This window comes from Xanthomonas sp. GW, assembly GCF_014236815.1.
In the GTDB taxonomy this organism is placed as follows: domain Bacteria; phylum Pseudomonadota; class Gammaproteobacteria; order Xanthomonadales; family Xanthomonadaceae; genus Xanthomonas_A.
The window spans coordinates 3293219-3408561 of the sequence record NZ_CP051189.1; the positions used below are offsets into that span (position 1 = coordinate 3293219).

The 115343-nt window shown below is 68.7% G+C and carries 94 protein-coding genes, 2 tRNA genes and 1 pseudogene (2 of these 97 running past the window's edge); 27 read left to right on the forward strand and 70 right to left on the reverse strand.

Features of this window, described 5'->3' with window-relative positions:
* The 21 genes from infB to tpiA all read right to left on the reverse strand — a co-directional run.
* Positions 1–461, reverse strand: partial view of a translation initiation factor IF-2 gene (gene infB / locus HEP73_RS14100; RefSeq protein WP_185820459.1) — the 5' end (the start) only. 2254 nt of this gene lie to the left of the window's left edge; 461 of the gene's 2715 nt are visible here — the first part of the coding sequence; the start codon lies at positions 459–461; its stop codon lies off the left edge, out of view.
* Between the two features lie 92 nt (positions 462–553).
* On the reverse strand, positions 554–2065 hold the full coding sequence (gene nusA / locus HEP73_RS14105) for a transcription termination factor NusA (RefSeq protein ID WP_185813272.1): 1512 nt from the start codon (positions 2063–2065) through the stop codon (positions 554–556).
* Entirely contained in the window at positions 2062–2709 is a 648-nt protein-coding gene (gene rimP, locus HEP73_RS14110; RefSeq protein WP_064539341.1) for a ribosome maturation factor RimP, read from the reverse strand. The genes nusA and rimP overlap by 4 nt, the downstream gene beginning before the upstream one ends.
* Before the next feature lie 209 nt (positions 2710–2918).
* Positions 2919–2995: transfer RNA gene (locus HEP73_RS14115), tRNA-Met, on the reverse strand.
* A 210-nt stretch (positions 2996–3205) separates the two neighbouring features.
* Positions 3206–4681, reverse strand: a complete 1476-nt coding sequence (gene nuoN, locus HEP73_RS14120) for an NADH-quinone oxidoreductase subunit NuoN (RefSeq protein ID WP_185816628.1) — start codon at positions 4679–4681, stop codon at positions 3206–3208.
* 37 nt (positions 4682–4718) lie between these two features.
* Entirely contained in the window at positions 4719–6221 is a 1503-nt protein-coding gene (locus HEP73_RS14125) for an NADH-quinone oxidoreductase subunit M (protein WP_185813274.1), read from the reverse strand.
* Between the two features lie 20 nt (positions 6222–6241).
* On the reverse strand, positions 6242–8395 hold the full coding sequence (gene nuoL, locus HEP73_RS14130; protein ID WP_185820460.1) for an NADH-quinone oxidoreductase subunit L: 2154 nt from the start codon (positions 8393–8395) through the stop codon (positions 6242–6244).
* Between the two features lie 7 nt (positions 8396–8402).
* On the reverse strand, positions 8403–8708 hold the full coding sequence (gene nuoK / locus HEP73_RS14135) for an NADH-quinone oxidoreductase subunit NuoK (RefSeq protein WP_179563852.1): 306 nt from the start codon (positions 8706–8708) through the stop codon (positions 8403–8405).
* Positions 8705–9355, reverse strand: coding sequence for an NADH-quinone oxidoreductase subunit J (locus HEP73_RS14140; protein ID WP_185813276.1), 651 nt, complete (start codon positions 9353–9355; stop codon positions 8705–8707). The genes nuoK and HEP73_RS14140 overlap by 4 nt, the downstream gene beginning before the upstream one ends.
* A gap of 9 nt (positions 9356–9364) precedes the next feature.
* Positions 9365–9853 carry an NADH-quinone oxidoreductase subunit NuoI gene (gene nuoI, locus HEP73_RS14145; RefSeq protein ID WP_003467418.1) on the reverse strand — a complete coding sequence of 163 codons (489 nt, stop codon included), beginning with the start codon at positions 9851–9853 and terminating at the stop codon, positions 9365–9367.
* A gap of 3 nt (positions 9854–9856) precedes the next feature.
* On the reverse strand, positions 9857–10948 hold the full coding sequence (nuoH, locus tag HEP73_RS14150; RefSeq protein WP_185820461.1) for an NADH-quinone oxidoreductase subunit NuoH: 1092 nt from the start codon (positions 10946–10948) through the stop codon (positions 9857–9859).
* A complete protein-coding gene (nuoG, locus tag HEP73_RS14155; RefSeq protein ID WP_185820462.1) occupies positions 10945–13194 on the reverse strand; it encodes an NADH-quinone oxidoreductase subunit NuoG in 2250 nt (749 codons plus the stop codon). The genes nuoH and nuoG overlap by 4 nt, the downstream gene beginning before the upstream one ends.
* Positions 13191–14534, reverse strand: a complete 1344-nt coding sequence (gene nuoF / locus HEP73_RS14160) for an NADH-quinone oxidoreductase subunit NuoF (protein WP_185813279.1) — start codon at positions 14532–14534, stop codon at positions 13191–13193. The genes nuoG and nuoF overlap by 4 nt, the downstream gene beginning before the upstream one ends.
* Positions 14535–14539: 5 nt before the next feature.
* On the reverse strand, positions 14540–15067 hold the full coding sequence (nuoE, locus tag HEP73_RS14165) for an NADH-quinone oxidoreductase subunit NuoE (protein ID WP_185813280.1): 528 nt from the start codon (positions 15065–15067) through the stop codon (positions 14540–14542).
* Positions 15064–16371, reverse strand: a complete 1308-nt coding sequence (locus tag HEP73_RS14170) for an NADH-quinone oxidoreductase subunit D (protein WP_185820463.1) — start codon at positions 16369–16371, stop codon at positions 15064–15066. The genes nuoE and HEP73_RS14170 overlap by 4 nt, the downstream gene beginning before the upstream one ends.
* Positions 16368–17117 carry an NADH-quinone oxidoreductase subunit C gene (locus HEP73_RS14175; protein WP_003467426.1) on the reverse strand — a complete coding sequence of 250 codons (750 nt, stop codon included), beginning with the start codon at positions 17115–17117 and terminating at the stop codon, positions 16368–16370. Before HEP73_RS14175 ends, HEP73_RS14170 begins: the two co-directional genes overlap by 4 nt.
* A 34-nt stretch (positions 17118–17151) precedes the next feature.
* Positions 17152–17706, reverse strand: a complete 555-nt coding sequence (locus HEP73_RS14180; protein WP_003467428.1) for a NuoB/complex I 20 kDa subunit family protein — start codon at positions 17704–17706, stop codon at positions 17152–17154.
* A complete protein-coding gene (locus tag HEP73_RS14185) occupies positions 17697–18053 on the reverse strand; it encodes an NADH-quinone oxidoreductase subunit A (protein ID WP_179563846.1) in 357 nt (118 codons plus the stop codon). Before HEP73_RS14185 ends, HEP73_RS14180 begins: the two co-directional genes overlap by 10 nt.
* 107 nt (positions 18054–18160) lie before the next feature.
* Positions 18161–18245 (reverse strand) — tRNA-Leu (locus HEP73_RS14190).
* Positions 18246–18293: 48 nt separating this feature from the next.
* Positions 18294–18731, reverse strand: coding sequence for a preprotein translocase subunit SecG (gene secG / locus HEP73_RS14195; protein ID WP_185813282.1), 438 nt, complete (start codon positions 18729–18731; stop codon positions 18294–18296).
* Between the two features lie 65 nt (positions 18732–18796).
* The gene (tpiA, locus tag HEP73_RS14200; protein ID WP_185820464.1) at positions 18797–19552 is read right to left on the reverse strand and encodes a triose-phosphate isomerase; all 756 of its coding nucleotides are present in this window, start codon (positions 19550–19552) and stop codon (positions 18797–18799) included.
* Between the two features lie 127 nt (positions 19553–19679).
* Between tpiA and HEP73_RS14205 the strand changes: the two genes are divergently transcribed.
* Complete coding sequence (locus HEP73_RS14205; RefSeq protein WP_185820465.1) at positions 19680–20477, forward strand: SDR family NAD(P)-dependent oxidoreductase; 798 nt, start codon at positions 19680–19682, stop codon at positions 20475–20477.
* Positions 20478–20594: 117 nt separating this feature from the next.
* Here the strand turns inward: HEP73_RS14205 and HEP73_RS14210 are convergent, their stop codons facing one another.
* The 5 genes from HEP73_RS14210 to trpB form a co-directional block, all read right to left on the reverse strand.
* Entirely contained in the window at positions 20595–21533 is a 939-nt protein-coding gene (locus tag HEP73_RS14210) for an isopenicillin N synthase family dioxygenase (protein WP_185820466.1), read from the reverse strand.
* A gap of 114 nt (positions 21534–21647) precedes the next feature.
* Positions 21648–22997, reverse strand: a complete 1350-nt coding sequence (gene glmM, locus HEP73_RS14215) for a phosphoglucosamine mutase (protein ID WP_185813286.1) — start codon at positions 22995–22997, stop codon at positions 21648–21650.
* 142 nt (positions 22998–23139) lie between these two features.
* On the reverse strand, positions 23140–24030 hold the full coding sequence (accD, locus tag HEP73_RS14220; RefSeq protein ID WP_009590585.1) for an acetyl-CoA carboxylase, carboxyltransferase subunit beta: 891 nt from the start codon (positions 24028–24030) through the stop codon (positions 23140–23142).
* A gap of 397 nt (positions 24031–24427) precedes the next feature.
* The gene (gene trpA, locus HEP73_RS14225; RefSeq protein ID WP_185820467.1) at positions 24428–25243 is read right to left on the reverse strand and encodes a tryptophan synthase subunit alpha; all 816 of its coding nucleotides are present in this window, start codon (positions 25241–25243) and stop codon (positions 24428–24430) included.
* A 145-nt stretch (positions 25244–25388) separates the two neighbouring features.
* Positions 25389–26606, reverse strand: coding sequence for a tryptophan synthase subunit beta (trpB, locus tag HEP73_RS14230; protein WP_185820468.1), 1218 nt, complete (start codon positions 26604–26606; stop codon positions 25389–25391).
* A 95-nt stretch (positions 26607–26701) separates the two neighbouring features.
* Here trpB and HEP73_RS14235 point away from each other — a divergent pair, with 95 nt between their 5' ends.
* Positions 26702–27604 (forward strand): LysR family transcriptional regulator, encoded by a 903-nt coding sequence (locus HEP73_RS14235; RefSeq protein ID WP_185820469.1) that lies wholly within the window; start codon positions 26702–26704, stop codon positions 27602–27604.
* A 156-nt stretch (positions 27605–27760) separates the two neighbouring features.
* Here HEP73_RS14235 and HEP73_RS14240 read toward each other — a convergent pair whose 3' ends face one another.
* From HEP73_RS14240 to prmB, 13 genes are all read right to left on the reverse strand, one after another.
* The gene (locus HEP73_RS14240) at positions 27761–28858 is read right to left on the reverse strand and encodes a toxic anion resistance protein (RefSeq protein WP_185820470.1); all 1098 of its coding nucleotides are present in this window, start codon (positions 28856–28858) and stop codon (positions 27761–27763) included.
* Between the two features lie 47 nt (positions 28859–28905).
* Positions 28906–29625 carry a hypothetical protein gene (locus HEP73_RS14245; protein WP_185820471.1) on the reverse strand — a complete coding sequence of 240 codons (720 nt, stop codon included), beginning with the start codon at positions 29623–29625 and terminating at the stop codon, positions 28906–28908.
* A complete protein-coding gene (locus HEP73_RS14250; protein ID WP_185820472.1) occupies positions 29622–34967 on the reverse strand; it encodes a DNA repair ATPase in 5346 nt (1781 codons plus the stop codon). The genes HEP73_RS14245 and HEP73_RS14250 overlap by 4 nt, the downstream gene beginning before the upstream one ends.
* Before the next feature lie 128 nt (positions 34968–35095).
* Positions 35096–37084, reverse strand: coding sequence for a flotillin family protein (locus HEP73_RS14255; protein ID WP_185820473.1), 1989 nt, complete (start codon positions 37082–37084; stop codon positions 35096–35098).
* The gene (locus HEP73_RS14260) at positions 37081–37776 is read right to left on the reverse strand and encodes a hypothetical protein (RefSeq protein ID WP_185820474.1); all 696 of its coding nucleotides are present in this window, start codon (positions 37774–37776) and stop codon (positions 37081–37083) included. The genes HEP73_RS14255 and HEP73_RS14260 overlap by 4 nt, the downstream gene beginning before the upstream one ends.
* A 277-nt stretch (positions 37777–38053) precedes the next feature.
* Positions 38054–38716, reverse strand: a complete 663-nt coding sequence (locus HEP73_RS14265; RefSeq protein WP_179563833.1) for a phosphoribosylanthranilate isomerase — start codon at positions 38714–38716, stop codon at positions 38054–38056.
* Positions 38713–39486 (reverse strand): tRNA pseudouridine(38-40) synthase TruA, encoded by a 774-nt coding sequence (gene truA / locus HEP73_RS14270; RefSeq protein ID WP_185813294.1) that lies wholly within the window; start codon positions 39484–39486, stop codon positions 38713–38715. Before truA ends, HEP73_RS14265 begins: the two co-directional genes overlap by 4 nt.
* A gap of 6 nt (positions 39487–39492) precedes the next feature.
* On the reverse strand, positions 39493–39732 hold the full coding sequence (locus HEP73_RS14275) for a hypothetical protein (RefSeq protein WP_185820475.1): 240 nt from the start codon (positions 39730–39732) through the stop codon (positions 39493–39495).
* A gap of 62 nt (positions 39733–39794) precedes the next feature.
* Positions 39795–41819, reverse strand: coding sequence for a type IV pilus assembly protein FimV (locus HEP73_RS14280; protein WP_185820476.1), 2025 nt, complete (start codon positions 41817–41819; stop codon positions 39795–39797).
* A gap of 466 nt (positions 41820–42285) precedes the next feature.
* The gene (locus HEP73_RS14285) at positions 42286–43311 is read right to left on the reverse strand and encodes an aspartate-semialdehyde dehydrogenase (RefSeq protein ID WP_185820477.1); all 1026 of its coding nucleotides are present in this window, start codon (positions 43309–43311) and stop codon (positions 42286–42288) included.
* Between the two features lie 99 nt (positions 43312–43410).
* Positions 43411–44448 carry a 2-hydroxyacid dehydrogenase gene (locus HEP73_RS14290; protein ID WP_185820478.1) on the reverse strand — a complete coding sequence of 346 codons (1038 nt, stop codon included), beginning with the start codon at positions 44446–44448 and terminating at the stop codon, positions 43411–43413.
* Positions 44441–45544, reverse strand: coding sequence for a chorismate synthase (aroC, locus tag HEP73_RS14295; RefSeq protein ID WP_185820479.1), 1104 nt, complete (start codon positions 45542–45544; stop codon positions 44441–44443). The genes HEP73_RS14290 and aroC overlap by 8 nt, the downstream gene beginning before the upstream one ends.
* A gap of 10 nt (positions 45545–45554) precedes the next feature.
* The gene (gene prmB / locus HEP73_RS14300; RefSeq protein ID WP_185820480.1) at positions 45555–46481 is read right to left on the reverse strand and encodes a 50S ribosomal protein L3 N(5)-glutamine methyltransferase; all 927 of its coding nucleotides are present in this window, start codon (positions 46479–46481) and stop codon (positions 45555–45557) included.
* A 79-nt stretch (positions 46482–46560) separates the two neighbouring features.
* Here prmB and HEP73_RS14305 point away from each other — a divergent pair, with 79 nt between their 5' ends.
* The gene (locus HEP73_RS14305) at positions 46561–47208 is read left to right on the forward strand and encodes an SCO family protein (protein WP_185820481.1); all 648 of its coding nucleotides are present in this window, start codon (positions 46561–46563) and stop codon (positions 47206–47208) included.
* On the forward strand, positions 47205–48053 hold the full coding sequence (gene asd, locus HEP73_RS14310; RefSeq protein WP_185820482.1) for an archaetidylserine decarboxylase: 849 nt from the start codon (positions 47205–47207) through the stop codon (positions 48051–48053). The genes HEP73_RS14305 and asd overlap by 4 nt, the downstream gene beginning before the upstream one ends.
* 515 nt (positions 48054–48568) lie before the next feature.
* On the opposite strand, the gene HEP73_RS14315 is transcribed toward asd, so the two are convergent.
* The gene (locus tag HEP73_RS14315) at positions 48569–50167 is read right to left on the reverse strand and encodes a transglycosylase SLT domain-containing protein (protein WP_185820483.1); all 1599 of its coding nucleotides are present in this window, start codon (positions 50165–50167) and stop codon (positions 48569–48571) included.
* 196 nt (positions 50168–50363) lie between these two features.
* Here HEP73_RS14315 and HEP73_RS14320 point away from each other — a divergent pair, with 196 nt between their 5' ends.
* Positions 50364–51869, forward strand: a complete 1506-nt coding sequence (locus HEP73_RS14320) for a helicase HerA-like domain-containing protein (RefSeq protein ID WP_185820484.1) — start codon at positions 50364–50366, stop codon at positions 51867–51869.
* Positions 51870–52037: 168 nt separating this feature from the next.
* On the opposite strand, the gene nudK is transcribed toward HEP73_RS14320, so the two are convergent.
* Positions 52038–52637, reverse strand: coding sequence for a GDP-mannose pyrophosphatase NudK (nudK, locus tag HEP73_RS14325; RefSeq protein WP_185820485.1), 600 nt, complete (start codon positions 52635–52637; stop codon positions 52038–52040).
* Between the two features lie 363 nt (positions 52638–53000).
* On the opposite strand from nudK, the gene HEP73_RS14330 reads away from it, so the two are divergent.
* The gene (locus HEP73_RS14330) at positions 53001–54281 is read left to right on the forward strand and encodes a hypothetical protein (RefSeq protein ID WP_185820486.1); all 1281 of its coding nucleotides are present in this window, start codon (positions 53001–53003) and stop codon (positions 54279–54281) included.
* Positions 54282–54557: 276 nt separating this feature from the next.
* Here the strand turns inward: HEP73_RS14330 and HEP73_RS14335 are convergent, their stop codons facing one another.
* Positions 54558–56009 carry a rhomboid family intramembrane serine protease gene (locus HEP73_RS14335; RefSeq protein WP_185820487.1) on the reverse strand — a complete coding sequence of 484 codons (1452 nt, stop codon included), beginning with the start codon at positions 56007–56009 and terminating at the stop codon, positions 54558–54560.
* 112 nt (positions 56010–56121) lie between these two features.
* Between HEP73_RS14335 and greB the strand changes: the two genes are divergently transcribed.
* Positions 56122–56628 (forward strand): transcription elongation factor GreB, encoded by a 507-nt coding sequence (greB, locus tag HEP73_RS14340; protein ID WP_185820488.1) that lies wholly within the window; start codon positions 56122–56124, stop codon positions 56626–56628.
* 45 nt (positions 56629–56673) lie between these two features.
* On the opposite strand, the pseudogene rimO reads toward greB, so the two are convergent.
* Positions 56674–56933: pseudogene (rimO, locus tag HEP73_RS14345) on the reverse strand (30S ribosomal protein S12 methylthiotransferase RimO); the annotation flags it as partial.
* Positions 56934–57114: 181 nt separating this feature from the next.
* Here rimO and HEP73_RS14350 point away from each other — a divergent pair.
* From HEP73_RS14350 to HEP73_RS14360, 3 genes are read left to right on the forward strand one after another with little or no spacing between them, the layout of a single operon-like run.
* Positions 57115–57777 carry a dienelactone hydrolase family protein gene (locus HEP73_RS14350; RefSeq protein WP_185820489.1) on the forward strand — a complete coding sequence of 221 codons (663 nt, stop codon included), beginning with the start codon at positions 57115–57117 and terminating at the stop codon, positions 57775–57777.
* 9 nt (positions 57778–57786) lie between these two features.
* The gene (locus HEP73_RS14355) at positions 57787–58194 is read left to right on the forward strand and encodes an HIT domain-containing protein (RefSeq protein WP_185820490.1); all 408 of its coding nucleotides are present in this window, start codon (positions 57787–57789) and stop codon (positions 58192–58194) included.
* Positions 58195–58222: 28 nt separating this feature from the next.
* Complete coding sequence (locus tag HEP73_RS14360) at positions 58223–58390, forward strand: LiaI-LiaF-like domain-containing protein (RefSeq protein ID WP_003467495.1); 168 nt, start codon at positions 58223–58225, stop codon at positions 58388–58390.
* 97 nt (positions 58391–58487) lie between these two features.
* Here the strand turns inward: HEP73_RS14360 and HEP73_RS14365 are convergent, their stop codons facing one another.
* The 3 genes from HEP73_RS14365 to apbC all read right to left on the reverse strand — a co-directional run bounded on the left by HEP73_RS14365 (position 58488) and on the right by apbC (position 60602).
* Positions 58488–59015 (reverse strand): RDD family protein, encoded by a 528-nt coding sequence (locus tag HEP73_RS14365; protein WP_185820491.1) that lies wholly within the window; start codon positions 59013–59015, stop codon positions 58488–58490.
* 34 nt (positions 59016–59049) lie between these two features.
* A complete protein-coding gene (gene dcd / locus HEP73_RS14370; RefSeq protein WP_185813311.1) occupies positions 59050–59622 on the reverse strand; it encodes a dCTP deaminase in 573 nt (190 codons plus the stop codon).
* Positions 59623–59750: 128 nt separating this feature from the next.
* Positions 59751–60602, reverse strand: a complete 852-nt coding sequence (gene apbC / locus HEP73_RS14375) for an iron-sulfur cluster carrier protein ApbC (protein ID WP_185820492.1) — start codon at positions 60600–60602, stop codon at positions 59751–59753.
* 432 nt (positions 60603–61034) lie between these two features.
* Here apbC and HEP73_RS14380 point away from each other — a divergent pair, with 432 nt between their 5' ends.
* Both HEP73_RS14380 and HEP73_RS14385 read left to right on the forward strand, forming a co-directional pair.
* Complete coding sequence (locus HEP73_RS14380) at positions 61035–63071, forward strand: alpha/beta hydrolase family protein (RefSeq protein ID WP_185820493.1); 2037 nt, start codon at positions 61035–61037, stop codon at positions 63069–63071.
* A 738-nt stretch (positions 63072–63809) separates the two neighbouring features.
* Positions 63810–66704, forward strand: coding sequence for a TonB-dependent receptor plug domain-containing protein (locus HEP73_RS14385; RefSeq protein ID WP_185820494.1), 2895 nt, complete (start codon positions 63810–63812; stop codon positions 66702–66704).
* A gap of 278 nt (positions 66705–66982) precedes the next feature.
* On the opposite strand, the gene HEP73_RS14390 is transcribed toward HEP73_RS14385, so the two are convergent.
* Positions 66983–68575 carry a phytoene desaturase family protein gene (locus tag HEP73_RS14390; protein WP_185820495.1) on the reverse strand — a complete coding sequence of 531 codons (1593 nt, stop codon included), beginning with the start codon at positions 68573–68575 and terminating at the stop codon, positions 66983–66985.
* A gap of 400 nt (positions 68576–68975) precedes the next feature.
* Between HEP73_RS14390 and HEP73_RS14395 the strand changes: the two genes are divergently transcribed.
* Together HEP73_RS14395 and HEP73_RS14400 are read left to right on the forward strand one after the other, a co-directional pair.
* On the forward strand, positions 68976–71078 hold the full coding sequence (locus HEP73_RS14395; RefSeq protein ID WP_185820496.1) for a M13 family metallopeptidase: 2103 nt from the start codon (positions 68976–68978) through the stop codon (positions 71076–71078).
* A 245-nt stretch (positions 71079–71323) separates the two neighbouring features.
* Positions 71324–73333, forward strand: coding sequence for a M13 family metallopeptidase (locus HEP73_RS14400; protein ID WP_185820497.1), 2010 nt, complete (start codon positions 71324–71326; stop codon positions 73331–73333).
* Positions 73334–73633: 300 nt separating this feature from the next.
* Here the strand turns inward: HEP73_RS14400 and HEP73_RS14405 are convergent, their stop codons facing one another.
* From HEP73_RS14405 to HEP73_RS14430, 6 genes are all read right to left on the reverse strand, one after another.
* Positions 73634–74290, reverse strand: coding sequence for a rhomboid family intramembrane serine protease (locus HEP73_RS14405; RefSeq protein ID WP_185813317.1), 657 nt, complete (start codon positions 74288–74290; stop codon positions 73634–73636).
* Positions 74291–74330: 40 nt separating this feature from the next.
* Positions 74331–74696 (reverse strand): MGMT family protein, encoded by a 366-nt coding sequence (locus HEP73_RS14410; RefSeq protein WP_185820498.1) that lies wholly within the window; start codon positions 74694–74696, stop codon positions 74331–74333.
* On the reverse strand, positions 74693–75628 hold the full coding sequence (locus HEP73_RS14415; RefSeq protein WP_185820499.1) for a DMT family transporter: 936 nt from the start codon (positions 75626–75628) through the stop codon (positions 74693–74695). The genes HEP73_RS14410 and HEP73_RS14415 overlap by 4 nt, the downstream gene beginning before the upstream one ends.
* A gap of 422 nt (positions 75629–76050) precedes the next feature.
* Positions 76051–77409 (reverse strand): glutathione-disulfide reductase, encoded by a 1359-nt coding sequence (gene gorA, locus HEP73_RS14420; protein WP_185820500.1) that lies wholly within the window; start codon positions 77407–77409, stop codon positions 76051–76053.
* 167 nt (positions 77410–77576) lie between these two features.
* A complete protein-coding gene (locus HEP73_RS14425; protein ID WP_185823430.1) occupies positions 77577–78800 on the reverse strand; it encodes a DUF418 domain-containing protein in 1224 nt (407 codons plus the stop codon).
* Between the two features lie 229 nt (positions 78801–79029).
* Entirely contained in the window at positions 79030–79509 is a 480-nt protein-coding gene (locus tag HEP73_RS14430) for an FKBP-type peptidyl-prolyl cis-trans isomerase (protein ID WP_185813323.1), read from the reverse strand.
* A gap of 110 nt (positions 79510–79619) precedes the next feature.
* On the opposite strand from HEP73_RS14430, the gene HEP73_RS14435 reads away from it, so the two are divergent.
* Together HEP73_RS14435 and HEP73_RS14440 are read left to right on the forward strand one after the other, a co-directional pair.
* Complete coding sequence (locus HEP73_RS14435) at positions 79620–80165, forward strand: C40 family peptidase (protein ID WP_185820501.1); 546 nt, start codon at positions 79620–79622, stop codon at positions 80163–80165.
* 107 nt (positions 80166–80272) lie between these two features.
* Entirely contained in the window at positions 80273–81094 is an 822-nt protein-coding gene (locus HEP73_RS14440; protein ID WP_185820502.1) for a C40 family peptidase, read from the forward strand.
* Between the two features lie 159 nt (positions 81095–81253).
* On the opposite strand, the gene HEP73_RS14445 is transcribed toward HEP73_RS14440, so the two are convergent.
* The 3 genes from HEP73_RS14445 to HEP73_RS14455 all read right to left on the reverse strand — a co-directional run bounded on the left by HEP73_RS14445 (position 81254) and on the right by HEP73_RS14455 (position 84089).
* Positions 81254–81733, reverse strand: coding sequence for an acyl-CoA thioesterase (locus HEP73_RS14445; RefSeq protein WP_185813326.1), 480 nt, complete (start codon positions 81731–81733; stop codon positions 81254–81256).
* Positions 81734–81904: 171 nt separating this feature from the next.
* Positions 81905–82771: a class I SAM-dependent methyltransferase gene (locus tag HEP73_RS14450; RefSeq protein WP_185820503.1), complete on the reverse strand. Its 867-nt coding sequence runs from the start codon at positions 82769–82771 to the stop codon at positions 81905–81907.
* A complete protein-coding gene (locus HEP73_RS14455; protein ID WP_185820504.1) occupies positions 82749–84089 on the reverse strand; it encodes a dicarboxylate/amino acid:cation symporter in 1341 nt (446 codons plus the stop codon). The genes HEP73_RS14450 and HEP73_RS14455 overlap by 23 nt, the downstream gene beginning before the upstream one ends.
* A gap of 150 nt (positions 84090–84239) precedes the next feature.
* On the opposite strand from HEP73_RS14455, the gene HEP73_RS14460 reads away from it, so the two are divergent.
* The 5 genes from HEP73_RS14460 to HEP73_RS14480 all read left to right on the forward strand — a co-directional run bounded on the left by HEP73_RS14460 (position 84240) and on the right by HEP73_RS14480 (position 89196).
* Complete coding sequence (locus HEP73_RS14460) at positions 84240–85949, forward strand: alkaline phosphatase (RefSeq protein WP_185820505.1); 1710 nt, start codon at positions 84240–84242, stop codon at positions 85947–85949.
* Positions 85950–85969: 20 nt separating this feature from the next.
* Positions 85970–86512, forward strand: coding sequence for a WG repeat-containing protein (locus tag HEP73_RS14465; RefSeq protein ID WP_255423506.1), 543 nt, complete (start codon positions 85970–85972; stop codon positions 86510–86512).
* Between the two features lie 171 nt (positions 86513–86683).
* A complete protein-coding gene (tilS, locus tag HEP73_RS14470) occupies positions 86684–88030 on the forward strand; it encodes a tRNA lysidine(34) synthetase TilS (protein ID WP_185820506.1) in 1347 nt (448 codons plus the stop codon).
* Between the two features lie 31 nt (positions 88031–88061).
* Complete coding sequence (locus HEP73_RS14475) at positions 88062–88325, forward strand: exodeoxyribonuclease VII small subunit (RefSeq protein ID WP_185820507.1); 264 nt, start codon at positions 88062–88064, stop codon at positions 88323–88325.
* Positions 88315–89196 carry a polyprenyl synthetase family protein gene (locus HEP73_RS14480; protein WP_185820508.1) on the forward strand — a complete coding sequence of 294 codons (882 nt, stop codon included), beginning with the start codon at positions 88315–88317 and terminating at the stop codon, positions 89194–89196. Before HEP73_RS14475 ends, HEP73_RS14480 begins: the two co-directional genes overlap by 11 nt.
* Positions 89197–89485: 289 nt before the next feature.
* On the opposite strand, the gene HEP73_RS14485 is transcribed toward HEP73_RS14480, so the two are convergent.
* Positions 89486–91039 (reverse strand): GH39 family glycosyl hydrolase, encoded by a 1554-nt coding sequence (locus HEP73_RS14485; RefSeq protein ID WP_185820509.1) that lies wholly within the window; start codon positions 91037–91039, stop codon positions 89486–89488.
* A 284-nt stretch (positions 91040–91323) separates the two neighbouring features.
* Here HEP73_RS14485 and HEP73_RS14490 point away from each other — a divergent pair, with 284 nt between their 5' ends.
* Positions 91324–92415 (forward strand): M35 family metallo-endopeptidase, encoded by a 1092-nt coding sequence (locus HEP73_RS14490; RefSeq protein ID WP_185820510.1) that lies wholly within the window; start codon positions 91324–91326, stop codon positions 92413–92415.
* A gap of 170 nt (positions 92416–92585) precedes the next feature.
* On the opposite strand, the gene HEP73_RS14495 is transcribed toward HEP73_RS14490, so the two are convergent.
* The 3 genes from HEP73_RS14495 to HEP73_RS14505 form a co-directional block, all read right to left on the reverse strand.
* On the reverse strand, positions 92586–93725 hold the full coding sequence (locus tag HEP73_RS14495) for a DUF1501 domain-containing protein (protein WP_185820511.1): 1140 nt from the start codon (positions 93723–93725) through the stop codon (positions 92586–92588).
* 37 nt (positions 93726–93762) lie between these two features.
* On the reverse strand, positions 93763–95184 hold the full coding sequence (locus HEP73_RS14500) for a DUF1800 domain-containing protein (RefSeq protein WP_185820512.1): 1422 nt from the start codon (positions 95182–95184) through the stop codon (positions 93763–93765).
* Positions 95185–95322: 138 nt separating this feature from the next.
* Positions 95323–96693 carry an MFS transporter gene (locus tag HEP73_RS14505; protein WP_185820513.1) on the reverse strand — a complete coding sequence of 457 codons (1371 nt, stop codon included), beginning with the start codon at positions 96691–96693 and terminating at the stop codon, positions 95323–95325.
* A 97-nt stretch (positions 96694–96790) separates the two neighbouring features.
* Between HEP73_RS14505 and HEP73_RS14510 the strand changes: the two genes are divergently transcribed.
* The gene (locus HEP73_RS14510; protein WP_185820514.1) at positions 96791–97684 is read left to right on the forward strand and encodes a LysR family transcriptional regulator; all 894 of its coding nucleotides are present in this window, start codon (positions 96791–96793) and stop codon (positions 97682–97684) included.
* Between the two features lie 48 nt (positions 97685–97732).
* Here the strand turns inward: HEP73_RS14510 and HEP73_RS14515 are convergent, their stop codons facing one another.
* From HEP73_RS14515 to pmbA, 3 genes are all read right to left on the reverse strand, one after another.
* Positions 97733–98110 (reverse strand): DUF4870 domain-containing protein, encoded by a 378-nt coding sequence (locus HEP73_RS14515; RefSeq protein WP_185820515.1) that lies wholly within the window; start codon positions 98108–98110, stop codon positions 97733–97735.
* A 116-nt stretch (positions 98111–98226) separates the two neighbouring features.
* Positions 98227–98547: a DUF4870 domain-containing protein gene (locus HEP73_RS14520; RefSeq protein WP_255423507.1), complete on the reverse strand. Its 321-nt coding sequence runs from the start codon at positions 98545–98547 to the stop codon at positions 98227–98229.
* A gap of 150 nt (positions 98548–98697) precedes the next feature.
* The gene (gene pmbA, locus HEP73_RS14525) at positions 98698–100062 is read right to left on the reverse strand and encodes a metalloprotease PmbA (protein ID WP_185820516.1); all 1365 of its coding nucleotides are present in this window, start codon (positions 100060–100062) and stop codon (positions 98698–98700) included.
* 65 nt (positions 100063–100127) lie between these two features.
* Here pmbA and yjgA point away from each other — a divergent pair, with 65 nt between their 5' ends.
* Complete coding sequence (gene yjgA, locus HEP73_RS14530) at positions 100128–100724, forward strand: ribosome biogenesis factor YjgA (RefSeq protein ID WP_185820517.1); 597 nt, start codon at positions 100128–100130, stop codon at positions 100722–100724.
* Between the two features lie 147 nt (positions 100725–100871).
* Here yjgA and tldD read toward each other — a convergent pair whose 3' ends face one another.
* From tldD to HEP73_RS14550, 4 genes are all read right to left on the reverse strand, one after another.
* Entirely contained in the window at positions 100872–102314 is a 1443-nt protein-coding gene (tldD, locus tag HEP73_RS14535) for a metalloprotease TldD (protein WP_185813342.1), read from the reverse strand.
* Between the two features lie 64 nt (positions 102315–102378).
* Positions 102379–106266, reverse strand: coding sequence for a YhdP family protein (locus tag HEP73_RS14540; RefSeq protein ID WP_185820518.1), 3888 nt, complete (start codon positions 106264–106266; stop codon positions 102379–102381).
* A 124-nt stretch (positions 106267–106390) separates the two neighbouring features.
* Positions 106391–107881, reverse strand: a complete 1491-nt coding sequence (gene rng, locus HEP73_RS14545; protein WP_185813344.1) for a ribonuclease G — start codon at positions 107879–107881, stop codon at positions 106391–106393.
* Positions 107881–108447 carry a Maf family nucleotide pyrophosphatase gene (locus HEP73_RS14550; RefSeq protein WP_185820519.1) on the reverse strand — a complete coding sequence of 189 codons (567 nt, stop codon included), beginning with the start codon at positions 108445–108447 and terminating at the stop codon, positions 107881–107883. The genes rng and HEP73_RS14550 overlap by 1 nt, the downstream gene beginning before the upstream one ends.
* A gap of 132 nt (positions 108448–108579) precedes the next feature.
* On the opposite strand from HEP73_RS14550, the gene HEP73_RS14555 reads away from it, so the two are divergent.
* The 3 genes from HEP73_RS14555 to HEP73_RS14565 all read left to right on the forward strand — a co-directional run bounded on the left by HEP73_RS14555 (position 108580) and on the right by HEP73_RS14565 (position 113165).
* Positions 108580–109317, forward strand: coding sequence for an SIMPL domain-containing protein (locus HEP73_RS14555; protein WP_185813346.1), 738 nt, complete (start codon positions 108580–108582; stop codon positions 109315–109317).
* Between the two features lie 235 nt (positions 109318–109552).
* Positions 109553–110224, forward strand: a complete 672-nt coding sequence (locus HEP73_RS14560; RefSeq protein WP_185820520.1) for an energy transducer TonB — start codon at positions 109553–109555, stop codon at positions 110222–110224.
* Between the two features lie 169 nt (positions 110225–110393).
* On the forward strand, positions 110394–113165 hold the full coding sequence (locus HEP73_RS14565) for a TonB-dependent receptor (RefSeq protein ID WP_185820521.1): 2772 nt from the start codon (positions 110394–110396) through the stop codon (positions 113163–113165).
* Positions 113166–113326: 161 nt separating this feature from the next.
* Here the strand turns inward: HEP73_RS14565 and rlmH are convergent, their stop codons facing one another.
* The 3 genes in view from rlmH to rsfS are tightly spaced (at most 22 nt apart) and all read right to left on the reverse strand, a layout consistent with a single transcriptional unit that may run on beyond the window.
* Entirely contained in the window at positions 113327–113797 is a 471-nt protein-coding gene (gene rlmH, locus HEP73_RS14570) for a 23S rRNA (pseudouridine(1915)-N(3))-methyltransferase RlmH (protein WP_053840845.1), read from the reverse strand.
* Between the two features lie 22 nt (positions 113798–113819).
* Positions 113820–114983: a J domain-containing protein gene (locus tag HEP73_RS14575; protein WP_185820522.1), complete on the reverse strand. Its 1164-nt coding sequence runs from the start codon at positions 114981–114983 to the stop codon at positions 113820–113822.
* Positions 114976–115343: the 3' portion of a ribosome silencing factor gene (rsfS, locus tag HEP73_RS14580; protein WP_185813351.1), read on the reverse strand. 52 nt of this gene lie beyond the right edge of the window; 368 of the gene's 420 nt are visible here — the last part of the coding sequence; its start codon lies off the right edge, out of view; the stop codon is at positions 114976–114978. Before rsfS ends, HEP73_RS14575 begins: the two co-directional genes overlap by 8 nt.

Here is a 115343-nt window from a genome sequence, read left to right on the forward strand (position 1 = left end):
CGGTCCTGCTCGGCGAGCTTCTGCTGTTCGGCCAGGTTGCGCTGCTTGGAGGCTTCCAGCTTGCGCAGGATCTCGGCGCGCTCGTCATCCACCCGTCCGCCCGACGACATGCCCGCGCGCTCGGCAGCGAGGTCTTCGGCGGTCTTGACGTAGGTACGCTTCTGCCGGACCTCGACGTTGACCGTGGTCTTGCTGCGACCGGCGCTGACCGTCACTTCCTGCAGCTTGCGCCGGTTCAGGGTGATCTTCTTCGGCGCGGCCTGGGCTTCTTCCTCGACCGGCTTGTCGGTCTTGCCGTGGGTACGGCGCAGGAAGCCGAGCAGCTTCATCTTTTCGGTACTGGTCACGACCTGATCGGGACCGCTGAACTTCATTCCGGCCTCGGCCAGTTGAACCAGCAGTTTATCGACCGGCGTATTCACCAGTTCGGCCAGCTTGCGGATGGTGGTTTGCTGCGACATTCGGATCCTATGATCTGGTTGGCGCCCCCTCGCGTGCGAAGGTAGCGCGGATTCTAAGCCCTGATCGGTTCAGGGCGGCATTCATCGCTGACTCATTCGCCGCGTTCCAATCGGGCGATCTCCTCGGCACGGGCTGCCAGGATGAGCGCAGCGGCGCGCTCCTGGTCCACATCCTCGATGCCGAACTCGAGGATTTCGTCCGCAGCCAGATCCGACAGGTCCTCGCTTGTCCGCACGCCATGGCTGGCCAGCGCGTACGCGGTAGCCTCGTCCATGCCTTCCAGCGCCAGCAAATCCGCCGCCGGCACGCCGCTGTCGTCGCTTTCCTCGGCGGCCAGCGCCTCGTTGAGCAGCGCATCGCGCGCGCGGGCCCGCAGCTCCTCGACGATGTCCTCGTCGAAGCCTTCCACCGCCAGCAACTCGCCGACCGGCACGTAGGCGATTTCCTCGACCGAGTTGAAGCCCTCGGCGACCAGGATCGCGGCGATTTCCTCGTCCACTTCCAGCTTTTCCATGAACAGCTGGCGGGCGACGGTCTGCTCGGCCTCGGACTTGGCCGCGACCTGCTCGGCGGTCATCACGTTGAGCTGCCAACCGGTCAGGCGGCTGGCCAGACGCACGTTCTGGCCGCCCTTGCCGATCGCCTGGGCCAGCCGGTCTTCGGCCACCGCCAGGTCCATCGAGTGCTTTTCTTCATCGACGATGATCGACTGCACTTCGGCCGGCGCCATCGCGTTGATGACGAAATTGGCCGGGTTGTCGTTCCACAGCACGATGTCCACGCGCTCGCCGTTGAGTTCGTTGGACACTGCCTGCACGCGCGAACCGCGCATGCCGATGCAGGCGCCGATCGGGTCGGTGCGGGTGTCGTGCGCCAGCACCGCGATCTTGGCGCGGTCGCCCGGATCGCGTGCGCAGGCCTTGATCTCGACCAGGCCCTGGCCCACTTCCGGCACTTCCAGCTTGAACAGCTCGATCATGAATTCCGGCGCGGCGCGGCTGATGAACAGCTGCGGGCCGCGCGGCTCCGAGCGCACTTCGGCCAGGTAGCCGCGGACGCGGTCGCCGGCGCGCAGCACATCGCGCGGAATGCCCTTGTCCTTGGGAATGAAGGCCTCGGCGTTGCCGCCCAGGTCGACATAGATGTTGCCGCGCTCGGCGCGCTTGACTATGCCGGTGACCAGTTCGCCGATGCGGTCCTTCCACGCGTCCACCACCTGCTGGCGCTCGGCCTCGCGCACGCGCTGCACGATCACCTGCTTGGCGGCCTGCGCGGCGATACGCCCGAAATCCGGGTTCTCGATCTGCTCTTCGATGTAGTCGCCCACATCCACGCCTTCGGCTTCGTCGACCGCGTCCATCAGACGGATCTGCCGGTCCGGCGATTCCATCACCACGTCGTCGGCCACCACTTCCCAGCGGCGGTAGGTTTCGTAATTGCCGTCCTTGTGATCGATGGTGACGCGCGTCAACACGTCCTGATCGGGGTAGCGCTTCTTCGCCGCCGAGGCCAGGGCGGCCTCGATCGCGTCGAAGATCACTTCGCGCGGCACGCCTTTTTCGTTGGCCACCGCGTCGACTACCAGCAACAGTTCCTTGCTCATTCTTTCGCTCCGCGCGCAGCCTTGTCGGCTGCCGGTTCGTTGGATGGTTTCTTATTGGGTTTTGCGGTCTTGCCAGCCGGCTTGGGGCGCTTGGCCGGCAGCTTGGGAGTGCTACCCGGCTGCTTGGGGGGCTTGCCCGGCTTGGTCGGGGCCAGGCCCAGGGCCGCCCAGTCGGGCAGGATCCGTGCCTTGTCGATATTGTCGAAGTCCACCGCCAGTTCGGCGCCGTCGACCTCGAACACGATGCGGCCGGCGTCCACGTCCACCTGGGCGATGCGCCCCTGCAGGCGCCGACGGCCCTGCTGCGGCAGCTTCAACACCACCTTGGCCGACTCGCCCTGATGGCGCGCGAACTGCGCGGCGGTGAACAGCGGACGGTCCACGCCGGGCGAGGACACTTCCAGCGTGTAGTTGCCGCTGATCGGATCTTCCACGTCCAGCTGCGCCGACACTTCGCGGCTGACCCGCTCGCAATCGTCGACATTGACGATGCGCTCGGGCTGTTCGGCCAGCGGCACGTCGATATACAGGCGCAGCGTGGCGCCGCCCGGGGCCGGCAGGTATTCCGCCCCCAGCAGTTCCAGGCCCAACGCGTCCACGGTCGGGCCCAGCAGATTCGCGATTTCGTTTGCCTTGTCGCTCACAGCCTGCCTTGCATTTGAATGAATGAAATCAATCGGTCCTGGCGGTTTTCCCGGACCCCGGAAACGACAAAGGGCCCGCTGGGCCCCTTTCCGGTACGACTCCGGTAAAAACTGGATTCCGGTTGCAAAGACGGGAACATGCGTCTTCGCGAAGCCCAAATTTCCCTACCGCAGGCAACCGGTGAACTGGTTGCCGCTGTAGACAAATATGGTAGCGGGGGCAGGATTTGAACCTGCGACCTTCGGGTTATGAGCCCGACGAGCTGCCAGACTGCTCCACCCCGCAGCAGAAGCGGAATTATGAAGAACCAGCGCGATTATTGCAAGCCCTGATTTTCATCCGACCCGGTGGCGATGCCGCCGGTCTTCGAGCGACATGATAACCGCAAGCGACCGATAACGGAATAGCGATAGCATCGTTCGATGCACAAACGACAACGCCGCCAAGATGGCGGCGTTGTCGCAAACAGCTTGAAAACAGCGCTTTCGCGCGCGATCAGGCCAGATGCGCGAACGCGCGCTGGCACCACGCCATCAACGGGCTCCAGGCCAGGCCCAGCGCCAGCAAGCCGATCGCATTCACACCCAGCACCACGCCGAGCACGCGGTCGTCGTTGGCCGGCAACGGCTCGCCGACCGGCTCGTCGAAGTACATCACCTTGATCACGCGCAGGTAGTAGAACGCGCCGATCACCGCGCACAGCACCGACAGGATCGCCAGGCCGGTCCACCAGAGGTTGTCGGTCGGCACCGCGAGCACCGCGCCGAGCACCGCCAGCTTGGCCCAGAAGCCCAGGAACGGCGGCACGCCGGCCAGCGAGGCCATGATGCACAGCACCAGCAGCGCCATCCACGGGTTGCGCGCGTTCAGGCCCTTGAAGTCGTCGATGTGCTCGGCTTCGAAGCCCTTGCGCGACATCGCGATGATCGCGCCGAACGAGGCGGTGGACATCACCGAATAGCAGATCGCGTAGAACAGCGCCGCCGCATAGCCGCGCTCGCCGCCGCCGGCCACGCCGAGCAACAGGAAGCCGATATGCGAGACGGTCGAATACGCCAGCATGCGCTTGAGGTTGCTCTGCGCCAGCGCCATCAGGTTGCCGACCAGCAGCGACAACGCCGCCAGGCCGCCGATCACCCAGTGCCACTGCTCGGCCAGCGGGCCCACGCCCACTTCCAGCAGCCGGTAGGCCATGCCGAACGCGGCCAGCTTCGAGGCCGAGCTGATGAACAGCGCGATCGGTGCCGGCGCGCCCTGGTACACGTCGGGCAGCCACATGTGGAACGGCGCGGCGCCGAGCTTGAACGCCACGCCGGCGATCATGAAGATGGTGCCGGTCAGCAGCAACGTGCGCTCGTGGGTGGAGCCGATCGCTTCATGGATGCCGGTCAGGCTCAGCGTGCCGGTGGCGCCGTAGATCAGCGACATGCCGTACAGCAGCAGGCCCGAGGCCAGCGAGCCGAGCACGATGTACTTCATCGCCGCCTCGGTGGCCATGCCGTTGTCGCGGTTCGACGCGACCAGCGCGTACGAGCACAGCGCCAGCAGCTCCAGGCCCAGGTACACCATCAGCAGGCTGCCGGCCGAGACCAGGATCATCATGCCGACCGTGGCGAACAGCACCAGCACCGGGATCTCGCCCTGGTACAGCTTGCGCTCGCGCAGGTAGCTCCAGCCGTAGATCAGGGTCAGCGCGCTGAGGCCGACGATCACCGTCTTCATCACGTCGGCGGCGGCGTCGCGCACGAACATGCCGTTGAACACCTCGCCCTGCCCGCCCACGCCGGCGAGCAGCATCGCGAACACCGCGACCAGGATCGCCACCGAGACGATGTGGGTCCAGGCCTTGTTGCGCTCGCTGACGAACAGATCGAGCATCAGCAGGGCGAAGGCGCCGCCGGTCAGCACCAGCTCGGGAAGCAGGGGCGGCAGGTCGACGGCGGTCAGGGGCAGTAGCGCAGGGGTGGTCATCATCAAATCTCTGGAATCATTTCGCTCGACGGCCCGATTACAGCTTGCTGGTGGCGATCTGCGCCGCCAGCTTTGCGATCGAGGGTTCCATCAGGTCGGTCAGCGGCTTCGGATACAGGCCCAGGACCAGCACGCCCACCGCAAACACGCCCAGCACCAGCGCCTCGCGGCCGTTGATGTCCTTCAGCTCGGCCACGTGCGCATTGGCCACTTCGCCGAAGAACACGCGCCGGTACAGCCACAGGGTATAGGCGGCGGTGATCACCAGGGTCGTGCCCGCACCGACAGCCAGCAGCGGATGGGTCTGGAAGCTGGCCATCAGCACCATGAACTCGCCGACGAAACCGCTGGTTCCCGGCAGGCCGGCATTGGCCATGAAGAACAGCATCGAGAACGCGGCGAACCACGGCATCACGTTGGCCACGCCGCCGTAGTCGGCGATGCGGCGGGTATGCATGCGGTCGTAGAGCACGCCGACGCAGGAGAACATCGCGCCGGACACGAAGCCGTGCGAGATCATCTGCACCATCGCGCCCTGCAGGCCCAGGCGCGCCGCATCGGCGCTGCCGAAACCGACCAGGGCGAAGGCGATGAAGGTGCCCAGGGTGACGAAGCCCATGTGCGCGATCGACGAATACGCGATCAGCTTCTTCATGTCGTCCTGCACCAGCGCGACCAGGCCGACGTAGATCACCGCAATCAGCGACAGCGCGATCACCAGCCAGGCCCATTCGTTGCTGGCGTCGGGCAGGATCGGCAGGTTGAAGCGCAGGAAGCCGTAGCCGCCGATCTTCAGCGCGATTGCGGCCAGGATCACCGAACCGGCGGTCGGCGCCTCGACGTGCGCGTCCGGCAGCCAGGTGTGCACCGGGAACATCGGCACCTTGACCGCGAACGCGATCAGGAACGCGAAGAACAACCAGGTCTGTTCCTTGGAGGTCAGCGACAGCTGGTACAGGTCGGCGAGCTGGAAGCTGCCGCCCTTCAGGTACAGGTAGATCAACCCGACCAGCATCAGCACCGAGCCGAGGAAGGTGTACAGGAAGAACTTGACCGCGGCGTAGATGCGACGCGGGCCGCCCCAGATGCCGATGATCAGGAACATCGGGATCAGCATCGCCTCGAAGAACACGTAGAACAGCATCGCGTCGGTGGCGGCGAAGATGCCGACGGTGACGCCTTCCAGGATCAGGAACGCGGCCACGTACTGGTTGACCCGCTTCTCGATCGAGGTCCAGGCGCCGATCAGCGCCAGCACCGTGACCAGCGTGGTCAGCACGATCAGCGCGATCGCGATGCCGTCGACGCCGAGGTTGTAGCCGATGTCGTAGGCCGGGATCCACGCATGGGTCTCGACGAACTGCAGCGCGTCGCTGGCGTAGTCGAAGCCGGTGAGCAGCGGCAGGCTGAGGGCGAAGGTCAGCAACGCGACCAGCAGCGACGCCCAGCGCGCCGCCTTGGCGTCGCGCAACGCGAGGATCAGCGCGCCGCCGAGGATCGGCAGCCAGATCAGGAGAGTCAGTAGGGGCCAGTTCGACACGTGTTCTTATTCCGTACAGGTCAACGCCAGAAATGCATCAGCACGCCCAACAGGGCAATGAGACCGATGATCATCGCGAAGGCGTAGTGATAGAGGAAACCGGATTGCGTGCGACGCAGCAGATTGGCCGCCAGGTCGATCACGCGCGCGGTGCCGTTGACCATGACGCCGTCCACGACATGCGTATCCACCGCGCGCGACACCTTGCCCAGGCCCAGCCCGCCGCCGGCGAAGCCGTCGATCCAGAGCTTGTCGAAACCGTACTTGTTCTCGAGGATCCACACCGGCAGCGAGAACGTCTTGCGCGCCTTCGCCGCCAGCTCGGGCTTCCACAGGTACAGGATCCAGGCCAGGGCGAAGCCGGCCAGGGTCAGGAAGAACGGCGGCTGGGTCAGGCCGTGCAGCGCGAACGCGACCGGGCCGTGGAACTCTTCGGCCAGCGCGCCGACGCTGTCGCGCGCCGGGTTGTAGAAGTCGATGATGCCGCTGAAGAAACCGACCGCCTGGCCCTTGATCGCCACGGCGGCATGGTGCCCCGCCCAATCGGTGCCGAACAGCATCGGGCCGATGGTGAAGAAGCCGATCGCGATCGACGGGATCGCCAGCAGCACCAGCGGCACCGTCACCACCCACGGCGATTCGTGCGGCTCGTGCGCGCCATGGTGGCCATGGTCGTCGTGCGCGTGATCGTCGTGCGCATGCGCCTGCACCTCGGCATCGGTGTGCGCGCTGTCGTTGTGCGCATGCACGTCGTGCGCATCGCGGAAGCGTTCCTTGCCGTGGAAAGTCAGGAACAGCAGGCGGAAGCTGTAGAAGCTGGTGATCAGCACGCCGCCGAGCACCGCCCAGTAGCCGTAGGTCGCGATCCAGTTATGCGATTCGTGCGCATGGTGCGCGGCCGCCTCGATGATCGTGTCCTTGGAATAGAAGCCGGCGAAGAACGGGGTGCCGACCAGCGCCAGGGTGCCGATCACGCTGGTCCAGTAGGTGACCGGCATGTACTTGCGCAGGCCGCCCATCTTGCGCATGTCCTGCTCGTGGTGCATGCCGACGATCACCGAGCCGGCGGCCAGGAACAGCAGCGCCTTGAAGAAGGCGTGGGTCATCAGGTGGAACACCGCCGCCGAGTACGCCGACACGCCCAGTGCCACGGTCATGTAGCCGAGCTGCGACAGCGTCGAATAGGCGACCACGCGCTTGATGTCGTTCTGCACGATGCCGATCAGGCCGGTGAAGAACGCGGTGGTGGCGCCGATGAACAGCACGAAGTTCAGCGCGGTCTGCGACAGCTCGAACAGCGGCGACATGCGCGCCACCATGAAGATGCCGGCGGTGACCATGGTCGCGGCGTGGATCAGCGCCGAGATCGGGGTCGGGCCTTCCATCGAGTCGGGCAGCCACACGTGCAGCGGCACCTGTGCCGACTTGCCCATCGCGCCGATGAACAGGCAGATGCAGATGATCGTCGCCACGTTCCACGGGTGGCCCTGGAACAGCTGCACCTGGGCCAGGCCGCCGGCCGCCTCGTTGCCGAGCACCGCGGTGGCGTTGGCGAACACGCTGGCGTAGTCGAGCGTGCCGAACCACAGCAGCACGCCGGCGATGCCGAGGATGAAGCCGAAATCGCCGACGCGGTTGACCAGGAACGCCTTCATGTTGGCGAACACCGCGCTCGGACGCTTGAACCAGAATCCGATCAGCAGGTACGACACCAGGCCCACCGCTTCCCAGCCGAAGAACAGCTGCAGGAAGTTGTTGCTCATCACCAGGCTCAGCATCGAGAAGGTGAACAGCGAGATGTAGCTGAAGAAACGCTGGTAGCCCGGGTCCTCGGCCATGTAGCCGATGGTGTAGATGTGCACCAGCAGCGACACGAAGGTCACCACCACCATCATCATCGCGGTCAGCCGATCGACCATGAAGCCGACGTGGGCCGAGTAGTGGCCGACTTCGAAGAAGGTGTACAGATTCTGGTTGAACGGCGACGCGCCCTGCCCGACCAGCTGGTACAGGGTCCAGCACGACAGCGCGCAGCTGACCGCCACGCCGAGGATGGTGACGGACTGGGCGCCCTTGCGGCCGACCTGGCGACCGAACAGGCCGGCGACGATGCTGCCGAACAGCGGCGCAAGCACCACCGCGATCAGCAGACTCTTGGAGAGAGTGATTTCCATCTACGGGTCAGCCCTTCAGCGAATCGACTTCGGCCACGTTGATCGTGTGGCGGGTACGGAACAGCGTCACCAGGATGGCGAGGCCGATGGCGGCCTCGGCCGCGGCCACGGTCAGGATGAAGAACACGAACAGCTGGCCGGCGGCGTCGCCGAGTTCGCGCGAGAACGCGACGAAATTGATGTTGACCGACAGCAGCATCAGCTCGATCGACATCAGCAGCACGATGACGTTCTTGCGGTTGAGGAAGATGCCGGCCAGGCTGATGCAGAACAGCACCGCGCCGAGCGCCAGCATGTGGCCTAGGGTGATCATGGCTGGCCCTCCTGCGGTGCCGGAGCCGGGGTGTGCAGCGTGGGCTTTTCGGCATCCATCTTGACGATGCGCAAGCGGTCGCCGGCCTTGACCCGCGCCTGCTCGCCCGGGTTCTGGGTCTTGATGCCGGTGCGCTTGCGCAGGGTCAGCATCACCGCCGCCACCACCGCCACGGTCAGGATGATCGCGGCGAATTCGAACGGCAGCAGGAACTGGGTGAACAGGGTCTTGGCCAGCCAGGTGATGTTGGAGGTGTCGGCGGCCTGCGCAGCGGCGTTGTCGGCCGGGAACGGGGTGGCGGTACGCGCCTTGACCCCGATCAGGGTGACCATCTGCACCAGCATCGCCACCGCCACGACCAAGCCGACCGGCAGGTAGCGTACCCAGCCCTGGCGCAGCCGCGCGGTATCGATGTCGAGCATCATCACCACGAACAGGAACAGCACCATCACCGCGCCGACGTAGACCAGCACCAGGGTCACGCCGAGGAACTCGGCGCCCACCAGCAGCCACACGCAGGCGATGGAGAAGAAGGTCAGGATCAGGCACAGCACTGCGTACACCGAGTTGCGCACGCTGATCACCGCGCCGGCGGAAACCGCGGCGGTGGTGGCGAAGATCCAGAAAGCGATATTTACCCAATCCATTTCAGGACCTCAACGGAAGGCGGCGTCGGCGGCGCGGCGCTCGGCGATCTCGGCTTCCAGCCGGTCTCCGATCGCCAGCAGCTGCGGCTTGGTGACGATGTTCTCGCCGCGGTTCTCGAAGTGGTACTCGAGCACGTGGGTTTCCACGATCGAGTCCACCGGACAGCTTTCCTCGCAGAAACCGCAGTAGATGCACTTGAACAGGTCGATGTCGTAGCGGGTGGTGCGGCGGGTGCCGTCCTCGCGCTTGGCCGAATCGATGGTGATCGCCAACGCCGGGCACACCGCCTCGCACAGCTTGCAGGCGATGCAGCGTTCCTCGCCGTTGGGATAGCGGCGCAGCGCGTGCAGGCCGCGGAAGCGCACCGACTGTGGGAACTTCTCCATCGGGTACAGCACGGTGTACTTGGGACGGAACGTGTACTTCAGGGTCAGCCACAGGCCGCCGAGCAGCTCGAGCAGCAGCAGGCTCTTGAAGTAATGGGTGACTTTATTCATCGCTTACACGCCCTTGTGGATCACGCCGTAGAACACCATCAATGCCGTCACCGCGATCCATACGATCGTCAGCGGGATGAACACCTTCCAGCCCAGGCGCATGATCTGGTCGTAGCGGTAGCGCGGGAAGCTGGCGCGGAACCAGATGTAGGCGCTGGCGAAGAACAACACCTTCATCAGCAGCCACGGCCAGCCGCCGGTCCAGATCCAGTTGACCCACGGCGAGATGTCCGCGGTGACCCAGCCCTGGATCGGGCTCAGCCAGCCGCCCAGGAAGAAGATCGAGACCAGGAAGCTGACCAGGATCATGTTGGCGTATTCGGCCAGGAAGAACAGCGCGAACGCGCCGCCCGAATACTCGACCATGTGCCCGGCGACGATTTCCGACTCGCCCTCGACCACGTCGAACGGCGCGCGGTTGGTCTCGGCCACGCCGGACACCCAGTACACGATGAACAGCGGGAACAGCGGCACCAGGAACCAGTCGAAGAAGCCGGAGTTGCCGGCCTGCGCCGTCACGATCGTGCTCAGGTTGAGGCTGCCGGCGGCGATCATCACCCCGACCAGGGCGAAGCCCATCGCGATCTCGTAGCTGACCACCTGCGCGGCCGAGCGCATCGCGCCCAGGAACGCGTACTTGGAGTTGGACGCCCAGCCGGCCAGGATGATGCCGTACACGCCCAGCGAGGTCATCGCCAGCAGGTACAGCAGGCCGGCGTTGGCGTTGGACAGCACCAGCTTGGCGTCGAACGGCACCACCGCCCAGGCCGCGAACGCCGGCGCCAGGGTGATCAGCGGCGCGATCACGAACATCGCCTTGTGCGAACTGCTGGGCTGGATGATTTCCTTGAACAGCAGCTTGAACACGTCGGCGAAGGCCTGGAAGATGCCCATGCCCACGTACATCGGCCCGTGGCGCACGTGCATCCAGCCGATCAGCTTGCGCTCCCAGACCACGTAGAACGCCACCGAGATGATCACCGGCATGGTGATCAGCAGGATCTTCAGCACGATCCACAGGACCACGCCGATCGCGCCCAGGCCGACGAACCACTGGTGCAGCGGATCGACCACGTTCAACAGCATCTCGTTCATACAGCCACCACCGTTACCCGGCCGGCACCGATCGGCGCCGTCGCACCATGCCCGGATTCGATCCAGGCCACCCCTGCCGCGACCCGCGGATCCAGCACCACCGGCAGCGTCGCGTTGCCGACGGCGTTGCCGACCTTGACCACCTGCCCGGCGGCCACGCCCAGTTGCGCGGCGTGCTCGGGATGCAGGCGGATCGCCGGCGCGTCGTTGAGCGGATGCGCCTGCAGCGCGGGCGCACGGCGCACCACCGCATCGGTGCGGTAGATGGCCGGCGTCGCCGCCACTTCGATGCCCTCGCCCGCCGCGGCCTGCGCCGAACCGCGCAGGCTCACGCTGCGCGGCTGCACACCGGCACGCAGGCCGGCCAGGTCGGTGAAGTCGAAGCCGGCCAGCTGCAGCTCGCCGCCGAGCGCACGCAGCACACGCCAGCCTTCGCGCGCCTGGTCCGGCAGCTTGCCGGCGGCACGCGCCAGCTGCTCGACGCCGTCCAGGTTGGTCAGCGTCGCGTCGATTTCCGGCAGCGCGCCGATCGGCAGGATCACGTCGGCGACGTCGCGGGTGGAGGCGCAGGCGAACTGGCTGAACGCCACCACCTTGGCCGCGCCCAGCGCGGCGCGCGCGGCGCCGGCATCGGCGAAGTCCAGGCCCGGCTCGATGCCGTACAGCACATAGGCGTTGCGCGGCTCGGCGAACATGCCGGCCACGTCGCGCGCGCTCGGCAGCACGCCCAGCTTGGCCAGGCCGACCGCGTTGGCGCCCTGCGGCACGCGGCACAGCGCCGCGCCGGTGGCGGCGGCGAAGTCGCGCGCGGCGGCGCGCAGCGCAGCGGCCTGCGGATGGTTCTCGACCAGCGCGCCGACGATCAGCACCGCACGCCCGGCCGCGCCCTGCACCGCCTCGCGCAGCGCCGCATCGGCGAGCGCGGCGGCGAAGCCGGACGGGGCCACGATCTGCTTGCCGGCCTGGTCGAAGGCGAAATCGAAATCGACCGGGTTGATCGAGTACACGCGCGCCTGGCGCTGCATGCGCGCCTTGCGGATGCGGGCGTGCAGCAGCGGCAGCTCGTGGCGCAGGTTGCTGCCCAGCACCACGATCACGTCGGCCTGTTCGATCTGCGCCAGCGGCACCGCGAACGGCTCGGCCACGGCGGCATCGGAGAAATCGCGGTTGCCGATGCGGTGGTCCAGGTTGCCGCTGCCCAGGCCATCGGCCAGGCGCGCCAGCAAGGCGCCTTCCTCGTTGGAGGTGGCCGGGTGCGCGAGCACGCCCAGCGCATCGCCGCGGTTGCTCTTCAGGATGTCGGCGGCGGCGGCCAGGCCATCGGCCCAGGACACTTCCTGCCACTGGCCATCGATCTTGCGCAGCGGCCGCGTGGCGCGGTCGGCCGCGTACAGGCCCTGGTGCGAATAACGGTCACGGTCGGACAGCCAGCACTCGTTGACCGCTTCGTTGTCGCGCGGCACGGTGCGCAGCACTTCGCCGCGGCGCACGTGCAGGAACAGGTTGGAGCCCATCGCATCGTGGTAGCCGAGCGATTCGCGCGCGGTCAGTTCCCACGGACGCGCGCGGAACTGGAACACCTTGTTGGTCAGCGCGCCGACCGGGCACACGTCGATGACATTGCCCGACAGCTCGGTGGTCAGCGGCTTGCCGTCATAGGTGCCGATCTGCAGGTTCTCGCCGCGGTACATGCCGCCCAGCTCGTAGGTGCCGGCGATGTCCGCGGTGAAGCGCACGCAGCGCGTGCACTGGATGCAGCGGGTCATCTCGGTGGCGACCAGCGGACCGATGTCCTCGTCCGCCACCACGCGCTTGCGCTCGTTGAAGCGGCTGACCGAACGGCCGTAGCCCAGCGACACATCCTGCAGTTCGCACTCGCCGCCCTGATCGCAGATCGGGCAATCCAGCGGGTGGTTGATCAGCAGGAATTCCATCACGCTGCGCTGGTACTTCAGCGCCTTCTCGCTGCGCGTGGCGACCTTCATGCCGTCCATCACCGGCGTCGCGCAGGCGGGCGACGGCTTCGGCGACTTCTCCACATCGACCAGGCACATGCGGCAGTTGGCCGCGATCGGCAGCTTCTCGTGGTAGCAGAAACGCGGGATCGGAATGCCGGCCTTGTCGGCGGCCTGGATGATCATCGAACCCTTGGGCACGACCAGGGACTGGCCGTCGATCTCGACGGTCACATGTCCCTCCGGCACCACGGCCGGGGTCGCGCCAGGATTGTTGGGTTGCGCGCTCATGCGGCGGCTGCCTCCAGCTTCTTGCCGTCAACCATCGAATGACCGTTGACGATGTAGTACTCGAATTCGTCCCAGAACTGGCGCAGGAAACCCTGGATGGGCCATGCCGCCGCTTCACCGAACGCGCAGATGGTGTGGCCTTCGATCTGGCCGGCTACCGTCCTCAACTGGTGCAGGTCTTCCATCGTGGCCTTGCCGGCGACGATGCGCTCGAGCACGCGGTGCATCCAGCCGGTGCCCTCGCGGCACGGGGTGCACTGGCCGCAGGATTCCTTGTGGAAGAACTGCGAGATGCGGCAGGCGAACTTGACGCAGCACACGCTGTCGTCGAGCACCACGATGGCGCCCGAACCCAGGCCGGTGCCCAGCGCGCGCAGGGTGTCGTAGTCCATCTGCAGGCCCTTGAGCTGCTCGGCCTTCAGCACCGGCATCGACACGCCGCCCGGCACCGCGCCCTTCAGCGTACGGCCTGGCTTCAGACCGCCAGCCATCTCCAGCAGTTCGTCGAAGGTGGTGCCCAGCGGCACCTCGAAGTTGCCGCCCTTCTGCACGCAGCCGGAGACCGAGAAAATCTTCGGCCCGCCGTTCTTGGTCTTGCTCAGGCCCAGGAACCATTCCGGGCCGTTGCGGATGATCGCCGGCACCGAGGCGTAGGTCTCGGTGTTGTTGATCGTCGACGGCTTGCCGTACAGACCGAAATTGGCCGGGAACGGCGGCTTGTAGCGCGGCTGGCCCTTCTTGCCTTCCAGCGACTCCATCAGCGCGGTCTCTTCGCCGCAGATGTAGGCGCCGGCGCCCAGCGCACCGTAGATGTCGATGTCCACGCCGCTGCCGAGCACGTTCTTGCCCAACCAGCCGTTGGAATACGCGTCCGCCAGGGCCTGCTCGAAGTGCTCGAACGGCTCGTGGTGGAACTCGCCGCGCAGGTAGTTGTAGCCGACCGTGCTGCCGGTGGCGTAGCAGGCGATGGCCATGCCCTCCACCACCGAATGCGGGTTGTAGCGCAGGATGTCGCGGTCCTTGCAGGTGCCCGGCTCGGACTCGTCCGAGTTGCACAGGATGTATTTCTGCGGCGCGCCCTTGGGCATGAACGACCACTTCAGGCCGGTCGGGAAGCCGGCGCCGCCGCGGCCGCGCAGGTTCGACTGCTTGACCATCTCGACCACCTGCTCCGGCGCGATCTTCTCTTCGAGGATCTTGCGCAGCGCGGCGTAGCCACCGGTCTTCAAGTAGCTCTCGTACGACCACGGGGTGTCGTAGTGCAGCGTGGTCAGCACGACCTGGTGCGGCAGTGGGGCCGGGCCGACCGGACCGGTGGGAGCGTGGGGATGCTGTGCCATTGCCGTTACTCCAACCCGTCCAGCAGCGCGTCGACCTTGTCCTTGGTCAACTGCTCGTGATAGTGGCCGTTGATCACCATCATCGGCGCGCCGGCGCAGCCGGCAAGGCATTCTTCTTCGCGCTTGAGGTAGACGCGGCCATCGGCGGTGGACTGGCCCAACTTGCAGCCGAGCTTCTTCTCCGCATGCGCGACCAGGTCTTCGGCGCCGTTGAGCCAGCAGCTGATGTTGGTGCAGAAGGCGACGTTGTTGCGGCCGACCTTCTCGGTCTCGAACATCGAGTAGAAGCTGGCGACCTCGTAGGCCCACACCGGCGGCAGCTCCAGGTACTTGGCCACGCCGACGATCAGTTCGTCGGTCAACCAGCCCTGGTTCTGCTCCTGCGCGGCGTGCAGGCCCTGCAGCACCGCCGAACGCTTACGGTCCGGCGGGAACTTGGCCAGCCAGTGATCGATGTGCGCGCGCGTCTTGTCGCTCAGCACCAACATCGGATCGACGTCGCGCGCCGCTTCGAAATTACCTGTCGCCTTCATCGGTCGACCTCACCAAACACCAGATCATAGGTACCAATCATCGCCACCACGTCGGCCAGCATGTGCCCGCGCACGATCGCGTCCATCGAGGACAGATGGGCGAAACCCGGCGCACGCAGGTGCACGCGGAACGGCTTGTTGGCACCGTCGGACGCCAGGTAGCAGCCGAACTCGCCCTTCGGCGCCTCGACCGCGCAATAGGTCTCGCCGGCCGGCACGCAATAGCCTTCGCTGAACAGCTTGAAGTGATGGATCAAGGCTTCCATGTCGTCCTTCATCTCCGCGCGCTTGGGCGGGGCGACCTTGAAGTTCTCGACCATCACCGGGCCAGGATTGGCCTTCAGCCACTTCACGCATTGCTGGATGATGCGGTTGGATTCGCGCATCTCGGCCACGCGCACCAGATAGCGGTCGTAGCAGTCGCCGTTGGTGCCGACCGGGATGTCGAAATCCACCGCGTCGTACTTGGCGTAGGGCTGCTTCTTGCGCAGGTCCCACTCGATGCCCGAGCCGCGCAGCATCACCCCGGTCATGCTCCAGCCATAGGCCTGTTCCGGCGTGACCACGCCGATGCCCACGGTGCGCTGCTTCCAGATGCGGTTGTCGGTGAGCAGGGTCTCGTACTCGTCGACCCGGCCCGGGAAGGTGCTGGTGAAGTCTTCCAGGAAGTCGAGCAGCGAGCCTTCGCGCGCGGCGTTGAGCCGCTTCAGCGCGTTGCCCTTGTGCCAGCGTGATTCCTTGTACTTGGGCATGCGGTCCGGCAGATCGCGATAGACGCCGCCGGGCCGGTAATAGGTCGCGTGCATGCGCGCGCCGGACACCGCCTCGTAGCAGTCCATCAGCTCTTCGCGCTCGCGGAACGCGTACAGCATCACCGCCATCGCGCCCAGATCCAGGCCGTTGGAACCGACCCACATCAGGTGGTTCAGGATGCGCGTGATCTCGTCGAACATGGTGCGGATGTACTGCGCGCGCTCCGGCGCCTCGATCCCCATCAGGGTCTCGATCGCGCGCACGTAGGCGTGCTCGTTGCACATCATCGACACGTAGTCGAGGCGATCCATGTAGCCGATCGACTGGTTGAACGGCTTGGACTCGGCCAGCTTCTCGGTGCCACGGTGCAGCAGGCCGATATGCGGATCGGCGCGAACCACGGTCTCGCCGTCCATTTCCAGGATCAGGCGCAGCACGCCATGCGCGGCCGGATGCTGCGGGCCGAAGTTCATGGTGTAGTTGCGGATCTCCTGCTTGCTTTCGGCAGGATTGCTGGCGAAGGCGTCGTGCGCCTGGTGGTACTCGCTCACTTGGCGGGCTCCTTGAATGCTTCGCCCGCGGCGGTCTGGTAGCGCGCATCGTCGCGAATCACGCGCGGCACACCGACGCGCGGCTCGACCGAGGTCACCGGCTCGTAGACCACGCGCTGCTTCTCTTCGTCGTAACGCACTTCGACGTTGCCGATCAGCGGGAAATCCTTGCGGAACGGATGGCCGACGAAGCCGTAGTCGGTGAGGATGCGGCGCAGGTCCGGGTGGCCGGCGAAGACCACGCCGAACAGGTCGAACGCCTCGCGCTCGAACCAGTTCGCGCCCGGCCAGATGTCGGTGACCGAGGCCACCACCGGCAGGTCTTCGTTCGGCGCATAGCAGCGCACGCGCAGGCGCTGGTTGTGGCGATAGGAGATCAGCTGTGCGAGCACCGCATAGCGCTGCAGCGGCACCGGCAACGGCTGGATGTCGCCGGCGGTCTCGCCGCTGGGGAACTCGCCCCAGCCGAAACGGCCCATGCCCTTGCCTTCGACGCCGCGACTGAAGCCCTGCGACGACACGTCGGCGGTATCCCACTCGTCGCTGCCGTAGCCCAGGTAGTCCACGCCGCACAGGTCGGACAATTGCTCGAAACCGAACTCGTCGCGCAGCGCCAGGCAGGTGGCGTGCCAGGCGTCGGCCGGCACTTCCAGGGTGACTTCGCCACGCGGGAGGACCACGAACACCTGGCTGCCGGGGAAACGGGCGCCGAGTCGGTCGCTAAAGGAAGATGCTTGCTCTGCCATGGGGGCTTGGCGTGCTCTTAAGAAGTAAGAGGAATCAGCGCGCGATGGTCTGGGTTCGCCAGATCTTCTTCTGCAGCTGCAAGATGCCGTAGACCAGCGCTTCGGCGGTCGGCGGGCAGCCCGGGACGTAGATGTCCACCGGCACGATGCGGTCGCAGCCGCGCACCACCGAATACGAATAGTGGTAGTAGCCGCCGCCGTTGGCGCAGCTGCCCATCGAGATCACCCACTTCGGGTCGGGCATCTGGTCGTAGACCTTGCGCAGCGCCGGGGCCATCTTGTTGACCAGGGTGCCAGCGACGATCATCACGTCGGACTGGCGCGGCGACGGGCGGAACACCACGCCGTAGCGGTCCAGGTCCAGGCGCGCGGCGCCGGCGTGCATCATCTCGACCGCGCAGCAGGCCAGACCGAAGGTCATCGGCCACATTGAGCCGGTGCGCGCCCAGTTCAGCAGCGCATCGACGCTGGTGGTCACGTAGCCCTTCTCGAGCAACGGGTTCTCGCCTTCGGGACGCAGGATGTCGTCGACCCGCCCTTCCGGGATCGGGTTGGTCATCAGGCGATCCAGGGTCTGAATCACTCCCATTCCAGCGCTCCCTTCTTCCACACGTAGATAAAACCGAGGAACAGCATGCCGACGAACAGGCCCATGGTGACCAGGGAGCGAGCGCCCAGGTCCATGAACACCTGCGTCCACGGCACGATGAAGATGATTTCCAGATCGAAGACGATGAACTGGATCGCGATCAGGTAGTAGCGCACGTCGAACTTCATGCGCGCGTCCTCGAAGGCCTCGAAGCCGCACTCGTAGGGCGAGAGCTTCTTCGCGTCGGGACGCCGGGGACCGAGGAACCGTCCCACCAGCATCAGCGCGACGCCGATTCCGGTGGCCACGATCAGAAACAGTAGGGTGGGCAAATATTCGGCCAGCACTCGCAATTCTCTCTTGCCTGTGCCCGCGCGCGTGCCGCGCAGGCATGGGATAGACGATCTTCCGGCAAGGGACGTGACGTTCCTGCGCAGAAACCGTAGCCAAACAATGGTGCCCAAGAGGGGACTCGAACCCCTACGACCTAAGTCGCTACCACCTCAAGGTAGTGCGTCTACCAATTCCGCCACCTGGGCTTGCGTATCGCGCGCGGCATCCCGCCGCGCAACATATTGTAACCGTCTTCAGTCTTTCTGCGATGGGGCAGGCGACTTTTGTTGTGCATTTTCCGGCGGCTGCTGCGCGGGCACCGCAGCGGCAGGTGCGGCAGCGGCCGGCGCGGTCGAGGCCGGGGCCTGCGGGATCTGCAGCTCGCCGGCCGGCGCGGCCGGGGACGGGGTCGCGGCCTGCGACATCACGCCGAGATTGGCCTCCGCGGCCGGGCGCGCGCTGTGGCCGGCATACCAGGCCATGAACAGGCTGATGCCGAAGAACACCACCGCCAGCCACTTGGTCGACTTGGACAGGAAGTTGGACGCGCCGCGCGATCCGAACACGGTGCCGGACGCACCCGCGCCGAAGCCCGAACCCGCCGCCGCGCCGGAACCGCGCTGCATCAGGATCAGCGCGATCATCGCGATCGCCACCAGCACGTAGACCACATTGAGGATGACCATCAGCATTTCGAAATCCGTCCGGACAGTTGCGACTTGAGTAGCGAGCGGCCGCCAGCACGGCGACCGTTCGGTTAACGGGCGGCCGCCGCTCGCGCGATGGCCAGGAACTCTTGGGCGACCAGCGAAGCGCCGCCGACCAGCCCGCCATCGACGTCCGGCTGTGCGAACAGCTCGGCGGCGTTGTCGGGCTTGACGCTGCCCCCATACAGGAGCGGCAGCGAATCAGCGATTCTAGCATCGTGGGCGGCGACTTCGCCACGGATGAAGGCGTGTACCGCCTGCGCCTGGGCCGGGCTGGCGGTGCGCCCGGTGCCGATCGCCCACACCGGCTCGTAGGCGACCACGGCCTGGGCGAAGCCCTGCGCGCCGACCAGCGCCAGCACCGGCGCCAGCTGCGCGGCGATGACCGATTCAGTCTGGCCGGCCTCGCGCTGCTCCAGGGTCTCGCCCACGCACAGGATCGGGATCAGCCCGGCATGCAGCGCCGCGGCGAACTTGCGCGCGACCAGTTCGCTGCTCTCGTGATGGTACTGGCGCCGCTCCGAATGCCCGACCAGGCCGTACTCGGCGCCGACATCGACCAGCATCGCCGCCGACACCTCGCCGGTGTAGGCGCCCTTCTCGTTGCTGCTCACGTCCTGCGCGCCGAAGCGCAACGCATGGTCCTCGAAATCCTCGATCAGGTCGCCCAGGTACGGCAGCGGCGGCAGGATCACCACCTCCACGCCGTCGGCGGGCAGGCCCGCGGCCACCTCGTGCACCAGCGCCGTGGCGAAATGGCGATTGCCGTGCAGCTTCCAGTTTCCGGCTACGATCTTGCGTCGCATCGGCGCGTTCTCCGGCGAAAAAGTGCCGAAAGGATAGCCGATGCGCGGTGAGGCCCGGCGCGGGCGCCCCGCTTCGCCGCCTCCGCCGCCGCCCCGCCCCACCCTTTGCCGCCTCTGCGAGACCGCCATGCCCCAGCCTTCCGGCCATGCCCTGATCACCGGCGCCTCCAGCGGCATCGGCCGCGAGATCGCCCGCGAATACGCGCGCCGCGGCGTGCCGCTGATCCTCAGCGCGCGGCGCGAGGCGCTGCTGCAGGCGCTGGCCGAGGAACTGCGCGCGCAGGTGCCGGTGCAGATCGTGGTCGCCGACCTGGCCGACCCGGCGGCACCGGCCGCGCTGGTGGCCGAACTGGAACGGCGCGGCCTGGCGGTGCGGATCCTGGTCAACAACGCCGGCTACGGCGTGCCGGGCCGCTTTCCCGACAGCGACTGGGCCACCCACGCCGCGTTCCTGCAGGTGATGGTCGGCGCGGTCTGCGAACTGACCTGGCGCCTGCTGCCGGCACTGCGCGCCAGCGGCCAGGGCCGCATCCTCAACGTCGCCTCGTTCGCCGCACTGGTGCCCGGCGCCGACGGGCAGACCCTGTACGCGGCGGCCAAGAGCTTCATGCTGCGCTTCAGCGAATCGCTGGCGCTGGAAAACGCCGACCGCGGCGTCAACGTCTGCGCACTGTGCCCGGGCTTCACCTGGTCCGAATTCCACGACGTGACCGGCACCCGCGAACAGATGAACAAACTGCCGCGCTGGGCCTGGCTGCAGACCGCCGCGGTCGCACGCGCCGGCATCGACGGCGCCGAACACGGCCGCGTGCGGGTGGTGCCGGGCGCGTTCTACCGCGCCCTGCTGGGCCTGGTCGCATTGCTGCCGAACGCGCTGCTGCTGAGAGTGATACGACGCGGCTCGCAGCGAATCAGGCCGTTGTGAGCCGGGATTTGGGATTCGGGATTAGGGATTCGCAAGAGCGGATTCCCTAGCCGGCGTTTGTATCCGCAGCGCACGCCCCGCTTTTGCGAATCCCCAATCCCGAATCCCCAATCCCGACTATTTCAGCTTGATCTCGCGCAACCGCTCTTCCAGATACCCCTGCGCGGTGATCGGCTCGGGGTAGCGGCTGGGGTTGTCGGCGCTGACGCAGGACGGCAGCACGTCGATGACGAAATCCGGGTTCGGGTGCAGGAAGAACGGCACCGAGTAGCGCGGTTGCCGCGCCTGTTCGCCCGGCGGGTTGACCACGCGGTGGGTGGTCGAGGGATACACGTGGTTGGTCAGGCGCTGCAGCATGTCGCCAATGTTGACCACGATGGTGTCGGCGTCGGAGGTGAACGGCACCCACTCGCCCTGCTTGGACTTCACTTCCAGGCCGGCGGCGCTGGCGCCGACCAGCAGGGTGATCAGGTTGATGTCCTCGTGCGCGCCGGCGCGCACATTGGGGATATCGTCGGCCGTGATCGGCGGGTAGTGGATCGGGCGCAGGATCGCGTTGCCCGAATCGGTCTTGTCGGCGAAGTAGTGCTCGGGCAGGCCGATATGCAACGCCAGCGCCGCCAGCACGCGCGCGCCGAGCTGGTCCAGCGCCTGGTACAGGCCGTAGCCGTGCTCGCGGAAGCCCGGCACTTCGCTCGGCCACAGGTTCGGCAGCATCACGTCGCGATATTTTGAATCCTCGCCAATCTCGCGGCCGATGTGCCAGAACTCCTTCAGGTCGAAGTGCTTGGAGTCCTTGGCGGTTTCCACGCCGAACGCGGTGTAGCCGCGCGCGCCGCCACTGCCGGGCACGTGGTACTTGCGCTTGACCTCCTCCGGCAAGGCGAAGAACGCCTTGAACACGCCATAGGCCGCATCGATCTGCGCCTGCGCGATGCCATGGTTGCGAATGCCGGCGAAGCCCCACTCGCGGTAGGCCGCGCCCAGCTCGGCGACGAAGGCGTCGCGGTCAGTGTCGAAGCGGGTGATGTCCAGGGTCGGGATGCGCGCAGTCATGGCGGTAACCGTAGTCGTGAAAGGGAAAGACGCCGCGATCAGATCAGCAGGCGGTACAGCAGGTAAAAGGTGGCCGCCTTGGCGATGACCACCACGATGCCGATGGCGATCGACTCACGCCGCGTCACGGACCGCCTCGGCGAGCTTTTCCAGGGTGTCGCGCATCAGCGCGGCGTCGTCGGCCTCGACCGTGACCCGCACCACCGGCTCGGTGCCGGACGGACGCAGGAAGGCGCGCCCGCGCCCCTGCACCGCCGCCTGCGCCGCGGCCAGCGCGGCCTGCACGCTGGCCGCCTCGGCCGGGCGCGCGCCTTGCTGCAGGCGCACGTTGACGGTCTGCTGCGGCACCTTGCGCAGACCCTGCAGCGCCTGGCGCAGGCTCTGCCGCGAGCGCTTGAGCACCTCAAGCACCTGCAACGCGCTGACGATGGCATCGCCAGTGGTGGCGCGGTCAAGGCACAGCATGTGCCCGGAAGTCTCGCCGCCGAGCACGCCGCCGTGCTCGACCAGCGCCTGGTGCACGTAGCGGTCGCCGACCTTGACCCGCAGGAACGGCAGCTGCAGCGCGGCCAGCGCCTGTTCCAGCCCGTAGTTGGTCATCAGCGTGCCGACCACCGGCCCGCGCAGGCGGCCGCTGGCCTGCCAGCCGCAGGCCAGCACGTACAGCAGGTCGTCGCCGTCGACCGGGTTGCCCTGGTCGTCGGCCATCAGCACGCGGTCGCCGTCGCCGTCGAAGGCGATGCCCAGCTGTGCGCCATGCTGGCGCACGTTGCTGGCGAGGTTGTCGATGTGCATCGAGCCGACCCCGGCATTGATGTTGAGCCCGTCCGGCGCGGCACCGATCGCGATCACCTCGGCGCCCAGCTCGCGGAACAGCAGCGGCGCGATGTGGTAGGTCGCGCCGTGCGCGCAGTCCAGCACCACCTTCAGCCCGCGCAGGTCGAAACCGCGCGGCACGCTGGCCTTGCAGAACTCGATGTAGCGGCCGATCGCGTCGCGCGCGCGCATCGCCTTACCCAGACGCTCGGATTCCACCGTGGCGAACGGCGCGTCGAGCGCGGCTTCGATCGCGCTCTCGGTGGCGTCGTCGAGCTTCTCGCCCTCGGCGGAAAAGAACTTGATGCCGTTGTCGTAGTGCGGATTGTGCGAGGCGCTGATCACGATGCCGGCGTCGGCGCCGAGCGTGCGGGTCAGGAACGCCACCGCCGGGGTCGGCATCGGCCCGAGCAGCTGCACGTCGACACCGGCGGCGACCAGCCCGGCCTCCAATGCCGATTCGAACATGTAGCCGGAGATGCGCGTGTCCTTGCCGATCACCACCGTCGGCCGCGCAGTGCCGGCGGCGCCGGCGCCGAGCACGCGGCCCAACGCATTACCCAGGCGCATCACGAAATCGGCGGAAATGGCGCCCTGCCCGACCCGGCCGCGGATGCCGTCGGTGCCGAAGTACTTGCGGGTGCTCATGCGGCTGGGAATCGGGAATCGGGAATCGGGAATCGGGCAAAGCCTGGAAATTGCGTCGGCCCAACGAAACGCGCGCTAGATGCGCAATCCATCGGCCGCGCGGGACCACGAATCCCGAATCCCGAATCCCGAATCCCGGCCTTCATGCCACCACCTCGGTCTTGGCCGGAGCCGGCTGGCGCATCATCATCGCCAGCAGTTCGGACAGGCGGTCGCGCAATTCGCGGCGGTCGCAGATCTGGTCGATCGCGCCATGCTCGAGCAGGAACTCCGAGCGCTGGAAGCCTTCCGGCAGGGTCTCGCGCACGGTCTGCTCGATCACCCGCGGGCCGGCGAAGCCGATCAGCGCGTACGGCTCGGCGATGTTGATGTCGCCGAGCATGGCGAAGCTGGCCGAAACGCCGCCGGTGGTCGGATGGGTCAGCACCGACACGTACGGCAGGCCGGCTTCGCGCAGGCGGCCGAGCGCGGCCGAGGTCTTGGCCATCTGCATCAGCGACAACAGGCCTTCCTGCATGCGCGCGCCGCCGCTGGCGGAGAAGCACACGAACGGCGCGCCGATCTGCAGCGCGGTCTCCGCGGCCAACGCGAAACGCTCGCCGACCACCGAGCCCATCGAGCCGCCCATGAAGGCGAAATCGAACGAGGCCGCAACCAGCGGCTGCGCCTTGAGCAGGCCCTGCATCGCGATCAGCGCGTCGTACTCGCCGGTGCTCTTCTGCGAGATCTTGATGCGTTCGCTGTACTTCTTCTGATCCTTGAATTTCAGCGCGTCGGTCGGGCCCAGGCGCGCGCCGATCTCGGTCGGCGTGGTGTCCGGATCGAACAGCGAGGCCAGGCGCGCGCGCGCGCGGATCGCCATGTGGTGGCCGCACTTCGGGCACACCTCCAGGTTCTCCTCCAGCTCCGGCCGGTACAGCACAGCGCTGCAGTTGGGGCATTTCTCCCACAGGCCTTCGGGGACGCTGCGCTTCTTGCTGGGCGTGCTATCGGTGCGGATGCCGGAGGGCATCAATTTGCTGAGCCAACTCATGCGGAATGACGATCCAGTCGCGCGGCCCACCAGGCCGCCAAGGGGCGACAGTCTAGCGCGGTGCTAGATATCGCGCCGCAACGACGTCATGCGGGCCGCAGCGCCACGCCGGTTGATGCGCCGCAACATCCCTACCCCGTTACCGGCGCGCAATCGGGTCGCATAGCAAGCGGGGGCTTACCTCCCCGCTCCTGGCGGGCGAGAGAGCACGGCGTGCGTGCCGTGAAGCGCCCCGCCATTGGTGCGGGCCGGGGCGCGGAGCGGGCGCAGCGGCGAAGGTATGGGCGAAGCCGCGCAGCCTACCCCTCGGGCCTAGAAAACCCGCAACCGAGCCGCTACCGCAAACGCCTGCCGATCTTGCCGCCGGGCAGCACCAACCGCCGGCGGATCCAGCCCCTCACCCCTGGTCCAGCGCCTGCCGCAGCGGCGCCAGGAAGGCCAGCGCGCGTTCGCGCACCGCCTCCGTGGTGGTCGCCTCGGCCAGAGCCGCGACCAGCGCGCTGCCGACCACCACGCCGTCGGCGTCCACCGCCATGGCCTTGGCGCTGGCGGCGTCCTTGATCCCGAACCCGGCCACCACCGGCACCGCCGAACGCGCGCGCAACTGACGCAGGCGGTCGCCGGCGGCGCGGGTGTCGAGGTGGTCGGCACCGGTGACGCCAGCGAAGCTGACGTAGTACAGGTAGCCGCGCGCCGTATCGCACAACAGGCCGATGCGCGCGTCGCTGGTGGTCGGGGAAGCCAGCACGATCAGGTCCAGGCCGGCGGCGGCGAAGATCGCCAGGGTTTCGGCCGACTCTTCCGGCGGCAGGTCGACCAGCAGTACGCCATCCACGCCGGCCGCCACCGCTTCCTCGGCGAAGCGCGCGGCGCCGTGGATCTCGACTGGGTTGAGGTAGCCCATCAGCACCACTGGCGTGGCCGCATCGTCGCGGCGGAACGCGCTGACCGTCTCCAGCACGTAGGCCAGGCCGGCGCCGCGCGCCAGCGCGCGTTCGGAGCTGCGCTGGATGGTGGGACCGTCGGCCATCGGGTCGGAGAACGGCACGCCGAGTTCGATCACGTCGGCGCCGGCCTCGACCAGAGCATGCATCGCCGGTACCGTCGCCTCCAGCGACGGATCGCCGGCGGTGACGAACGGAATCAGCGCCTTGCGCCCGGCCTGGCGCAGCGCGTCGAAGCGTGCGGCGATGCGGTTCGCGGCGCAGCTCATACGCAGCCCTCCACCAGTTGCACGGCGTTCCAGCTTCCCCAGTACATCGATCTCACGGTGCCTTCTCCGGTTTCGTAGCGAACCGCGAACCCGTGTTGCGGGTCGCGCCAAGTCTGATAAAGATCGTTGCCGCCGCCGCGCCCACTCACAGCACCATGCCTTCGCGCGCGGCGATGGTGTGCACGTCCTTGTCGCCGCGGCCGGACAGGTTGCACAGCACCAGCGCATCCTTGGGCAACTCGCGCGCCAGCTTGATCGATTGCGCCACCGCGTGGCTGGATTCCAGCGCGGCGAGGATGCCCTCCGTATGCGCCAGCAGGTGGAACGCGGCCAGCGCTTCGTCGTCGGTGATGCCCTGGTAGACCGCGCGGCCGCTGTCGGACAGGAACGCGTGCTCGGGGCCGACGCCCGGGTAGTCCAGGCCGGCGGACACCGAATGGGTCTCGATGATCTGGCCGTCGTCGTCGCAGATCACGTAGGTGCGGTTGCCGTGCAGCACGCCGGGGCGGCCGGCGGCGATCGAGGCGGCGTGGCGGCCGCTGGCGATGCCGTCGCCGGCGGCTTCGGCGCCGTAGATCTTCACCCCCGGATCGTTGAGGAAGGCGTGGAACAGGCCGATGGCGTTGCTGCCGCCGCCGACGCAGGCGCTGATCGCGTCCGGCAGGCGGCCGTAGTCCTCGAGCATCTGCGCGCGCGCCTCGCGGCCGACGATGGCGTTGAAGTCGCGCACCATGCGCGGATACGGATCTGGGCCGGCAACGGTGCCGATGATGTAGAAGGTGTCCTGCACGTTGGTCACCCAGTCGCGCATCGCCTCGTTCAGCGCGTCCTTGAGCGTGGCCGAGCCGGAGGTCACCGGCACCACCTGCGCGCCGAGCAGCTGCATCCGGTAGACGTTGATCTTCTGCCGCTCGATATCGGTGGCGCCCATGTACACCACGCATTCCAGACCCAGCCGCGCGGCCACGGTGGCGCTGGCCACGCCGTGCTGGCCGGCGCCGGTCTCGGCGATGATGCGGGTCTTGCCCATGCGGCTGGCCAGCAGCGCCTGGCCGATGGTGTTGTTGATCTTGTGCGCGCCGGTGTGGTTCAGGTCCTCGCGCTTGAGCAGGATCTGCGCGCCGCCGACTTCGCGGCTGAGCCGCTCGGCGTGGTAGATCGGGCTGGGCCGGCCGACGTAGTGCTTGAGGTCCTTGTCGTACTCGGCGATGAAGGCCGGATCCTGGCGCGCCTGGTCGTAGGCCGCGGCCAGCTCCTGCAGCGGCCCGATCAGGGTCTCGGCGACGAAGCGGCCGCCGTAGCGGCCGAAGTGGCCATTGGCGTCTGGATAGGCGTGGAAGTCGCTGATGGGGGCGGAGGACATGGCGATCACGGCAAGTGGGACAGGCCTGCACTTTAGCGCACGCGTCGCCGCGTAAAAACCGATAAAGTCTGCGCATATCCGTCAGGAAATCTCACATGTCCGGTCTGCGCCGCCTGCCCTCGCTGAACGCGCTGCGCGCGTTCGAGGCCGCCGCGCGGCTGCGCAGCGTCGGCGGCGCGGCGGCCGAGCTGCACGTCACCCATGGCGCGGTCAGCCGCCAGATCCGGCTGCTGGAAGAGGAACTGGGGCTGGCGCTGCTGCAGCGCGAGGGCCGCGGCATCCGCCCGACCGCGGCCGGCGAGCGGCTGCGCGACGCGGCCGGCGGCGCCTTCGCCCAGTTGCAGGACGCGGTGGCGGAACTGCGCCGCCCAGCGCGGCCCAGCGCGCTGGTGCTGGGTTGCCCGGGTAGCATCCTGGCGCGCTGGATGATTCCGCGACTGCAGGCGCTGCAGCGCGACCTGCCCGCGCTGACCCTGCACCTGTCCGCGCACGAAGGCGAATTCGGCGCCGAGCTGGACGGCTTGGACGCCGCGCTGCTGCTCGGCCAGGCGCCGTGGCCGGACGGTTGGCAGGTCCACGTGCTGGCGCCGGAGCGGATCGGCCCGGTGCTCAGCCCGGCCCTGCCGCAGGCACAGGCGCTGGCGGCAGGGCCGCCCTCGGCACTGCTGCAGCAACCGTTGCTGCACACCGCCTCGCGCCCGCAGGCGTGGCCGTCCTGGGCGCAGGCGCACGGCGTGAACCCTGCCGCGCTGCGCTACGGCACCGGCTTCGAACACCTGTACTACCTGCTCGAAGCGGCGCTGGCCGGCATCGGCGTGGCGATCGCGCCGCAGCCGCTGGTCGCCGACGACCTGGCTAACGGCCGCCTGCTGGCGCCGTGGGGCTTCGCCGAGACCGGCGGGCAATGGGCGCTGTGCGCGCGCCGGGAGCAGCAAGATCCGCGAGTGGAAGCGCTGGCGCGGTGGCTGGCGAGCGAGTTGCGGCAGGGCGGCGATTGAGCGTCTTTCGCTTGTTTGCCGGGAACCAGCGCTACGGCAATGGCATCGAGAAGGCGGCCCTCGGGTGTGAGGCGTTGTTGGATGTCTGTCGCGGCTGAAGCCGCTCCTACAGTGGCTTCAGCCTGTCGGCCGCTGCGCGTGGTCGGCGCGACCGCCTCAGCCGGCCGGGGTCGGCGCGGCCAGGCGCTGCTGCAGTTCGTCGCGCAATCGCGCAAGTTCGACCTCGGCCGCGCGCCGCTGCTGCATGCCGTCGCGGTGGATCTCGCGCACCTCTTCCACCGTGGCGATCAACTGCTCGTGCACATGGCGCAGCGTATCCATGTCGATCACCGCGCGCTGGTTGGCGCGCGCGGTGTCCACCGAGGTCTGCCGCATCAGCTCGGCGTTGCGGCGCATGATGTCGTTGGTGGCGTCGTCGATGGCGTTGGACAGCGCCGCGGCATTCTGCTGCTCGCTCAGCGACAGCTGGATCGCGAACTGGCGCTTCCACGACGGGATGGTGATGTCGCGCACGGTGTTGAACTTCTCGATCAACTGCAGCGCGTTGGCCTGGATCAGGCGGATCATCGGCAGCGCCTGGTCGGCGGCATGCTGCATCACCTGCAGGTCGCCGACGCGCTTGTCGAGCAGGCGGATGGCGGTGTCGATCTCGGCGCGCTGGCCGCGCGCCTGCGGATCGTCCTGCCCCGCCAGCGCCAGATGTTGATGCTGCAGTTCGGCCAGCCGCAGCTTGCCGGCAGCGACGTGCAGGCCCAGCTCGCGGCGTTCGGCCTGCACCATCTGGTGCATGCGATCGAACTCGCCCACGCGCTGGCTCAGGCTCGTCTGCTGCGCACCGACATCGCGCAGCAATTGTTCGATCTGGCGGTTGGTGTCGCTGAATTTCTGCACCAACTCGCCCTTGGAGGCGCGCAGCCGGTCGATCAGGCCGCCGATCAGCGGCACCCGCGAGCGTTCGCCGAGCTGGTCCAGCTTCAGCGCGCGCGCGATCCGCACCACTTCGCCGAGCTTGTCGCCGGTGGCTTCGAGATCGCGGTTGCGTACCTGCTCCAGCAACTGGCTGGAAAAGGCCGCGGTATGCGCGGCGACCTCGCTGCCGAACAGGTGCAGGCTGCCCGGAGTCAGCTCGCGCAGCCCTTGCGCAAGCGCGGCGATCTGCTCGCGATCGTCGGCCACCAGGCCCACGGCCTTGAGCTCGGCCGCATCGGGTGTGGCCGGCGCAACCTGCGGCAGCAGCGGATTTTCCTGGGTCATCGTGCTTCTCTCCTTCGATAGCGGGACGCGGCGGCTCGGGCGCAGGCTCAGCGCAGTCTAGCCCGCATCGCCTGGAGTTCGGCCAGGATGCGCTGCTGCGCCTGCGCGGCGCGGGTGGTGTGGGCTGCGCCATGCGCCGCCTGCAGCGCCGACTCGGCCTGCCGCCACGCCGGCAGCAGCACCTCGCGGATATGCCGATAGCGCTGCAGCAACTCGTTGCCCTGCTGTTGCAGCAGGCGCCACTGCGCGGCCTCCAGCCGCCAGGCGACAGCGACGCGCTGCAGGTGATCCAGGCGCCGGCTCCAGGCCTCGGCCAGCTGCGTGCCGTCGGCCGGCACCGGCACGGCGGCGATCCAGCGTTCGAGCGCGGCGACGCCGGCATCCGCCGCAGCAGCCAGCGCGCCATGGCCATCGAGACGCTGCTGCAATCCGGCCGCCTGCTGATCGGCGCGCAGCAGCACCACGCCCATCTGCGAACTCAGGGTCTCGGCCTCGGCCTGCGCTTCCAGGTCGCGCCCGAGCAGCCGCCCAAGCACGCCGCTGGCGCGACGGATGCGCTGCGGATCGCGCGCTTGCAGCGCCTGCTGGATGTGCTCCAGCTCGCGGACCAGCGCGGCACCGCCATCGGCTGTCGCGTCGCGCTGCGCCAGCGCCTGGCCGACGGCGTCCAGCAACAGCGCCGCGTAGCTTGCCGCGGCCTGGGCGTCGCCCATCTGCAGCGGCGCGGCAGGCGGCTGCGGCAGCGCCGGGGCGATGTCCGCACTCACGCCGGGCTGGGCTCCGGATCGTCGCCGCGCGCGGCCCCGGCCTCGCCGTAGAAATGCCGCGCCAGCGCTTCGTCGAGTTGGCGTTCGGCCAGCGTGCGCGGGCGGCGCTCGCGCGGCGCGACCGCGGCCGGCGGCGCCGGCTCGCGCAGATAGGCGCGGACTGCCTCGGCCAGGCCCGCGAGCGCCTGCCCGGCCTGGGCGTGGCCTTCGTGCGAGCGCGCCAGCGCGTCCAGCAACGGCTGCAATTCAGGCATCGGCGGCGAAGCAGGCGGCGGCGCCGAAGCGGATTCGGAAACGGCAGGGGCCGGTAGCGCACGCTCGCGCTCGGCCAGCACCTGCTGCAGCAGCGCCAGCATCTGCTCCCAGCGCTGTTGCGCCGATGCGGGTTCGTCGCGCAGCACCTGCAGGCCGCTGGCGATGTCGGCCAACTGCGCCACCATGCGTCCGCCGACATCGGCCTCGTCCGCGCCCATCGCCTTGTTGCGCAGGAAATCGCGCTTGATCTGCTCCCAACGCGCCAGGTCTTCGGCGCCCATCGCGCCGCGCAGTTCGGCCAGCTTGAGCAGGTTTTCCTCGGCGCCGCTGGTCAGCAATTGCGCCTCGCCCAGGTAGTGGTCGGAGATCAGCTGCTGCAGCTCGGCCTCGTTCATCACCGGCGAGATCTTCTCCGCCAGCTTGTTCATGTTGCGGTAGCTGCCCTGCAGCCGGAACGGCGGCTCGCTGCGGTAGCGATCGTCCTGCGCGGCGCTGGCGATGTACTGCTGGTTGACCCGATAGACCACGTCGCGCACGCGCAGCATGCGCTGCAGGGTGGCGACGATCTCGTTGATCTCCGCGCCGCTGTAAGCGTGGCTCAGCGCGTTGGTGGAAATCTCCTTGCCGCGCGCGCGCTCGACCAGCAGGTACAGATCGGCCAGCTCGCGGGTGGCCAGCGGCGCCAGCACCGGATTGGAGGTCAGGCTGTTCTCGATGTAGCTGAGCACGAACGCGTCCTCCATGCCGCCGAGCACGTCGCCGAGGTTGTAGACGTCGGCGCGGTTGGCGAGCATGTCCGGAATCTTGAACACCTCGCCGGACTCGGTGTACGGATTGCCGGCCATCACCACGCAGAACTTCTTGCCACGCATGTCGTAGGTGCGGGTGCGCCCCTTCCATACGCCCTCGATGCGGCGGGTGCCGTCGCACAGCGAGATGAACTTCTGCAGGAACTCCGGATGGGTGTGCTGGATGTCGTCGACATACAGCATGGTGTTGTTGCCCATCTCCAGCGCCAGGTTGAGCTTGAGCAGTTCCTGCCGCGAGGTGGCGTCCGGCGCCTGCTCCGGATCCAGCGAGCGTACCGCGTGCCCCAGCGCCGGGCCGTTGATCTTCATGAAGACCAGGCCGAGGCGGCTGGCCACGTATTCCATCAGCGTGGTCTTGCCGTAGCCCGGCGGCGAGATCATCAGCAACAGGCCCATCAGGTCGCTGCGCTTGTTCTCGCCGACGGTGCCCATCTGCTTGGCCAGGTTGTCGCCGATCACGCCCAGATAGACCTCGTTGATCAGCTTGTTGCGCACGAACGAGGACAGCGGCCGCGCCTTGAACTCGGAGAGCCGCAGCTGCTCGCGTTCGCGCACGATGACCTGCTGGCGCAAAGCCTGGTAGTGGCGAAAGCCCGGCACAAAGGTTTGTTCGTGGCGGTGCAGGCGCGCCAGGAAATCGTCGATGGCGATGGTCAGGCGGCCGCCCTCGATGCGCGGATGCTCGCCGAGCAAGCCCTCCACCGTGGTCATCAGCAGCACCTCGCTGTGCTGGCTGCGCAGCCGCGAGGCCAGCAGCACGATCGCCACCGCTTCCGGCACGTAGCCGGCATAGGCGAGGAAGCGCGGATCCTGGCACAGGCCGTGCAGCCAGTGGCTGGCCAGGGCCCAGCCGGCGGCGAGCTGGCCGCGCACGCGCTCCAGCGAGCGGTCGAAGTCTTCGCGCAGGCCGGCCTCGCCCAAGCGCGCATGCAAGGCGTCGAGCAGTTCGCGCGCGTGGCGGCTGAGCGGGAAGGTCGGCTCGCCCAGCGCCAGCTCGGCAGCCAGGTAGGCGGCGGCCGCCGCGGCGTGGCCGGCATCGAACGGCAGCAGGCTGTCGTCGAGGAAGCGCTGCAGCGCCTGCTGCATCTCGGCCTGCAGCGCCTGGCGGCCCTCGCCTGCGCCGAACAGGCGGAAGATCGCATCGGCGCCGGCTTGCCGCGCGACCCACGCCGCGACCGCGGCGTCGCGCTGGCGCTCGGCCCAGAACGCCATCGCCAGCGCGCGCGCGGCCGGCGCATGCACCAGGGTGCCGGCTGCCTGATGCAGCGGCAGCAAGGCCTGCAGGATGCGCGTGGCGTCGTGGTCGTGGATGCCGCGCTCGTAGCCTTCGCGATAACGCGGCGCGGCGAAATCGCGCACGCTGCGGGCCAGCGCGTCGGGCGTGGCCGCCTGCTGCTGCAGGCCCGGCAGGTCGAGTCCGTCGCGGCCGGCCAGCGCGGATTCGAGCAGGCTGCCGGCCAGGTATTCGCCGCGGTACAGGTCCGGCGATTCCGAATCCAGCGTCACCTGCCAGTAGGCGCGCGTCGCCTCCAGCGCGGCGTCGTGCAGCGGCTCCAGATAGTCGGTGCCGGTGAGGTGCAGGGCCAGCCCGTCCTCGCGCGGCAGCAGGGTCAGATCCAGCGCCTGGGTGTTGACGCTGAAGCGGTGCCGCGGGCCGAGCCGGACCACGTTGCCGCCGGACTCGAACAGCTCGCTGCGGTCGCGTAAGGCGCGTACCGCCTGGTCGCGCACGCCCTTCAGGCGCGCCTCGACATCGTCGGCCTTGACGCTGTCGCGGTAGCCGCGCAGGCGTTCGGCCAGTTCGCGCAGCTTGAGGATCAGCGGATCGCCGGCGAAGAAGGCATTGAGTTCGTCGGCCGTGGCGAAGCGTTCGGTGCGCCTGGGCAGGCCGTCGAGAATGCGCGTGGCGGCGTCGAGCAGCGAGCGCGCCTTGCGCTGGCGCTCGTCGAGCAAGGCCTGCTTGTGGCTGTCGAAGGCCTCGATCAGTTCTTCGCGCTTGCTGAGGATGTCGCCGAGGAACTGCTCGTGCTCGCCGAACTGGCTCTCCAGTTCCTCCAGCTGCAGCAGCAACCGCGACAGCTGCTCGTCGGCGCGCTCGGGATCGGTGGACAAGGACAGCGCGCTGGTGATGGCCTGGCCGAACAGCGCGAACTGCGCCGCGAACTGGGCCACGCTCTCGGCCGAGCCCAGGGTCTTGCGTCGCTGCTCGGCGCGCGCGCGCGCCTGGTTGAGCCGCGCATAGACTTCGGACAGGGTTTCGACCACGCGGGTACGCTCGGTGGCATCGTCGACCTTGAGCCCGGCCATCAGCTCGGAGAGCAGGTCCAGGTCGTTGGACAGCGCCTGCATCGCCTGCAACTGTTCGGACAGCGCGCGCGCGGTGACCGCCGCTTGCGCCGCCGCGTCCAGTTCGGCCAGGCGTGCGTTCAACGGCGCCAGTGCGGTCTCGCTGCCGAGGAAGCGGCCGGTGGCCGCGCCGACCGTCTCGTGCGCCCGCTGCAGCGCCGCGCCCATCGCATCGATCGCTGCGGTATCGATGTAACGGTATTCGCGGATCGTCAGCAGCTGCCCGCGCTGGGCGGCGATGGCATTGAGCGGCTCGACGAACTCCTGGATGCTGGTCCAGTTCTCCGGCTGCAGCCGCGCCAGCAGCGCCTTGTGCGCGGCGACGGCGTCGACCATCGCCTGCTCGGACTGCTGGCGGATCGACAGCACCTTCTCGTATTCGTCTAGCACCGCTTCGCCGGCGGCGCTGATGCCGCGCAGCACGCCGCCGAGACCGCCGCAGTGTTCGTCGTCCAGCCAGTGGTGGGCGTCGAACAGGCGCCGCGCGTCCTCGACCAGCAGCTCGTAGCGCTGCACCGAGACCTCGTCGTGCTCGATCGCGCGTGCCAGCCCGAACAGGTTGGAGATGCCGCGCACCAGTTCGGCGTTGCCGATGCGGCCGAGGAAGCTGTTGCCCGGCGCGCGCCTGGCGGCGAATTCGTCGCTGCTGAACGGGGTCTGCCAGACCTGCATCGGATGGATCCGGGTCGGCTCGGTACCTTCGGCATGGAACAGCACCATGCGCCCGTCCTGCAACAGCGCATAGCCATGGCCGAACACCGGGTTCTGCAGCGCGCGGCGGATGGTGTTGTAGACGAACAGCGCCGACTTGCCGCCTTCGCGCTCGTAGAAGATGTACAGCACGTCCTCGCCGTTGGGCGAGCGGATCGCGCGCTTGAACTGCATGCCGTCCATCGCCGCGTCGAACGCCTTGTGATCGCCGTTCTGCAGGTAATAGCCGCCGGGGAAGATGATGCCGTGGTCCTCGGGCAGCTGCACGCAGGCCTGCACGATGGCGTCGTTGCGCACGATGCGGCCGCTGAGCGTGTTGTAGATCAGCCCACGCCATTGCGTCTCGCGGTACGGCAGCACCTTGAGCAGGACCAGGGTGCCGACCCGCGCGAAATCGAACTGCGCGTCGTCCAGCGACTGGGTCTTGTCCTCGACCGGCTCGCTGTAGATGCCCTGCCCGGTCTCGGTGTTGTCCTCGACCTTGATGGTCAGGTCGCCGCCGATGGTTTCCACGAACAGGGTGTCGAGGATGTTCAGGTGCGAATGGCGGCCGTTCACCGCCATCTCGCGGGTGGCGCGGGTCCACTCGAAATCGAACGGCGGCGGCAGCGCGATGTCGCGTTCGCCGCGCGCGTCGATGTAGGTCAGTTCGCCGGCGCTGTCGATCGCCCAGCGGAACACGCGCACGTCGGCGCTGCGCTCGCCGATCTGGAACGACGCCAGCAGCTTGCCGCCGATGACGATCAGTTGCAGCAGCCGCGCATGCTTGTAGTAGGCGTACAGCTCGCCGAAGTCGTGCACGAAGCCGGGCTGGCCGAGGAAACTGCCGGCCACGTCGATCGGACTGACGTCGTAGCCGTCGGCGCCTTCGACCAGCCGGTACAGGCCGAACACGTCCTCGATGCGGGTCTGGTTCTTGAGCCCGAGGAACACGTTGTAGCCGAACAGCAGCATGTCCTGGCCGACCTGCACGATGTCGCGGCCGACGCAGTTGTTCTCGGTGCGGATGCGGAAGCGCCCGACCACCTCGAGCCGGCTGTCGCCGAATTCCTGCAGGCGCTGCGCGTTGAGCGCCTCGACCGCTTCGTGCAGGCGCGCGCCCTGCTCGACCAGGCGCCGGCGCAGCACGTCGTAGGCGCCGCCCTGGGCGACGGCCTGGTCGACCTGGGACGGATTGGTGCCCTCGGGCTGCGGATCGGTCGGGGATTGGGTTGCTGCCATCGTCAACGGCTCCTGCCGGCTTGCATGCGGCCGGCGCGCATCGCCGCGCGCCGTGTTCTCAGCGGGGTCCGGCGGCACGTGGCCGCCGTTGGATCGCGCAGCGCGCGCGGATCAGCCCTGGTCCAGGATCACGGCTGCGCGACGGGCAGCGCGACGGCGCCATCCGCCGCCACCGGCTTGTGCCGCTCCACGCCCAGGTAGCGCTGCATCAGGTCCTGCACGATCGGGCTCTTGTCGGCCAGACCCTCGATCGATTTGCCGAGCGAGACCGCCTTGATCAGGTTCTCGAACATGCCGCCGTCGCCGCCGACCAGGTCGATATCGGCATTGCGCAGCGCGCTGGCGATGACCTCGGCGTTTTCCTTGGACACTTCCTTGCCGGCCTCGATCGAGGCCAGCGCCTGCTTGAGGCTGGTGTCGAGCATCATCCGGAACTCCTCGTGGCCGCGCGCGGTGTCGCTGAGCGCGCCGATCGCCTCGAACTTGCGGGTCAGGCCCTCGGCCTCGGCGAACAGGCGCTTCTCGACCACGTTCGCCTCGGCCAGGCCGATCGACTCGGCCGCGCTGGCCTTGGCCTTGCCCATCTGTTCCTCGCCCTGCGCCTTGGCCTGCAGCGTCTCGGCCAGCACGCGCGCATCGTTGCTGCCCTGCTTGAAGCTGGCGTCGGCCTTGGCCTCGATCACCCGCGCCTCGGCGATGCCCACCTTCTCGATCGCCAGCGCCGAGGCTTCCTTGACCTGCGCGTCGGCCAGGCCGGGCGCGGCCTTTTCGGCGCGCATGCCGTCGGCCAGCAGCTTCTTGGCTTCGGCCTGCTTGCCCGCGGCCTCGTGCTCGGCCTGCGCCAGGGTGGTCAGTTCGACCGCGCGATGCTTGGCCGCGGTCTCGCTTGCCTGCGCTTCCTTGACCTGGCGCACCAGCTGCTCCTGCGCCTTGGCCTCGGCTTCCAGGATCGTCACCTGCTTGTGCCGGTCGGCCTCGGCCACTTCGCGCACTTCCTTGATCCGCTCCTCTTCCTGGGCCACGGTCTTGTCGATGGCGATGCGCTCGCGGGTGATGTTGGCCACGTCCATCTTGCCGTTCTCGACCACCTTGTCTCGCTCAACGCCCTGCAGCTGCACTTCGCGATCGGTGGTGACCTGCTCCAGTTGGCGCGCGCGCGTGACCCGCTCGACCTCGATGGCGACCGCGCGCTGGCGGTTCTGTTCGGCGACCTCGACCTCGCGCATGCGGTTCTGCTCGCGGATGTCGATCAACTGCTGCGCCTCGATGCGCGCATTCTCCGACAGCTGGCGCTGCTCTTCCTGCACCTTCAGCGTCTCGGCCTGTTCGCGCGCGCGGATCGTGTCGACCTCGCGCTTCTGCCGCGCCTCGGCCTCGGCCTGCTGCCGCTCCAGCGCCAGCAGTGCCTCGCGCGCTTCCACGTTCTTCTTGGTGATCGCCAGCTTCTCGTTCTGCTCCAGCTCGTTGGTCACCACGTTCTGGGTGGCGGTCAGCTCGGTGATCTTGCGGATGCCCTCGGCGTCGAGGATGTTGTGCGGATCCAGCAGCGACTTCGGAGTCTGCTCCAGATAGTCGATCGCCACGTCCTCGAGCACGTAACCGTTGAGGTCGTTCCCGATCACCGCGATGATCTCGTCGCGGAATTCCTGGCGCTTCTCGAACAGTTCGGTGAACTGGAACTTCTTGCCGACCGTCTTCAGCGCCTCGGAGAACTTGGCGTTGAACAGTTCGTCGACCGCATGCTTGTCCGAGGCGCGGTCGGCGCCGATCGCCTTGGCCACGCGCAGCACGTCGGCCTGGGTCTCGTTGACCCGCAGGTAGAACGCGACCGCGATGTCGGCACGCATGTTGTCGCGGCAGATCAGGCCTTCCTTGCCGCGGCGATCGACCTGCAGGGTGATCAGACTGATCCGCATCAGCTCGGCGCGGTACAGCACCGGCACGATCAGCGCGCCGGTGAAATGCACCTTCGGCGTCGAACTCATGTCGTTGACGATCAACGCCACGCCTTGGTCGACCTTGCGGTAGAACGCCTTGAACAGGCCGGCCAATCCCAGCAGCAGCACCAGCAGGATGCCGACGCCGATCAGAAACGGCGCCATCGTCGCAAAACTCATCGGTGGATCTCCTTATCGCCCGCAATCAGGCTGTGGGGTAACGGCGAACCCGGCTGATCCTGCTCGCGGGCCACCAGGTAATGATTGTGCGCATGCACGTAGTCGACCAGCACGACGCGCTCGCCGCGCAGGTATTGGCTGCCGGCCGGCGCGCGCACCTGCAGCACCAGTCCGGCGCCGCCGTCGTCGACATTGGCGTAGCCGCTAACTGTATCGACGCGCGGCGAGGCGATCACCCCGACCTTGCCGAGCAGCGACTGCTGCGCGACCGGACGCAGCTTCAGCAGCAGGCGCCGCAGCGGCCGCAGCATCCACGAGGTCAGCGGCACCGCCGGCACCAGCGCCAGCAGCGCGACCGCGCTGCCCAGGCCCCAGCGCACCCCGTCCGGCACCCCCTGCAGCAGGAACAGATGCGCGAAATAGGTGCCGGTCCAGGCCCAGAACGACAGCAACGCCACCACCAGCATCAGCGGCGCACCGCCCAGGCCGAGCCGCGCGAAGATGCCGGAAATGCCATGCAGGCCATGCTCGGCGCCGTGCGCGCCATCCACATGCAGATGCAGATGCCCGTCGGCGAGGTGGTGATCGGCAATGCCGGTCGCGGCCAGCAGCCAATAGATCGCCGAGAATCCCAGCAAAATACTGTACGGCAGCGTGGGAAACCCCAGTGCGACGCTCAAGAACTCGGCCATTCCCTCATCCATCCCTGTGCGGGCAGCGCACATCGCCATCAGGCGCGTGCGCTGTCGCTTCATCCTCATCGGCCGGCAGCGCGCATCACGCGCGGCGCGGCATCGCCGACCGACCCCTGGTCCGGATCATACGATAAAGGCGTGACCGCACCCAGCGCGGCGCGTGAGAGCCATGGCGGTGGCGCGTCTGGATCTGGCGGCGCGCGGAGCGGCCGATTGCGCAGCCATACTGCTGCGTACGCGGCCTTGACGACCTAGCGTGGCGGCGCAGTCCGCTCTAGCAGTTGGTGTTCAACTCGTGGCAATCGGCGCGGCGCACTTCCTCGACGAACTTGCGCATCTTGTGCCCGTCCTTGATGCCGGGCTGACTCTCGATGCCGCTGGACACGTCCACGCCCCACGGCAAGGTGGCGATGATCGCGTCGAACACGTTGTCGGAGGTGATGCCGCCGGCCAGCAGGAACGGCCGGTGCAGGCCGGTGGGCAGGCGCGTCCAGTCGAAGGTCTTGCCGGAGCCGCCGCTCTCGCCCGGGGCGTGGCTGTCGAACAGGAAGCCGGCCGCGTTCGGGTACTGCAGCTGCAGGGTGCGTGCGTTTATGTCGCTGCCGCCCATCGGTACCGCTTTCAGGTACGGCAGGTTGAATCCGCGGCAGAAGCCGTCGTCCTCGTCGCCATGGAACTGCAGCAGGGTCGGCCGCACCGTGCGCAGCACTTCGCGCACCTCGTCCTTGGGGTTGTCGCGGAACAGAGCGACCACGTCGACCATCGGCGAGGCGGCCTGGCGCATCGCGCGGGCCTCGGCCGGCGCCACCCGCCGCGGGCTGCCGTGGGCGAACACGAATCCCACCGAATCCACCCCAAGTTCGCCCGCCAGGCGGATGTCGCCGGCACGGGTCATGCCGCAGAACTTGATGCGGGTGCGATACAGGGTTCGATTCATAGGGTGACCTCGGCCGGTAGCTTCCAGATATCGGGGTAGAGCGGACCGACGAAGACCAGTCCCTGCGGCGGCGCCGTCGGGCCGGCGACGCTGCGGTCGCGCCCGGCAAGCAGTTCGCCGATCCAGGAAACCGGCTTCTCGCCCGTTCCTACCATGATTAAGGAGCCTACGATATTGCGCACCATGTGATGAAGGAATGCATTGGCCTGGACCTGGACCTCGACGACCTCGCCGATCCGGGTCACCGCGATCGCCTGCAGCTCGCGCCGTGCATGCAGCGCCTGGCACTGGATGCTGCGGAACGCGCTGAAATCCTGCTCGCCCAGCAACGCCTGCGCGGCGGCATGCATCGCCTCGGCCTGCAGCGGCCGCCGCTCCCAGCTCAGGGTCTGCCGGTACAGCGCCGGGCGTACCTGGCGGTTGAGCAGGCGGTAGCGGTAGCGCCGCGCGCGCGCCGAGAAGCGCGCATGGAAATCGTCCGCGGCCGGCACGCACCAGCGCACGCACACCGACGCCGGCAAGCGCGCGGTGGCGCCGAGCATCCAGCCGCGCGGCGCGCGCGGCGCATCGCAATCGAAATGCACGACCTGGCATTCGCCGTGCACGCCGGCGTCGGTGCGCCCGGCGCAGACCACGCTCACCGGCGTATCGGCCACCGACGACAGCGCCGCCTGCAGCGCCGCCTGCACGCTCGGCCCACCGGATTCGCCGAGCTGCTGCCAGCCCTGGAACTCGCTTCCGTCGTATTCCACGCCCAGCGCATAACGCATCGCGCCCTACTCCGTCACAACGCGTAATGCGGGCCGCAGCGGCCACGGCGCTGCGTTGCGGCACGCGCGCGAATATGGGCTGGTGCGCAGCCGAGCGGCACTCGCCGCAGGCAGGCGCAGCCGCGGCAACAGCGCAGCCGCGATGCAGGTCCCCGGCGCCGCCATGCTTGCCTCGCGCGCCAGCCGGGACAGCGCCTGGCGGCGTGTCGGCGGCATCACCGCAAGGTCGAGGAGGTGTTCGCGCATCGTCGCATTCCCTGTCGAGGCAGCGCGGCGGCGGCGACTGCGCCGCACGCCGCCTGCGCGCATCAGCTCAAGCGGGCCAGCAGTTGCTGGGCTTCGGCCCGCGCCGCCGGATCGCCGCCGGCCGCCACTTCGGTCAGCAGAGTGCGCGCGGTTTCGTTGTCGCCCAGGTCCATGTAGGCCACTGCCAGCTCCAGGCGCTCGCGGCCGATCGGCGGATACGCGGGCTCCGGTTCGACGCTCGATTCGGCGGCGGCAGGCAGATCGCCCTGGTGCCAGGTCGGCTCCTGGCGTTCCGCCACCACCGGCGCGACCGGCGTCGGCGCCGACACCGACGGCGGCTGCCGCCATGGTTCGTCGGCGTCGAGCGGCGACTGCGTCGCCGGCGCGACGTCGGCGTCGGGCTGTAGTGCGAAGTGCGGATGCTCCGCGGCAGGCGCAGCGTCGGCGTCGGCGTCGGCTTCGTCGTGACGCGGCGCATGGCCGGCAAGCTCGCGCTCGAATGCGTGGTCCTGGTACGCCCGATCTGCGTCGGCCGCGTCTTCGGCCAGTTCGCGCTCGTGTTCGTCCAGCGGCGGCAGGTCCGGCGCGTCCACCTCGCGATGCGCCACCACCGGCACCGCCGCGGCCAGTTCCGCCGCGTCGTAGCCGTGCCGCGGCAGCGGCGGCAACGGCGAAGGCTTGCGCCGGCGCGACAGCAGCAGCGCGCCGATGCCCAGCACCAGCAGCGCCAGCCCGCCCCACAGCCACAGCGGCCAGCCGCTGGAGGCCGTAGCCGGCGCGGGTTGCGCCTGCGCCTGGGTCTGCCCGGATTGCGCCAGGCGCTTCTGCGCCGCGGCCAGATCGCTGTCCTTCAGTGCGATCAGTTGCTGCTGCTGGGCCTTGAGCTTTTCCAGCTGTTCGACCCGCGAGCGCAGTTCCTGGACCTCGGCATCGCGTGCCGCGAGGTCTTCGCGCGCCTGCTGCAATTGTTGAGTCGCCACCATGTCTCCCTCGTCGCCGGCACCGGTGCCGGACTTGGTTCCTGCGTTGTCGCGCTGCGCCGGCACCGCCGGCGCGATTTCCAGGCGTGCGCCCGACGCCGCCGTGGCCGTCGCGGCGGCGGGTTTGGCGGTGGCCGGCGCAGGCGCATCGGCCTGCTGCGCCTGTGCCGGCTGCGGCACCGGCGCACGCGCCTGGCGCCATTGCGCGGCCTGTTCGCGGACGATGGCGGTGGCCGCAGCGGCATCGATGCTGGCCAGCTCTTCCTGACGCGGCGTGCGCAACACCGCGCCCTGCTTGAGCAGGTTAACGTTGCCGCGGATGAACGCATCCGGGTTGGCGCGCAGCAGCGCGACCATGGTCTGATCCAGCGAATGGCCGCCGCTGCGCGCCAGCTGCCCGGCGATCTGCGACAGGGTCTGCCCGCGCTGCACCGGCGCCAGCGCATCGCCGGGGGCCGCCGCGGGTGCCGGGGCGCTGCGGACCGGCGTGGCGGGAGCGGCCGACAGCGCAGGCGGCGGGGTGTTGGCGACCGCTGGCGGGGCCGTTGCCGGCGCCGGCAACGGCTCGCTGCGGACGATGCGGTCGGACGGCGCGGCGGCGGCCGGGGCGTCGATCGCCGGCGCGTCGATCGCCGCGGCGGTGTTGGGCGCGTCGAGCAAGGCCGAATATTCGCGGATCAACCGGCCCTGGCCCCAATCGACCTCGATCAGGAAGCTCAGCGACGGCACCTCCACCGGCATCTGGCTGCTGACGCGGATCACCGCACGACCCTGGTTGGTCTGCGCGAAGCGGAACTGCAGGCTGCCGACCAGGCCGTCCGGGCGCTCCAGCCCGACCCGGGCGAAGGTCGCCGGCGAGGCCAGCGCGACGCGTGCGTTTTCCAGCTCGCCCGGTTCGTTGGAGATCACCGGGATCTCGGCCAGGAACGGCTGGCCGGGTTTGGACAGGACGCGGATGTCGCCCAGTCCCAGCGCCAGCGCGGCCTGGCTGCAGGCCAGCAACAGCAGCGCACACGCCACGCGCCAGCCGCGGCTCGTGCCGAGTGCAATGGAAATGCCTGCGCCGCCATGGCGGCGGCGTCGGAAGAAGCGTGGTTGTAGGCGCATCACGCCCCTGCCCTTGGTGTCATGGCGTGCAATATAGCCGTTGCCCTTTGGATTGTGGCGTTCGTCTACGCGGCTGTGCGACTGGACCCTTGCAGCAACGCGTCGCCTTGCTCCCCTTCTCCCACCGGGACCACGGCCCCCTTTTGGGGGGAAGGTGCCCCGTAGGGGCGGATGAGGGTAAGGGCGAAGCCTCATAGGATCGAAACAGTGCGAGGGCTTCGCCCCGTACCCTCACCCCCGACCCCTCTCCCGAGGGGAGAGGGGAGTCTTGGCTTCGCTTGTTGTGCTGCGCGCTCGGGCACCCTTCCCTTCTCCCTGCGGGACCACGGCCCCCTTTTTGGGGGAAGGTGCCCCGAAGGGGCGGATGAGGGTGCGTGCGAAGCCTCATGAGATCGAAACAGTGCGAGGGCTTCGCCCCGCACCCTCACCCCCAACCCCTCTTCCGAGGGGAGAAGGGAGATGTCGCTCAGCCTTCCTGCGCCACCAGCTCGGCCAGTTGCACCGCGTTGAGTGCGGCGCCCTTGCGGATGTTGTCGGAGACGATCCACAGGTTGAGGCCGCGCGGATGCGAGATGTCTTCGCGGATGCGGCCGACGTAGACCGCGTCGTTGCCGGAGGCGTGGGTGACCGGGGTCGGATAGCCGCCGGCCTTGCGCTCGTCGACCACTTCCACGCCCGGCGACGCGGCCAGCAGCGCGCGCGCCTGCTCGGCGCTGACCTTGCGCGTGGTCTCGATCGCCACCGCTTCGGAGTGGCCGTAGAACACCGGCACGCGCACTGCGGTCGGGTTCACCTGGATGTTGTCGTCGCCAAGGATCTTGCGCGTCTCCCAGACCAGCTTCATCTCTTCCTTGGTGAAGCCGTTCTCGAGGAAATCGTCGATGTGCGGGATCAGGTTGAAGGCGATCTGCACCGGGAAGCGCTGCGGGTCGATCGCCTGGAAGTTGAGCAACTGGCCGGTCTGCTTGCCCAGTTCTTCCAGCGCCGAACGGCCGCCGCCAGACACCGACTGGTAGGTGGCCACGTTGATGCGCTCGATGTTGTATTCGCGGTGCAGCGGCGCCAGCGCCACCAGCATCTGCATGGTCGAGCAGTTGGGGTTGGCGACGATGCCGCGCGGACGCTGCTTCAGCGCCTCCGGGTTCACTTCCGACACCACCAACGGCACGTCGTCGTCGTAACGGAAGGCCGAGGAGTTGTCGATCACCACCGCGCCGGCCGCGGCGAACTTCGGCGCGTATTCCTTGGAGATGCCGCCGCCGGCGGAGAACAGCGCGATGTCCACGCCGGTCGGGTCGAAGGTCGCCAGGTCGAGCACGGTGACCTTCTGGCCCTTGAACTCGACCTGGCCGCCGGCCGAGCGCTCGGAGGCCAGCGGGTACAGCGTGGCGATGGGGAAGTCGCGTTCGGCGAGGATGCTCAGCATGGTTTCGCCGACAGCGCCGGTGGCGCCGACGACGGCGACGTTGAAACGACGGGATTCGTTGCTCATGGGAGATTGTTCGATCGGTAGGAGAAAGGGGGAACAGCCGCAGTGCCAGCTGGATTCGGGGAACCTCCCGAGCGCGCCGCTCAGGTCGCCGGAGGTTCCCTATCGTTTTTTGCCCGCGATGCCGCCGTCGCCATTGCCGTCGCCCGCGATCGCATCCAGGTTCAACGCATTCGGCGGACGCCCGGCGTCGGCACCGAAGCCCAGCGCGGCCAGCAGGTTGTCCACCGCCAGCGCCACCATCGCGCGGCGGGTGGCCGCACTGGCGCTGCCGATATGCGGGGTCAGCACCACGTTGCGCAGCGCCAGCAGTTCCGGGCGCACCGCCGGCTCGCCTTCGTACACGTCCAGCCCGGCCGCGGCCAGGCGCCCGTGCGCGAGCGCGTCGGCCAGCGCCAGTTCGTCGATCAGGCCGCCGCGGGCGATGTTCACCACCGTCGCGCTTGGCTTCATCTGCGCAAGCGCGGCGGCATCGAGGATATGGTGCGACTGCGGCGAATACGGCAGCACCAGCAGCAGGTGGTCGGCGCGCGCCAGCAGTGCGTCGAAGCCGACGTAGTCGGCAGCGTGCGCACGCTCCACCTCGGCCGGCAGGCGGCTGCGATTGTGGTATAGCACGCGCATCGAGAAACCGGCGGCGCGGCGCGCGATGGCCTGGCCGATGCGGCCCATGCCGAGGATGCCCAGGGTGCTGCCGTGCACGTCGGCGCCGAGCATGGTCTGGAACGACCACTGCCGCCACTGCCCTTCGCGCAGCCAGCGTTCGGATTCGGTAATGCGCCGCGCGGCCGCCATCAGCAGCGCGAAGCCGAGGTCGGCGGTGGTTTCGGTGAGTACGTCGGGCGTGTTGCTGGCGACGATGCCCGCCGCGCTGAGCGCGTCCAGGTCGAGGTTGTTGTAGCCGACGCCGACGTTGGCGATGGCGCGCAAGCGCGGCGCACCGGCAATTTCGGCGGCGCCAATGCGCTCGTTGAGCGTCACCAGCGCGCCGTCCAGCGGCGCCAGCGCCGCGGCCAGCTCTTGCTGCGAATACCTGGTCACGTCCGCGGTGGTGGTCAGCGCGCAATGTTCGCCGAGCCGTGCGACGACATCGTCGAACAGCGGCTGGCTGACCCACACCCGTGGCCGCGACTCAGCCATCGCCACCGCCAGGGATGTGCGGGGCGACGCTGCCGACGTCGCCGCACTGCGCGCGGTGGCGCAGCGCCTGGTCCATCAGCACCAGCGCCACCATCGCCTCGGCGATCGGGGTAGCGCGGATGCCGACGCAGGGGTCGTGGCGGCCGGTGGTGATGACGTCCACCGCCTGCCCGTCCACGTCCACCGTGGCGCCGGGCAGGCGCAGGCTGGAAGTGGGCTTGAACGCCAGCGAGGCGACGATCGGCTGGCCGGTGGCGATACCGCCGAGCACGCCGCCGGCATGGTTGGACTGGAAACCGTCCGGCGCGATCAGGTCGCGGTGCTCGGTGCCCTTCTGCGCCACCACGGCGAAGCCGTCGCCGATCTCCACGCCCTTGACCGCATTGATGCTCATCAGCGCCGCGGCCAGTTCGCCGTCGAGCTTGCCGTAGATCGGCTCGCCCCAGCCCGGCGGCACGCCGTCGGCGACCACGGTGACCTTGGCGCCGATCGAATCGCCGGACTTGCGCAGCGCGTCCATGTAGCTTTCCAGCTCCGGCACCTGCGCCGCATGCGGCCAGAAGAACGCGTTGTCCTCGACCGCATCCCAGGCGAAACCCTGCGGCAGCACTGGCCCGAGTTGGGACAGGTAGCCGCGCACGCGCACGCCGTAGCGCTGCGCCAGCCACTTCTTGGCGATCACGCCGGCGGCCACGCGCATCGTGGTCTCGCGCGCCGAGGAGCGGCCGCCGCCGCGCGGATCGCGGATGCCGTACTTCTGCCAGTAGCTGTAGTCGGCATGACCCGGGCGGAACTGGCGGGCGATGTCGGTGTAGTCCTTGCTGCGCTGGTCGGTGTTGCGGATCAGCAGGCCGATCGGGGTGCCGGTGGTGCGGCCCTCGTAGACCCCGGACAGGATCTCCACTTCGTCGGCCTCGCGCCGTGCCGAGGTGTGGCGGCTCTTACCGGTGGCGCGGCGCTGCAGGTCGTGGGCGAATTCGGCCGCGTCCAGCTCCAGCCCCGGCGGGCAGCCGTCGATCACGCAGCCGATCGCCGGCCCGTGCGATTCGCCGAAGGTGGTGACGGTCAGCAGGGTGCCGAAGCTGTTCGCGCTCATGGCCGCCGGCTCACCGGCTCGCGGCCAGGTCGGCGATGCGCGCGTGGTGCGCGAGCAGCTCGCTGGCTTCCACCGCGAAGATGCCCATCTGCCCGACCTTGAACTCGACCCAGGCGAAATCCACTTCCGGCAGCAGCTGCACCAGCGCGCGCTCGGATTCGCCGACTTCGCAGATCAGCAGGCCGTCCTCGCTGAGGTGCGCCGGCGCGTCGCGCAGGATCTTCAGCGCCAGGTCCAGGCCATCGTCGCCGGCGCGCAGGCCCAGTTCCGGCTCGTGCGCGTACTCAGGCGGCAGCGCGTCGGTCTCGGCGTGGGTGACGTAGGGCGGATTGGTCACGATCAGCTCGTAGCGGCGCCCACCCAGCCCGGCGAACAGGTCGGACTTGACCAGCTCGACGTTGTCGGCCAGCAGCCGCGCCTTGTTCTCCGCGGCCAGGGCCAGGGCGTCGTCGCTGATATCGACCGCATCCACCTGCCAATTCGGGTTGTAGTGGCCCATCGCGATGGCGATGCAGCCCGATCCGGTGCACAGGTCCAGCGCGCGGCTGACTTCGCGCCCGGCCAGCCACGGCTCGAAGCCGGCCTCGATCAGCTCGGCGATCGGCGAACGCGGCACCAGCGCGCGCGCGTCGCTCTTGAAGCTGAGCCCGGCGAACCAGGCTTCGCCGGTCAGGTAGGCGGCGGGGATGCGCTCGGCGATGCGGCGCTCGAACAGCGCCAGCACCTGCGCCTTTTCCGGCGTGGTCACGCGCGCGCCGCCGTAGGCCGGGCCCAGGTCGTGCGGCAGGTGCAGCGCGTGCAGCACCAGTTGCGTGGCTTCGTCCAGGGCGTTGTCGTAGCTGTGGCCGAAGCTCAGTTCGGCGGCATTGAAACGGCTGGTGCCGTAGCGGATCAGGTCGATGATCGTGTGGAGTTCGGCGGCCGCGTCGGCAGTCATGGCAACAGGCAAGGCAATTCGGCCCCCGATTATAGAGGCCCGGCCGCTATCATGAGCGTTCGTTGCAAGGGAAATCAGTATGTTCAACCGCAACTTCGGCATCGTCCTGGTGGTCGCCCTGGCCGCCGGCCTGGGCCTGCTGCTGGCCCAGAAGTACTTCGGCGGCGGCGCTTCGGCGTGGCCCGAGACCCGCAGCGTGCGCCTGTACCCGCAGCCGCGCACCCTGCCCGACTTCCACCTGCGCCAGTCCGACGGCACGCCACTGGTGCCCGGCGAGCTGAAAGGCCACTGGACGCTGGTGTTCCTGGGCTTCACCGCCTGCCCGGACGTGTGCCCGACCACCCTGGCCGATCTGGCCCGCGCGCAGAAGCAGTGGGAATCGATCCCGGACACGCTGCGCCCGCGGGTGCTGTTCGTCTCGGTCGATCCGGAGCGCGACACCCCGGCGCGGCTGGGTGCCTACGCGCACGGCTTCCATAAGGACACCCTCGCCGCCACCGCCGACGTGCCGGAGCTGGAACGCTTCGCCACCGCGCTGGGCTTCGTGTTCCAGAAGGTGCCCGGCAAGCATTTCCAGGAAAACCCGAACGACTACAGCATGGACCACTCCGCCGCGATCGCGGTGCTCGACCCGCAGGGCCGCCAGACCGGGCTGATCCGCCCGCCGTTCGAACCGGCAGCGATCGCCGCCGACCTGCAGGCGCTGACCAAGGCGACCGCGCCATGAGCCTGCTGACCACGCTGACCTACGTGCTGCCGCACCGGCTGCTGTCCTCGCTGGCCCGGCGCCTGGCCTACTCGTCGCGGCCGGGGCTGAAGCAATGGCTGATCGACACCGTGGTGCGCCGCTTCGGGGTGGACCTGGCCGAGGCCGCCGAACCCGATCCGCGCGCCTACCCGACCTTCAATGCGTTCTTCACCCGCGCGCTGAAGCCTGGCGCGCGCGTCGCCGATCCGGACCCGCAGGCGCTGCTGATGCCGGCCGACGGCCGCATCAGCCAGCTCGGCCCGATCCAGGACGGGCGCATCTTCCAGGCCAAGGGCCAGTCGTTCACCGCCGCCGAACTGCTCGGCGACGAAGCCGCCGCGGCGCCGTTCGCCAACGGCCTGTACGCCACCGTGTACCTGTCGCCGCGCGACTATCACCGCGTGCACATGCCCTGGACCGGCACCCTGCGCGAGACCGTGCACGTGCCGGGGCGGCTGTTCAGCGTCGGCCCGGACGCGGTGCGCAACGTGCCGCGGCTGTTCGCGCGCAACGAGCGCCTGGTTTGCCATTTCGACACCGAGTTCGGCCCGATGGCCTCGGTGATGGTCGGCGCGCTGCTGGTCAGCGGCGTGGAAACGGTGTGGAGCGGCGTGGAAATCCCGCGCTACGGCGACCGCATCACCCGCAAGGATTGGCGCGGCAAGGGCATCGTGTTGGAGCGGTTCGCGGAGATGGCCCGCTTCAACTACGGCTCTACCGTCATCGTGCTGCTGCCGCCCGGCGTGGCGCAGTTGGATCCGGCGCTGGCGGCGGAAACCGCGGTCCGGCTCGGCCAGGCGCTGGCGCGGCGGCAGCAAAGCTGACGCACGGCGGCGCGACGGACACACAGGCGCCGTTCTTATCCTGCGGCACGGCCGCTTCAACGACAGCTCGATGGTGATCGTGCTACTGAGGCCAGCCATGGCGGCGCTCGATCCGGCGCTGGCAGCGGAAGCGCCGGTCCGGCTCAGTTAAACGCTCGGCACACCGGGCGCTTCCTCCATCGTCGCGCGGGTATTGGGGCGGTAACAGCGCGCCCGGCGGCCTTGCATTCCCGGTGCTGCCGTACCCTCACCCCAACCCCTCTCCCGACGGGAGAGGGGCATCACGGCTTCGCTTCATATGCGGCACAGCTGGACCATCGCGGCGCGTTGCATGCGCCGCACGCCCCTTCTCCCCTCGGGAGAAGGTGGCGCGCAGCGCCGGATGAGGGTGCGTCCGCAAGCAGGGCTTGAGAGAGACCTTCTAACCCTGCTATCGGAAGCGTCGTCCGCCTGGCTGCTGCGCCGTACCCTCATCCGCCCTTCGGGCACCTTCTCCCGATGGGAGAAGGAAAGCCCTACTTGTCGCAGCCGGTCATCTTCAGCGACTGCCCCGGCTTCAACGCATAGCCCGGCGCGCGCAGGCCGTTGGCCTTGGCCAGTTGCTTGATGTCGCAGCTGTAGCGGTCGGCGATGCGGCCCAGCGTGTCGCCCTTGGCCACGCGGTAGCTGCGCACCTGCTTGGGCTTGGGCTTGACCGGCGCCGGGCGCCCGGTGGCGATGGTGGTCGGCACGCCGGCCACCGGGGTCACGTCGCCCACCGCCACGTTGCCGGTGGGATCGGCGACCACGGGCGTGTTGCTGCGGATCGCGGCGTTGACGTCGGCGGTGATCAGCGCACGCGCCAGGTCGGCGCGCGGGCCGCTGACGCAATAGCGGTTGTACAGGCCGACGATCTTGGTGGTAGCGTTGATGGTGACCCCGGCCGGGATCCAGCCATCGGGTTCGTAGCGCGGGTTGAGGTTGCGCAGCGCGCGCATGTAGCCGTCGCGGGTGCCGTCGCTGCCCAGGCAAATGGTCAGCTCGTAGATCGTGGTGGACTTGGCCAGGCGCAGCGTCGCCGGCTGCGCGTTGATCTTCGGGAACGCCACCCCGTACTGCTGCGGGTGCAGGAAGATCCACGCCGCGGCGATCACCATCGGCACGTAGTCCTTGGTCTCGGCCGGGAACTGGTTGTACACCTGGGCATCCCAGAAGCTGCGCCCCTGCATCTGGTTGTACACGCGCGCGGCACGGCCCTCGCCGCCGTTGTAGCCGGCCAGCGACAGTTCGATGCTGCGGTTGAGCTCGGCCATGCGCTCGTTGATGTACACCGCGCTGGCCTCGGCGGCGCTGCGCGCGTCGTAGCGGGTATCGAAGCCGGTGCCGTCCGGGCCCAGGCCGAAGCGGCGCCCGGTGGCCGGCATGAACTGCATCAGCCCGGCGGCGCCGACCCGCGAATTGGCGTGCACGCGGCCGTTGGATTCCTTGGCGATGATGCCGAACAGCAGCGCCTCCGGCAGCCCGCGCTTTTCCCATTCCGGCCACATGATCGCGCGCAGGTTCTGGTAGTTCTCGTAGCTGTTCATCAGCGACGGGCGCATGTCGGTGAGCCAGCGGCGGATGCCGGCCTGCACCGCCGGGTTGTATTCGACCATCGCGTCGAAGGCATGGCGCTGGTCGTTGAGCAGGCTCGCCGCGCGCGCCGCTTCCGGCACATTGGCGGCCAGCGGGCTGATGTGGTCCGGATCGGCCTGCAGCGGCATGGCGTCATCGTCGGTGGCATCGGCATCGGTCGCCGCGCCCCGCGCGTCGGCCTTGGCCTTGAGCAGGCGCTTGTACGCGCTCAGGTAGGTGCCGACCTGGCAGCCGCGCTGCTTGATGCAGGCATCGACCACGTCCTCGATGTCCTCCAGCGCCGCGTCGCTTTCCTGGGTGCCCTTGGGGTCGCTGTTGCCGACCAGCACCATCGCGTCGTTGTAGCGCTTCTCGGCCGCCGCCAGGCGCTGGTCGAGGACGGCGATGGCGGCCTTGTCGCGCGTGGAGACGCGTTCGGCGTGGGCAGAAGGCGCGGCGCAAGCCAGCGCCAAGGCAGCCACGGCGGGCCATCCATGGGTGATACGGAACGAAAGGGGCATGATGGGACGCGACGACGGAAAGGCCGCAGGGTAGCCGCCGCTGTCACATCGCGGCAAGGTCGGGCACGCGCCGGCACCGCGCCGGCGGGGCATCCGTTCATCGCTCAGGCCTGGCAAACCGCGGCCCTGAGCGCTCGCGGCGAGCGGGCGCCGGCGCGAACGCCTAGAATCCGCCCACCTCACCGCGGAGCTGTTCATGGACCCGATCCTGCTGGGCAAAGGCCTGACCGACGACATCGCGGTGGTGCTGCAGCCGCGCCTGGGCAATCGCCACGGCCTGGTCGCCGGGGCCACCGGCACCGGCAAGACCGTGACCCTGATGACCCTGGCCGAGGGCTTCTCGCGGATCGGCGTGCCGGTGTTCATGGCCGACGTGAAGGGCGACGTGGCCGGGCTGGCGGTGGCCGGCGACGGCAGCGAGAAGGTGCTGCAGCGCGCCAGGGACATCGGCGTGGCCGACTACGCCCCGGCCGCCAACCCGGTGGTGTTCTGGGACCTGTACGGCCAGCTCGGGCACCCGGTGCGCACCACCGTCAGCGAGATGGGGCCGACCCTGCTGGCGCGGATCCTGGAACTCAACGACACCCAGGCCGGGGTGCTCGACATCGTGTTCAAGCTGGCCGATGACCGCGGCCTGCTGCTGCTCGACCTGGACGACCTGCGCGCCTTGCTGGCGTTGGTGGTCGAGCAGCGCAAGGACATCTCCACCGAATACGGCCTGGTCAGCGCGCCGTCGGTGGCGGCGATCCAACGCGCGCTGCTGCGCCTGGCGCAGGACGGCGGCGAAGGCTTCTTCGGCGAGCCGGCGCTGGACCTGGCCGAACTGATGCGGGTCGGCAGCGACGGCCGCGGCGTGATCGGCATCCTCGCCGCCGCGCAACTGGTGCTCAAGCCGCGCCTGTACTCGACCTTCCTGCTGTGGCTGCTGTCGGAGCTGTTCGAAAAATTGCCGGAAGTGGGCGACCTGGACAAGCCCAAGCTGGTGTTCGTGTTCGACGAAGCGCACCTGCTGTTCGACGACGCGCCGCCGGCGCTGGTGCAGCGCATCGAGCAGGTGGTGCGGCTGATCCGCTCCAAGGGCGTGGGCGTGTACTTCTGCTCGCAGTTCCCTGATGACGTGCCGGACAACATCCTCGGCCAGCTCGGCAACCGCGTGCAGCACGCGCTGCGCGCCTACACCCCGCGCGACCAGAAAGCGGTGCGCACCGCCGCCGAGACCTTCGTCGCCAATCCCAAGCTGGACGTGGCCAAGGCCATCTCCCAGCTCGGCACCGGCGAGGCACTGGTCTCGACGCTGCAGGACAAGGGCGTGCCGATGCCGGTGCAGCAGACCCTGATCGCGCCGCCGCGCTGCCGGATGGGTGCGATCTCCGACGCCGAGCGTGCGCAGGTACGCGCCGCCAGCGTGGTCGGCAACCGCTACGACACCGCGGTCAACCGCGATTCGGCGGCGGAAATGCTGGCGCGCCGGGTCGAGCAGGTGGCCGAGAAGACCGCGGCACCGGCGGCGCGCACCCGCGAGCAGGACGACGCGCAGGACAGCGGCTTCGGCCAGGCGGTCAAGGACGCGGTGTTCGGCACCAAACGCCGCCAGGGCATGCTCGAGACGATGGCCAAGCAGACCTCGCGCACCGTCGGCAACCGCATCGGCCAGCAGATCGTGCGCGGCATCTTCGGCAGCATCTTCGGCGGCAAGCGCTGAGCGCGGCGGACCGCAAGGCCGGTGGTGCGGCGATGCGCGCGCCTTTGGACACGGCCAATACATTTCAGATCCCGGCATCCCACCTGTAGGAGCGGCTTCAGCCGCGACCGATACTCCGAAACCACCCGCAGCCAATCCCAAACACGCACAGAGCCGCTAAAAAACGCCCTACCCCAGCACCCCATGCAGCTTGGCGTACTGCAACAACATGATGGTCTTGCCATCGGCAATCTCGCCGGATTCGATCATCGCCAGCGCCACGTCGAGCGCCAGCTCCAGCACCTCGATCTCCTCGCCCTCGGCGGCAACGCCGCCGCCCGCGCCGACCTTGTCGCGATCGAAATACTCGCCCACGAAGAAATACAGTTTTTCGGTGACCGAGCCCGGACTCATGAACGCCTCGAACACCTTGCGCACGTTCTCGATCCGGTAGCCGGTTTCCTCTTCGGTCTCCTTGCGGATGCAGGTCTGCGCATCGTGCTGGTCGAGCAGCCCGGCGCAGGCTTCGATCAGCATGCCGTCGGGATTGCCGTTGAGCAGCGTCGGCAGCCGGAACTGGCGGGTCAGCATCACCGTCCGCTTGGCGCGGCTGTAGAGCAGGATGGTGGCGCCGTTGCCGCGGTCGTAGGCCTCGCGCGACAGCGTCTGCCAGCTGCCGTCGCTGCGCTGGAAATCGAAGGTGACCTTGCGCAGCACGTACCAGTTGTCGGACAGCACCTCGACCTTTTCGATACGCACACGCGGATTGCCTGTGGCGGATGGGTTCAAGCGACACTCCATGCGTTGAGCTGGCGGTGCCGGTTCCCGCAGCGGATTGCCGCCTGGGAATGCCGGCAGTCGCCGTGGAGCGCCCATTCTAGCCACAGCAGCGAGTCCACCCAGGACACGCCGTGTCCGCCGCAGCGCCCAGCCCAGTGCAACAGTGCACGCCGCGAACTGATCTTGCCCGGCTTGCGCTGCGCACCTGTACCGCATCGCGACCGCGCATTGGCCCCACGAGCGCGATGTGGGGAGGGACTTAAAGGCGCCCTGCCCGGCACGACCTCGCCCGGACCAACGCGCCAGCGCGCCCCGATTGCACGCCCGCCCGGCGCATCGCACAATCGGCGCACATTGAACGCAGGGGGCGTCATGGAAGACCGTCATCGCGCCGGCGCAAGCCGCGCGCGCCGCAGCACACCCGAACCTTTCTGGGCGCGCACCCGCGCCATCGCGCTGTATCCGTTGCACGGCGGCGCGCTGTTCGCACTGATCGCGCTGACCCTGTGCCGCCTGCTGGGAATGCTGCCGGGCATCGGCTGGATCATCGGCATCGTCACCACGCTGGCGATCTACAAATACGCCTTCGAGATCCTGCGGCATACCGCCGACGGATACATGGATGCGCCCGAGCGCGGCTTCGACATCGGCGACGGAGTGGTGCTGCGGCTGCTGGCGCTGATGATCGTGCTCGGCGCGGTGGTCGCCGCCGCGGCGCTGCTCGCCGGCCCGGTCGTCGGCCTGCTGACGTTGCTGGCGGTGGTGCTGCTGCAGCCCGGCTTCCTGATCTCGCTGGCCATCGACGGCAGCCTGCGCCGCGCGCTGAATCCGGCCGTGTCGATCGGCCTGGCGCTGCGCATCGGCTGGCCGTACCTGGCCGCGTTCGGCCTGCTGTTCGTGATCCAGGCCAGCGCGCTGACCGCGGCTCGATGGCTGCAGCACTACCTGCCGCCGTTGGCCAGCGACCTGGCGGTCGGCGTGGTGACGATCTGGGGACTGTTCGCCGCCTTCCATCTGATGGGGTATCTGGTCTACCAGTACCACGAGGTGCTGGGCTACGAACCGGCCGCCGGCGACGACGCCACGCATGGCCGCCACGATCCGGACCAGCGCGTGCTCGACGAAGCCGAACAGTTCGTGCGCGACGGCTACGCGCCCGAGGCGCTGCAGCTGCTGCGTGGCGAAGTGCGCTCGCGCGCGGTCAGCCTGGCGGTGCACGAGCTGTACCAGCGCCTGCTGCGCAACGGCGGGCGCGCCGACGACCGCCGCGACCACACCCGCCAGTACATCCATCGTCTGCTGCAGGAAAAGCAGGAGCGGCGCGCACTGGCGCTGCTGCGCGAGGCCCTCGATGCCGACCCCGACTTCGTCCCGCTGCTGCCGGAACAGGCCTCGCTGCTGGCCGAGCGCGCGCAACTGGCCGGGCAGTTCAAGCTCTCCCTCGATGGCCTGCTCGCCGCGCTGCGCGCCTGGCCCAAGGCGGCGGAATTCGGCGCCTGGTCGCTGAGCGCAGCGCTATTGCTGGCCGAGCGCTTCGGCGACGACGCGCAGGCGCGCGCGCTGCTACAGGATGCGCTCGCGCGCTGCGAGGACGAAACGCAACGCGGCAAGCTACAGGCGGCGCTGAAGGCGCTGACCATCGCGCCGGCCTAGGGCGTGCCATCGATTCCCGAGCAGGTCGCGTTGGGTCTGTCAGGTCGCCAGCCGGTGCTGCGTGGCGCAGCGCCTGACTGGCGGTCAGGTCAAGCCGCGCGGTGCCGGCTGGCGGCCTGACAGGCCCAACCCGCAGGGCCACTCTTGCGCGTGCACGCTGCCGTGCCAGCGCCGACATGAACGCGCATGCGCGAGAACGGCGCGAGCTGCTCGGGGATTGATGACACGCCCTAGCACCGGCGTGCGAGCGGGCGGCCATGCCGCCGCCAACGGCACTCACGCGTTGGCGAGCAGGAACCGGGCCTTGTCCGCCTGCGGCTGATCCGGGTAGCGCTCGATCACCGCCAGCAACAGGCGGCGCCACTCCGAGGGCGTCTGCTGCTCGCCATGGCCCAGCGCGAGCCGGAACCAGTGCTGCGCCTGTTCGGCGCGCGGCACCGCCGCATCCTGTGCCAGCAGCGCTTCGGCATCGCGCAGCCGGCCCAGCGCCAGCCAGCGATCGAACAGCAGCGCTCGCGTCGCCGCGTCCACGGCGATGGCACCGGCAATGCAGTCGCCGAGCAACGCTGCCTGCGCTTGCGCTTCCTGCGCCGTGGTCGCCGGCAGGCGCAGCAGTTCGATCGCGCGCGCCTGCGCGGCACGCGCATCGCCGGCATTGCGCGCGACCCGGTAACGCGCCTGCGCCACGTCGAAGCGGCGCGGCTGCTCGGCAGCGAGTTCGTCGAGCAGGAACGCGGCCTCGCGATTCTCCAGCCGCCCCAGATGCCGCTGCGCGCGCTCCCAGCGGTCGTCTGCAGCGACCGCAGCCTCGTCGCGCATGAAGGCCTCGTGGGTCTGCCGCAGCGCCACCAGTGCCGCGCCGAGCAACGCGCCGGTGACCAGGCCGCCGGCATGCGCATCGAAGCCGATCCCGGCATCGCCGTTGGCCAGCAGGTTGTACAACTCCCAGCCAAGCCACAGCGGCAGCAACGCGATCGCCGGGCCGCGCACGTAGTCGAACACCACCGCGAACCAGTAGAAGAAGCGCACCGGCCGCCGTCCCCAGACCACGCAGAACGCGCCCATCAGCGCGGCGATGGCGCCGGACGCGCCCAGACCGCCGCCAGCCTCGCCCCAGCGCCAGCACAGGCTGACCGCACTGGAACCGATCGCGCCCAGCAGGTAGACCAGCAGGAACCGCCAGCGGCCGATCGCGCCTTCCAGCAAGGTGCCTAGCACCACCAGGAACAGCATGTTGCCGAACAGATGCAACGCGTCGGCATGCAGGAACGCCGAGGACAGCATCCGCGCCGGCGACCATTCGGAGCTGCGCTGCAGATGAAGCAAGGTGAACACCCGGTCCAGCAACGCGTCGTAGCGGGCGCGCAGCGGCGCCCAGGCCTGCTGCGCGGCGGGGTCCTCGAATGCCTCGCCGCTGCGCAACGCCTGCACGAAGCGCACGTCGTTGAGGCTGGCGCCACCGACGAATTCCGCCTGCTGCGCAGCCGGCACGCGCTCGAACTGGGCCAGCGCCTCCCCGCGCCCGCTACGCTGCAGGTAGCGCGCGTAGGCCGGCGCTTCGTAGGCGCCGAGTCCGGAATCGAGGTAATAGCGTTGCGCCTGCTGCAGCGGCGCCGCGTCCTGGCGCTGCCAGCCGAAATAGACCGCCGCGTTGAGCAGCACCAGCAGCAGCGTGACCAGCGGAAAATTCTCCCGCGACAGCGGCTTGTGCAACGGCAGGATCAGCATCGAACAACGTCCGTGTGGATGATCGCGCCAGCTTCGGCCATCGCCTGCGCGTGCGCAAGGCCGATGCACGCGCTAGCATCGCCACCCCGCTCCACCGCAGTGCCGACCCCCGATGAGCCGCTGGCGTCCTCCCGCCGAGAAAAGCACCGCCCTGATCACCGCCGAAGGCCACGCCCGGCTCAAGGCCGAGTTGGAGGAGCTGTGGCGCGTGCGCCGGCCGGAGGTGGTCAAGGCGCTGGCCGCGGCCGCGGCCGAGGGCGACCGTTCGGAAAATGCCGAGTACACCTACCGCAAGAAACAGCTGGGCGAGATCGACCGCCGCGTGCGCTACCTGAGCAAGCGCCTGGAGGCACTGCGCGTGGTGGACACCGCGCCGTCCGATCCGCAGGCGGTGTTCTTCGGCGCGGTGGTCGAACTGGAGGACGCCGACAGCGGCGAGCTGCTGCGTTACCGCATCGTCGGCCCGGACGAGACCGATGCCGGCCGCGGCTGGATCAGCATCGATTCGCCACTGGCGCGGGCGCTGCTGAAGAAGCGCATCGACGACGAGATCGAGGCGCAACTGCCCGGCGGCCGCCACAGCTTCGTGGTGGTGTCGGTGGACTACGCGGGGCGCTGAGCGACCGGCTGCCGCGCAGGCGCGATCAGCAATGCCGGCCGGGCTTCACAGCACCTGCAGATTCAGCGCCTGCCGCGGTTGCGCCGTGCCCACCGGCAACGCCTCGCGAACAGATCGTGCTCGTCGCTGTCGGTGATTTCCACATCAACCAGATCGCCCGGCTGCAGGCCACGCTCGGCGCCGTTCTGGATGTGCACCAGGCCGTCGATCTCCGGCGCATCGGCCTTCGAGCGTGCCACCGCGATGCCGTCCTCGAGCAGATCGACCAGGCATTGCTGCACGCTGCCGATCCTGGCTTGCAGCCGCGCCGTCCTGGGTCCGAGGGTGCTAAGAGAAAAAACGCGCGGGTTATAACGCGCGGCCGGACCGCGCGGCGGACACCGCAAGCCGCCGCGCATGGCACACCCCATCCCAATCGCGTTGACAGCCGCCTAGCCGCCGGCGTGGATAATCGTCGCTTCTCTCCCCCCGCCACAGGAATGCACCATGGGCCACTGGACTACCCTCGATACCCCGCACGGTCAGGTCTCCGCCTGGCACGCCGTACCGGAAGGCGCCCCGCGCGGCGGCCTGGTGCTGATCCAGGAGATATTCGGCGTCACCGCCTACATCCGCGAGGTCGCCGACTACTACGCGGCGCAGGGCTACGAAGTGCTGGCGCCGGGCTTGTTCGATCCGGTGGAGAAGGACATGCAGCTGAACTACGACCAGGACGGCGTGAACAAGGGCCTGGAACTGGTCGGCGCGCTCGGCTTCGACAAGGCGCTGGACATCGTGCAGGCCGCGGCGCAGGCGCTGGCGCCGGCCGGCAAGGTCGGCACCGTCGGCTATTGCTGGGGCGGCAGCGTCGCACTGCTGGCGGCGGTGCGGTTGGGCCTGCCGTCGGTGAGCTACTACGGCGGGCGCAATACCCAGTTCCTCGACGAAGCCCCGAAGGCGCCGGTGCTGTTCCACTTCGGCGCGCAGGACGGCAGCATTCCGCCGGACTCGGTACAGCAGCACCGCGAGAAACTGCCGCAGATGCAGACCTACGTGTATCCGGCCGGGCATGGTTTCGACCGCCATGTGGATCCGAACCACTACGATGCCGACAGCGCCGAAAGCGCGCGCGAACGCAGCCTCGCGTTCCTCGCCGAACACCTGCGCTGAGCCGCGCCGATGGCCGATTTCGCACTCGATCCGCGACTGGAAGCGGATAGCGCGTTCGTTGCCGACGGCCCGCTGTCGCAGGTGCGGTTGATGGACGACGCGCGCTTTCCGTGGCTGCTGCTGGTGCCGCGCGTCGCCGGCGCCAGCGAGTGGATCGACCTGGACGGCGCCCAGCAGCGCCTGCTGCTGGCCGAGATCAACCAGCTCTCGCAGCTGCTGCGCGGCGAGCCGGGCGTGCACAAACTCAACATCGGCGCCCTGGGCAATATCGTGCGCCAATTGCACGTGCACCTGATCGGGCGCCACGAAGGCGACGCGGCCTGGCCCGGGCCGGTGTGGGGTAGCGGCACGGCGCAGCGGCTGGACGCCGATGTGCTGCAGACCCGTGTTGCGGCGTGGCGGCAACGGCTACGATAGGCGCCCTTTTAGCGGAAGCCGCGTCTCCATGAAATCCAATGTGATCGCCGCCATCGTGCTGATCGTGATCGGCCTGGTGTTCCTGGCCAACAACCTCGGCTGGACCAATCTCAGCCTGGGCCGGCTGATCGCCACCTGGTGGCCGGCGATCCTGGTCGCGGTCGGCGTGGGCATGCTGTTCGGGCGCGGCAAGTAGTAACTGCCGGGATTGGGGAGTCGGGATTGGGGATTCGATCCGGCGACCTCCACCCTTGGCTGCCGGCCGCCGATGCGCGGCGGCCGGCACGTCCGCATCAACGGCGGACGTTGACCACCTGGGTGCCTGCGATCAGGTCGTGCAGGCAACGCTTGTCCTTGCGGAAGATGAACAGCGCATCCACCAGCACGTAGAAGTTGGCTACGATCGGCACCAACGCCAGCAATTGGGTCGGCAGGTAGCGCAGCGCGAGCAACCGCCACAGCGGCGGCGGCTCACCCTCCATATCGACGATGCGGATCCAAAGTAACTTCTTGCCCCAGGTCTGCCCGGTCTTGGCCAGCGGATAGCCCTGCACCACAACGAACGCCACGAACGACAGCATCGCGTTTCCAGCCATGGTCAGCCACGGCACCGGCGCGCCACCACGTGCCGCGTCCATGGCGCTGCCCAAATAGCCGGTGAGCGCGGCCAGCGGCAGGAAGGTCGCCAGCGCGATCACGCCGTCGATCAGCGCCGCGCCGAAGCGCTCGCCGCGACCGGCCAGCACCTCGGCGCCGTCCAGCGCCAGCGGCGCCGACGGCAGCGGCGCTTCGGGCGCCTGGTAGGGATTGGGGTCGTTCATTGCGCGCTCCTTGTGCTGGTGTCGTGGAAGAAACTCAGGTCCTGGGCAGGGTCACGCCGGTCTGGCCCTGGTACTTGCCGCCGCGGTCCTTGTAGCTGGTCTCGCAGACGTCGTCGGCATCGGACTGGAAGAACAGCATCTGCGCCACGCCTTCGTTGGCGTAGATGCGCGCCGGCAGCGGCGTGGTGTTGCTGAATTCCAGGGTGACGTGCCCTTCCCACTCCGGCTCCAGCGGCGTGACGTTGACGATGATGCCGCAGCGCGCGTAAGTGCTCTTGCCCAGGCACACCACCAGCGTGTCGCGCGGGATGCGGAAGAATTCCACCGTGCGCGCCAGGGCGAAGCTGTTGGGCGGGATGATGCATTCGTCGGCCTCGATGTCCACGAAGCTCTTCGGATCGAAGCGCTTGGGGTCGACGATGGTCGAGTTGATGTTGGTGAACACCTTGAACTCGCGCGAGCAGCGCACGTCGTAGCCGTAGCTGGAGGTGCCGTAGCTGACGATGCGCTCGCCGTTGAGCTGCTTCACCTGGCCCGGCTCGTAAGGCGCGATCATGCCGTGCTGCTCGGACATGCGGCGGATCCAGCGGTCGCTCTTGATGCTCATACGTCTTCCTGATGCCTGTGGCGGCAGGCCGGAACCTGCCCGCCGGGAGCGCGGCCGACGCCGGAGCGGGCCGCAGTGACCGGCGATTCTAGCCGGTCGCGGCGCGTTCGCGGCGGCCGTGGCGGCGCTCAGAGCAGCGAGGCGGAAATCGGGATCGACGCGCGCGGCCGCTTGCGCAGTTCCTCGGTCAGGCGCTGCGCGGTGGCCAGATAGGCCAGCGCGGCGGCCGAGTCCGGGTCCGCGGCCACGATCGGGGTGCCGGCGTCGCCCTGCTCGCGGATCGCGATCGCCAACGGCAGCGATCCCAGCAGCGGCACGCCGTACTGCTGCGCCATGCGCTGGCCGCCGCCTTCGCCGAACAGGTGCTCGATATGGCCGCACTGCGTGCAGGTATGCACCGCCATGTTCTCGACGATGCCCAGCACCGGCACCTCGACCTTCTCGAACATCTTCAGCGCCTTCTTCGCATCCAGCGTGGCGATGTCCTGCGGCGTGGTCACGATCACCGCGCCGGCGACCGGAATCTTCTGCGCCAGGGTCAGTTGGATGTCGCCGGTGCCCGGCGGCAGGTCGATCAGCAGGTAGTCCAGGTCGTCCCACAGCGTATCGGTGAACAGCTGGGTCAGCGCCGAGGTGGCCATCGGCCCGCGCCAGATCATCGGCGTGTCCTGGTCCACCAGCAGCCCGATCGACATCGCCTCGATGCCGAACGCGCGCATCGGCTCGATCGACTTGTTGTCGGGGCTGTCCGGGCGCCCGCTCAGGCCGAGCATGGCCGGCACACTGGGGCCATAGACATCGGCATCCAGCACCCCGACCCGCGCGCCCTGGCGCTGCAGCGCCAGCGCCAGGTTCACCGCGGTGGTGGACTTGCCCACCCCGCCCTTGCCGGAACCGATGGCGATGACATTGCGGATCCGCGGCAGCGGCGCGAGATTGGGCTGGACGGCGTGGACGGGAATGCGGGGACGGTCGGTCATGGGGACTCGTGAACAAGGAGGGGCAAGGATGCGTGCAATGCACTGGCCAACGCTTCGGGGAAGGCAGGACCGTGCAAGGAGCACGGAGCGTGTAGGTGGGCACCAGAACTATACAAGGACGCCGCTGACCGCCGGCCACGTAACTCCGCAGCTCCAAAGGCGATGCGCCTCTTCGCCGGCGGTAAAGCGCCATCGAACATATCCTGGGCAGCTTGCTCTGCTGCACAACCACGATCAGGCCTGCGCTCAAGTGGTGGATCCGGACTGCGGCAGCGGCATCAGGCGGCCGCACCCACACACGCGCCGCAACGGCACTTTTTGACAAACCATGGCGCATTAGAGTGCGCGAATACCAAGTTCTGGTATATTCACAGATTGTTCATTTTGCGCCAACACGCAATGGCCCGTACTTCTCACCTTAGAGGATTTTGCATGACAAGGATTCACTCGGCGCGGCCTCTGCGCATCGCCACGGGAGCGGCCATGTTGCTGGCAAGCATCACGGCTCACGCCATACAGCCCATTCCGATCGAGGATCTGGCGCGCCTGCCAGCGCTGCAGTCGGTAACGATGAGCCCGGATGGCAAACACGTCGTGGGGCTCATCCCGTCTCCGCAGAATCCCGACGAAACGGCCCTGGCCACGTGGGATACCTCGGCGTTGTCCAAGGGCCCGACCGTCGCCACGCCATCCGGCGACAAGATGAAGTTCATCTCCGCCTATGCGCTCAAAGCAGACAAGATCCTGACCGTAGCGCGCCAGGAATGGACCGGGCGTCTTGGCGGCTGCGGAGAAGGAAACTCTACCGGTTCGACGCGGACGTTCGTTTCCAAGACCTATTTGACCGGCGACGATCAGAAAGACTTCAAGGAAGCTTTCGCGGACAACGCACGCAAGATCGGCATCAGCGCCGATACGCAGCTGTGCCTGGAGCTGAGCGGTACTGCGTCGCTCGTGGACATGCTCCCGCTGGATCCGGACAGGGTGGTCATCCAGCAGCTGAGCGAGGTCAGCCTTTCGTCCAGCTATTACCTCTACAACCTAAAGACCGGGCAGACCGAACTGATCTTCCGCGGCGACTCGCGTGCGGTCCCGTCACTGTTCGACCATCGCACCGGCAAGGTTCTGGCCAAGCAGCAGCTCGAAGGCGCAGGCGGCGATTTCGAACAGCAGGTCCTGCTGCTCGACCCGAAATCCGGCCAGTTCGATGTCCATGCGCCGCTGACCACCAAGATCTCCGCGCGCAATGTGGTGGATGTCGCAGGCATCGACGACGCGACCGGAAAGTACTACGTGCTGACCGATCAATTCTCCGACAAGACTCAGGTGCGCCTGTACGACCCGGTACAGCGCAAATACGATCCGGATCCGGTGGTAGCCGATCAGAATTTCTCCATTGCCGGACTGATCTTCGGCACGCAACCGAGCAACTTCAACAAGGTCGTGGGCTTCACCGTGGACGGCCCCTATCGTCAGTCCGTGTATGTGGACCCGACCCTGAAGTCCATCCAGGACGGCCTGAAAAAAGCCTTCCCGGGACAGAACATCTCGCTCGGGACGTACACGGACGATTTCTCCAAGGTGTTTTTCACCGTACAGAGTGCCGACCAGCCGCCGAGCTATCACCTGCTCATCGATAAAAAGACCGTCACGCCGTTGGGAAGCTCCAGGCCGTGGATCGGCAAGGGCGGCCTAGCCGTGGAAGAACGCTGGATCACCTACACCGCACGCGATGGACGCAAGATCCCGGCCATCCTGGACCTTCCCGCCGGCTGGAAACAGGGCGACCCGCCTGGCCCGGCGATCATCAATCCGCATGGCGGCCCGTGGGCGCGCGACTACATGGGCTGGGACGTGTCCGGCTGGGTGTCGCTCCTAACCTCGCGCGGCTACGCGGTCCTGCGACCGCAATACCGCGGAACCCAGGGTCTCGGACGCGACCTGTGGGTCGCCGGCGACCGCGAATGGGGCCAAAAGATGTCCGACGACAACGACGACGGCGCCGCATGGCTGGTGTCGGAAGGCTATGCGTCCAAGGACCGCGTGGCGATCTTCGGCTATTCCTATGGGGGATTCGCCGCAGCTGCGGCCACCGTGCGCAAGCCGTCGCCCTACCAGTGCGCCATCGCAGGTGCGCCGGTCACCAACCTGGGCAAGCTCAGCACCTCCTGGAGCGACAACCGCCTGCAACGCATCCTGCAAGGAAAGACCTTGAAGGGCATGGATCCGATGCAGAACACCGCCAACGCCACGATTCCGGTGCTGCTATTCGTCGGCGACAGAGACGTGCGTACTCCCTCCTTCCACGCCAAGGACTTCTACGAGGCGGTGAAGGACGTTGTTCCAGCCAAGTTCGTCATGATCCCCAACCAGCCGCACAGCCTGCCCTGGTATCCAAGTCAGCAGCGGCAGACGCTGGGCCTGATCGAGGGCTTCCTGAAGAACGACTGCGGCCCTGGCGGCCTTTGATCCGCAGGCGTTCGACGTCTTCGGGAAACCACGCAACCAGCCTGGCCGAACGGAACGTTGAAGGTTTTGGCAACACCTCCCGGCGCATGCCATGCATGCGCCGGGAGCGCACCCGCTTCGCACCGAACCGGTACCAGCACTGCCAATCTGGCCCACTGCCGCCGACGACGCGACCGGCACTCGGCGCCCGTCGCCTGTGAAGTCGCCCTCCAGCCTCGCCAGCGGCAATTGCGCGCGCATCCGCCCTGCCGCTGGCGCACAGCAAACGACGGGCAAGGCGTGTCACGTTCACTGCGCGATGCAGCCAAGCACGTCTGCGACGCTACAACCCCGTCTCGCGTAGTGGATCATGACGTCGCAGCCTACAAGGGCGCTTGCCGAAGCGAACCGATCCGGTGATCGATCGCCTCGCAAGCGTGACCAACCCGACCGAAACCGGCGACCGGATCACGGCTGCAAAGCATTGCCGCGGCGCCACATAGGCGGCAGCGGACCGCATGCCTGGCACGCCAGTTCGTGGGTGGCAGCCGACACCACAACGGACGGCGTCACAAACCATTGAAAAACAAGCCCTTAAAGAAATTTTGCAATTCGCACATACAGCAGCGATGTCGCGCCGGCATGACACAAAATTTGTTGTTCAGCAGATGTTGCATAGACGACACATCGGCAGTACATTCACTTAACCAGGTTGTAACAACTGTTTCACTTCTATTGAATTCGGGGAGTACAAAGGGAATGACCAAGTCCACGACCTACGGGCTACGGCGCCTGCCGCTGGCGATCGCCGTGATCGCTGCTCTGCAAGCCGCACCCGCTTTTGCGCAAGACAGTCTGACCAGCGGCAACGCTCAGTCCGACGAACACGCAAAGGCCGCCTCCAAATCCGAGGCGAGCAAGACCAAGGATCTAGAAGGCGTTTCGGTGACTGGCTCGCTGCTCAAGCGCCCCGAATACGAAACCGCCTCTCCGGTTCAAGTGATCTCCATCGACAAGAGCATGGCCGCCGGCAAGTTCGATGTCGCCGACTTCCTGCAGACCTCGGCGGCGGCTGCCAGTTCCACCCAGATCAACAATCAATTCGGCGGATTCGTCGTCGAAGGCGGTACCGGCGTGCAGACCGTTTCGCTGCGCGGCCTCGGCGCCAACCGCACGCTGATCCTGCTCGACGGGCAGCGTCCCGGTCCGGCCGGTACGCGCGGCCAGGTTGGGTCGTTCGACCTGAACGTCATCCCCAAGGTGATCCTGCAACGCATCGAGATCGTCAAGGACGGCTCCTCGTCGATTTACGGATCCGATGCGATCGCCGGCGCGGTCAATCTGATCACGCGCAAGAGCATCGACAAGCCGATCATGGATTACACCATGAGCGTGCCGCAGCACGGCGGTGGCGAACAGTTCTCCGCCTCGTTCGCTGCCGGCAAGGACTTCAGCAACGGCAGCATCGTCGGCGCCGTCCAATGGGACCGATTGAATGCCCTCACTTACGGCGACCGCGACTTCCTGAGCTGCGCCCAGGACCGGATTTGGGGCACGGACGGCAAGCGCATCGACCGCGAGGATCGCTCGATCCTCGCCGGCACCAAGCTGGGCGGGTGTTCGACTGGAAACCTATACGCGAACACCATCATCAACTATTTCAACGCGGCCATCCGCTATGTACCGTCGCCGGACGGCAGCACCGTAGGTCCGTTTCCCGGTTACAGGCCGCGTGCGCGCCCCTCCAGAACCTACGCAAACTCGCCGCAGGCCTACTATGAAGATGTGGTGAACTTCCCGTTCTACGATACGGCGCAAGTCATCAACCAACGCGAGCGCGTCAGCCTGTACGGGTCGAGCGACTTCGGGTTCGACAGCTTCAACTGGAAGACGCAATGGTTGTACAACCGTCGCGAGACCACCACGCACGGTTATCGGCAGTACTTCCCGGTGGTCGCCAATGAGACCGACGGGGATTTCTACCAGCCGATCATGCCGTACCGCGACGACCAGAAGATCACCGTCGACTACTTCTACGGCAGCACCAAGTTCGATGGGGCCTTCAAGGGAACCGATAGCTGGAGCTGGGACATCAACGCCAGCTACTCGCGTTCGGACGGCGACTATACGCACAACGACATCCAGACCTCCCGCACGGGCGATCTGTCGCTTGTCGACGGCGATGCACCGGTGAATTACTTCGATCCGGGCTACCTCAGCGGCGAGCGCATGAGTGAGCTGGAGAATGCAATCGGGGTCAATACCAAGGGCAATACCACCTACGACCAGGCGATCGTCAATGCCGTCGTCACCGGCAATCTGTTCGCGCTTCCTGCGGGCGATGTCGGCGCCGCGTTCGGTGTCGAGTACCGTCATACCAAGATCGACGACGAGCCCGATGCGCTGACCAAGTCGGGCGATATCTGGGGTTACAGTTCGGCGCAGGCGACCAAGGGCACGGACAATGTCCGCGAAGCCTTCATGGAATTCGACATCCCGCTGCTCAAGAACAAGCCGGGCATCGAATCGCTCTCGGTCAACCTGTCCGGCCGCGCGTTCAAGTACAACTCCGTCGCTGATTCGGACCAGGTGTGGAAGACTGGCCTGAACTGGCAGATCATCCCGTCTCTTCGCGTACGCGGCAGCATCGGCACCTCGTATCGCGCGCCGGGCCTGTACGAACTGTATCTGGGCGACCAGACCGGCTACCAATCTCAGACCACGATCGATCCTTGCATCCTGTGGGGTGACAGCAGCAACACCTTCATTCAGCAGAACTGCGCGGCTGCCGGCATCCCCTCGGACTACGCGGGCGGCGGCGGATCGGCGACGGTCTACGGCAGTGGTGGCAAGGGCACGCTGAAGCCGGAAACCTCCAAGGCCAAGACGCTTGGCGTGGTGTGGACGCCGGAATTCGCCAACCTGAGCATTGCAGTCGATTACTTCGACTACAACATCCGCGGCGAAATCGCGCAGCTCAACGAGTTCGACATCATCAACGGCTGCTACGGGTCGGCGGTGTATCCGAATGCATTCTGCGACCAGTTCGTCCGCAACAGCCCGACCGATCCGGCCTCGCCGAACACCATCACCACCATCTACAACAAGTACATCAACATCAACCGCGAACGCACCCGCGGCTACGACTTGCAGATGAACTACGACAACGACTTCTCCTTCGGCAAGCTGTCGCTGGAGGCGCAGGTTACGTACACGATGGAAGACGTGCTCCAGCTGTTCGACAGCGCGGCGGCGAGCGGCCTAAACACCAGCGACCAAGTCGGCTACATCGGCCGCCCGAAGACGGTGGGCCTGTTGTCTGCAGACCTGAAGCGTGGCGACTGGACCTTCAGCTACGAGGCCAGCTACGTCAGCACCACCCGTAATCGCGATCTGGATCCGACCTTCACCTACCAGGGGTATCAGGACGCGACGCGCGACATCAAGGCCGGCTGGCAGGTCCTGCACAATGCGTCCGTTGCCTATGAACAGGGCGACTGGGGCATCATGGTCGGCGTGCGCAACTTGTTCGACAAGGCACCGGACCTGATCTCCACCGGCGCCGGGACGCGCTACGGCAATACCCCGCTGTACGCGTCGCAGTACGACTGGTACGGGCGCACGGCTTTTGCCCGAGTCCAGTACAAGTTCTAAGCAGTCGTTCGTCAGCAATCGAAGGGGCGGCCATTGGCCGCCCCTTTTTTCGTTTGGAACGGTCGTGCCTGAGAACCCCGCTGCAGATCTGGCGCGACATGCCCCTGCCGACCTGCGCACCATGCCGAAGCCGAACACCGGCCAGCGCGCGCATGTGCCGCCGACAGGTGCCAGCTGTCTGCTGTCATGACGTTTCCCCGCTGTGGCGGCCCTATCCGCGGTTTACCCACGGCACGCGCGCTTATCGACCGGTCGCCAGCCTGGCTCTTCGGACGGCTTCACCGCCCCAGCAGCGCCATCGCCGCATTGTGCCCGGGCGCGCCGGTCACGCCGCCGCCCGGGTGGGTGCCGGCGCCGCACAGGTACAGGCCGGGAATCGCGCCGCGGTAGTTGGCCTGGCCGAGCATCGGGCGGGCGCTGAACAACTGGTTGAGGCTCAGCGCGCCATGGAAGATGTCGCCGCCGATCAGGCCGAACGTGCGCTCCAGGTCCAGCGGGGTCAGCGCCTGCCGGCCCAGCACCGAGTCCGCGAAACCCGGCGCGTAGCGCTCGACGGTGGCAATCATCAGCTCGGCGACTTCGTCGCGGTGCGCGTCCCAGCTGCGCCCGTCCGGCAACTGCGGCGCCACGTGCTGGCAGAACAGGCTGGCCACGTGCTGGCCGGGCGGCGCAAGCGAATCGTCCAGGGTGCTGGGGATCAGCAGTTCGACGATGGGGTCGCGCGACCAGCCGTGGTCGCGCGCATCGCGGTAAGCGCGGTCCATGTAATCCAGGCTCGGCGCCAGGATGATGCCAGCGGTGAGATGGTCGCCCTGCCCGGGCAACGCGCGGAACTGCGGCAGCCGCGACAGCGCCACGTTCATCCGGAACGTGCCCGAGCCGCAGCGCCACTGCGCCATGCGCTCGCGGGTGGCGGCCGGGACGTGCGCCGGGTCGAGCAGGCGCTCGTACAGCAGCTTGGGATTGACGTTGGCGACGACCCGGCGCGCATGCAGGCGTTCGCCGTGGTCGGTGACCACACCGACCGCGCGCCCGTCCTCGACCAGGATCTCGCGTACGCCGGCGTCGGTGTGGATCTGCGCGCCGGCCGCGAGCGCCGCCTTGGCCATCGCCTGGGTGATCGCGCCCATGACGCCGAGCGCATGGCCCCAGGCGCCCTTGACCCCGTTGCTCTCGCCGAACACGTGGTGCAGCAGCACGTAGGCCGAGCCCGGCGTGTAGGGGCTGGCGTAGTTGCCGACGATGCCGTCGAAACCGAACAGCGCCTTGACCGGATCGCTCTCGAACCAGCGCTCCAGGTACTCGGCGACGGAGATGGTGAACAGGTCCAGCAGCTCCTGGCGCAGGCCGGAATCGAGCGCATGCAGGCGGCGGCCGAGGCGGCCGGCGCGCAGCAGCTCCGGCAGCGCCTGCACCCAGCCGCCATCGGTGACGTTCGGCGGCGGCTGCAGCGCCAGCGCGCGCAGCACGTCGGCGATGCGTTCCAACCGCGCTTCGTAGGCCGGCAGGCGTTCGGCGTCGCGCCGCGAGAACTTCGCCACCTGCGCCTGGGTGATGCCGGCGCCGGCCAGCAGGTAGCGGTCGTCGGGCAGCGGCACGAAGTTGTTGCAGCGGCGCGGCACGATGCGCAGCCCGTGCGCGGCCAGGTCCAGATCGGCGATCACCTTCGGCTGCAGCAGCGACACCGTGTAGGACGCCACCGAATTGCGGAAGCCCGGGTGGAATTCCTCGGTGACCGCAGCGCCGCCGACCACGCCGCGCCGCTCCAGCACCGTGACCTTCCAGCCGGCGCGCGCGAGGTAAGCGGCGCAGACCAGACCGTTGTGGCCGGCGCCGACGATCAGGGCATCGCAGGACGGTTCGCGCTTCATCGTGTAGATAGTATGCGAGTCCCTCGCAAGAGCCCGCACATCCCTGCAGCGGCAAATCATAAAGCCCCTCTCCCCCGGGAGAGGGGTTGGGGTGAGGGTACGGCGCGAAGCGTCTCGTGAATTTGGGAGCACGAGGCTTCGCCCCGACACTCATCCGCCGCTGCGCGGCACCTTCCTCCGAAAAGGGGCCATGGTCCTGGTGGGAAAAGGGGTGCGCTGGCCTGCGCGCGCGGCGCAGCGGCGGCCAGTCGGCCGCGTCGCGGCTGACCGCAGCAACCGGCCCATGACCTTCGACACCCCTGAAACCCCGGGCAGCGGCGTACAGTCTCGCCACGGCCCCTCGGGCCATTCCGTATCCACGCTGGCTTGGAGCCTCCTAGTGACCTTTCGCAATCCCCAGATGCTGTTGTTGACCCTGGCCGTGAGCGCCGCCCTGAGCGGCTGCAACAAGCCCGACGCGGCGGCGCCCGCCGCCGACACCGCCAAGACCGAGGCCGCCGCGCCGGCGCCTGCCGCCGCTCCGGCCGAGCTGAAGCTCGACGCCAGCAAGCTGCCGGCCTACAACGCGTTCAGCGCCAACGACCTGGACCCGACCAAGGAGGCCTGCAGCGACTTCGCCGGCTACGTCAACGGCAAGTGGCTGGCCGCCAACGAAATCCCCAAGGACCGCAGCAGTTGGGGCGCGTTCTCGATCCTGGACGAGCGCTCGGTCGCCGTGCAGCACCAGCTGGCCGAGCAGGCCGCCGCCGCGGCCAACGCGCAGGGCGTGGACAAGATCGTCGGCGATTTCTGGTCCTCGGGCATGGACGAAGCCAAGGTCAATGCGCAGGGCATCGAGCCGCTGAAGGCCGACCTGGCCGCGATCGACGGCCTCAAGGACGGCCCGGCGGTGGCCGAGTACCTGCGCCAGAGCGCGGCCAAGGGCGAGAACGGCCTGTTCGGTTTCGGCGCCGAGGCCGACTTCAAGAACTCCTCGATGAACATGGCCTACGCGATGCAGGGCGGCCTGGGCCTGCCCGACCGCGGCTACTACTTCGATGCCGACAAGAAGGACAAGCTCAACGCCTACCAGGCGCACGTGGCCAAGGTGCTGGAGCTGTCCGGGGTGCCGGCCGCCGATGCGGCCAAGCAGGCCAAGGACGTGGTGGCGCTGGAAACGCGCCTGGCCAAGGTCTCCAAGTCCAGCGAGGAAATGTCGCGCGATGCCGAGCTGTCCTACAACCCTGTGACCCCGGCCGAGGCCGACAAGCTGGCCCCGAACTTCCCGTGGACCAAGTTCTTCGAATCGCAGGGCGTGGCGGTGCCGGAGAAGTTCTCGCTGGCGATCCCGGCGTTCCACGAGGAAGTGAGCAAGGCGCTGGGCGACACCGACCCGTCGGTGTGGCGCGCCTACCTGCGCTTCCACACCGTGGACAGCGCCGCGCCGTACCTGAGCGACGCGTTCGCGCAGGAGAGCTTCGCGTTCTACGGCAAGGAGCTCAACGGCCAGGCCGAGATGAAGCCGCGCTGGAAGCGCGTGCTCGGCAGCATCGAGGACGGCGCCGGCGAGGCGATGGGCCAGATGTACGTCAAGGTCGCCTTCTCCGCCGACGCCAAGGCAAAGATGCAGCAGTTGGTGGACAACCTGCGCCAGGCGCTGAAGGCGCGCATCGAGAACGTCACCTGGATGAGCCCGGAGACCAAGGCCAAGGCGATCGCCAAGTGGGAGACCTTCACCCCGAAGATCGGCTACCCGGACAAGTGGCGCGACTACAGCGGCCTGAGCACCCAGCGCGACAGCTACCTGGACAACGTGCGCGCCGCCACCGCATTCAACTACAAGTACAACCTGAGCAAGATCGGCAAGCCGGTGGACAAGACCGAATGGGGCATGACCCCGCAGACGGTCAACGCCTACTACAACCCGCTGCAGAACGAGATCGTGTTCCCGGCCGCGATCCTGCAGCCGCCGTTCTTCGATCCCACTGCCGACGACGCGTTCAACTACGGCGGCATCGGCGCGGTGATCGGCCACGAGATGACCCACGGCTACGACGACCAAGGCGCGCGCTTCGGGCCGACCGGCAACTTCGAGAACTGGTGGACGCCGGCCGACGCCAAGAACTTCGCCAGGCTCACCGGCAAACTGGTCAAGCAGTTCGACGAGTACAAGGTGGACGGCAAGCCGGTCAACGGCAAGCTGACCCTGGGCGAGAACATCGCCGACCTGGGCGGCCTGTCCACCGCCTACGACGCGATGAAGAAGGCCACCGAGGGCAAGGACGATCCGAAGGTCGGCGGCATGACCCGCGACCAGAACTTCTTCCTCAACTGGGCCACGGTGTGGCGCACCAAGTACACCCCGCAGAACGCGGCGGTGCGCCTGACCACCGATCCGCACGCGCCGGCGCAGTTCCGCGCGATGGGCGCGCCGTCGAACCTGCCGGCCTTCGCCGCCGCGTTCCAGTGCAAGGCCGGATCGCCGATGGTGCGCGCCGGCGACAGGCAGGTCGTGATCTGGTAAACGCGTCAGCTCCTCCGCAACGCGAAAAGGCCCGGCATGTCCGGGCCTTTTCTTTGCGCGCTACGCGCGCCGGGCCGCGGGCGCATCGCGCGGGCGACGCCGCGGCGACACCCCCACGCCCGCCTGGCGCATGCCCGCGCATCCATCTGAACAGGTTGGGGAAAGCCGCGCCATGCCATGGACACAGCTGCGGGCCGCAGCTTGTTAAACTCCGCCGACTTTAATCCTGACCGGATTCGCTCCCGATGCTCAATGCCCGTCCGCTTGCCCTCGCTGTCGCCCTCGGCCTGATCGCCCTGGCGTCCACCGCCGATGCCGCGCCCAAGAAGAAGCGCGCCGCCGCCAAGGCGCCCGTCGTCAGCGCCGCCTGCACCGATTTCTACGATTACGCCAACGCCGACTGGCTGAAGAACAACCCGCTGCCGCAGACCGGCGCGGTCACCGCATTGGGCCAGCTGTCCGCGCGCGCGCAGCAACAGCAGCGCGACCTGCTCGATGCGTCGATGCAGTCGCCGCAGAATTCGGTGCAGAAGGCGCTGGGCGATTTCTGGGCCAGCGGCCTGGACGAAGCGGCGGTGGAGAAGGACGGATCCAACCCGATCGCGCCGCTGCTGAGCCGCATCGACGCGATCAAGAAAGCCAAGGAAGTCCCGGCCTCGATCGCCGCGCTGCACCAGGTCGGCATCCCGGTGGCGTTCAACTTCGGTGCCGACGTCGACCTGAAGGCGCTGGACCGCCACATCGGCTACTTCATGCAGGGCGGCATGGGCCTGCCGGACCCGGCCTTCTACACCCGCACCGACGCCGACACCGTCGCGCTGATGGGACGCTACCGCGCCTACGTCAAGCAGATCCTGACCCTGACCGGCACCCCGGCAGCCAAGCTCGAGGCCGACACCCAGTCGGTGCTGCAGATCGAGACCGCCCTGGCGCGCAGCGCCAAGTCGCTGGCCGGCATCAACAACCCGTTCAACAACTACGCGCCGATCTCCACCAAGGAGTTGAACAAGCAGTACCGCAACCTGCAGCTGGACGCGTTCCTGAAGGCGCAGGGCGTCAACGACGACCTGGTGTCGATGGCCGACCCGGAAATGTTCAAGCAACTCGACGGCATGATCGTCAGCATCAAGCCCGATCAATGGAAGGCCTACCTGCGCTGGCGCGTCGGCGACGCGATGGCGCCGTACCTGTCCAAGAGCTTCCGCGACGCCAGCTTCGAGTTCCGCGGCCGCGTGCTGGAAGGCCAGACCCTGCCGCCGCAGCGCTGGTCGCAGGTGCTGGACGCGATCAACGTCGCCGCCGGCCCGATGCTGGGCCGCGAGTACGTCGGCCGCTATCTCAACGCCGACACCCGCCGCCAGGCCGAGAGCATCGCCGACCAGGTGCGCGACACCGAGATCGCCGCGCTCAAGCGCAACACCTGGCTGAGCGAGTCGGCGCGCGCCGAAGCGCAGGCCAAGCTGGCCGCGCTGAAGATCGAAGTCGGCGCGCCGCGCCGCGACCTGGACTACAGCGTGCAGCCGATGGGCCGCGGCAGCTTCGGCGGCAACATGCTGATCGCCTCCACCTGGCGCCACCGCGAGGAAATGAAGCGCATCGGCAAGGGCAACGCCGACCGCCGCTGGGACGTGCTGCCGCAGCAGCCGGCGCTGACCTACGACCTCGCCCAGAACCGCCTGATCGTCACCGCCGCGCTGCTGCAGCCGCCGGTGTTCGTCGCCGGCGGCGATGCCGCCGCGCTGTACGGCGGCTACGGCGCGCTGGTCGCGCACGAACTGATCGGCGCGATCGACAGCAAGGGCAGCCAGGTCGACGCCAAGGGCGAACTGCGCAGCTGGTGGACCCCGGAAGACAAGAGCGCGTGGACTGCACTGAGCGCGCGCGCCGCGGCGCAGTACGGCGCCTACGACTTCCCCGGCGTGAAGGGTGCCAAGGTCAACGGCCAGCTGACCCAGGAACAGGACCTGACCGACATCGGCAGCGTCGAACTGGCCTGGCAGGCGTATGCCGCCGCCCAGCCCGCCGCCGGCGACGCCGGCAAGCAGGCGTTCTACAAGGCCTGGGCCGGTCTGTGGGCGCAGCAGCTGTCGCCGAACGAAGCGGTGCAGCGCGTCACCGCCGACGTGCACGCGCCGGGCCGCTGGCGCGCCAACGGCCCGCTGGCCAACCTGCCCTCCTTCGCCGCCGCCTTCACCTGCAAGGCCGGCCAGCCGATGGTGCGCAGCGACGCCGAGCAGATCCGCGTCTGGCCGTAACCGCAGTTCGCCAGGCAGTGCATGCACGACGGCGCGGGCAACCGCGCCGTCGTGCGTTGTGGCGATGGCGATCGGCAAACTCCGCCAGCCTCGCGGCGCCTGACAACGGCCATCGGCGCGACGAAGCCTCCGCGCTGCGCAATCAGCCGATGGCGCGGCGAAGGCACCATCACCTGCGACGATGCGTCTCGAAGGACCACCCGCTGCGCTCGAACGCACGCTAGCTCAGTTGCGGCGCGCGAATGCACAGGTCTTCGAAAGGCGCTGAGCGCGCATCGCAGACATCACTGCCGATATCCCTCAGCGCACGATCCGCGGCCGCGGCGGTTTGCGCTTGCCGAACGGCGGCTGGCCGCGCCAGTAGCGGATCAGCAGCCAGCCGAACAGCATGCCGCCCAGGTGCGCGAAGTGCGCCACGCCAGGCTGCCAGCCGGTGAAGCCCATCACCAGCTCCAGCGCGCCGAACACGATCACGAAGGTGCGCGCCTTCATCGGGATCGGCGGGAACAGCAGCATCACCCGCTGGTTCGGGAACAGCATGCCGAACGCCAGCAACAGGCCGAACACGCCGCCGGAAGCGCCCAGAATCGGGTACGGCTCGCCGCCGTTGCTGACCGTCCACCAGCCCACCAGCAGCTGGCACAGGCCGGCGCCGGCCACGCACACCAGGTAGTAGGTCAGGAAGCGCTTGTTGCCCCAGGTCTGCTCCAACGGACCGCCGAACATGTACAGCGCCAGCATGTTGAACAACAGGTGCGAGAAGCCACCATGCAGGAAGCCATAGGTCAGCAGCTGCCAGATCTGGAAATTCTGTCCCGGCGAAAACGCGTCGAAAGCGCCGATCGGCCACAGCATGAAAGGCGCGAAGGTGTCGTCGCCCAGCAGTTGCTGCAGCAGGAACACCGCCACATTGCCGATCAGCAGGGCTTGGGTAACAGGCGGAAGTCTGGGAAACATGGTCGTGTCCGTGGCAACTGCCGACCATCATAGCCGCTCGCTATTGCGGGCCCCATAACGCCGCGTCGAGGTCGCGCGCCGGTGTTGGGGCACGCTTCACCCGTCCGCCCTGCACCGCCACGCCTTCGGCACGCAGCCGCTGGCACTGTTCGCGAAAGCCGCGCGAACCTTCCGGGAAGGCGATGCGTCCATCGCTGCGCAGCACCCGGTGCCAGGGCAGCGCCGGATCGTCGTTGCCGCCGAGCACCCGCGCGACCAGCCGCGCGCGGCCGGGCAGCCCGGCCAGCATCGCCACTTCGCCGTAGCCGCGCACCTGGCCGGACGGGATCGCGCGGATCGTCGCCAGGATCCGCGCCTGCGCCGCCGCCGCGGCCTCGGCGGCCGGCGTGAGGCCCTGTCCGCTCATGCCGCCGGTGTCCGTGCAGGCCGCGACACCGTCAGCACCCCGCCCAGCACCAGCAGCGTGCCGGCGATCTGCCACGGTCCCATCGCCTCGCCCAGCAGCAGCACGCTGAGCACGATGGTCGAGACCGGACCGAGCATGCCGATCTGCGAGGCCAGGCCCGAACCGATCCGCCGCACCGCCAGCATCGTCGCCAGCACCGGCACCGCCGTGCACAAGGTGCCGTTGAGCAGCGACAGCGCGTACACCGGCGTCGGCAACAGCAGGGCGTGCAGCGGCCGCAGCAGCAGGAACTGGGCGATGCACAGCACGCAGGCGACGAGGCTGGCGTAGGCGGTCAGCCGCACCGCGCCGATCCGCGCCACCATCTGCCCACTGCCGACCAGGTACAGCCCATAGGCCAGCGCGCTGCCGAACACCAGCAGGCTGCCCCAGGCGGTGCGCGCGCCGCCGACCTGCAGGTCGTGGCCGAAGGCCAGCAGCACGCCGAGATAGCTCAGCGCCAGCGCCCACAGCTGGCGGCGTTGCGGCCGGCGGCGGAACACGAGCACGCCGATCAGCAGCACCAGGGTCGGGGTCAGGTACAGGATCAGCCGCTCGAGCGTCGCGGTGATGTAGGCCAGGCCGAGAAAATCCAGGTAGCTGGCCAGGTAGTAGCCGAGCACGCCGAGCGCGACGATGCGCCAGCGATCGCCACGCTGCAGCGGCGGCGCGCGGCGTGCGGCCCACAGCGCCATCGCCGCGAAACACGGCAAGGCCACCAGCATGCGCAGCGCCAGCAGGGTCACCGCGTCCACCCCGTAGCGGTAGCCGAGCTTGACGATGATCGCCTTGCCGGAAAACGCGATTGCGCCGCCGGCGGCCAGCAGCACACCGCCCAGGTCGGCATGCGCAGTCGCCAGCGGAGCGGCGGTCGAGCGCTCGGACGCGCTCATCGCGGACCGGCGCCGAAGCGGAAACGGAAACGGAAACGGACATCGTGCATGCCGCCCATTCTACGGCGGCTGCGCCCGCACCCTCATCCGGCCCTGCGGGCCACCTTCCCCCAAAAAGGGGGCCATGGTCCCGATGTGAGAAGGGAACAGCCGCGGCGTGCAGAGCCCCTCTCCCACCGGGAGAGGGGTTGGGGTGAGGGTACGGCGCGAAGCGCCTCGCGGATTTGGATGTACGGGGCTGCGCCCGCCCCCTCATCCGGCCCTACGGGCCACCTTCTCCCGTGCAGACGACATCGCGGCATGGCGTGCCGGATTGGCATGCAGACCCGAAAAGGGGATGGGCGGGTCGGACCGCGCTCGCCGTCCTGACCTCAGGGCCATGCCGTATGCAGCGGCGCTGCAACGCCGCGCATCTCAGCGCCTCAGCGCATCAGCACCACTTCCTCGGCCGAGGTCGGATGGATCGCCACCGTGTCCTCCAACTGGCGCTTGGTCACGCCCAGCTTCAGCGCCACCGCGAAGCCCTGCAGGATCTCGTCGGCGCCGTCGCCGAGCAGATGGAAACCGACCACCCGTTCGTCCTCGCCCACGCAGACCAGCTTGAACAGGCTGCGCTGCGGCGAGTCGGCCAGCGCATGCAGCATCGGCCGGAAATTGCTGCGATACACCGACACCGCGTCGCCGTAGCGCGCCCGCGCCTGCTCTTCGCCCAGGCCGACCTGGCCCAGCGGCGGATGCGAGAACACCACGCTGGGCACGTTGTCGTAGTCCAGCCGCGCCTGCGGCTGGTCGCCGAACAGGCGATCCATCAGCTTGCGTCCGGCGGCGATCGCCACCGGGGTCAGGCCGACCTTGCCGGCCACGTCGCCGATCGCGTACAGCCCCGGCACGTCGGTGTTCTGGTAATCGTCGACCAGCACCTCGCACTTGTCGCCGATGCGCACGCCCAGCGCTTCCAGGCCGATGTCCTTGCTGTTCGGACGCCGCCCGATCGCGAAGAACACCTGGTCCACCGCCTCGCTCGGCTGTCCGTCGCCGTCGTGCAACTGCAAGCCCTGCTCGCCGCGGCGCAGGACCGTGGCGCGATAGCCGAAATGCAGGCGCACGCCCTGATGGCGCAGGTTCTCGGCAAGCTGCCGCGCCAGTTCCGCATCGAAACGCTCCAGCAGGCGCTCGCCCTGCACATACAACTCGACGCGGCTGCCCAGCGCCTGCAGCAGGCCGGCCAGTTCCACCGCGATATAACCGCCGCCGACGATGGCCACGCGCGGCGGCGCCTCGCACAGATTGAAGAAATCGTCCGACACCAGGCCCAGCTCGGCGCCCTCGATCGGCGGCCGCAGCGCATGCGCGCCGGTGGCGATCACCACGTGGCCGGCGCTGACCCGCACGCCGTCGGCGCATTCCACCGTATGCGCGTCCAGCAGCCGGCCGCGCTGCGGAATCAGCACCACGCCGTCGGCATCCAGGCGCCGCCGGTAGCTGCCGTGGATGTTGCCGATATAGCCCTGGCGATGCGCCACCAGTTCCGGCCACGACAAGGTGGAACTGGGGATGGAAAAACCGATGTCGCGGGCAAGATCGATGCGCCCGACCAGGTCGGCGGCCAGCCACATCGCCTTCTTCGGCACGCAGCCGATGTTGACGCAGGTGCCGCCGAGCGCGCCCGGCTCCAGGATCGCCACGCGCGCGCCGAGGCCGGCGGCGCGGAACGCGGTGGCCAGGCCGCCGGAACCGCCGCCGAGTACCAGCAGGTCGTAGTCGTAGACGGCATCGCTCACTGCAAACGCTCCGCGCGGTAAGGCGTGGTGTCGATCGCGGGCGACTGCCCGCCTATCAGGTCGGCCATCGGGTGTCCTGTCGTATTGCTCATGCTGATTCCGAGCATGCCACGAGCGGTGGCGCGCCACGCGTGAGGATGCCGTGGCGGATCGATGCTCGGCACGTTTCAAGGCGTGCCATGACGGCGCAGCGGTTGCCAACGCAGATAGCTCGCCGAACGCCACAGCCATTCCACCGGACCGAAGCGGAAATGGCGCAGCCACAGCTGCGACAGCGCCACCTGCAACGCGAACAGCGCGAACGCAAACGGGATCTGCCAAACGCGCGGCAGCCGTTCGAAATACCCCAGGCCATAGCCATAGAACAGCATGGTGCACAGCAACGACTGCAGCAGGTAGTTGCTCAGCGCCATGCGCCCGGCCGGTGCCAGCCAGCGCAACGCCGGGGCGAAGCGCAGCAGCCAGGCCGCATAGCCCAGCGCCATCATGCCGCTGGCCACGGTGGCCAAGGCAAACGCGCCGGCCAGGCGCAGGTCCAGGCGCGCCGGATCCATCCACGGCTCCAGCCGGAAACTCAGCAGCATCAGCGCCATGCCCAACGGCAACACGCCCCAGCGCAACGCCGCCAGCAGCCGCGGACGCCGCTGTGGCTGCTGCGCCAGTCCGCTGCGCACGCACCATGCGCCGAGCAGGAACATGCCGAAGATGGTCGGCGCATTGAACACCAGCGTGCCCAGCGCATCGATCAGGTCGCGCAGGCGCTGCGCGGTCGCCTGCGCATAGCTGCCATGGCCGAACACCTGGCGCTGCTGCTCCAGCGCCGCCGCCGCGCGCTGCGCCTGCTCGGCCATGTCCTGCCGCCACTGCATGGCGCCGTGCGGGTCGGCCTGCGCCGCCGAGCCGATCGCGCCGGTCAGCAGCGACAGCAGCGGCGAGCACAGATAGACCGCCAGCGCCATCCACGGCAGCCAACGCGTCGGCGCCTCGCGAAAGGCCAGCAGCATGAACGCCAACAGCGCATAGCTGACCAGGATGTCGCCGGACCACAGCAGCACCGCATGCAGCACGCCGATCAGCAGCAGCACCGCGCTGCGGCGCACGAAGAAGCCGCCGAACTCGCGCCGCGCCGCCTCCGCGCGTTGCGCCATCACCGCAAAGCCCATGCCGAACAACAATGAGAACAACGTGTAGAACTTGCCCTGCACCAGCAGGTAGACCGCCGCATCGGCGATGCGGTCGGCGCCGCGCAACAGCGGATCCAGCCCGGTCATCGCCGTATCCAGCGGACCGACGAAACCCTCGATGTTCATCAGCAGGATGCCGAGCAGCGCGAAACCGCGCAGCACGTCCAGAGTGACGATGCGTTCGGCGGGCGCGACGGGCTGCAGCACGGGAGCGGAGGAGGCCAAGGCGTGGCACCGGACGGAAGGCCGGCGATCATCCGTCGCCGCGGCGCGCATGCGCCAAGGCGCATCGCGAAGTAAGTGAAGTACGCATGCGGCCTAACAGCGAGCGCAGCAACGCCGCTCGCCAAGCCGATCAATCAGGCAGCAGCGGCGGCGCAGCGCGCATTCGCACGGCGCAGACGGATCCCGCGAACGGGACCCGCACCGCGCTCACTCAATGGTGATGGCCGCCCTCGCCGTGCACGTGGCCGTGCTCGATCTCTTCCGGCTTGGCTTCGCGCACCTCGAGGATCTCCACGTCGAAATGCAGGTCCTTGCCGGCCATCGGATGGTTGAGGTCGACATCGACCACGCTCATGCCGACCTTCTGCACGGTCACCGCGCGCGGGCCGAAGTTGGTCTGCAGGACCACCTGGCTGCCCGGCTGCAGCTTGGTCGCGCCGAAATGCTTCTTCGGCACGCGCTGGGTCAGGCCCTCGCGGTAGTCGCCGTAAGCGTCCTTGGCGGCCACGTCGACGCCGAAGCTGGCGCCGGCTTCCTGCTCCAGCATCGCGTTCTCCAGGCCCGGGATGATGTTGCCGTGGCCGATCAGGATCACCAGCGGATCGCGGTCCTTGGACGTCTCGATCGGCGCTTGGCCGGCTTCGGAGACGGTGTAGTGGAAACGGACGACGCGGTCTTTTTCGATCTTCATGTGCAACTCTGCGCTGTGGCTGCCGATGGCAGACGGTGTGGACGGCTTGTCGGCCGACGAGGGCGCCGCCATGATGGCGGCCATCTAAGGTTGCGCATTATCCCGGCTCCATGCAGAACAAGCCAGTTGCAACGTCCACGCGGCGCCGCCTTCCCTGTTGCGCGGCCCTGCTGTGCATGACCGTGCTGGCTGCCTGCGGCCGCCACGAGGTGCGCCCGTCGCGCCCGCCGCCGCCGGTGGCGGTGCGCAGCTGGCCGCAGGTGGCGCCGGCCGACCCGGCCGCGGCCAACGCGGTGCTGATGCGCGCGCTGGGCCTGGTCGGCACGCCCTACCGCTACGGCGGCAACACCCCCGACTCAGGCTTCGACTGCAGCGGCCTGGTCGCCTACGTCTACCGCGACATGCTCGACCTGCAGCTGCCGCGCACCTCGCGCGAACTGGCCGCGGTGCAGGGTCCGCGGATCGATCCACAACGCCTGAGCACTGGCGACCTGGTGTTTTTCGGCAGCGGCGGCACGGTCAGCCATGTCGGCATCTACGTCGGTGAGGGCCGCTTCGTGCATGCCCCCAGTACCGGCGGAACTGTGCGCCTGGACTATCTGGACGGGGCCTATTGGCGCGACCACTACACCGGCGCCAAACGCGTCCTGCACTGAACTGTGGTTGCGCTCACATTCATAATTACGAAATATTAACGTAATTTGAACTTCCTCTTGCCGTCTACAGGGCATGATCGCCCATCGTTTGAATTTGTGATCGAAGCGTGACGACCGAAGCCAAGACCTCTCCAGGCAAGACCTCCGTCCCCCGCCGGGCCGCCTTCCGCTTAATCTGTACCGCCTCGCTCTGCCTCTCGGCCGTTCCGGCCCTGGCCCAGTCGGCCCCGGCCGACACCGTGGTCCCCGAAGCGATCGCCCCCGTGGCACCGGCGCAGATGACCGCCGCCGGCACCACCAGCACCACTCCCACGACTTTCCAGCCCGCGACCGCCAAGCCGGTCGCCGCGCAGGCCCCGGCCACCGCACGCAGCAAGGCCGACGCCGCCGCCACCGCCACCCTGGCCGCCCTGCTCCCGCATCTGGCCGCCAACGACACCATTCCGCTGATGGACCGCTCGGCGATGTTCGCCGGCGACATCAGCCGCCTGCTGGCCAACTACGACGTGTCCCAGGCGCCGCTGCGCGAAGGCGTGGTCCCGGGCGGCGACAAGGTGCAGTCGGTGCTCAAGCGCGCCATGGCGCTGCTCGGCACCCCGTACCGCTGGGGCGGCGAAGACACCGAAGGCTTCGATTGCAGCGGCCTGGTCGGCTACGTATTCCGCACCGCGCTGGGCATCGAGTTGCCGCGCGTGTCGCGCGAGATGGCGCGCGAGGCCAATGCCGAACTGATCAAGGACCGCGACGCGCTGGCGCCGGGCGACCTGGTGTTCTTCGGCCGCAAGGGCCGCGTCGACCACGTCGGCCTGTACGTCGGCGAAGGCCGCTTCCTGCACGCGCCGAGCCGCGGCAAGGACGTGCGCGTGGACACGCTGACCAGCGGCTACTGGAGCGAGAAGTTCGTGCAGGCGCGGCGCGTGGCGATGTAAACCGCGCGGGCTCGCAGGCAAACAACGAAAGGCCGCTGGAGACAGCGGCCTTTTTGTTGCTGCGGGTCGCGCCGCCCTGCGCTGCATGTCCGGGCCGCATGCCGGCCCGGAAACGTCACCGCGCCTGCGGCACGGCCGCGGCCGCGGCCGGTGCCAGGCTCAGGCCTGGTAGTGGGAGATGGTGTCCTCGATGCCCTTGCTCAGCTCCATCACCTTCAGCGCGTACTCGGACAGGCGATGGTCCTCCGGCGTATCCGGCGTCCACGACGGCACCGGGGTCGGCTTACCTTCCACCCCGTCCAGGGCCACGAACACGATGATGCAGTGGGTGCACAGGCGCGAGTCGCCACCCATCGGGTCGCGCGCACGCACATCGATCGCGAAATGCATGCTGGTGCTGCCGGTGTAGACCAGCTTGGCGGTGACCGTGACCATGTCGCTGATCCGGATCGGCGAGACGAAGCGGATCCCGCCCACCGCCACGGTCACGCTGTAGCGCCCGCTCCAACCGACCGCGGCGGCGTAGCCGACCTGGTCGATCCACTTCATCACCACCCCGCCGTGGACCTTGCCGCCGTAGTTGACGTCGATCGGCTCGGCCAGAAAGCGGAAGGTCAGTTCGCGTTGCGTGCCGCTCATCGGGGCTCCAGGGAAGGAAAAGAAGCTGAAGTCTGCCACGTACCGATGCTGCGGGCGCCGCGCCGCGGCGACACGCGGATCGGCGGTTCAGGGCCGGCGACAGCATCGCGCAGGATCGCCACGCCGCGCACCTTCGCCTCGCCGGTGAAGCCCGCTCGCGATCGCGACGGCTTAGCCAGCCGCCAATGCCGGGTTGTCGCGCTTGCGGATGCACAGCCACGGAAAGTGCGGTTGCCGCCGGCGCAACGCACGCAGGCAGCGGGCACGCAGGCTGCGCGGATCGAACAGCACGCGCAGCGCGATGCCGTCGAGTGCGGCCCAGGTGTGCTGGTGGTACTGGCTGGCTAGTTCCGCGCAGCCCAAGCCGCCGAAGTAGCGCAAGCTGCGCGCGGCGCTGGCCTGCGCCTGTGCGGCATCGGCGTAGAACGGACTGTCGATCACGTGCAGTTCGCCGTCGTGCTGCAGCAGGCCGAGCAGGCGCGCGATCAGCGCGCGCGGGTCGGCGAAATACTGGATGCAGGCCGGCAGCACGACCACATCGAAGCGCTGCGGCGGCAGCGGCAGCGTGTGGATGTCGCCAGCGACGAAGCTCAGGCGCGGACTGGCCGCGAACACGCGGGCGGCCTGCGCCAGTTCGGTGCGGTTGACGTCGACGCCGCAGACCTCGCGCTGCAGGCCTTCGGCCAGCCGCTGTGACAGCCAGCCGTTGCCGCAGCCCAGTTCGAGCAGCGGCCCGCCGCCGCCGCGAGCCTGCAGGTGACGCAGCAGGCGCCGGCACGACTCGGCGCGCACCCGCCACTCGTGGCTGGCGCCTAGCGCCCCGCCGGGATGCGGCAGCGTGCGTACCTGCGCGTCGCTGTAGACGCGGCCTTCCTGCTGCCGGACCGCCAGGTACTGGCGCTCGAACGGATCGGCGGCGAGCGCCTGCTGCACCAACACGCCGTCGATCGGCGTCAGTCCAGGCAGCCGCTGCAGCTGTTCGCGCAGACTGGGCGCTGGCGTGCTCACCGCGGACTCAACGCAACTGGCCGGACCCATCGGCCGGCGGATCTTCCAGGCCGACGTTGCTCGACGCCGCCTCGTACACGCTGCGGTCGAGCAAGCCGGTCTCCTTGGCCACCAGCACCGGCACCAGCATCTGCCCGGTGACGTTGGTCATGGTGCGCATCATGTCCAGCACGCGGTCGATCGCGTACAGATAGCCGATCACCTCCAGCGGCAGGTTGGCCGCGCTCAGCACCACCGTGGCCATCACCACCGCGGTACCGGGCACGCCGGCGGTGCCGAAACTGCCCAGCACCGAGGCGATCAGCACCACGAAATACTGGTTGGCGGTCAGCGGCACCCCGGTGTACTGGGCGATGAACACCGCGCACAGCGCAGGGAAGATCGCGCCGCAGCCGTCCATCTTGATGCTGGCGCCCAGCGGCACCGCGAACGCCGCGTAGTCCTTGTTGACGCCCAAGTTGTGGGTGATCGAGCGCATCGCCACCGGCATCGCGGCGAAACTGGAGGAACTGACGAACGCCACCTGCATGCCCGGCGCGGCGCCGCGGAAGAACTTCCACGGGTTCAATCCATGCGCCAGCAGCAGTCCGCTGTACACCACCAGGATGTGAATCGCGCAGGCCAGGTACAGCGCCAGCACGAAGTTGCCGAACGGCAGCAGCTTCTCGAAGCCGTAGCTGCCGACCAGCGAGGCGATCAGGCCGAAGGTGCCGAGCGGGGTCATCTCCAGCACGAAGCGGGTGACCTGGATCATGATCTCGCTCATCTGCCCGGCGAGCTTGCGCGCCTGCGCCACGCGCTCGCCGAGCTTGACCATCGCAAAACCGAGCAGGCCGGCGAAGAAGATCACCGGCAGGATCGAGCCGCGCCCGGCCGCCAACACCGTTTCGCCGGCCGCATTGGTCTTGGTGCCGATGCCGGTCAGCGCGTAGAACGGATTGGACGGCACCACGTCCAGCAGCACCTGGATCGGGCTGGGCACGTCGCGCGGCTTCCAGGCGCTGTCCACGCTCAGGCCGAAGTGGCCGGCGCCCGGCTGCAGCAGCGTGCCCACGCCCAGGCCGACGCCGACCGCCAGCGCGGCGGTGAGCACGAACCACAGGAAGGTGCGCCCACCGAGCTTGGCCACCGATTGCTGACCGTGCAGCGAGGAGATCGCGTTGATCACCGCGAAGAACACCAGCGGCACCGCGATCATCTTGATCAGGGTCACGTACAGGTCGCCGAGCGGCCCGAACCAGGTGTCCGCCGCCGGTCCCATCGCCCAGCCGGCCAGCGCACCGAGCACGAAGCCGGCCACCACGCGCTGCCAGAACGGGATGCGCAACCAGGCGGTCACCACTTTCATCGATGCTGTCCAGAAAATCTCGGGGTCCTGCACCATAGCGCAAGCCGGCGCGGGCGACGACGCCATGGCTGGAAAGGCGCGATGTCATCGGCGTGCATTGTCGCAACCGGCATAATGCGCAGGACTTCGTGCCCAGGGGCCGTTCCTCGCATGCGCCATCTCGTTCCCGCTTTCGCCGCCGCTTCCACCCTGCTGCTGGCGGCCTGCGCCAGTGCGCCGCGCGCGCCTGCCAGCGCCGCCGTCGCGCCCATCGCCGTGCCCGCCGTCGCCCATCCCGGCGGCGAGACACCGGACTGGTGGTACCGCAGCGGCGCGGCCAAGGCCGCCAACAACGGCGCGATGCGCGGCAAGGCCAAGAACGTGATCCTGTTCCTCGGCGACGGCATGAGCCTGACCACGGTCGCCGCCGCGCGCATCCTCGACGGCCAGCGCAAGGGCGCCTCCGGCGAGGAGAACCAGTTGTCGTGGGAGGCGTTCCCGGCCACCGCGCTGAGCAAGACCTACAACACCGACTCGCAGACGCCGGACTCGGCCGGCACCATGACCTCGATCACCACCGGGGTGAAGACCCACATGGGCGCGATCGGCGTGTCCGCCGGCAAGCGCGAGGCCTGCGCCGACAGCCTCGGCAAGCAGTTGCTGACCTGGCTGGAACTGGCCGACAGCGCCGGCCTGAACACCGGCATCGTCACCACCACCCGGCTGACCCACGCCACCCCGGCGGCGACCTACGCGCACACCCCCGAACGCAACTGGGAAAGCGACACCGACCTGCCCGAGAAAGCAGTGGGCGAAGGCTGCCGCGACATCGCCCAGCAGATGGTCAGCGCGCACTACGGCCGCGGCCCGCAGGTGATGCTGGCCGGCGGCCGCAGCCAGTTCACCACGGTCGAGCAGCGCGACCCGGAATACGACGACAAGGTCGGCCTGCGCCTGGACGGCCGCGACCTGGTCGGCGAATGGCGCCAGCGCCACCCGCAGGGCTCCTATGTCTGGAACCGCGGGCAGCTGGAAGCGGCGCAGAACGCGCCGGCGCTGCTCGGCCTGTTCGAGCCGGACCACATGCAGTTCGACCACGACCGCGACCAGAGCGCGGCCGGCGACCCGAGCCTGGCCGAGATGACCCGCGCCGCGATCCGCACCCTGTCGCGCGGCAAGGACGGCTACGTGCTGATGGTCGAAGGCGGACGCATCGACCACGCCCACCACGCCGGCAATGCCTACCGCGCGCTGGACGAGACCATCGCCCTGTCGCAGGCGGTGCAGGCCGCGGCGGAGGCGACCTCGGCCGAGGACACGCTGATCGTCGTTACCGCCGACCATTCGCACACGCTCAACTTCGTCGGCTACCCGCAGCGCGGCAACCCGATCCTGGGCAAGGTGCGCGGCACCAGCGGCGAAGACGCCAATACCGGCGACCTGGCGCTGGACGGCAACGGTCAGCCGTACGCCACGCTCAGCTATGCCAACGGCCCCGGCTACACCGGCGCCAGCAACCAGCAGCCGGCCGGGATCAAGACGTTCCCGCATGCGCCGAGCAGCTTCGAACCGGTCAAGGGCCGCCCCGACCTGACCCATGTGAACACCGAAAGCCCTGACTTCATGCAGGAAGCGCTGGTACCGACCAAGGCCGAAACCCATGGCGGCGACGACGTCGGCATCTGGGCGCGCGGCCCTGGCAGCGATGCGTTCCGCGGCAGCCTGGAAGAGAACGTGATCTACCACGTGATCGTGCAGGCCACGCCGAAGCTGCGCGGGCGCCTGTGCCAGGCCGGCACCTGCAACGGCGACGGCGTGCCGGTGCAGTTGCCGAAGCCGGACGCGTTCGTGGCCGAGGCTGCGAGCGCCACCGCGAAGTGAGCTTGGCGCGGAAGCGGCACATGCTGATGGCAAACCGGCGGGCAGCGGCGCTGGTCGCGCTGGCTGCGCTCGCGGCGGCGCCAGCGGCCTGGGCGCAGGCGGACGCGGCGTGCCGGATCGCCGATCCGAACTCCGAGCGCGCCATCGTGCGCGGCTGCAGTGTCGCGGCCGATGGGCGCCTGCGGCTTGCGCCGCAGACGGCGCAGCGCTTGCAGTTCGACGCCGATGGGCTTTCTGTGCTGACCGTGGGCGACCAGTTCTACTACGTGCGCGCCGACGGCAGCAGCCTGCCGGTGATCCTCTGGGACAACGGCCCGGACTATTTCGCCGAAGGCCTCACCCGCGGCATCTTCCATGGCCGCATCGGCTTCTACGACCGGCAACTGCGCGAAGTGATCCCGCCGGTCCACGATTTCGCCTGGCCGTTCGAGAACGGCGTGGCCCGGGTCTGCGACGGCTGCCGGCGCGGTACGCCCGATGGCGACGGGCATACGCCGATGGAGGGCGGACGCTGGTACGCCATCGACCGCAACAACCGCGAAGTGCCCGAACCGCAGCCCTGAGCGCGGGCACGATGGGGTCGACAGCGTCGACCTGACGACAACACGGCAAGCAGACAGAACCCTCTCTCCCTGGGACGATAGCGCACGGCTGGCGCGTGCCGGGACGCAACCGCGCCGCACTCTGGCCGCACCCCGCTTCGCTGCCGCGTCGCCAGCCACTAAAGTGACGCGATGAGCCGCCGTTCCGATACCGCCCCACACTGCGCCGTGAGCGTCGCCCTGCCCGATCCGGCGCCGGCCGCTGTCTTGGTCGGGCTCAGCGGCGGGCTGGATTCCTGCGTGCTGCTGCATGCGCTGGCGCAACAGCCGCAGTACCGCCGCGGCGGGCTGCGCGCGGTGCACGTGCACCACGGCCTGCATGCCGACGCCGATGCCTGGGCCGAGCACTGCGCCGCGTTGTGCGCGGCCCTGGCGATTCCGCTGCAGGTGCTGCGCGTGCAGGTGCCGCGCGACAGCGGCCACGGCCTGGAGGCGGCGGCGCGGCACGCGCGGCGCGCGGCCTTCGCCCAGGTGCTGGGCGCAGGCGAGTGGCTGGCGTTGGCGCAGCACCGCGACGACCAGGCCGAGACTTTCCTGCTGCGCGCGCTGCGCGCGTCCGGTCCGGACGGGCTGGCGGCGATGCAGCCGCTGCGCAGCTTCGCCCACGGCATGCTGTGGCGCCCATTGCTGGCCTTGCCGCGCAGCGCATTGCACGCCTATGCGCAACGGCACGCGCTGCGCTGGATCGAAGACCCGAGCAATGCCGACCCCGGCTTCGACCGCAACTTCCTGCGCCTGCAGGTGTTGCCGCTGCTGCGCCAGCGCTGGGCGCATGCCGATGCCGCGCTGGCGCGCAGCGCGCAGCTGTGCGGCGAGGCCGGCGCATTGCTGGACGACGGCGACCAGGCTGCGCTCGATGCGCTGCGCGACGACGACGCTGCGCCGCTGTCGCTGCCGCGCCTGCGCGCGCTGCCGGCGCCGCACCGCGCGCGGGTGCTGCGGCGCTGGGTCGCGCAAGCGGGCCTGCCGCCACTGCCGGCGGCCGGCGTGGTGGCGATCGAGCGCACGCTGCTGCACGCGCGTGCCGACGCCGCCGCGCAGTTCGCCTGGCACGGCGCGACGCTGCGCGGCTGGCGCGATGCGCTGTACGCCGAGCGCGATCCGCCACCACTGCCCGCCGACTGGCAGGCGCAATGGGACGGCCGCGCACCGCTGGGTCTGCCCGACGGACGCTGCCTGCGGCTGCACGCCGACACGCCGCTGCTGTTCGACACCCCGCTACTGGTGCGCTTGCGCCAGGGCGGCGAACGCATCCTGTTGCCCGGGCGCGTCCACTCCCAGGTGCTCAAGCAGGTGCTGCAGGAACACGCCGTGCCGCCCTGGCAGCGCGCGCGCCTGCCGCTGCTGTTCGACGCCGAGCGCCTGCTCGCCGCCGGCGACCGGATCGTCGCCGCGCCGCTGCACGCCTGGCTGCAGGCGCGGCACGCGCAGTTGGCGCTGGACAGCGCCGCCACGCCATCGTCACCCGCCTCGCATTGACCCTGCCGCCGACGCCGCGCACACTTCCGTGATGCCCAAGAAGTCATTAGAAGAAGCCTCCCCGGTCGCCCGCTTCGAGCAATCGCTCGAGGAACTGGAAGTGCTGGTGGAGAAGATGGAAACCGGCGACCTGAGCCTGGAGCAGTCGCTGAGCGCCTATGAGCGCGGCGTCGGCCTGTACCGGCAGTGCCAGCAGGCGCTGGAACAGGCCGAACTGCGCGTGCGCCTGCTCAGCGATCCGGAGCAGCCGGACAGCGCCGAGCCGTTCGATCCCGCTCCGCTCCATGGCGGCTGACGCCGCGTTCGCGCGCTGGCGCGAGCGCGTGGAAGCCGGCCTGGATGCGCAGCTGCCCAGCGCCGCGGTCGCGCCGCAGCGCCTGCACGCGGCGATGCGCCACGCCACCCTCGGCGGCGGCAAGCGCATGCGTCCGCTGCTGGTCTACGCCACCGGCGCGCTGTTCGAGGCCGACGAAACCCGACTGGATGCGCCGGCGCTGGCGGTGGAACTGATCCACGCCTATTCGCTGGTCCACGACGACCTGCCGGCGATGGACGACGACGCCTTGCGCCGCGGCCGTCCCACCGTGCACATCGCCTTCGACGAAGCCACCGCGATCCTGGCCGGCGATGCGCTGCAGAGCCTGGCCTTCGCCCTGCTGGCCGGCGCCGACGGCACCGATGCGGCGTTGCGCGTGCGCTGGCTGCAGACCCTGGCCGAAGCGGCCGGCGCGGCCGGCATGTGCGGCGGCCAAGCGCTGGACATCGACGCCACCGGCGCGGTGCAGCCGCTGGCCGACCTGCAGCGCATGCATGCGTTGAAGACCGGCGCGCTGATCCGCGCCAGCGTGCGCCTGGGCGCGCTCGGCGGCGGCGCCGACGCGGCCGCGCTCGCGCAGCTGGATACCTTCGCCAGCGCGCTGGGCCTGGCGTTCCAGGTACGCGACGACATCCTCGATATCGAGGCCAGCTCCGAACAGCTCGGCAAGACCGCCGGCAAGGACGCGGCGCAGGCCAAGTCCACCTATCCCGCGCTGCTCGGCATGGACGGCGCCAAGGCCAAGCTCGCCGAACTGGCGGCGACGATGCGCGACAGCCTGCACGGCCACGGCGCCCGCGCCGACACGCTGGCGGCGCTGGCGCGGCTGGCAGTGGATCGCTCGCACTGACGCGACCCAGCCGCCGTCCCTGTACGCCCCTGTAGGAGCGGCTTCAGCCGCGACAGAGGCAGCGGCAGGATCGGATAGATTCGGCGCCTTCGGCTGCAGGTTCATGTGGGAGCGACTTCAGTCGCGACGGGCTCCACCGGTAGCCCTCCCACGCGACTGGCGCTGGCACCTTGTAGGAGCGGCTTCAGCCGCGACCGGGGCTGTCCTACGCAGGAACGACCCGGTCGCGGCTGAAGCCGCTCCTACAGGTTCCAGGCACGCCCTGCCAATGGGCGCGAAAACCCGCGCGCTAGCGCGGACGCAGCTCCACCAGCACCACATCGTTGGCGCGCATCGCAACATCCACTTGCGCGTTGCCATCCTTGCCGACCCGCACGCGCCGCACTTCGGGCGCATCCGCGGTCATGAGTTGCAGCTTGCGTACCTGTTCAGCGCTCAGCGCCTTCGGCGATCCCATGCGCAGATACGCGCTGTACGCATCGTTGGCATCGAAACCGGTGCGGCGAATGGCGAGCGCATAGGTACCCGGCGCCAGTCCACGCAGTTGCAGGCGCAGCGGCGCGGTCGCGGCCGCCGGCAGCACTTGGGTGAAGTACGGGCGGTTGCTCTTGTCCTGCTGCGGCGTGACGAACTCCCAGGCCAGCAGTTTCAGCACGCCGCCGTCGTAGGTCGCATAGCTCTGCGCATCGGCGTTGCGCAACTGCCGCTCGCCCAGCGCGTTGAGGTACTTGTAGGCGAAGTACGCCGGCTTGCGAATGCCCTGCGGATTGAGCAGGCCGAAGCCGCCCTGGAACGGCGCCGTCGGCGGGCCCGGTTCCTCGAACAGGTCGCTGTAGGTCCAGTAGCTCATGCCCTGCACCAGCCCCTCGACTGCCTTGAGCTTGCTCAGGATGTAGGCCGCGCTGAGGTAGGCGTCGTGCACCGGATCGCGCGGCGTGTAGCTGATGCTCCACTCGGTGAAGTACAGCGGCAATCCCGGCATCACCGAGGCCTGGATCTGCTCGCGCACGCGGCGCACGTCGCCGACGATCGCATCGGGCGATGGCGACAGCTTGGTGTCGCTCTCGCCCTTCTCGTCGAGGAAGCCGCCGTCCACGCCATAGGTATGGGGGGTGATGAAATCCGGCGGCGTGCCGGCAGCATGCGCATGCGCGATGAATTCCGGCACCCAGGCCGCGCCCGCGGTCGACGGCCCGCCGACCTTGAGTTGCGGGTCGATGCGCTTGATCGTCTTCGCCGTCGCGTCGTACAGCGCGAAGTACGCGGGCTGGTCGGCGCCTTCCCAGAAGCCGGCCAGATTCGGCTCGTTCCAGACCTCGAAGTACCAGCGGCGCACCTCCTCCTCACCGTAACGCTGGCGCGCATGGCGCACGAACGCATCCACCAGCGCACTCCACTTGTCCAGCTGCGGATGCGAGGTGTTGCCCTTCCAGTAGAAGATCTGCTGATCGGAACGCTTCATCGCCTCCGGGGTGAAACCGAGTTCGACGAAGGGACGGATGCCCATGCCGAGCATGCGGTCGTAGAGCTGATCGATCTTGCTCCAGTCGTAGACCGGACGCCCATCGACCTCGCGATAGGTTCCGAGCACGTCGTGGAAGATCGCGTGGAAGCGCAGATAGCGGAAACCCAGTTCTTCCCGGGCGGTGCGCAGCTGCGCCAGGCTGTCTTCGCGCAGCAGCGTGCCCGGATAGTCCGAGCCCACCGACAGGTCGTAGAAGCGATCGCGCGGCGCGGTCGGCCCCTGCACGTCCAGCGCGATCGTGCGGACCGCAGGCTGCGCCGCGGCAACCGCTGTCAGCGAACCCAATGCAGCCGCCAGCAACAGCCGTAGCACTCCCATGACATCCCCTCTCCCAAGGCGCGAACGCCCGACTCTAGCATCGGCATGCGCACCGGCGAACCGGAAGCGCACCGGCGAACGTGCGATGCGAGACGACACACGCGCTTCCATCGCAGCGAATCGATGCAGCGCTGTCTTCGCGCGAACGTCGTTTGTGGGACCGATCGCCCGGTTCGCTGGACGGAATCGCAGACAAACGCGCAAACGCCGGTTGCGCGCGGATCGTCGGGCTAGTTTGCATACGCCCTCGCATGGGCACCCTCTTTTCGACGGAGAAAGCCTGCATGAAACACGCATCCCTGATCTCGGCAGCCATCGGTTTCAGCCTGGTCGGCCTCATGTCGGCGGCCACTGCGCAATCGCAGCTGTCGCGCACCACCACGCCGCTGCAGGTCGAACTGGCGCCGGTCGCCGACGCGGACGGCCAGTACCGCGGCCAGGTCGCGGTCACCGTGCGCAACACCGGCGAGCGCGTGGCGCGCGTGCCCAAGTGGGAACTGCCGCTGGGCGAACTCGATGCCAGCCTGTTCGAGATCGCACGCGACGGCAGCACGGTCGATTACGTCGGGCGCCTGGTCAAGCGCGCCGCGCCGCGCGCCGAGGATTACGTGACCCTGCAGCCGGGCGAAGCGCGGCACGCGCAGATCGACCTGGCCAACGCCTACGACATGTCGCGCAGCGGCAACTACACCATCAACCTCAACGCATCGCTGCAATACGCCGCGTTCGCCGACGGCGAGCGGATGCAGCGCGCCGACGGCCAGCCGCAGAGCGTGTCCAGCGCGCCGCTGACGTTGTGGCTGGGCGGCCGCGGCCGCGCAGTGCGCAACGAGCTGATGGCCGGTCCGCAGGCCGTGGTCAACGGCATCAACTACGCCTCGTGCAGCAGCAGCCAGATCAGCACCATCGGCAGCGCGGTGAACTCGGCACGCACCTACTCGCAGAACGCCAAGACCTATCTCAACGGCGGCAGCACCGGCGCGCGCTACACCTCCTGGTTCGGCGCCTACAACGCCAGCCGCTATAGCACCGCCACCTCCAACTTCGTCAACATCGACGCGGCGATCGACCAGAACAACGGCCAGGTCACCATCAACTGCGGCTGCAGCGACAGTTCCTATGCCTACGTCTACGCCAACCAGCCTTACCAGATCTACGTCTGCAATGCGTTCTGGAGCGCGCCACTGACCGGCACCGACTCCAAGGCCGGCACCCTGATCCACGAGATGAGCCACTTCACCGTGGTCGCCGGCACCTCGGACTACGCCTATGGCCAGAGCGCGGCGCGCAGCCTGGCCACCAGCAACCCGGCGCGTGCGGTGAAGAACGCCGACAGCCACGAGTACTTCGCCGAGAACAGCCCGGCGCAGAACTGAGCCTGACGGCTTACGCAGCGCACGCGCGACCGGTGCCGGTAGGCCATGCCGGCACCGGGGTCGCAGCAGCAAGGGTCAATGGCCGCCGCATCGGACGCCGAGCGGCGGCCATCTCCATCGCGCATGCGACAACAGATTGGACGCCGTCGCGTCCACGTCGGCCTGCCTTCTCAGCTCGACACCACCAGCCCCTCCATCGCCCGCACCGCACCGCTGCCCGGAAACACCTGCGTTTCCAGCGCCGCTTCGGACACGCCCAGGTGGGCGCTCAACAGATGCTTGAACAGGCCGCGCAGGTCGGCCGTCGCACGCAGATCGCGGCCATCGTTCAAGGCCCGCGGCGACAGCCCCGGCCAGTCGCCGGCAATGCGCCCGCCGCGGATCGCGCCACCGGCCAGGAAGGCGACGCCCCCGGTGCCGTGATCGGTACCGCCGGTACCGTTGACCGCCGCCGTGCGTCCGAACTCGGTCACCACCGCGACTACGCTGCGCTCCCAGCTGGCACCGGCGCCGTCGTGGAACGCGCGCACTCCGGCATCGAGCTCGGCCAGCTTGCGCTGCAGCACTCCGGCCTGGTTGCCGTGCGTGTCCCAGCCCGAATCCTCGACGAAACCGATCCGCGGGCCATCGGCCTTGGCCATGAAGCTGGCGGCGGCGCTCATCGCCTGCGGCAGTTGCCCGCCCTTGACGCTGTCCACCTGCATGCCCTGCCCGCGCACCGCGCGCGCGAAGCCGTCTGCCAGCTGCGCATCGGCGGCGTACAGGGGCTGCAGCCGCTGCAGCAGGATCGGATTGACCGCGGTCGGCAACGGCGGCGACCAACTGCTGACCGCACCCGGACCGCGCATGATCAACGGCGTCACCGTGCTCACCGAGAGCGTCTCGGCACCGTGCAGCGCCGCCGCGCAACGGTTGAGCCAGCCGCTGGAGGCGCCGCTGGGCCGCGCGGTGCCGTTTTCCAGGCAGTCCTGCGCTTCGAAATGCGAGCGTTGCCGATACGGCGGCGCCACCGCCACCACCGGCAGCCACTGCTTGCGCGCATACAGCTCATGGGCGAAGGCCAGCGCCGGGTGCAGCGCGAAGCTGCCGTCCAGGGCCAGGGTCTGCTGCGGCGCCAACGCGCCACGCAACCGCGCGTAGTCCGCATCGCCCTGCGGCACCAACGCATGCAGGCCATCCAGCGCGCCGCGCAGCAATACCACCAGCAGCCGCGTGTCCGGCCCAGGTGTGGCCAGACCGGAGCCGGACCACAGGCTCAAAAACGTGGCCGCACCGCTGGCGGCGAGAAAACGGCGGCGTGTCAGCTGCATCGGACGTTCTCCGCGATCGTGGTGTGCGACGCGCCGCTCAGGCACGCCATTGGAAGACCGGGCTGGCCAACAGCAAGGCCACGCCGTCGCGCGGCGATTCGGCGCGGCGCAAGGCCGTGCCGGTGTCCTGGTCCAGCGTCGTGGCGAACACGGTGCCGGCCAACGCCAGCGGATCGGTCGGTGCGGCCAGCCCGGCCAGCGCCTCGGCCGCCTGCACCCGCTTCCACAGCGCATCCGGCCCGCTCCATTCGGCGGCCACATCGGCATAGCCGGCCGGCGAGCGCGGCGTGAACGGCGGTTGCCCCATCCGCGTCAGCAGGCCGAGCACCATGTTCTGCTGTGCCGGCGCCTGCGGCCATTCGCCGCTGGCGCGCAGCGCCGACAGCACGAAATCCTGCGGCGGCTTGAACTTGCGCGCCTGCACGCTCCACGCTTCCGGGCTATCGATCAGCGCGCGGTACACGCTGGGCAAGTGCCCATCGCTGCGCAGCCAGGCGTCGGCCATGCGCTGCACCAACGCAGGCGGCGGATCGTCGTGGACGAAATGCCGCGCCAGCTTCAGCGACACATGCCGTGCGGTGGCCGGGTGCCGGGCCAATGCGGTCAGGATCGCCTCGCCCTGCTCCAGCCCGGCTTCGGCATAGCGCCGGCCCAGGACCTGACGGCTGCCAGCGGCATGCGCCGGGGCGCGAAACACGAAAGCGCGATCGGGCGCGCCCTGCTCGAAATCGCGTGGCATCGGCACGCCCCAGCCGGTGATCGCGCGCGCCAGTTCGGTGACGTCGGCCTGGGTGTAACCGCCGTCCACGCCCAGCGTATGCAGTTCCAGGATCTCGCGCGCCAGGTTCTCGTTGAGCCCGGGCCGCCGCGGCGGCGCATCCTGGCCCTGGCGCGCCGCACGCCGCTGCGCGCGTTGCGCCAGCACCGAGTCGGGTCCGATCGAATTGGCGTTGTCCAGGTAGCGCAGCATCGCCGGATGCCACTCCACCGCCAGCAGCAGGTCGGCGAAGCGGCCCATGCACTGCGGGCGGATCGCTTCGCGTTCCATCGGCGCGGCGTACAGCGCGGCCGCGCGCTTATCGACCGAGACCGCGAAATGGTTGGACCAGAAATGCACGAGACGTTCGGCGAAGCCGTCCGCGCTGGCCACCGCGACGGCGTAGCGCGCAGCCAGTTCCTGCGCCTGCGCCTGCCGGTACAGGCCGCGCGCCGCCTGCTGCGCGGGCTTGGCATCCGCTGGCGCCTGCATCCGCGCCTGACGCCGTTCGCGCTGATAGGCCGCTTCGCGGCGCAGATAGTCCAGGCTGTCGGGCAAGCCTCGCATGGCGGGGACGGCTGCGGGCGGCGCGCGCAACTGCGCGGCCAGCCACGCGCGCGGGTCGTCGATGGCCGCCAGCTCGCCGGGGCGTGCGCCCAGGCCGAAGCGGTTCGCGGCACTCAGGGTTTCGCGTCGGATCATGCGGCGCTCCGGTTCGGCATCGGTAATGCAAACGCGCGACACCCGCCCGGGTTGACCCGGCGCAGACGCGATCTGCTGCGGCGAGAGGAGATCGCGGACCAGCAAGCGGTGCAGGCGCCACAGCGCCCACGGACCCGGTCAAGCCGCCGCGCGCTCCGGACGGATGCCGAACCAGCACAGCACGCTCGCGCACAGCAACAACGCCACGGAAATGCCGATCGCCGCATGCATGCCGCGCATGAAGGCCACGGCCGCCGTATCCCGAATCAGATAGCCGAAGATCGCCACGCCGAGCATGCCGCCGACCTGCCGTGCGGAATTGAGCACGCCGGACGCGATCCCCGCGCGCGACGCGTCCACCGCCGACAGCGTCGCGTTGGTCATGGTCGGCACCATCAGCGCGATGCCGCTGGCCGCCAGCAGCATCGGCACCACCAGGCGCCAATAGCTGCCATCGATGCTGACCGGCAGCAGCAGCGCATAGCCCAACGCCGCCAGCAGCAAGCCCGCGACCATCAAGCGCCGGCTGCCCACGCGGGTGATCAGCCGCCCCGCCAGCACGTTGACCGCCATCAGCACCAGCGTCATCGGCAGGAAGGCCAACCCCGCCAATTGCGGCGAGAGCTGCTGCTGGATCTGGAAGAACAGGCTGAACACGAAGATCAAGCCGTAGTAGGCGAAGTTCACCACCACGCCGGCGACCGAGGCCACGGCGAAGGTCGGAATCCGCAACAGCGGCAACGGCAACATCGGCGCGGGGCTATGCGCCTCGATCCAGACAAACCCCAGCGCCGCCACCACCGCCAGCAGCAGGCTACCGAGGACCAGACCATGGGCCCAGCCGAGCGGGCCGGCTTCGGTCAAGGCCATGGTCGTCGCCGCCAACGCCACGATCGCCGTCACCTGCCCGCCCCAGTCCAGGCCGCGCCGATGGCTGCCGCCATGCGCGGCGACATGGCGCAGCGTCAGCCAGATCCCGAGCGCGCCGAGGGGCAGGTTGAGCAGGAAAATGCTGCGCCAGCCCAGGTGGGTCACCAGCACTCCGCCCAGCACCGGCCCGGCCGCCAGCGAGATGCCGCCACAGGCGCCCCACCAGCCCACCGCCCGGCTGCGCCGTTCGCGATCCGGAAACGCCTGTTGCAGCATAGACAGCGAGTTCGGCACCAGCAGCGCCGCGCCCAGACCCTGCACCAGGCGCGCGGCGATCAGCAGCGGCAGGCTGCCGGCCAGGCCGCACGCGACCGATGCCAGGGTGAACACCGCGAAGCCGAGCAGGAAGATCCGCCGCGCGCCGTAGCGGTCGCCGAGCGCGCCGCTGCTTAGCAGCAAGGCGGCGAACACCAGCGTATAGGCGTTGATGACCCACTGCAGGCCGGCCACATCGGTGGCGAAGCGCTGGCGCAAGGCGTCCAGTGCCACATTGACCACGCTGACATCGAGCAACACCACGACGAAGCCGAGCGCGGCCGCCAACAGCGTGCCGCGCGCGGAAGGAGAAGACGAAGACATGGAATGCGTCCGAAATGCGATGACGCCGCATGCTAGGCGCCGCCCATGTCCGCGCAAATTCCCTAAAATCGCCAGCCAGCCTGGAGAAAACGCACAGATGTTCGATTGGGAGAACTTTCGTCATTTCCTGGCGGTAGCGCGTGCCGGCACCTTGTCCGGCGCGGCTCGCGCCCTGCACGTGGATCACGCCACGGTCAGCCGGCGGCTGACCGCGTTGGAAACCGAGCTGCAGGCAGCGCTGGTCGAGCGCCTGCCGCGTTGCTGCCGCCTGACACCCATGGGCGTGCACCTCTACGAACACGCCAAAACGATGGAAACGGCCGCGTTCGCCGCGGAACGCCTGGTCCGCGCCGAGCACACGCCGCTGAGTGGAACCGTGACGCTCAGCGCGCCGCCAGTGCTGGTGACGCACCTGCTGGCACAGCGGCTGCCCGATTTCCGCAACGACTACCCCGGCATCCGCCTGTCGGTGCTGGCGCAGGCGCAGCAGGTATCGCTTAGCCGGCGCGAAGCCGACGTCGCCCTGCGGCTGGTGCGCCCCACCGAAGCCAGCAGCGTCGTGCGCAAGCTCGCGCAAATGCCGTTCGCGCTGTACGCGAGCCGCGACTACGCGGCGGCGCACCGCCCCGAGGACTGGAGCTTCATCGCCTACGACGCGCAATTCGCCGACATGCCGCAGCAACAGTGGCTGCTGGATATCGCCGGCAAGCGGACGGTTGGCTGCGAACTCAGCGATATCGGCAGTCACCTGGCCGCGGCGCGGGCCGGGGCCGGCGTCGCCGGCCTGCCGTGCTTTCTGGGCGACGCAGACCCCGCGATGCTGCGGCTGGAACACACGGGAAGCGTGTTCTCGCGCGATATCTGGCTGGTCGTGCACCGCGATCTGCGCCGCGCTGCGCCGGTGCGCGCGGTGCTGGACTTCGTGGCCGCGGCCGTCGCAGCGACACCGGGACTCGGCCTTGAACAGCCGGTTGCCAAGCGGTCGAAATAAAAAAGGCCCGGCGAATGCCGGGCCTTCTTCGCAAACCGGACCGCGCGCTTACTTAATCAGGCGCAGCGCGAACGGGTAGCGGTAGGCCACGCCTTCGTTGGCCTTGATCCCGGCCAGGATGCAGAACACCAGGTTCACCACCCACACCACCGGCATCAGCAGCCCGCCGATCACGATGATGCTGAGCACCACGCAGATCACGTAAGCGATGGCGACGGTGATCTGGAAATTCAACGCTTCCTTGGCCTGGTCGTTGAGGAACGACTTGGCCGGGTTGTCCTTGTTGATCAGCCAGATGATCAGCGGCACGATGAAGCCGGCGATGATGCCCGACAGATGGGTGATCAAAGCGACCGTGCGGTCTTCCTGCGGGCCGGCAGCAGCCGGCGGCGGCGGCGGTGCGGTCACGTTGTCGAATTCGCTCATCGGTATTCCTTTCCTTATGGGTGGTGAGTGGGCAATGCGCTTCGCGCGCCACTCTCGGTGGCCCGCGCGAGCCTGTCAAGTCATGCGAACGCCGCGCCGCGGCGACGGGCGCCTGCTCAGGCGTCGCCCCGGGGCAGCAGCGGATGGCGGTAACGTTGGCCAAACGCGGCCGCGGCCGCAGCAGCCAGGCCAAACGCCATGCCCACCAGCAGGACCACGATCAACAGCGGCAGCACGATCAACGCAGCGCCAAAGATCAGCAGCGCCGGCGTCAGCAGCAGCACGCACAGCAGCGACAGGCAGGCGCCAAGGGCCACCGCCTGCGCGCAGTGCGCGGCAGCGAAGCGAAGGCGCCGCCTGGTCGCCAGCCACAGGCAGGCCGGCGGCAGCCACAGCAACGGCAGCGTATACATCAGATAGACGAGATGGACGTTCACTGCGGCAAACGCGGCCAGCCATCGACAGATGCGCGGTCACCGCCAGCGCGCGCTGCAGCGCCGACGCGGCCGGATCCAGCAACCCGGCGCCGGCGCGCGCGCGGCGGTCGCGTTCGCCCACGCCGCCGTCCGGACCGGGCAGCGGCTGCCTCAGTCGCTTCCGGCCACCGTCATCTTGCCGACCAGCACCGCGCCGATGTGCACGTGCGAGCGCACGTCGATGTCGCGGCCGACCGCCTCGATGCGCTGGAACATCTCGCGCAGGTTGCCGGCGATGGTGACCTCGTCCACCGGATAGGCGATGGCGCCGTTCTCGATCCAGAAGCCGCCGGCGCCGCGCGAATAGTCGCCGGTGACCGGATTGACGCCGCTGCCCATCAGTTCGGTGACCAGCAGGCCGCGCGGGATGCCGGCGGCGATCGACGCCAGGTCGTCGGCATTGGCCGCGACCTGCAGGTTGTGCACGCCGCCGGCGTTGGCGGTGGTCTGCAGGCCGAGCTTGCGCGCCGAGTAGCTGCCCAGCACGTAGCGCTGCAGCACCCCACCGGCAATCAGCGGCGCGGCACGGGTGGCCACGCCCTCGCCGTCGAAGGTCGACGAGCGCAGGCCGCGGCGCAGGTGCGGCAGTTCGTCGATCGCGAACCAGTCCGGGAACAAGCGGGTGCCGACGCTGTCGAGCAGGAAGCTGGCGCGGCGGTACAGCGCGCCGCCGGACACCGCGCCGAGCAGGTGCCCGACCAGCGAGCGCGCCATTTCCGGGGCGAACAGCACCGGCAACTCGCCGGTCGGCAGCGAGCGCGGCTGCAGCCGGGCCACGGTGCGCTCGGCGGCGCGGCGGCCGATCGCCGCCGGCTGTTCGAGATCCTCGCGCGCCAGCGCGCTGCTGTACCAGCCGTCGCGCTGCATGCCGTCGCCGTGGCCGGCGATCAGCGCGCAGCCGATCGAATGGTGGGTGCTGCGCTCGCGGCCGACGAAACCGTGCGAGTTCGCGTACACCGACAGGCTCTCGCTGCTACCGGCCGAGGCGCCGTCGGAATTGGCCACGCGCGGGTCGGCATCGCGGCCGGCGGCCTCGCAGGCCAGGGCCAGTTCGATCGCCTGCTCCGGTTCCAGCGCCCACGGATGCCAGCGGTCCAGCTCGGGCATGTCGCGCGCCATCAGCGTCGCGTCGGCCAACCCGGCGGCGACGTCGTCCTCGGTGTAGCGGGCGATCGCACAGGCCTGGGCGACGGTCGCCTCGAGGCTGGATTCGTGCAGGTCGGCGGTGCTGGCGCTGCCCTTGCGCTGGCCGAAGTAGACGGTGACGCCGATGCCGCGGTCGCGGGTGGCCTCGACCGTTTCCACCGCGCCCAGGCGCACGTTGACGTCCAGCCCGCGGTCTTCGCTGCAGCTGACCTCGGCCTGGCTGGCGCCCAGCTCGCGCGCCCGCGCCAACAGCCGCTCGGCGATGTCGGACAGGCGCTCCAGGCGTTCCAGGCTGTCGTCGCGGCGCAGTTCGGAAGTGATCGCGTTCAATGCTTTATCCTGTAGAGGTAACGGCTCCGCGCAACGCGGAGCGAAAAATTCGAATTGGAAAGACGATGCGCGGACGCGACGAAGACACCGGTGAATTCCGCGGCGACAGCCGCAGCCAGCAGCGCCGCGCGGCGCTGGAAGTGCTGACCCTGGGCGAGAAGCTGGTGGCGCTGACCCCTGCGCAACTGGCCAAGCTGCCTGTGCCCGAGTCGCTGATCCCGCATATCGAGGAAAGCAAGCGCATCACCTCGCACATCGCGCACAAGCGGCAGCTGGCGTTCCTGGCCAAGCAGATGCGCCGCGAGGACGACGCCACCCTGGACGCGATCCGCGAGGCGATGGACGCCAACAGCGACGGCGCGCGCCGCGAAGTGGCGGCGATCCACCGGGTCGAGGACTGGCGCACGCGCCTGCTCGCCGACGGCGACAGCGCGCTGTCCGAACTGCTCGGCCACTACCCCGAGGCCGACCGCCAGCGCTTGCGCCAGCTGATCCGCAACGCCAAGGAAGAGCGGCTGAAGAACAAGCCGCCGCATGCCTACCGTGAGTTGTTCCGGGAGTTGCGCGAGTTGGTGCTGGGGGCGGACTCGGGATTCGGGACTGGGGACTCGGAACTGGAAGAAGCGGACGACGACGAGTTCGAGGACGACGCGCGCGACTGAGCCACGTCGGCGGCGGCCCCTAACGGTCGCGTATCCGCGACCGCCTCGGCACGCTAGGCGGCGACGCCGACCAAGCGCATCGGCATCGCAACAGCGACCGCGCGCGGCTTTACCGAATCCCGAATCCCGAATCCCCACCCCCGGCTCCTACGCCGTCCCGCCCACAGTCAGCCCGTCGATCAACAGCGACGGCTGGCCGACGCCGACCGGTACGCTCTGCCCGTCCTTGCCGCACACGCCCACGCCTTCGTCCAGCGCGAGGTCGTGGCCGATCATGCGCACCTTCTGCATCGTCTCCGGGCCGTTGCCGATCAAGGTGGCGCCCTTCACCGGCGCGGTAACCTTGCCGTCCTCGATCAGGTAGGCCTCGGTCGCCGAGAACACGTACTTGCCGCTGGTGATGTCGACCTGGCCGCCGCCAAAATTGACCGCGTACAGGCCCTTCTTCACCGAGCGGATCATTTCTTCCGGATCGTGCTGGCCGGCCAGCATGTAGGTATTGGTCATGCGCGGCATCGGCAGGTGCGCGAACGATTCGCGGCGGCCGTTGCCGGTCGGCGCCACGCCCATCAGCCGCGCGTTCAACGAATCCTGCATGTAGCCCACCAGCACGCCGTCTTCGATCAGCGTGGTGCAATTGGTCGGCGTGCCTTCGTCGTCCACGTTCAGCGAGCCGCGGCGGCCGTCGAGGGTGCCGTCGTCGACGATGGTCACGCCCGGCGAGGCCACGCGCTGGCCGATGCGCCCGGCATAGACGCTGGTGCCCTTGCGCGCGAAGTCGCCTTCCAGGCCATGCCCGACCGCCTCGTGCAGCAGCACGCCGGGCCAGCCGGGACCCAGCACCACCGGCATCACCCCGGCCGGCGCCGGCACCGCCTCCAGGTTGACCAGCGCCTGGCGCAGCGCCTCCTTGGCGAAGGCCTCGGGGCGGCCGTCGGCGAACAGCACTTCGTAGCCGTAGCGGCCGCCGCCGCCGGCATGGCCGGACTCGCGGCGCCCGTTCTGTTCGACGATCACCTGCACGTTGAGCCGCACCAGCGGGCGCACGTCGGCGGCGAGCACGCCGTCGCTGCGCGCCACCAGCACCGTGTCCACGCCGCCGGACAGGCCGACCATCACCTGCTGCACGCGCGGATCGGCGGCGCGCAGGAACTGGTCCAGGCGCCGCAGCATCTCGACCTTGAGGTCGTTGCCCATGCCGTCCACCGGGTCCAGCGCCGGATACAGCGCGCGCCCATTGCCGCGCAGCAGCGATTGCGCCGGCTGCGCGCCGCCGTCGCGGGAAATCGCGCGCGCCGATTGCGCCGCGGCCAGCAGCGCATCGCGGTGGATGTCGTCGGAATAGGCGAAACCGGTCTTTTCGCCGGAAATCGCGCGCACCCCCACGCCCTGCTCGATGGAATGGGCGCCGTCCTTGACGATGCCGTCCTCCACGCTCCAGCTCTCGCGCCGCGAATGCTGGAAATACAGGTCGCCGAAGTCGATGCCGGGGCCGAGCAGCGTGCCGAAGGCGCGCTCCAGGCTGGTGGCATCGAGGCCGGCGGGAAGCAACAGGCGGGTTTCGGCGAGGGCGAGGGCGTTTTCGGTCATGGGGCTCAACATGGGGGACGGGGGCGCTCAGCGCAAGCGCCGGCGGCGCGGCGCAGGCGCCGATTCAGGGACTTCTGGACGACGCGGGCGGCGCCGGCGGACGCGCCGATTCGCGCTCGACCACCTCCACCTTGGGATCCTTCCACGGGCCGGTGACGCGGTAGGTGCGTGCGCCGATCGCGCCCAGCGGCTTGCCCAGCACCGCGTTGGCGGCCGCGCCGACCGCCGCGCCGACCGGGCCGCCGGCGACCGCGCCGACCACGGTCAGCAGATTGCCGGATTTGGGATTGACGTCGATGGTCTGGTCGAACTGCTGCGCGCGCAGGTCGGCCTGCCCGCGCACCTTGATCTCCGCGGCCGGGCCGTCGATCAGCATCGATTCGCTGCGCGCCACGCCGTTGCCGAACTGCACCTGCCCGTCGATGCGGTTGAAGGCGAAGCCCTTGGAGAAGAAATCGCGGAAATCGAACATCAGCCGGCGCGGCAGCTGCGCCACGCTGAGCAGGCCGAGCACGCGCCCGGCGCCGGGGTTCAGCTCCAGCAGCTGGCCATTGCGCGCGGCCACGTCGAGCTGGCCCTGCAGCGTGGCCAGCTGGAACCCGGCCGGATCGCCGGGCCAGGCGGCGCGCAGGGTCAGCGTGCCTTCGCCACCGCGCAGCTGGCCGCCGAAGTCCAGGTTCTGCATCAGTTCGCCCAGGTCCTGGCTGTCCACGCTGGCACTGAGCTGGGTGCGCGCGGTGGCGCCCTTGCCGCGCCAGTCGCCGCTGATGTCGATCTTCTGCTTGTCCGAGCGCAGGTGCAGCTGGTCCACCTGCATGCCATCGCCCAGCTTGCGGGTGCGCAGCGAGGCGGCGCCGAGGTTCATCGCGCCGAAACGCAGGTCGTCCACGTCCAGCGCCAGCGCCGGGATCGAGGCCGGGTCGATCGCCTCGGTCAGCGGCCGCACCGCCGCAGCCGCGGGTGTTGCATCGGATGCCGCGTTGGCCGGCGCCGCGGCCGCGGCCGCAGGCGCGCTCGCGACCGGCGCGGCGCGCCAGTGCACCCGCGCCAGGCGGCCGCCGAGCACCCCACCCTCCTTGCTCGGCACGCTGAGTTCGCCGGCCAACGCCGGTCCGTCCAGATGCACCGCCACCGTGTCGGCCTGCGGTTGCAGCCGCAGGCGGGTGTTGTCGAACACGCCACCGAGCAGCAGCAAGTGGTCGGCCAGCACGTCGATCTGGCGCAGCGGCATCGGGTCTTCGGCGCCCGGCGTGGTCGACTTGTTCGGATCCGGGCGACTGACCAGGCCGATCCAGTCGATCGCGTTCAACGAGGCGGTGCGGCCGCTCACGGTCAGGCCGCTGCTGGGCGGATCCTCGGCCACGTGGTCGCTGCCCATCACCACCTTGACCCCGGTCTTGCCGTTCTGGCTGCGCGCGACCAGCGCCATCAGCTTGCCGAAGGCCACCTCGATGCGCCCAGTGCCGACCGGCAGCGGCACGTTGACCGAGGTCGCCAGCGGCGCGGCCACGGCCTTGTCCATCGGCGCCGGAAACAGCAACTGCGTCCCGACCAGATCCGAATGCAGCTGCAGGCGGGTCGGCGGCTGTACCCCGCCATCGGCGGTCTTGGGCATGCCGACGCCGATGTTCCAGCGCGAGCGGCCCTGCACGAACGGCTTGAGCCAGGCCATTTCCGGCGCCCGGTCGAGCAGTTCGTCGGCGTCCACCGAGGCGCTCAGCGCCGCCTCGAAGGCCTGCTGCGGATCGCTCACGCCATCGCCGGCGCGCAGCGCCAGTTCGCCGGCATGGCCGGCGTACTGCACCGCCAGCTTGGGCGCCTCGAAGCCGGTGTCGCGATAGTCGGCACTGCCGCGCATGTCGTCGAAGGCCACATCCCAGCGGCGGTCGGCGATGTGCGCGCCGAGCAGTTCCACCTTGCCGCGCAGATGATGCACGCCCACGTCGCGGCGCAACGGCTGCAGCAGGTCGAAACTGACCTCGGCCGGGCCGGAGGCGCTGAGCGCGTCGAGGGTGTCGCCATAGCGCTTGCGCAGCGGACTCTGCCGCAGCATCGCCAGCAACTGCCCGGTCTCGGCGCGGCTGCTGGCCAGCACGCTGAGCTGGCCCTCCTTGTAGTCCGGCAAGGTCGCCGACAGCCGCTCCACCGGCACCCCGCCCATCTCGCCGCGGCCCTGGACCTGGAAGCCATTGCCGATGAACACGACATCGGCGTCCACCTTCTCCACCGCCGGCCATTCGCGCTGGAAGCGGACCTTACCGTCGTCCAGCCGTGCGCTGGCCTCGAAGCGGCCGTTGTGGTCGACGAACGGCCACTGGTCCAGGTCGCCGGACACCAGCGCGCGGCCGCCGCGCAGGCGCCCGCCCTGCAGCGCGGCGTCCAGCCAGTCGGTGGCGGCCTTGCTCATCTTCGAATGCACCCAGAATTTCTTCGCCGCCACCACCGGCGCATCCTGCAGCTCGGCGGCCAGATCGATCCATGGCCTTGAGCCGTCGGCCTGGAAGCGCAGCCCGCCGCGGAAGTCGGCGCCGTAATCGGTGCCCTGCACGCGCAGCGCAGGTGTCGCCACGCGCAGGTCCTCGCCATCGCGGAACACCACGATGCGCCCGGCCAGTTGCACGTCGTGCGGCACGCCGAACCCGCTGGGCCAGTCGAAACGCACCGGGCTGGCGGCGTCCAGCACCAGCTCGCCGCCCTGCGCGTCGCCATCGAAGCGGCCACGCAGGCCGCTCACGCCGGGCGACTGCCCGACCGGCGCGAACGCCAGCTCGCTCAGGCGGCCCTGGCCGTACAGCGGCCCGCCGGCGGTGCCGGTCAGCGCCACCTGGGTCAACTGCAGCCGCGGCCGCGCCGCGTGCAGCCAGGCGCGCAGGTTCGGCGACAGGCCGTCGCTGAGCGCGGCCACCGCCAGCAGCGGCGCAAGGTCCAGGCGCTCGCCGAGCAACGCGAAGCGGCGCCCGCCGGCCACGGTCAGCCCATCCAGGCGCTGCGTCGGCTGGCCCACCTGGCCGATCTGCAACTGCGGCGCATCCAGCCGCCAGCCGCCTTCTATCTGCCGCCAGCGCGCGGTGGCGCGCAGCGTGGTGAACGCGGTCTGCGGCCGCGCGCCACCGGCGGCCGGCGCCGCGCCGCTCAGGCGCAGGTCGCGCAGCGTGGCCTCGACGCTGACCCCGACGATGCGATGCTGCCGCAACTGCGCCCAGCCCTGCACCTGGCCGGCGCCGCCGTCGACCCGGATGCCGCCGGCCTGCAGCAGCCCCGACCAGCCGGCCAGCTCGGCCGGGCGCGCGGCCACATAGGCCTGGCCGCTGCCGCGCCGGCGGTCCATGTCCAGCACCGCAGTCAGCGGCGCCTGCCGGGGATCGATCCAGCCCTGCGCACCGACGCGCAGGCGGTCGCCGTCCACGCGCAGGCGCAGGTCGATCTTCGGCAACGTCGCCTCCACGCCCAGTTCCGGCGCATGCACCGCCAGCCGGCCATCGATGACCTGCAGCTCGCCCAGGCCCTGCAGCGCGTCCAGCGGATCGCCGCCCTGCCCGGTGGTCGGCAGGCCCTGCACCGACCAGCTGCCGTCGGCGCCGCGCAGCAGGGTCAGCGCCAGCCCGCGCAGGCGCAGCTCGGTGAACGAGCGGCCCGGCAACAGACCGGCGTACATCGACACCAGCACCTCGGCCTGGCCGACGCGCACGCCGTCGCCGGCGCCCACGCGCAAGCCATCCAGGCGCAGCAGCGGACCGCGCCGGGTCCACGCGGTCTCGACCCGGTCGAACTGGATCGGGCGCCCGGCGCGCTCGCTGAGCCAGGCCTGGATCCGCTGCGGATGCCGCTCCACGAACGGCAGCGCCTGGCTCAACGCCCCCACCACCAGCGCCACGCACACCAGCCCGATCGCCACCGCGTAGAACGCGAAACGGCGAGCCAGGCGCAGGCGGCGGCGCAGGGGGGTAGGCATCAACGGCGGGGATTGGGCATTCGGGATTGGGGATTCGCAAACGCCAAAGCGACGCGCGCGGACAGCAACCGGTTGCGATCACGCCGCTCAACCAATCCCCAATCCCGAATCCCGAATCCCGGCCTCACAACAACACCACGTCGAACTGCTCCTGCAGGTATTGCTCGTCGGCCTGGAAGCGGATGGTCTTGCCGAGGAACTCTTCCAGCTCGGCCACCGCCGAGGATTCCTCGTCGGTGATCCGCGCCACGACCTTGCTCGATGCGATCACCAGCAGCCGCGCCGCGTCGAACTGGCGCACCGCGCGGGTGATCTCGCGGAAGATCTCGTAGGTCACGGTCTCGGCGGTCTTGATCGAACCGCGTCCGCTGCATTCCGGGCACGGCTCGGACAGCTGCCGCTCCAGGCTCTCGACGGTGCGCTTGCGGGTCATCTCGACCAGGCCCAGCGGCGAGAACTCGTACACCGTGGTCTTGGCGTGGTCGCGCGACAAGGCCTTCTCCAGCGTGCGCAGCACCTGGCGGCGATGCTCGGCGTCGTCCATGTCGATGAAGTCGATGATGATGATGCCGCCCAGGTTGCGCAGCCGCAGCTGCCGCGCCACCGCCTGCGCCGCCTCCAGGTTGGTGCGGAACACCGTTTCCTCGAGGTTGCGCTGGCCCAGGAACGAGCCGGTGTTGACGTCGATGGTGGTCATCGCCTCGGTCTGGTCGATGACCAGGTAGCCGCCGGACTTCAGCGGCACCTGCTTGTCCAGCGCGCGCGCGATCTCGTCCTCCACGCCGTACAGGTCGAAGATCGGGCGGTCGCCGGTATACAGCTCCAGGCGCTCGGCCAGGATCGGCATGTACTTGGCGACGAACGCCTGCAGCCGTTCGAAGGTCTCGTGCGAATCGACCTTGACCTTCTCCACGTCCTTGCGGATCAGGTCGCGCACCGCGCGCAGCGGCAGGCTCAGGTCTTCGTAGATGATGCTGGCCGGGGCGCCGTCGCGGCCGCGCCGTTCGACCACGGCCCACACCCGCGACAGGTAGGCGATGTCCTCGGCCAGCGCTTCGGCCGGCTGGCCCTCGGCGTTGGTGCGGATGATGTAGCCGAAGCCGCCGTGGCTGGCGGCCAGGTCGGCGACCAGGGTCTTCAGGCGCAGCCGCTCGGCCTCGTCCTCGATCCGCGCCGACACCCCGATCACCCGCGACTGCGGCAGCAGCACCAGATAGCGCGAGGGAATGCTGATCTGCGTGGTCAGCCGCGCGCCCTTGCTGCCGATCGGGTCCTTGACCACCTGCACCACGATGTCCTGGCCGTCGCGCAGCAGCTCCACGATCGGCACTCCCGACGCCACCGGCAGCGGCGGCGCCTCGTCGGTGTCGCCGTTGGCCACCGGCGCCGGCCGCACTACGTCGTTGGCGTGCAGGAACGCCGCGCGCTCCAGCCCGACCTCGACGAATGCCGCCTGCATGCCCGGCATGACCCGCTGCACCCGGCCCTTGTAGATGTTGCCCACCACCCCGCGGCGCCAGCCGCGCTCGATGTGCAGTTCCTGCAGCATGCCGTTCTCGATGACGGCCACCCGGGTCTCGCGCGGTGTGACGTTGACCAGGATCTCTTGCGACATCAAAGCACTCCGAAGGCGCGCAGCAGTTGGGAAGTTTGGTGCAGGGGCAGGCCCATCACCCCGGAATAACTGCCGTCCAGGCGGCTGACGAAGCGCTCGGCGCCGCCCTGGATCGCATAGGCGCCGGCGCGCCCCATCGGTTCGCCGCTGGCCACGTAGTCGGCGATGTCCTGCGCCGACAAGGCCGCGAAGCTAACCTGGGTCGGCACCAGCAGCACGTCCTCGCGCGCCGCTGCGACCAGCGCCACCGCGGTGATCGCCTGGTGGGTGCGCGCGGACAGCGCGGCCAGCATCGCCGCCGCGTCGGCGGCGCCGGCCGGCTTGCCGAACACGCGATCGTCCAGCACCACCTCGGTATCGGCGCCGAGCACCACCGCATCCGCAGCACCGGCCAGCTGCGCCATGCCGGCGCGGGCCTTGTCCAATGCCACGCGGCGCACATAGGCTTGCGCAGATTCGTCGGCCGCGCGCACTTCCGGCACCTCCAGATCGAGGATCCGGAACGGCACGCCCAGGCGCGTCAGCAGTTCGTTTCTGCGGGGGGAACGGGAAGCGAGATACAGCATGGCTGAAGGATAACCCGGCGGGCCTGACTGAACGATCGCTAATTCCGCAGGCGCACACTCGACCCCGCTCCGAATCACGACGCGTTCATCGTCGCGGCAACACCCTCGCCTCACTTTCAAGGAGAACCTCCAATGCGTGCACCCTCGATCCGTCCGCTGCTGCTGGCCCTGACCCTCGCCCTAGGAGGCACGATGACCGCCCATGCCCAAACCGCCGCACCGGGCTACGCCGTGCCCGCCGACGGCACCCTGCTCAACATCGCCGCCCAGGCCGAGGCCAAGCACGCGCCGGACGTGGCCACGCTGTCGGCCGGCGTGGTCAGCCAGGCCAGCGACAGCGCCGCGGCGATGCGCCAGAACGCCGAACAGATGACCAAGGTGCTGGCCGCGGTGCGCGCCGCCGGCATCGCCGACAAGGACGTGCAGACCAGCGGCATCAATCTCAGCCCGCAGTACAAGTACGTCGAGAACCAGGCCCCGCAGATCCTCGGCTACCAGGCCAGCAACTCGGTCAACCTGAAAGTGCGCGACATCGCCAAGCTCGGCAAGGTGCTGGACGCGCTGGCCGCGCAGGGCGCCAACCAGATCAACGGCCCCACCTTCGAGATCGACGATCCGGAACCGCTGTACGACCAGGCCCGGGTCGATGCGCTGAAGAAGGCGCAGGCCCGCGCGCAGACTTACGCCAAGTCGCTGGGCCTGCGCGTGCGCCGCATCGTCAGCATCTCCGAAGGCAGCGGCGGCGGCGTGCGGCCGATGCCGATGATGCGCACGATGGCGATGAAGGCGGAGATGGACAGCACCCCGGTGGCGACCGGCGAGAGCAGCGTGTCGGTCAACCTGGACGTGGTGTTCGAACTGGGCAAGTAAGCCCCGCTCGCACCAGCTTGCCGACGACGGCGCCTGCGGGCGCCGTCGTCGTTTCCGCACCATGCGATCGTGTGGCGCGGCGCTGCTGTGCGGTCCGCTGCCGGCGCTTGCCATGGCAGCTGCAACAGGCGCAATGTCGGAGACGCGGGCGGGTGCCGCATCGACCCCGTCCGCCGCGCTGGCGCGTTTGGTCGTACCGCAAGTCCACAAGACGCACTCATCATGGAGGTGGATCATGGTTCGCACGCAACTCCCCGCTGCCTCGTTCGGTATCGACCTGTCGCGGATCCTGGCGCTCAGCGCCGCGATCGGGCTGCACCTGTTGGCAATGCTGCTGTTGCTGATCCCGCTCTCGCACGTGGCGCCGCCGCAGGAGCCGGCCAAGGCGCAACCCGTCTGGCAACAACCGATCGTGGTCCCGGTCACTCCAACGCCGCCGCAAGCCACGGTGCTGCCCGAGAAACGACCCATGACCCAGCCGCGGGTGCCGACCGCCGTGCCGGTCCCGACGCCGGTGCAGGCGCCGCTGGCCGACACCAGCCCGATGCCGATGCAGGCCGAGGCCGCCGATCCGGCGCCCACCGCGGCCGAGCCGAGCGTGCCGTCGGATCAGGTCAGCGCACCGGTCGCCGGCATGCAGCTGCAATACCTGCGTGCGCCGGCCCCGCCCTACCCGCGCGATGCGCTGCGCGACGGCCTGCAGGGCAGCGTGTTGCTGCGCGTGCTGGTCGGCGTCGACGGGCAGCCGCTGGAGGTCAGCATCGCCAAGAGCAGCGGCCACCGGATCCTCGACCAGGCCGCGCGTGAGCAGGTGCTGAAGCGCTGGAAGTTCCATGCTGCATTGCAGCAAGGAGTGCCAGTTCAGGCTTATGGCTTGGTGCCGGTGGATTTTTCGCTAGGCCGTTGAACGCTGGCGCGGCCCTGGCGCCGGAAACGCCCGCCGGGGCCTTTAATTCAAAATTCACAATTCATTCACGATAAATACACCTAGATGGGAGCCAGCCGGCCTTCATATACACCGGCGCTTTTAGCAAAATTAGAAATCAAAACTCGCGCTTCCAGTTAGGAGAGAAACTGTGAACAACCCGAACCAACGGCGTGCAACCCGCCGCCATATTCTTTGCGCCTCCGTCGCTGGCGTCCTCGCCACCGCTGCCGCCGTCCCCGCCGCATTCGCGCAGGAAGCGGCGACCAACCTCGACCGCATCACCGTCACCGGCTCCAACATCCCCCGCACCAATACCGAAACCCCGTCCCCGGTCCAGGTGGTCACCCGCCAGGAAATCGACCGTACCGGCAAGAGCACGGTGGCCGAATACCTGCAGACGCTGACCTCCGACGGCGCCGGCTCGATTCCCAAGAGCTTCGGCAACGGCTTCGCCGGCGGCGGCGCCGGCATCTCGCTGCGCGGCCTCGGTGCCGGCTCCACCCTGGTGCTGTTGAACGGCCGGCGCATGGCCACCTACGGCCTGGCCGACGACGGCCAGAAGGTGTTCACCGACCTGAGCACCATTCCGCTGGACGCGGTCGAGCGGATCGACATCCTGAAGGATGGCGCCTCGGCGATCTATGGCTCCGACGCCATCGCCGGCGTGGTCAACATCATCCTGCGCAGCGACTTCGAAGGCGCGATCCTGCGCGGCTCCTACGGCATGTCCGGCGACAGCGACGGCGACACCCGCAAGGCAACCTTGACCGCCGGCACCGGCAACTTCGCCAACGACGGCTGGAACGCGTTCTTCAGCCTGGACGTGGGCAAGTCCGACGCGATCAAGATCGGCGACCGCAAGGACCGCAAGTGGATCGGCACCGGCGACACCCGCCGCTACGGCTACGCTGCCGACGACGCACAGTTCCTCGGCGGCGCCTACCTCAGCGGCGGCACAGCTGGCGGCGTGGGTCCGAACGGCTCGGTGTTCAACAACGCCGCCACGCCGCAGTTGGTCGCCCTGCCCGGTTGCGCCGGCTTGACCACGATTCCCGGCCAGTCCGATGCCACGGCCCAGGCACAGGGCTGCCTGTGGGATCCGGCCCAGCTGTACCGCGACCTGAGTCCGGAAGAGAAGTACGTCAACGTGTTCGGCCGCGCTAGCTTCGCCTTCGGCGAAGGCGGCGAGATCTACACCGAGATCGGCTACTCGAAGAAGGAGACCGTGTTCTCCAACACCCCGTCCAGCGTGTCCGGCGGCTGGGGCTATCCCGGCGGCCCGGTCAACGCCAACAGCGGCGCCGGCGCCACCACGCTCTATGCCGGCCATCCCGACAATCCGCTGCCCTACGCCGCGCGCGTGCGCTACAGCGCCTGGGATGTGGGTCCGCGCGTGACCGACAACACCAACGAGTTCAACCGCTTCCTGGTCGGGGTCAAAGGCAATTGGGGCGAGTGGAGCTACGACACCGCCTACCTGCATTCGGGCACCGACCTGGTCAACAAGCGTACCGGCTTCCTGCGCTACAGCGCGGTGCAGTGCGTGCTGGGCAACCCGGCCTGCGCGGCCGGCACCTGGCGCATCGGCGACAACGCCGGGCTGAACTCGCAGGCGTTGTACGACTACATCTCGCCGACCATCAGCGCGCGCGCCAAGTCCAGCCTGGACATGTTCGACTTCAAGGTCTCGCGCAGCCTGGCCGACCTGCAGGGCGGCCCGCTGGGCCTGGCGCTGGGTACCGAATGGCGCAAGACCAGCAACAGCCTGACCCCGCAGACCTACACCGACGTCGGCGACATCATCGGCCTGGGCTACTCGGCCTACGATGGTACCCAGAACGTCTATGCCGCCTACGCCGAGCTGTCGGCGCCGGTGCTGGAGCAGCTGGAACTGTCGGCGGCGGTGCGCTACGACAAGTACGAGAGCGGCGACGGCAAGGCCACGCCGAAGCTCGGCGTGAAGTGGACCCCGGCCGACTGGATCGCCTTGCGCGCCACCTACGCCGAAGGCTTCCGCGCGCCGAACCCGGCCGAGAACGGCGACGGCGGCCTGGCCGCGTTCTCCAACGCATCCGACCCGGTGCGCTGCGCGATCGACCCGGCTAACGAATGCACCGCGCGCTCGGTGGCGATCATCACCCGTCCGAATTCGGCGCTGAAGCCGGAAGAGTCCAAAAGCTACTCGGTGGGTTTCGTGCTGCAGCCGACCTCCAGCACTTCGCTGACCGTGGACGCTTGGGAAATCAAGCGGACCAACGAGATCGCCCAAAGCGACACCAGAGACGCGATCCTCGCCGGCAATGTGCTGCGCGACAGCAACGACATCGGTGGCGTGGCCAACAGCGGCACCATCCTGGCGGTCAATTCCGATTACGTGAACGCCAATTCCTCGCGTGTGCGCGGCATCGATACCGACATCCGCCAGACCTTCGCCATCGGCCCGGGCCAGTTGGAGCTGGATGCGCAGTGGAGCCACCTGCTCAAGTTCGAGCGCACTGGCGCTAGCGGCACGGTCGACTACGTCGGCACCCACGGCAACTGCGACGTGACCAACTGCATCGGTACCCCGCAAGACCGTGTCAACTTCGGCACTACCTGGAAGCAGGGCAGCTGGAGCGTCAGCGGCGTGGTCAACTACATCGACAGCATCGAGAACAAGGACCGCCGCGGCGGCGACTACCTGGCGTTCTACGCGGACGGCAGCCCGGTCGAGAAGATCGCCTCGTTCACCACCTTCGACCTATCGGGCCGCTGGAACGTCACCGACGCGTTCGAACTCAATGCCTCGGTGCAGAACGTGTTCGACCGGATCGCGCCGCTGGATCCGTCCACCTACGGCGGCGTCAACTACAACCCGCTGCACTTCAGCGGCGCGGTCGGCCGCTACTTCACGGTGGGCGCCAAGTACACGTTCAACTGATCGAACGCGTTGCGCTAACAAAAAAGCCCGGGCGCGAGCCCGGGCTTTTTTTGTTAGCAGATGCTGCAGAGATGCTGCAGAGGACGCATTGCGATGTCGCCGTGGGCGACGCGCGGCTGGCGCGTCATGCACGCACCAGGCGTATCAGGCGAACCCGACGATCACGCGCGATGGTAGGGATGGTTGGCCAGCATCGCCGCGGCGCGGTACAGCTGTTCGGCCACCACCAGCCGCACCAGCATGTGCGGCAGGGTCAGTGGACCCAGCGACCAGGATTCGCCGGCCACCGCCAGCACCTCGGGCGAATGGCCTTCGGGACCGCCGATCAGCAGCGCCAGGTCGCGGCCCTGGCCGCGCCAGTGTTCCATGCGTTGCGCCAGCTGTTCGGAACTGTACGGCTTGCCTGGCACGTCCAGCGCCACCACCAGCGCGTTCTTCGGCAGCGCGGCGAGCACGCGGCGGCCTTCGTCCTCGATCGCGCGCTGCGCGTCGCGGCCCTTGCCGCGCAATCCGGGTTCGATCTCGACCAGCTCCAGCGGCAGCCAGTGCGACAGGCGCTTGCGGTATTCGGCGAAGCCCTGCGCGACCCAGGCGGGCGCGCGTTCGCCGGTGGCGATGAGCCGCGCCTTCATCGTCGCGACCGCAGCGCGCGCGTCACCAGCGCTCCGGCACGAACGCCACGTCGAACATGCCGTCGTCGATCTGCTGCTCGATCAAGCGCGCACGGTATAGCTTGATCCATTGCTTGAGCGTGTCCGGCTGACTTGCCGCAGCACGGTCTTCGGCGCATTGCTGGATCTCGTCCTGCAGCTGGCGCTTGAACTGCGCCAGCAACGCGTCCAGGCGCTGCGGCTGCGGACGACGCTCTTCGTACAGGCCATAACGTGTCATGAAGTCATCGACCACCTGCGCCAGCTCCAGCTCGACCTGCTTTAGTTGCGTGGCGAACATGCTGTTGTAGTCGCGAATCCGTTCCTCGGCCATCGCCGCGATTGCGGCCTGATCCAGTTGACCGATCTCCAGTTGCAGTTCCAGCAGGGTCAGCAGGTCGTCGTCGCGATAGGCCTGGTTGAGCCGCTGCATCAATGCGGTCTTGCGTTCGCGCTGCTGCGGATCGGGCTCGCGGTCCGGATGCAGGGCCGCGACCAGGTTGCGGTACAGCGCGCGGCGCGCCTGTTGCGGATCGGCGACGCTGTCCGCTGGCTTACCGGCACCGGCGCGGCGACGCTTCGCGCGCTGCTGCGCGCGCCCGTCTGCGTGCGCCTGTTGCGCCTGCAGGCGCTCCTGCACCTGCGCGTACAGCGCCTCGGGCGACTGGACATGCCGCAGCTCTTCCTCGGTCAGGCCGAACTCCTCGCCGATCACCGACGTCAGCAGCGCCTCGGACTCGGCCAGGCCCTGGTCGAAACCGATCGGACTGTGGCGGTCGTAGATGCGCTTCAGTTCGTCGCCGCCGCCGTCCTGGATCAGCAGCGCGGCCAGTTCGCAGATCGCCTCGGACAGATCCGCGCGATCGCGCTTGCTCAGCTTGTAGGCGGCATGCGCCGTATCCAGTTCCCGCAGCAGTTGCGCCTGCGCCGCATCGCGCGCCTGCAGCAACGGCTCGACCTGTTCGTGGAAACGCTGTTCCCAGCGCGGCAACGCCTCGTGCCAGGCGCGCAATTGCACGCGCGTGCGCTCGATGCGTTCGATCAGTGCGCCGAAGCGCTTGCGCGCGGGGGTCGCGCGCGACTGCGCGACCTCGCCGACCGCGCCGCGCACCCGCACCGGCGACGCATCGCCGCCGGCGCCGCGCGCGTCGTCGTGCCGCTTAGGCATCGCGTGCCGGTGCGTCGCCGTCGTCGTCGCTCGGCGGCTGGTCGCCGACCGTCCACAGCCGCTCCAGCGCATAGAACTCGCGCACCCGCGGCAGCATCACGTGCACCACCACGTCGCCGAGATCGACCAGCACCCACTCGGCCTCGCGCTCGCCTTCCACGCCCAGCGGCATCACGTCCAGCTTCTTGGCGTGCTTGATCACCTCGTCGGCGATCGACTTGACGTGGCGGGTGGAGGTGCCGGAGACGACGATCATGTAATCGGTGACGCTGGACTTGCCGCGCACGTCGATTTCCACCGCGTCCTTGGCCTTGAGCTCGTCGAGCGCGTTGCGGACATGGGCGAGCAGTACCGGCAACG

Coding starts and splice junctions, on each gene's coding strand:
- tpiA (WP_185820464.1), bottom strand. CDS start 19,552: ATGCGACGCAAGATCGTAGCCGGAAACTGGAAGCTGCACGGCAATCGC.
- HEP73_RS14335 (WP_185820487.1), bottom strand. CDS start 56,009: ATGCTGATCCTGCCGTTGCACAAGCCGCTGTCGCGGGAGAATTTTCCG.
- HEP73_RS14515 (WP_185820515.1), bottom strand. CDS start 98,110: ATGAGCGAATTCGACAACGTGACCGCACCGCCGCCGCCGCCGGCTGCT.
- HEP73_RS14410 (WP_185820498.1), bottom strand. CDS start 74,696: ATGAGCGGACAGGGCCTCACGCCGGCCGCCGAGGCCGCGGCGGCGGCG.
- HEP73_RS14475 (WP_185820507.1), top strand. CDS start 88,062: ATGCCCAAGAAGTCATTAGAAGAAGCCTCCCCGGTCGCCCGCTTCGAG.
- trpB (WP_185820468.1), bottom strand. CDS start 26,606: ATGTCCTCCGCCCCCATCAGCGACTTCCACGCCTATCCAGACGCCAAT.
- nuoK (WP_179563852.1), bottom strand. CDS start 8,708: ATGATCACCCTAGGCCACATGCTGGCGCTCGGCGCGGTGCTGTTCTGC.
- HEP73_RS14510 (WP_185820514.1), top strand. CDS start 96,791: ATGTTCGATTGGGAGAACTTTCGTCATTTCCTGGCGGTAGCGCGTGCC.
- HEP73_RS14505 (WP_185820513.1), bottom strand. CDS start 96,693: ATGTCTTCGTCTTCTCCTTCCGCGCGCGGCACGCTGTTGGCGGCCGCG.
- HEP73_RS14180 (WP_003467428.1), bottom strand. CDS start 17,706: ATGGGAGTGATTCAGACCCTGGATCGCCTGATGACCAACCCGATCCCG.
- HEP73_RS14205 (WP_185820465.1), top strand. CDS start 19,680: ATGCCCCAGCCTTCCGGCCATGCCCTGATCACCGGCGCCTCCAGCGGC.
- secG (WP_185813282.1), bottom strand. CDS start 18,731: ATGCTGATGGTCATCCTCAATGTGGTCTACGTGCTGGTGGCGATCGCG.
- rlmH (WP_053840845.1), bottom strand. CDS start 113,797: ATGAAGGCGCGGCTCATCGCCACCGGCGAACGCGCGCCCGCCTGGGTC.
- HEP73_RS14500 (WP_185820512.1), bottom strand. CDS start 95,184: ATGATCCGACGCGAAACCCTGAGTGCCGCGAACCGCTTCGGCCTGGGC.
- nuoG (WP_185820462.1), bottom strand. CDS start 13,194: ATGAGCGCGCAACCCAACAATCCTGGCGCGACCCCGGCCGTGGTGCCG.
- HEP73_RS14465 (WP_255423506.1), top strand. CDS start 85,970: ATGCTGATGGCAAACCGGCGGGCAGCGGCGCTGGTCGCGCTGGCTGCG.
- HEP73_RS14355 (WP_185820490.1), top strand. CDS start 57,787: ATGGCCGATTTCGCACTCGATCCGCGACTGGAAGCGGATAGCGCGTTC.
- HEP73_RS14450 (WP_185820503.1), bottom strand. CDS start 82,771: ATGGGTCCGGCCAGTTGCGTTGAGTCCGCGGTGAGCACGCCAGCGCCC.
- HEP73_RS14305 (WP_185820481.1), top strand. CDS start 46,561: ATGTTCAACCGCAACTTCGGCATCGTCCTGGTGGTCGCCCTGGCCGCC.
- HEP73_RS14385 (WP_185820494.1), top strand. CDS start 63,810: ATGACCAAGTCCACGACCTACGGGCTACGGCGCCTGCCGCTGGCGATC.
- accD (WP_009590585.1), bottom strand. CDS start 24,030: ATGAGTTGGCTCAGCAAATTGATGCCCTCCGGCATCCGCACCGATAGC.
- nuoI (WP_003467418.1), bottom strand. CDS start 9,853: ATGAATAAAGTCACCCATTACTTCAAGAGCCTGCTGCTGCTCGAGCTG.
- glmM (WP_185813286.1), bottom strand. CDS start 22,997: ATGAGCACCCGCAAGTACTTCGGCACCGACGGCATCCGCGGCCGGGTC.
- HEP73_RS14390 (WP_185820495.1), bottom strand. CDS start 68,575: ATGAAGCGCGAACCGTCCTGCGATGCCCTGATCGTCGGCGCCGGCCAC.
- nuoL (WP_185820460.1), bottom strand. CDS start 8,395: ATGGAAATCACTCTCTCCAAGAGTCTGCTGATCGCGGTGGTGCTTGCG.
- tilS (WP_185820506.1), top strand. CDS start 86,684: ATGAGCCGCCGTTCCGATACCGCCCCACACTGCGCCGTGAGCGTCGCC.
- HEP73_RS14365 (WP_185820491.1), bottom strand. CDS start 59,015: ATGAACGACCCCAATCCCTACCAGGCGCCCGAAGCGCCGCTGCCGTCG.
- HEP73_RS14460 (WP_185820505.1), top strand. CDS start 84,240: ATGCGCCATCTCGTTCCCGCTTTCGCCGCCGCTTCCACCCTGCTGCTG.
- HEP73_RS14575 (WP_185820522.1), bottom strand. CDS start 114,983: ATGCCTAAGCGGCACGACGACGCGCGCGGCGCCGGCGGCGATGCGTCG.
- nusA (WP_185813272.1), bottom strand. CDS start 2,065: ATGAGCAAGGAACTGTTGCTGGTAGTCGACGCGGTGGCCAACGAAAAA.
- HEP73_RS14240 (WP_185820470.1), bottom strand. CDS start 28,858: ATGACCCAGGAAAATCCGCTGCTGCCGCAGGTTGCGCCGGCCACACCC.
- HEP73_RS14290 (WP_185820478.1), bottom strand. CDS start 44,448: ATGGCTGAGTCGCGGCCACGGGTGTGGGTCAGCCAGCCGCTGTTCGAC.
- HEP73_RS14560 (WP_185820520.1), top strand. CDS start 109,553: ATGGTTCGCACGCAACTCCCCGCTGCCTCGTTCGGTATCGACCTGTCG.
- nuoF (WP_185813279.1), bottom strand. CDS start 14,534: ATGGCACAGCATCCCCACGCTCCCACCGGTCCGGTCGGCCCGGCCCCA.
- HEP73_RS14235 (WP_185820469.1), top strand. CDS start 26,702: ATGTCCGGTCTGCGCCGCCTGCCCTCGCTGAACGCGCTGCGCGCGTTC.
- HEP73_RS14550 (WP_185820519.1), bottom strand. CDS start 108,447: ATGCTGTATCTCGCTTCCCGTTCCCCCCGCAGAAACGAACTGCTGACG.
- HEP73_RS14445 (WP_185813326.1), bottom strand. CDS start 81,733: ATGAGCGGCACGCAACGCGAACTGACCTTCCGCTTTCTGGCCGAGCCG.
- greB (WP_185820488.1), top strand. CDS start 56,122: ATGAGCCGCTGGCGTCCTCCCGCCGAGAAAAGCACCGCCCTGATCACC.
- trpA (WP_185820467.1), bottom strand. CDS start 25,243: ATGAGCTGCGCCGCGAACCGCATCGCCGCACGCTTCGACGCGCTGCGC.
- nuoH (WP_185820461.1), bottom strand. CDS start 10,948: ATGAACGAGATGCTGTTGAACGTGGTCGATCCGCTGCACCAGTGGTTC.
- nuoN (WP_185816628.1), bottom strand. CDS start 4,681: ATGACCACCCCTGCGCTACTGCCCCTGACCGCCGTCGACCTGCCGCCC.
- HEP73_RS14430 (WP_185813323.1), bottom strand. CDS start 79,509: ATGAAGATCGAAAAAGACCGCGTCGTCCGTTTCCACTACACCGTCTCC.
- HEP73_RS14405 (WP_185813317.1), bottom strand. CDS start 74,290: ATGTTTCCCAGACTTCCGCCTGTTACCCAAGCCCTGCTGATCGGCAAT.
- HEP73_RS14555 (WP_185813346.1), top strand. CDS start 108,580: ATGCGTGCACCCTCGATCCGTCCGCTGCTGCTGGCCCTGACCCTCGCC.
- yjgA (WP_185820517.1), top strand. CDS start 100,128: ATGCGCGGACGCGACGAAGACACCGGTGAATTCCGCGGCGACAGCCGC.
- HEP73_RS14400 (WP_185820497.1), top strand. CDS start 71,324: ATGCTCAATGCCCGTCCGCTTGCCCTCGCTGTCGCCCTCGGCCTGATC.
- apbC (WP_185820492.1), bottom strand. CDS start 60,602: ATGACCGACCGTCCCCGCATTCCCGTCCACGCCGTCCAGCCCAATCTC.
- HEP73_RS14495 (WP_185820511.1), bottom strand. CDS start 93,725: ATGCAGCTGACACGCCGCCGTTTTCTCGCCGCCAGCGGTGCGGCCACG.
- HEP73_RS14210 (WP_185820466.1), bottom strand. CDS start 21,533: ATGACTGCGCGCATCCCGACCCTGGACATCACCCGCTTCGACACTGAC.
- HEP73_RS14330 (WP_185820486.1), top strand. CDS start 53,001: ATGGAAGACCGTCATCGCGCCGGCGCAAGCCGCGCGCGCCGCAGCACA.
- nuoE (WP_185813280.1), bottom strand. CDS start 15,067: ATGAAGGCGACAGGTAATTTCGAAGCGGCGCGCGACGTCGATCCGATG.
- HEP73_RS14175 (WP_003467426.1), bottom strand. CDS start 17,117: ATGGCAGAGCAAGCATCTTCCTTTAGCGACCGACTCGGCGCCCGTTTC.
- HEP73_RS14255 (WP_185820473.1), bottom strand. CDS start 37,084: ATGAGTTTTGCGACGATGGCGCCGTTTCTGATCGGCGTCGGCATCCTG.
- HEP73_RS14275 (WP_185820475.1), bottom strand. CDS start 39,732: ATGCGCGAACACCTCCTCGACCTTGCGGTGATGCCGCCGACACGCCGC.
- tldD (WP_185813342.1), bottom strand. CDS start 102,314: ATGACCGAAAACGCCCTCGCCCTCGCCGAAACCCGCCTGTTGCTTCCC.
- HEP73_RS14350 (WP_185820489.1), top strand. CDS start 57,115: ATGGGCCACTGGACTACCCTCGATACCCCGCACGGTCAGGTCTCCGCC.
- asd (WP_185820482.1), top strand. CDS start 47,205: ATGAGCCTGCTGACCACGCTGACCTACGTGCTGCCGCACCGGCTGCTG.
- HEP73_RS14265 (WP_179563833.1), bottom strand. CDS start 38,716: ATGAATCGAACCCTGTATCGCACCCGCATCAAGTTCTGCGGCATGACC.
- HEP73_RS14395 (WP_185820496.1), top strand. CDS start 68,976: ATGCTGTTGTTGACCCTGGCCGTGAGCGCCGCCCTGAGCGGCTGCAAC.
- HEP73_RS14315 (WP_185820483.1), bottom strand. CDS start 50,167: ATGCCCCTTTCGTTCCGTATCACCCATGGATGGCCCGCCGTGGCTGCC.
- HEP73_RS14140 (WP_185813276.1), bottom strand. CDS start 9,355: ATGGATTGGGTAAATATCGCTTTCTGGATCTTCGCCACCACCGCCGCG.
- HEP73_RS14480 (WP_185820508.1), top strand. CDS start 88,315: ATGGCGGCTGACGCCGCGTTCGCGCGCTGGCGCGAGCGCGTGGAAGCC.
- HEP73_RS14485 (WP_185820509.1), bottom strand. CDS start 91,039: ATGGGAGTGCTACGGCTGTTGCTGGCGGCTGCATTGGGTTCGCTGACA.
- prmB (WP_185820480.1), bottom strand. CDS start 46,481: ATGACTGCCGACGCGGCCGCCGAACTCCACACGATCATCGACCTGATC.
- HEP73_RS14260 (WP_185820474.1), bottom strand. CDS start 37,776: ATGGCCGAGTTCTTGAGCGTCGCACTGGGGTTTCCCACGCTGCCGTAC.
- truA (WP_185813294.1), bottom strand. CDS start 39,486: ATGCGTTATGCGCTGGGCGTGGAATACGACGGAAGCGAGTTCCAGGGC.
- rng (WP_185813344.1), bottom strand. CDS start 107,881: ATGTCGCAAGAGATCCTGGTCAACGTCACACCGCGCGAGACCCGGGTG.
- HEP73_RS14435 (WP_185820501.1), top strand. CDS start 79,620: ATGCAGAACAAGCCAGTTGCAACGTCCACGCGGCGCCGCCTTCCCTGT.
- HEP73_RS14455 (WP_185820504.1), bottom strand. CDS start 84,089: ATGAAAGTGGTGACCGCCTGGTTGCGCATCCCGTTCTGGCAGCGCGTG.
- HEP73_RS14490 (WP_185820510.1), top strand. CDS start 91,324: ATGAAACACGCATCCCTGATCTCGGCAGCCATCGGTTTCAGCCTGGTC.
- HEP73_RS14380 (WP_185820493.1), top strand. CDS start 61,035: ATGACAAGGATTCACTCGGCGCGGCCTCTGCGCATCGCCACGGGAGCG.
- HEP73_RS14285 (WP_185820477.1), bottom strand. CDS start 43,311: ATGAGCAACGAATCCCGTCGTTTCAACGTCGCCGTCGTCGGCGCCACC.
- dcd (WP_185813311.1), bottom strand. CDS start 59,622: ATGAGCATCAAGAGCGACCGCTGGATCCGCCGCATGTCCGAGCAGCAC.
- aroC (WP_185820479.1), bottom strand. CDS start 45,544: ATGAGCGCGAACAGCTTCGGCACCCTGCTGACCGTCACCACCTTCGGC.
- HEP73_RS14415 (WP_185820499.1), bottom strand. CDS start 75,628: ATGAGCGCGTCCGAGCGCTCGACCGCCGCTCCGCTGGCGACTGCGCAT.
- HEP73_RS14540 (WP_185820518.1), bottom strand. CDS start 106,266: ATGCCTACCCCCCTGCGCCGCCGCCTGCGCCTGGCTCGCCGTTTCGCG.
- HEP73_RS14360 (WP_003467495.1), top strand. CDS start 58,223: ATGAAATCCAATGTGATCGCCGCCATCGTGCTGATCGTGATCGGCCTG.
- HEP73_RS14320 (WP_185820484.1), top strand. CDS start 50,364: ATGGACCCGATCCTGCTGGGCAAAGGCCTGACCGACGACATCGCGGTG.
- HEP73_RS14250 (WP_185820472.1), bottom strand. CDS start 34,967: ATGGCAGCAACCCAATCCCCGACCGATCCGCAGCCCGAGGGCACCAAT.
- HEP73_RS14280 (WP_185820476.1), bottom strand. CDS start 41,819: ATGCGCCTACAACCACGCTTCTTCCGACGCCGCCGCCATGGCGGCGCA.